We start from the raw sequence: 114058 nt of genomic DNA on the forward strand, positions 1-114058 counted from the left end.
GCAATGTGTTCTCGAGTTGACTGGTACTAATAGGCCGAGGACTTGCCCACAAACATGCTTCGCGTCCACTCTACAACTCTGAAACACCACACCACACTATAAAACAGTGGGTGTGTGACAAGGTGTTTCGGTGGTCATAGCGGCAGGGCCACGCCCGGACCCATTCCGAACCCGGAAGCTAAGCCTGCCAGCGCCGATGGTACTGCACCCGAAGGGGTGTGGGAGAGTAGGACACCGCCGAACAACAACCCCACCGAACGGCCCGCTGGGCAGCCACCACGGCCCCCCAGCGGGCCGTTCGCATGTTTACCCCCAACCTCACACGCGTCAGCCCGTCCCGCCACACCTCCGGGAACACCCGGCGGGTTCGCATGGCCATCCCCTTCACGTCGGCACGGCCCGCCGCGCCTGTCGGAGCGCTACCGGGAACGCCCGCCTGGCCGTTCGCATCACCACGACACCCAGCCAACTCACGCCGAACGGAAGGGCGCGGCAGACCGGTCCGCACACCGCAGGACCTGGGCCGCGAACGGCCGTTCGCACCACCCACCGAACGACGGGCCATCGGCGGGAACTGCGTGGCCGACGGGCTTCTGATCTCCGGGGCAGGGGCGTGCGTCGGTTGGGCGACGTCACGTCCGCCGCGGGGCGGGGAGCCGGGCGAGGGGCCGATTGCGGGTGACGGTCTCGCGCCCAGTCCCGCTCGCCCCACCACACCTCCGGAGAGCGCCGGGCGGACGGGTGCGCGCCCTCGACACGTGGCGTGCCGAATGGCCCCTTGACGCCATCCCACCACCTGGGGCGCGGGCCGCGCCGGGTGGTGGGTTCCGAGCTGCGCGACATGGCAGCCCGTCGGCGGCCCTGCGGGGCGGGTGACTGATCATGTCCGCCAGCTGCGCACGCGAGGGTGTGCCTTTCGCTGGCGGCGTAGTTCTCGGCCGTCCCCGCCCCGTGGCTCCCGGCGGGGATCACGGGGCGAGCAGCAGCGGCAACCGGCGGACCCCGGTCATGCTCGGGCTGGGGATGAACTCCGGCGGCGCCTCCGGGTCGGTACGGAACCGCGGAAAGCGGTCCAGCAACAGGTTCAGCGCCACCCGGCCTTCGAGCCGGGCCAGGGGAGCGCCGAGGCAGAAGTGGATGCCGCGGCCGAACCCGAGATGCGGGTTGGGATCGCGGGTGTGGTCGAACGCGCCCGGGTTCGGGAACTGGCGGGCGTCCCGGTTGGCTGCCGCGATCCACACCATGAGCAGTTGCTCGGCGGGCACCCGCTGCCCGGCCAACTCGACCTCGCCGGTGGTGGCCCGACCCACGGCGGCGAACGGCGTGAGGAAGCGCAGCGACTCCTCGATCGCGGCGGGAATCCTCGACCGGTCGGCCCGCACCGCTGCCGCCTGCTCGGATTGGGCGTCGAGGCACAGCACCGTGTTGCCGAGCAGCATCGTCGTGGTGATGTGCCCGGCGATCAGCAGGATGTTGGCGAAGTTGACCACTTCCTCCGTGCCGAGTCGCTCACCGTCCACCTCGGCCTCGACCAGCCGGGTGATGAGGTCGGCCCGGGGTCGGCGCCGGCGGTCGGCGACGTGCTCCCGCAGGTAGTCGGTGAACTGCCGGTTCTGCTCGAGCGCCGTCTCCACCATGCGCTGCTGCTCTTCGCTGCGGTCCACCAGGGAGATCTGCTCCGAGCTCTGCAACATCGCGTCCACCCACTGCCGGAACAGGTGCCGGTCGTCGCTGGGAACGCCCAGCAGCTCCGCGATGACGATCACCGGCAGCGGGTAGGCCAGGTCGTTGACCAGCTCCAGCCGGTCACCGCCGGTCACCGCGTCGAGTAGCTCGTTCGTCAGCGCGGCGATCCGCGGCTCCAGGTCGGCCATCACCTTCGGCGTGAAGGCGTGGCTGACCAACCGCCGCAGCTTCTGGTGCTCCGGAGGGTCCAGCTGCAGTAGGTTGCCCTCGGTACTCGACGCCAGTCCCGGTACGAGCCGACCGGTGTCGGACGAGAACGTGGCCGGGTCACCGAGCACCCGGAGCGCCTCCGGGTGTCCGTAGACGTTCCAGCCGCCGAAGTCGGCGTCGAACCGGACGGGTTGGTCCGGCACCTCGCCGCGCAGCCAGAAGTGCTGGGCGGGAAGGTCCCAGGTGTCGACGAGCGCGGTCATCGTTGCCTCCCTTGCGTGCCGGGCCTCAGCCGGACTCGGCGGCGTAGATCCATTTGCGGTAGCCGGTGATCAGGTTCTCGAACATCGCGCTCAGCTCGGCGGCCGCCGCGGCGAGCGCCGCCGGGTCGGGATCGCCGGGTGGCTCGAACGCGCAGCGCACGGTGTGCGCGAGGGCGTCGGCCCGCGCGTCGAGGTCGATCTCGCCGTAGCCGGGTTCGACGGCGTCGACCAGGTGGAACCCGACGGCCGTGGCCTGCATCGCCAGCGCGAGGTTCGGCAGGTCGGTGCGGAGCAACCCGTGCCGGGTCAGCACGGCGAAGAACTGGTCGGTGGCCAGCAGGTCCTGGCCACCGAGCGGGCCGTCCCGCAGCGCGCCGACGACATCGGTGTCGCCGGTGACCAGCGCTGCGAGCAGCGGGCTGCGGTGGGTGTCGAGGAAGGCGCCGCGGCTGAGGCGGTGCGGGCGGACCTCGGCGGGATCCCGGCGGAGCCGGTCGAGCAGCGCTTCGACCGGGGCCATCGACTCCCGGCGCAGCAGGGCTTCGAAGAGCTCCCTCTTGGTGCGCCAGTGCAGGTAGACGGTGCCCTTGCCGACGTCGGCGTGCCGGGCGATGTCCTCGATGGTCACCTTTCGGTAGCCGAGGCGCAGGAGCAGCGCGCCGGCGGCGTCGAGGATCCGGTCGGCACGTCCGGCGGCGCGGGGCGCGGGCTGCGACACGCCACCCTCCCTTCGTGACTCTTGACCAACTTCGAAATCTGGTCAACGGTCACGCTAGCAGCGTGGACGAGTGTCGGCAATGCCTTTCCGGCAGGTCAACCGGCTCACCCGAGGGGAGCCGGCGGGTGCGGCTACTGCCCCTGCTGCTCGGGCGGCGGGTAGCGGCGTTGCGCACGCTCGACCGCGGTCCCGGCGACACCGAGCGCGAGCATGCCGAGGCCGAGGCCCAGGTGCAGCCAGTTGTCGGCGGAGTCGAGGGGCACGAAGTTCGCCGGGCTGTGCCGGTCGACGAGGACGCCGTAGATCCACAGCAGCAGGTAGACCCCGCCGCCGAGGACGAGGAACGCCCGCGCCGCGCCGGCCCAGCGCGCCGTGACCAACCCCGCGACGCCGTAGCCGAGGTGCACCAGGTTGTGCAGCACGGACACGGCGAACACGCCGAGCAGCTGGGCGCCGGAGTCCGGCCCGGCGAAGCGCAGGTCGGCGTAGTGCGTGGTGACGCCGGGGACGAACCCCAGGACGCCGACCGCGAGGAAGACCACCCCGAGCAGGAGGGCGATCACCTGCACCGGGCGGCGGGCGGGCCGGGCCGTTCGAGCGTCCGCCGTGGACGAAGGCGCCATGACACTCTCCTCGGAACTCGTGCCGTCCCGGCCGGATACCCCTGGTAGTCGGCACCGAAACGGCACGAGAACCAGCGCGACCAAGCACGAATCCCGAGTGCCCCCACACCGCGAGATCTATCTTCAACACCGCGATATCCACGTTGGGGATCGACTTCTACGTCGGGGACCCAGCAATTCACGCGAATGCCAAGTCCGGGAGCTCGAGAGTGGCGCCGGAGCAGGAGTTCACGGTCGGGATCCCTTGTGGCGCAGCCACTCCCCCTCCCCACCCCGATCCGAACCCGGCCGTCGACACAATCGCGCTTCCGGGTGGGAGGACACCCCACGCGTCCCACCGCCTGGTGAAGGCACACCCCCACATTCCAGCTCGGGCAGCTGGGGACGGCGCCCACACGGAGAAGCCGATCACTAGACGCGGCGCGTCGGCAGTCTTCGGCATGGCCGGGCCGCTTTCCGTGCCCCGCGCGGGTCAGATCGAGCACGGGGGAGGGCGGATGAGCGAGCAGCGCGTCGGCGGCACCGTCCTCGGCGGCCCGCGGATCGGCCCGAACCGGGAGCCGACGCCGCCGTCACGCGCCCCGGCGGCACACCGCCGTCCGGTGCGGCCGTCCCGGTGACCAGTGGCCCGGGCGACTACCGCCGGTGCACGCGGACGTAGTCCACCCGCATGGACTCCTCCGTGACGGTTGGCGGGATCCGCGCGTAGACGAACATGTCCAGCAGCAGGGCGCCCTCACCGGCGTACGGCCCACCCCGGCACACCTCCCGGCCGTCGAGGTACCAGATGGTCTCGTCGGGGCCGAGCTGCTCGCCGATGGTGTGCCAGTCCTTCGTCAGATCCACCGGCGCGTCGTAGGCGCATCCGGTCCTGCCGCGGTAGTGGTTGGTGAAGTAGAGCCGGTGGTGGTTGTCGCTGTAGAACTCGTACGTGTCCTGCTCGTTGGAGCCGTCACCGTTCCACGTCCATGTGGACGGCCAGAACCCGCGGGCGTCCGGCAGCCACAGCCGGGTCTCGACGTAGTCCCCTGGCCGCACCCGGAACGACCGCTCCGGCTCGCGGCCACACGCCTGACCGGTGGTGATCAGTGGCCCGGACCACTCGTATCCCGGCTCCGGGTTGTTCCGCCGCGCGGTCATGGTGAGCACTCCGCCGCCCACCGCCAGCGCGTCCCAGGTGTGCCACTCCAGTTGCTGGTTCCCCTTGTTGCCGAGGCAGCGGTCGGCCTCGGCGTCCGAATAGATCGTCCACTTCGTCCGGTCGACTCGGTCGCCGGTGAACTCGTCGGCGAAGGTGACCGGCCAGCTCGCGCCGGGAGCGCCCGACGGCGCGACCGGCCCGGACACCGCGTCACCGGCGGGCACACCGGCACCAAGGACGAGTCCGGCCCACACCAACACCGCGCCGGCGGCGGCAACCCTGCGCATCGTCGTTCCCTTCCAACGCCTGCCTTCGGGACGACGAGTACGGTAGCGCGGGAGCGACCAAAGGTCCCGAACAACTTCCTTTGTTCGAAACGGATTCACGAACCCGGCCCCGGGCGGTGCCTCGGTGCGTGCTCAACGATGCCGGCGCCGCCACGTGGCCAGCCCGACCGGGGCCAAGGCCGCGGCGGCCACCGCGGCCAGCGCGCCCAGTCGCACCGGAGTGCGTGGCGGGGCCGGCCGCTCGGCGCCGTCCGGCCGCTCACCCCGCACGGCCGCGGCGAGCAGCTCGGCGCTGTGCAGCGGCCGGGCGCCGCCCGCGTGCTCGATCTGGGTACGGCAGCTGAACCCGTCGGCGAGCACCAGCGTTTCCCGATCGGCGCCACGCACCGCGGGCATGAGCTTGTCCTCGGCGCAGGCCATCGACACCTCGTAGTGCCCCTTCTCGAAACCGAAGTTGCCGGCCATCCCGCAGCAGCCGGCGTCGAGCACCTCGAGGTCCACTCCGGCCTCCCGCAGCACGGCCCGATCCGCGTCGAAGTGCATGATCGCGTGGTGGTGGCAGTGCGGCTGTGCCAGTGCCCTCGACCGCCCGGGGAGCCCTGTCGGCCGCCAGTCGCCCGCCCGCTCGCGCAGCAGCTCCGCCAGCGTCCTCGCCTGCCCGGCCAGCCGGTGGGCGTCCTCGTCCCCGTACAGCAGCTCCGGCAAATCGGCCCGGAACACCGCGCAGCAGCTCGGCTCCAGCACCACGACCGGTGTGCCGTCGCGCAGCTGTGGGCGCAGGATGTCCAGCGTGCGCCGCAGGACGCGCTTGGCGGTGTCGAGCTGCCCGGTGGAGATCCAGGTCAGCGCGCAGCACGGGGTCCGGTCCGGGATCTCCACCGCGAACCCGGCGGCCTCGAGCACCTCCACCGCGGCGCGCCCGACGGCCGGGTGGAAGTTGTTGGTGAACGTGTCCGGCCACAGCAGGACGGTGCCCCGTGCGCCGCTGCCCCGCGAGCCACGCTCGGTGAACCAGTCGACGAACCGGCGCTCGCCGAACACCGGCACCTCGCGCCGCCGGTCGACCCCGCCGGCGGCCTTGATCAACCGGGCCAGCGCGGGGGTGGCGGTGACGGCGTTCACCAGCCGCGGCGCGATCGTGGCGAGGCGGGCCCACAGCGGCAGCCAGCCCATCGAGTAGTGCGGCATCGGCCGGACCCGGCCGGCGTAGTGGTGGGACAGGAACTCGGCCTTGTACGTGGCCATGTCCACATTGACCGGACAGTCGCTGCGGCAGCCCTTGCAGGCCAGGCACAGGTCGAGGGCGTCGTGCACCGCCTGGGAGCGCCAGCCGTCGGTGATCTCCTCCCCGTTGAGCATCTCGAACAGCAGCCGGGCCCTGCCGCGGGTCGAGTGCTCCTCCTCGCGGGTGGCCCGGTAGCTCGGGCACATCACCCCGTCCTGGTTCCCCCGGCACTTGCCGACGCCGACGCATCGCCCGGCCGCCTCGCTGAACCGGTGCTTGTCGTGTGGGTAGGCGAAGTGGGTCGCCGGCTCCCACGGGTCGTAGCCGACCCCCTGCCGCAGGTTGCCGTCCAGCGGATCCGGGTGGACGACCTTGCCGGGGTTCATCCGGTTGCCGGGGTCGAACAGCGCCTTGAACTCCTCGAAGGCCCGGATCACGGTGTCGCCGAACATGATCGGCAGCAGCTCACCGCGGGACTGCCCGTCGCCGTGCTCGCCGGACAGCGAACCGCCGTAGGACGTCACCAGCCGCGCCGCGTCCTCGACGAACCGCCGGTACCGCGCGACGCCCTCGGCGGTGCGCAGGTCGAACGGGATCCGGGTGTGCACGCAGCCCTGCCCGAAGTGGCCGTACAGCGAGGCCGAGCCGTAGTCGTGACGGTCCAGCAGCTCGCGGAAGTCCCGCAGGTAGTCGCCGAGCCGGTCGGGCGGTACCGCCGCGTCCTCCCACCCCTCGTGCGTCTCCGGCCCGCCGGGCGGGTACGCGGTCGCCCCGAGCCCGGCCTCCCTGGCCGCCCAGACCCGCTTCTGCTCCTCCGGCTCCTCCAGGAAGGCGACCGCGGGCGCGTCCGACCCGTCGCGCAGGTCGTCGATCATGTCCCGGGCCTTGCCGTTGGCCTCCTCCTGGTCGTCGCCGGTGAACTCCACCATCAGCCAGCCGCGGCCCTCGGGCAGCTCGCGCAGTGCCTCCAGGGCGAGCCTGCGGCTGTGCTCCAGCTCGACCAGCCGGTCGTCCAAGCCCTCCAGTGCGGCCGGGCGGTAGGCGGCGATCCGGGGGATCTGGTCCGCCGCGACCGTGACGTCGGGGTAGCCGAGCACCACGAGCGTCTTCGCCGCCGGCACCTCGACCAGGTCGATCTCGGCGCGCAGCACGGTCACCAGGGTGCTCTCGCTGCCCACCAGCGCCTTGGCGACGTCGAAGCCCGCCTCCGACAGGAGGGACGGCAGGTTGTACCCGGACACCCGGCGGGGGATGTCGGGGAAGCGGGTGCGGATCTCCGCCAGGTACCGGTCGCGGAGCGCCCGCAGCCCGCGGTAGAGCTCGGCCCCGCGCCCGCCGGCGGCGAGGATCGCCGCGAACTCCTCCTCGCCGGTCGGCCCGACCCAGGTGCGCAGGCCGTCGTAGGTGAGGATCTCCAGCCGGCGCACCGAGTCGGCCATCTTGCCGTAGGCCTGCGCGCTGGCCCCGCACGAGTTGTTGCCGATCATTCCGCCGATCGTGCAGCTCACGTGGGTGGACGGCTTCGGCCCCACCATCAACCCGTACGGCGCCAGCTCGTCGTTGAGCTCGTCCAGTACGATGCCGGGCTCGACCACGGCGGTCCGGCGCTCGGGGTCCACGGACACCACCCGCCGGCAGTACTTGCTCCAGTCGATGACCACGCCGGTGTTGCAGCACTGACCGGCGAGGCTCGTGCCACCGCCGCGGGACAGCACGGACACGTCGTGCTCCCGGCACACCGCCACGGCCCGCTCCCCGTCCTCGACCGTGTACGGCAGGACCACGCCCAGCGGGAGTTGGCGGTAGTTCGACGCCGCCGTGGAGTAGGTCCCCCGCGTGCCGGCGTCGAACCGGACCTCGCCACTCACCCGGTCGCGCAGGTCGTCGGCGAGGGACACGTCGGTCATCGCGGTCACGGTTCCTCCTGGAGGGATTAGCGGGGCAGGTGCCGGGTAGCCGGTGGAAGAGGACTGCCCGAGCGAGCGGAGGAGGAAACATGCCCGAGACGGTTGGGGACTACGTCCTGCAGCGCCTGCGGGACTGGGGCGTCGAGGAGGTGTTCGGCTACCCAGGAGACGGGATCAACGGGATCGTCGCCGCGTTCGGCAAGGCGGACAACCAACCGCGGTTCGTGCAGTCCCGACACGAGGAGATGTCGGCGTTCGAAGCGGTCGGTTACGCGAAGTTCAGCGGCGCCGTCGGCGTCTGCCTGGCGACCTCCGGTCCGGGAGCGATCCACGTGCTCAACGGGCTCTACGACGCCAAGCTCGACCACGTCCCGGTGGTCGCGATCGTCGGTCAGACCGCGCGCAGCGCCATGGGCGGGCACTACCAGCAGGAGGTGGACCTGCAGGCGCTGTTCAAGGACGTCGCCAGCGACTACCTGGTCGAGGTCAACGTCGCCGAGCAGCTGCCCAACGCGCTCGACCGGGCGTTTCGCACCGCCGCCGCCCACCGCACGCCGACCGCGGTGATCATCCCGGCGGATCTGCAGGAGGAGGAGTACACCCCGCCGCAGCACGCGTTCAAGCACGTGCCCTCCAGCCCGCCCAGCTCCCCGCACCCGATCGTGATGCCGCCGGAGGACGAGATCGGCCGCGCGGCCGAGGTGCTCAACGCGGGGGAGAAGGTGGCGATCCTCGTCGGCCAGGGCGCCCGCAACGCCGCCGACGAGGTGCGGCAGGTCGCGGAGACCACCGGCGCCGGGGTGGCGAAGGCGTTGCTCGGCAAGGACGTGCTGTCCGACGAGCTGCCCTACGTCACCGGTGCCATCGGCCTGCTCGGTACCCGGCCGAGCTACGAGATGATGCGCGACTGCGACACGCTGCTCATCGTCGGCTCGAACTTCCCGTACACCCAGTTCCTGCCGGAGTTCGGCCAGGCCCGCGCGGTGCAGATCGACATCGACGGCAGCCTCATCGGGATGCGTTACCCGACCGAAATCAACCTCGTCGGCGAGGCCAAGCGCACGCTGACCGCGTTGCTGCCGCTGCTGCAGCACAAGGAGGACCGGTCCTGGCGGGAGACGATCGAGCGCAACGTCGTCGACTGGTGGCAGACGATGGAGCAGCAGGCGATGCTCGACGCCAAGCCGGTGAATCCGATCCGGGTGGTGCACGAGCTCTCCCCGCGGATCCCGGAGGACGCCATCGTCACCGCCGACTCCGGCTCCTCCACCAACTGGTACGCCCGCAACCTGAAGATGCGCGGCCGGATGCGCGGCTCGCTGTCCGGGACGTTGGCCACCATGGGTCCTGGTGTGCCGTACGCGATCGGCGCGAAGTTCGCCCACCCCGACCGCCCGGTGGTCGCGCTCGTCGGTGACGGGGCGATGCAGATGAACGGCATGGCCGAGCTGATCACCATCGCCCGCTACCAGCAGCTGTGGCAGGACCCCCGGCTCGTGGTGTGCGTGTTCCACAACAACGACCTCAACCAGGTCACCTGGGAGCTGCGCGCGATGGGCGGCGTGCCGAAGTTCGAGGAGTCGCAGAACATCCCGGACGTGTCCTACGCCGACTTCGCCAGCAGCCTGGGCATGACCGCGATCACCGTGCGGGACCCGAACGAGCTGGGTGACGCGTGGGACCGGGTGCTCGGCGCGGACGGGCCGGCCGTACTGGACGTGTTCTGCGACCCCGAGGTGCCGCCGATCCCGCCGCACGCCACGTTCGAGCAGATCAAGTCCACCACCGAGGCGCTGCTCAAGGGCGACCCGAACGCCTGGCACATCCTGGTGCAGGGCGCCAAGACCAAGGCACAGGAGTTCGTCCCGAGCCGCGGGTGACGGGCGTGGCGGGCGAGTCGGACACGATGATCCGGGAGGTGACCGCGGCGGCCTACCGGGTCCCGACGCCGACCCGGGAGGGCGACGGCACCCTCACCTGGGACGGCACCACCATGGTGGTGGCGCGGGTGGACTGCGGCGACACGGTCGGCGTGGGCTGGACCTACGCCGACCCGGCCTGCGTGGGGCTCATCCAGGGCGTGCTCGCCGAGGCGGTGCGAGGCGGGGACGTGCTGGACACCCCGGCCCGCTGGCACGCGATGCAACGCCGGGTGCGCAACCTCGGCCGGGTCGGCCTGGTGTCCTGCGCGATGTCCGCCGTGGACATCGCCGCCTGGGACGCGGCCGCCCGGCTGCGCGGGATGCCGCTCGCCCGGCTGCTCGGCCGGGTGCACGACAGCGTCGCGGTGTACGGCAGCGGCGGCTTCACCACCTTCGACGACGCCCAGCTCACCGCGCAGATCGAGCACTGGGTCGGGGACAAGGGCATTCCCCGCATCAAGATCAAGATCGCCGAGGGCTGGGGGAGCGCCGTGCACCGGGACCTCGCCAGAGTGGCCAGGGTCCGGCAGCTGGCTGGCTCCGGTACCGAGCTGTTCGTCGACGCCAACGGCGGCTACACCGTCGGCCAGGCGGTGCGGGTCGGCCGGCGGCTCGCCGAGTGGGACGTCACCTGGTTCGAGGAACCGGTCTCCAGCGACGACCTCGCCGGGCTGCGCCAGGTGCGGGCCGCCGTCGACGCCGACGTCACCGCCGGCGAGTACGGCTACGACCTGCCGTACTTCGCTCGCATGATCGGGGCCGACGCGGTGGACTGCGTCCAGGTGGATGCCGTCCGCTGCGGCGGGTACACCGAGTGGTTCCGCATCGCCGCGGTCGCCGCCGCGCACAACCTGGACGTCTCGGCGCACACCGCGCCCAACGTCTCGGTGCACGCGGCCGTCGGCACGCCCAACTTCCGGCACGTCGAGTGGTTCGCCGACCACGAGCGTGTCGAGCCGATGCTGTTCGACGGGGGGCTCGACCCGGTGGGTGGCCGCGCCGCCCCGGACCTGTCCGCACCCGGCCACGGCATGACGCTCAAGGAAGCCGACGCCGAGCGTCACCGCGTGGCGTGACCGGTGTCGCCGTCGGGGGAGCGGCGATTACCCCGGCCGGTGGACGGGTAGTAGCCGAGGCGGGGGACGGGGCAACCGAGCGAGAGGAGCGTGCACCCAGTGTCGACACCATTGGAGGACTACGCGCTCATCGGGGACACCTACACGGCGGCACTGGTGAGCCGGAGCGGGTCGATCGACTGGCTGTGCCTGCCGCGGTTCGACTCGAGCGCGTGCTTCGCGGCACTGCTCGGCGGTCCCGAACACGGGCACTGGACGCTCGCGCCGAAGGGTGACGGGTGGACCGTCCGGCGCCGGTACCTCCCGGACAGCCTGGTGCTGGAGACCACCTACTCCTGTCCCGAGGCAGAGGTGCGGGTGCTCGACTGCATGCCGGTGCGAGGCGACGAGCCCGACCTGCTCCGCCGGGTCGAGGGCGTGCGCGGCCGGGTGCTCGTGCGGAGTGAGCTGATGCCGCGGTTCGACTACGGCAAGGCCATGCCGTGGCTGAGGTCGGAGGGGCGCCGGTTGCACGCGGTGGCCGGGCCGGACCACCTCACCCTGGACTCCGACCTGGAGCACGACGTGTCCGCCGAGGACCACGCGGAGGTGGACTTCTCCGTGGGGGCCAGTGACGCGGTGGACTTCCGGCTGTCCTGGAGCCTGCCGGAGGAGGAGGTCACCGCGGCTTTCGACGTCGGCGCGGCGATCGAGGAGACCGCCGAGTGGTGGCGGACCTGGACCGACTGCTGCAGCTACTCGGGTGAGTACCGGGACGCGGTGGTCCGGTCACTGATCACCTTGAAGGCCCTGACCTACGCTCCCACCGGCGGCATGGTCGCCGCCCCCACCACCTCCCTGCCGGAGCAGCTCGGCGGGGTGCGCAACTGGGACTACCGCTACTGCTGGATCCGGGATGCCACGTTCACCCTGCTGGCGCTGCTCGCCGCCGGCTACGACGAGGAGGCGAAGGAGTGGCGGGAGTGGCTGCTGCGTGCCGTCGCCGGCCGGCCGGAGCAGATGCAGATCATGTACGGCGTGGACGGCCAGCGCCGGCTGCCGGAGCTGGAGCTGGGCTGGCTGCCGGGCTACGAGGGCTCGCGGCCGGTGCGCATCGGCAACGACGCCGCCCAGCAGTACCAGCTCGACGTCTACGGCGAGCTGATGGACGCGCTGCACCAGGCCAGGGCGCACGGGATTCCGCCGAACCCGGACGCCTGGCGGCTGCAGCGCCGGCTGATGGACTTTCTGGAGGGGCACTGGCAGGACCCGGACAACGGAATCTGGGAGGTGCGCGGGCCGCAGCGGCACTTCACCCACTCCAAGATCATGGCGTGGGCGGCGGCCGACCGGGCGGTCAAGGCGGTGGAGGACTTCGGCCTCGACGGCCCGGCCGAGAAGTGGAAGCGGCTGCGCCAGGAGATCTTCGACGAGGTGTGCAAGCGCGGCTACGACCCGGACCGGAACACGTTCACCCAGTACTACGGGTCGCAGAGCCTGGACGCCGCACTGCTGATGATCCCGAACGTCGGGTTCCTTCCGGCCACCGACGACCGGGTGCGGGGGACGGTCGCCGCGGTGGAGAAGGAGCTGCTGCAGGACGGGTTCGTCCAGCGGTACACGATGACCGCGGCCACCCAGCACATCGACGGCCTGCCCAGCGGCGAGGGGGCCTTCCTGCCGTGCACGTTCTGGCTCGCCGACAACTACATCCTGCAGGGCAACGTCGACAAGGGACGGGCGCTGTTCGAGCGGATGCTCGATCTGCGCAACGACGTCGGGCTGCTGTCCGAGGAGTACGACCCGCACACCGGGCGGTTGGTCGGGAACTTCCCGCAGGCGCTGTCGCACATCCCGCTGATCGACACGGCGTTCAACCTCACCACCCGCCGCGGGCCCGCGCAACGCCGCGCCGAGACCGGCGAACAGCAACGGCGGGGCATCTGACGGTCGCTCCTTCAGAGGGGCCGTCTTCAGAGGGTGTCGTCGTCCGGGGCGTCGACGTGCTGGGTCAACCAGAGCGCCGCCCCGGACGCGGCGGTGAGCACGAACCCGGCCAGGCTCATCAACGGTATCCCGAGGACCAGCCCGGTGAGCAGGAGCAGGGCGGCGCCGACCAGCGCGCTGCCGTACGGCCACCGGCGGCGGCCGAGCTGCTCGGTGAACCGCCGGTCCAGCTCCGGGTCCTCGGCGCGGATCCACTGCTCGATCTCGGCGAGTGAGCGCCGTTCGGACTCGCTCAACATGACGGTCCACCTCCTTCCGCTGGTCTCACCGCGGTCGTGGCTCGCGGTCACCCGGCGACGTCGACTCCCGGTGGCGCTGCCGGAAGGTGATCGCCGCGCTCGCCCCGGCCAGCAGTACCACGACGATGCCCACCACGACGTCGTTGGCGACGGCCCTGGGCGCGTCGGTGCCGGCGTCGTAGCCGAGCACGAACGGCGCCGCGATCAGCCACCCGCCGAGCACCACGTTGACGACGCTGAACCACGGCACCTCCCGCGGGGAGACGGTGCGCACCAGCGCCAGCACGGCGATCGCGATGCCGATCACCACGTCGTTCCAGTAGCCCGGCCGGCCCCACCCGGTGTGTGCGTAGTCCAGCGCGAACGGCGCGCTGGCCAGCCAGACGCCGGCGAGGAAGGTGAGCCCGCTGGGCAGGCCGGCCCCGAACGATCCCGAGCGCGGGCGGAAGACGTCGGTCGCGGGGTGGACGTACGGTGCCGCCGCCGACGCCCACGGCGGGGTGTCGCTCAGCCGGCCCTCCCGGTGAGCGAGCTCGTCGGGTTGCCGAGCGTACTGCTCGGGGTACTGGTGGGGGCCCGCCATCGCCGTCCTTCCGGAGCATGTGTGGTGGCACCGCGCGTGCGGTCTCCCTCCCCGGCTACCCCGCCCGATCGGGTGGCATACGGTGCCACCGCTCGCGTTTACCCATTCGTGACCGGCCGTGGGCGCGGAGCAGGGCATGCGCGGCGGCCCGGCCCGGGATCCCCGCGACGCCCCCGACCGGCGCGGTGCCCGCACCGGAGATGACCAGGCCTGGCACCGGGGTGCGGTGCCCACCGAGCGCGGGAACCGGTCGCAGCGGACCGAGTTGGTCGAGGGTGGGGTCCAGGTGCATGGGGTGCGCGCCGGGCCAGTCCAGCTCCCGGGCCATCCGCTCCGGGGAGCGGAGCCGGCGGGCGAGGATCGCGTCGCGGAAGCCCGGCGCCCGCGCCTCCACCGTGTCGATCATCCGCTCGGCAAACCCCGCCAGTGCGCGGTCCCAGCCGCCGCGCAGCCGGAAGGGAACCGCGGGGCAGGCGAGGTACACGGTGTGCCGCCCCGGCGGGGCCAGCGTGCCGTCCAGCGCGCTCGGGGTGAACGCGTAGGTCGGCACCGGGTCGTCGGGCAGGTGGCCGGCGCGCGCCTGGGCGAACCCCGCGGCGAGCGCGTCAAGGCTGTCCACGAAGGACTGCAGTCCCGACCAGTCGCCGGGACGCGCACCGGGGTAGCGGGGCAGTGCGTCGGCGGCCACGAACACCGGCAGCTGGACGGCGTTGCCGCGGTGGGCGGCGCGCAGCGCGCGGGCGAGCGGTGCGGCCAACGGAGGGTCGAGCAGCGTGAGCAGCGCGACCCTCGGGTCGATCGCGGTGACCACCCCGTCGACCGCGAGCCGCTCGCCCGAGGCCAGCTCGACGCCGGTGACCCCGCCGCTGCCATGGGTGATCCGCGCGACCCGAGCGCCGGTGCGCCACCGCCCGCCGAAGGACTCGAGCCGACGGCGGAGCGCGTCGACGAGGGCCTGGGCGCCGCCGACGGGGTGCCACTGGCCGACCTGGTGGTAGAAGGCCTGCCAGAGGCCGAACAGAGCACCGCCGGGGTCGTCGGGGCCGGCGGACGCGTGCGCGGCGAACGCCGCGACCGGAGCCCGCACCAGCTCGCTGTCCAGCCTCTCCCGCAGCATCCGGCCGTAGGGCGAGAGAACCAGCCGGAGCAGCTCGAGCGGGCCGCCGTTGCGGCCGAGCGCCCGCGCGGCGGCCGGCACGACACCGGGAAGCCGGCGCAGCCGCCGGGGCAGCGGATCGCCGGGCAACCCGGCGCGCAGCGCGGTGATGACGGGCAGCGCGGCGTGCATCCAGTCGGCGTACCGGCGGGCCTCGGCCGGGTCGACCTCGGCGATCGAGGCGACCGTGCGCTCGACGCTGCGGTGGAACCGGATGATCGGGCCGCCGGCGAGGACCGCGACGGAGAACGGGTCCATCTCCCGGTACACCAGCCCGGCCTCGCGCAGCCGCAGCTCGGTGCCGATGTCCGTGGCGTTGATGATGTTGTGCGCGACCGAGTGGAGGTCGAACCGGAAGCCGGGCACCAGCTCGGCGGTCCGGGACCCACCACCCAGCGTGTCGGCCTGCTCGAGGACCACGACGTCGACCCCGGCGCGGGCGAGGTAGCAGGCGGCGACCAGGCCGTTGTGCCCGCCGCCGACGACCGCCGCGCGCATCGGCCCCTCCTTGCTCTCGCTACCGCCGCCGGGGTACCCGCGCGGCCGGGTGACGAACCGAGTGGACGGGCGCCACCCGGGGTACTCCGCGCCGGACGGATCCCGGCGAGCAGGAGGTGGCGATGCGCATCGGCAGGCGGAGCACGCCGGAGGCGGCGCGGTTGAGCATGCGGTTCCGTGCCGGCGGTGGCCCGGCGCTGGCCCGGCAGCGGGCCACCGTGGTGAGCGCGCTGGTGGCGAGTGCGGCGTTGAGTACCGTCGGCTGCTACCAGCTCGGGTTGATCCGGCACCTGCCCGACCCGCCACTGCCGATGTTCGACTCGGACACCGTGGACGCTTCCGGGGAGGCGTACGTGGTGGGCCGCACCCCCGACGGCATCGCGGCCGCGGCCAGCGCGATGGCGACCGCGGCGCTGGCCGTGTGGGGCGGCCCCGGCGTCCGGCGGCCGAAGCTGTTGCGGGTGCTGACCGCGATCAAGGCGACCGGCGACGCCACCGGGGCGGTGCTGCTGTTCGTGGAGCAGCTGCAAACCCATCGCAAGCTGTGCTCCTGGTGCACCCTGGCGAGCCTGGCGCACCTGGTGACGGTGCCGCTGACCCTGCCGGAGGCGCTGCGCGACTGAGCCGGCGGTCAGTGGTGGAGGTCGCGCCGCGCGGGCAGCTCGCTCCAGGGCCGGTGCAGCCGTACCCGCCCCGCTTCGAGATCGACGTCGCCGATCGGGCGTACCGGATCCTCCGGTGCAGGAACCGGGCCACCGTCCGGAACAGCGCGGGGCCGCGCTCGCCGGTGGGCTCGTAGCCGAACAGCCTTCACCGGCGGGTGCCCACGAGGAACCCGTCGACGACCAGCGCGACACCCCGGACCGCCCCCGCTTCGACGCGGGTGCGGATGTCCACGACCCCGCCGCGCCGCGGCCGTCCGGGTCGACGACCGGCAGCCCCAGCAGCGGGATCGCCGCGACCGCCGCGACGACCACCACGCCGAGGATCACCAGCCCGAGCGCGTTGCTCAGCTCGCCGAGCAGCGCCCGCGCCCGGTGGACCAGGTGGAGCACCTCGGCGCGGTGCGGCTCGCCGGGCGGGACGCCGTGGAGCTCGCTCTCCTGCTCGGTCAGCTCCCGTTCCGCGTCGAGCATCACCCCGAGCGACACGGTGGGGGCGTGCTCGCGCAGCGCGGCGTCCGCGACCAGCCGCATCACCTCGACCTGGGAGTGGGCCCTGTCGGCGGCCAGCTGGAGGGCGGAGCCGGTGGACAGTGCCCAGCTCGCGCACCCACCAGTACCGGCGAGGAAGACTGCCAGCAGCGCAACACGCGAAGCGTATAACAGTCTATACGGCGTGGCTGCGTAGTCGAAACTCACGGCTGCGGTCACCACCGAGAATCGGCTGAGGACGGCGGTCACGGCAGCGCGTCGAGGAAGGGGCGGTGGCTGCGCTGGAACTCCCAGCCGTAGTAGCCGTCCCAGTTGATCGACCACGTCATCAGGCCGCGCAGTCCCGGCGAAGGACCGCCGCGCAGCGCGTATCCGCCGCAGTCCCGACCCCAGGCCAGGCAGGTCAACGCCTGGTGCACGGTGGCGGGGGCGAGGTGGCCGTTGCCGGCGTTGACCGCCGCCGGCAGGCCGACGGCGATCTGGTCCTCCCGCAGCGCGGGGAAGGTGTGACCGGTGCGGGCGACCGGGAAGCCGGCCTTGAGCATGTCGGTCATGGCGATGGGGAAGTCCGCGCCACCCATGAAGTGGTACTGGCCGTCGAGGCCCATGACCGGTCCGGAGTTGTAGTTCTGGACCTGCAGGACCGCCAGCCGGTCCCGCAGCGCGTGGATCACCGGAAGGTAGGCGCCGGTCCGGTTGTCCCCGCTGCCGGCCCCGCCGTAGAACTGGTACCCAACCTGGACGAAGAAGGTCTCCGGGGCCATCGTCAGCACGAAGTCGGGGCCGTAGCGGGCGGTGAGGGTGCGCAGCGCGGAGATGAGGTTGACGATCACCGGCGTGGTGGGGTCACGGAAATCGGTGTCGCCGCGGTCGAGGTAGAGCGAGTGGCCCTCGAAGTCGATGTCCAGGCCGTCGAGGCCGTACCGGTCGATGATCGCCGACACCGAGCTGACGAACCGGTCGCGGGCCGCCGTGGTGGTCAGCTGCACCTGACCGTTCTGCCCGCCGATGGAGATGAGCACCTTCGCGCCGCGGGCCTGCTTGGCACGGATCGCGGCGACGAACTCCGCCTCGCTCTCCACGCCCGCGCACTCGCTGGCCGGGCAGCGGGTGAAGCGGATGTCGCCGGAGGTGACCGAGGTGGGCTCGCCGAACGCCAGGTTGATCACGTCCCAGTCGTCCGGCACGTCGGCCAGCCGAACGTAGCCGGAGCCGTTGGCGAAGCTGGCGTGCAGGTAGCCGACGAGCGCGTGCCGGGGGAGTGCCGCGCTGGCCCTGGCCGTGGCGGGGGTGCCGAGCGCGGTGAGCAGCGCGAGGACCAGGACGTACACAAGGGACGGTCGGCGCATGGTGGTCCTCCCGAGGCTCAGGGAAGCGTGTCCAGGTGGGGCCGCACGGTGCGGGCGAAGGCGTTGCCGTTGCTGACGTCCCAGTTGATGGACCAGGTCATCGCGCCGCGGATGTCGGGGTAGGTGCGCGGCGGCGTGAAGGTGCCGCAGGACGTGCCGCGGGCCAGGCAGTCGAGGGCGTCGTTGACCATCGACGGCGGGACCACGCCGCCACCGGCCGCGCCGGGACCGGCGGGCAGGCCCAGTGCCACCTGGTCGGGCCGCAGGCCGTTCTCCAGTTGGATGCACGCGAGCGCGGTGAGGAAGTCAAGCGTGCCCTGGTGGTAGGCGCGCGACTGGTCACAGCCGAGCATGGAGCCGGAGTTGTAGAACTGGGTGTGCACGACCGTGAGGATGTCCCGGATGTCCAGGGCGAGCCGGAAGTACGCCCCGCCGGTCGACTGCATGTCGAGGGTCTGCGGCGCCATGGTGATGATCAGTCCGGGACCCACCTGGGCGCGCAGCGAGCGCAGGGCCTGGGCCATGTAGGTGGGGTTGAGCCCGTTCTCCAGGTCGATGTCCACCCCGTCGAACCCGAACTCCTGGAGCAGGGCGTGCATGCTGCGGGCGAAGTTCCCCGCCGCCGCGGAGCTGCCGACCGAGACCCGCCCGGCCTCGCCGCCGACGGAGAGGATCACCGTCGTGCCACGGGCCTTGAGCGCGTGGATGTCCGCCTTGACGTCGGCGTCGGTGTAGCCGCCGAGGGCGTGGGAGAGCTCGGGGTCGACGCCGAACGTGACCTCGCCGGGCGTGCCGGTCGCCTCGGCGAACGCGACCGCGACGAGGTCGTAGGCGGCGGGGACGTCGCGCAGCCGCAGCTCCACCGCGGGGTTGACGAAGTTGTGCCAGTAGCCGGTGAGGAAGTGACGGGGGAGCGGGCTCCGCGGGCAGCCGGTGGTGGTGGCGGTGATCGGGTCGCCGTGGGCCGACTCGGCGGTGTCGGTGTGGGCGGTGACCGTGAAGGTGTGGGTGGAGCAGGCGGGCAGCCCGCCGATCGTGGCGGAGGTACCGGTCACGGTGGCGCGGACGGAGCCGGCCTCGTGGACCCGGTAGCCGGTGACCGGACCGGGCGCGGCGGTCCAGGCGAGCGTGATACTGGACGAGGTGGTGCCGGTGACCCGGGTGTCGGTGGGCGCGGCGGGCCGGCTCGGCTCGCCGGGGTCTCCCGGACCGCCGGCGCAGTCGGCGCCGTTGAGCCGGCAGCGGGTGGGGGTGCCCGGACCGGTGGCGAGGAAGCCGAAGGACACCGACGCGCCGGGGGTGATCGTGGCGTTGTACTCGCGGTGGGTGAACGTGTGCCGCTGGCCGTCGCGGGTGGCCAGGGCGTCCCAGTGGCTCCCGACCGAGGTGCCGGCCGGGAGCTCGAACTCCACCCGCCAGCCGGTGATCGTGGTCGGTCCGCCGTTGGTGATGGTGTAGCGGCCCTCCCAGCCGGAGCCCCAGTCGGCGACCTTGCCGAAGGTGGCGCTCGGTGCGCCGGTGGTGCCGGGTGTCACCGCGTGGCCGGGCGGTGCGACCAGTCCGGCCACGGCGAGCACCAGGGTGGCGAGGACGGCCAGCGGGCGAAGGGCGAGGGCATGGGACATTCCGGCCTCCCGGACGGTGCGCAGGGGTACACCGTGCGTCCCTAATGTCTAGACCAATCGAGGAAGGGTTGTCCAGACCACTTAAGTAGGGAGTGGCGACGCGGGCCGGGAGGTCGATGCGACCGAGGCGGTGCCGAGGTGGCCGCGGGGTCTCGGGACGCCGGCGGAACACCTCGGTCCGCCGGCCGTCCCGAACCCGGGTGGTCGCTCAGGCGGGCGCCGGTGGGCCCGGCTCGTTGGTCAGCCGGCGAACCTCGGTGGTCACCAGCTGCCTGGCCCGCGCGGCGCTCGCGGCGTACGCGGTGACCCGCAGCGCCGTGTGGCCGTGCACGGCGACGTCCACCGCGGAGGCGTCGTCCACGCGCACCCGCTCGGCCGGCATGTCCCTGGTGTCCAGCACCAGGTGAGGGGCGCCGTTGACCGGCTCGGGCTCGTCGACCTGCTGGACCTGACCGTTGGCGAGCAGCGCGCGGCAGGTCCACGCGCGCGCCACGAACCCGGTCTCGGTCGGCACCACCGGCACCGGCTCGACGCGGTGGCCGGGCCCGAGCTCCCCGGCCAACCGTTCGGCGGGCTCGCGCTCGGCCCACGCGCCGAGCAGTTCCGGAGGGTCGGCGCTGGTACGGACGATCACGAACAGTTCGCTCGCGTTCTCCATACCGCGATCTTGCCACCAGGGCTGCTCGGTCGCCGAACGGCGTTGCGCCACGGGCACCCGTGAAGACCGCGGTCCCGAACGTAGATCTCGGCGTCCTGAACATCGATTCTCGCGGGTCAGGCGGGCTTGGTGGCGCGGGCGGTGGCCGAGTGCAGGTCGCCGCCGACGGCGTGGGTCGGGGTGATGGTGACGTCGGTGAAGCCGGCGGCGCGCAGCCCCTCCCGGTACTCGGCGAAGCTCAGTGCTCCGGCGATGCAGTCCACAGAGGATCCGCGCTCGGCGCGCCCGGCTGGAGTGAGCTCGTCGTCGGCGACGACGTCGGACACGCCGACTCGCCCTCCGGGCACGAGCACGCGGAACATCTCGGTGAACACGGCCGGCTTGTCCACCGAGAGGTTGATCACGCAGTTGGAGATCACCACGTCGATGGTGCCCGCCGGCAGTGGGACCGCCTCGATGGTCCCCTTCAGGAACTCGACGTTGGTCACCCCGGCCTTGCGCGCGTTGCCTTGCGCGAGCGCCAGCATCTCCTCGGTCATGTCCAGGCCGTAGGCCTTGCCGGTGGGCCCCACCCTGCGGGCGGAGAGCAGCACGTCGATGCCGCCGCCGGAGCCGAGGTCCAGTACCCGCTCCCCGGCCCGCAGCTCGGCGACCGCCGTCGGGTTGCCGCAGCCCAGCGACGCGGCCACCGCCTCCGCGGGCAGCGCGTCCCGCTCGGCGGCCGCGTACAGCGCCGCGCCGAAGCCGTCCTCCACCTCCACCGCCCGGGGGTCACAACATCCACCGCCGGCGTCGCCGACGGCGGTCGCGGCCGCGGCGTACCGCGCCCGGACCGACTCCCGCGGGTCGGACTGCTCGCTCATCTCGGTGTCCTCTCGCCGGCCGACCCACCAGGGAGCCGGGCTTCATCGAAGTTCGTCGATTCCAGGTGGCGGATTCCATCTTGCGCACGGAATCGAAGCCCGTCAATATAGACGCATGTCGAATCACGAGGAGCTGGCGTCGTGCTGCGCGCGATGCTGACCGCACCGCTGACGGAGGACCAGGCCGCCGAGCTGGCGGCGGTGTTCAAGGCGCTGGGCGACCCGGTGCGGCTGCGGTTGCTGTCGATCATCGCCTCACGGGCCGGCGGCGAGGTCTGCGTCTGCGAGCTGACTCCGGAGTTCCCGCTGTCCCAGCCGACCATCTCGCACCACCTCAAGCTCCTCCGGCAGGCCGGCCTGATCGACGGCGAGCGGCGTGGCACCTGGGTGTATTACCGGCTGGTGCCAGAGACCACCGAGCGTCTCGCCGCCCTCCTCGCCAGCCCCGGCGGTGAGCCGCCGGCCGGTGAGCGGCGGGCGGCCGCCGAGCCCGCGGGGGCTCCGGCGTGACCGGCACCGCCGTCCCGCGGGTGGAGTCGGTCACCCGCCGGTTGCCGGTGGTGGACCGGTTCCTCCCGGTGTGGATCGCCGCCGCCATGGCCGGAGGTGTGCTGGCCGGGCGCTGGGTCCCCGACCTGGAGGCCGGGTTGAACGCGGTCACCGTCGACGGGGTCTCCCTGCCGATCGCGCTCGGCCTGCTGGCGATGATGTTCCCGGTGCTGGCCAAGGTCCGCTACGACCGGCTCGGCACGGTCACTGGCGACCGCGCGCTGCTCTGGCCCTCGCTGGTGCTGAACTGGCTGATCGGACCGGCGTTGATGTTCGCGCTGGCCTGGCTGCTGCTACCCGACCTGCCGGCCTACCGCACGGGGCTGATCATCGTCGGCCTCGCCCGCTGCATCGCGATGGTGATCATCTGGAACGACCTGGCCGGCGGCGACCGCGAGGCCGCCGCCGTACTGGTCGCGCTGAACTCGGTGTTCCAGGTGGTGGCCTTCGGTGCGCTGGCCTGGTTCTACCTCGCCGTGCTGCCCGGCTGGTTGGGACTGCCGCAGGCCGAGCTGGACGTGTCCGGCTGGCAGATCGCCCGCGGGGTGCTGATCTTCCTCGGCATCCCGCTGGCCGCCGGCTACCTCGCCCGCCGATGGGGCGAGCGGCTTCGTGGCCGGGACTGGTACGAGGGCACGTTCCTGCCCAGGGTCGGGCCCTTCGCGCTCTACGGGTTGCTGTTCACCATCGTGGTCCTGTTCGCGCTGCAGGGCCGGCAGATCACCGACCGCCCGTGGGACGTCGCGCGGATCGCGCTGCCCCTGCTGGCCTACTTCGCCCTGATGTGGGCCGGCGCGTACGCGTTCGGCACGGCGCTCGGCCTGAGCTACGAGCGCACCACGACACTGGCGTTCACCGCCGCCGGCAACAACTTCGAGCTGGCCATCGCGGTCGCGATCGCCACCTTCGGTGCCACCAGCGGGCAGGCCCTCGCCGGTGTGGTCGGCCCGCTGATCGAGGTGCCCGTGCTGGTGGCGCTGGTGTACGTCGCGCTGGCGCTGCGCCGCCGGTCTCGGCTCGCCGTGTCCACGGGGTCCAGAGAGTCCACTGTGTCCACTGTGTCCGGCGCGACCGCCGGGTCCACTCGGGAAGGTTCCACCGGGGAATGACGACGAACGAGGAGACCGCCGCCGTGTCCACCCCACCCGAAGTCCTGTTCGTCTGCGTGCACAACGCCGGCCGGTCACAGATGGCCGCCGCGCTGCTCGACCACCACGCCCGCGGCAGGGTCACCGTCCGCTCGGCCGGGTCCGCGCCGGCCGAGACCGTCAACCCGGCCGTGGTCGCCGCGATGGCCGAGCTGGGGATCGACCTGTCGCGGGAGTTCCCGAAGCCGCTCACCACCGACGCGGTGCGGGCCGCCGACGTGGTGGTCACCATGGGCTGCGGTGACGCCTGCCCGGTCTTTCCCGGAAAGCGTTACCTGGACTGGCGGCTCGACGACCCGGCGGGCCGGCCGGTCGAGGAGGTCCGTCCCATCCGCGACGAGATCGACCGCAGAGTCCGCGCCCTGCTCGCCGCGCTGGTCCCGGCCGGATCGTGACCACGGCGGCTCGACGGCGTCGACCCGCACGTGCCGCTGGCCGACCAGCTCGGCGCGCTGGCCGAGCTGCGGGACGAGGGTACGATCGCCCACATCGGACTGTTCGAGGTGACCGTGGCGCGGCTCGAGCGGGCCGGTGGCTGGTGGACGTGGTTGCGTCAACCGGTGTGAGGCGTCCCCCGCACTCCTCGGCCGAGCCGGAGCGCGTTCTCCTGGATTCGCCGGAGCATCCGGCGGAACTCCGTGCGCTCCTCGGTGGACAGTCCCGCGTACAGTTCGGCCTCGATTCCGTCGACCACCGTCCACAGCGCGGCGACGGCATGCTCGCCGGCGTCGGTGATCGCGACGTCCGGGCCGGTGCGGGCGAGGTAGCCGCGGTCGACCAGCGGGTCCAGCGCGCCGGCGCGCTCGTCGCCGGTGAGACCGAGTTCGCGGGTCAGCTCGTCGACGGGGGTTCGCCGGTCGCACGCGACGATCATCAGCGCGACGACCTGGGTGGCGTCGAGCTCGTCGGCGGCCAGCCGGGCGTCGAAGGCGGCCCGGACGAAACGGGCGGTGACACCGAGGTCGCGGCCCAGGGTGGCGCGAATGCGGTCGGTCAGCATGGCGAGCACCATCCTCATGCGCAGTTCGTAGATGCCGATGCCGGCGGCCACCCCGACGTTGAGCGATTCCACCGGTCCGGCCATCGGGATGCGGACGACGAGATCCGTGGCGGCCAGGGTCTCCTCGTCGACGCCGTGCGTCTCGTTGCCGACCACCAGCGCCAGCCGATCGCCGCGTAGCGGGGCCAGTGACTGGACGTGCCGGCCACGGGGACTGGTCGCCACCACCTGGAACCCGGCGTCCCGCAGGCCCGCGACGGCACGGGCCGGTGTGGGGTAGCGCCGTACCCGGGTGGTGAGCGCGGTGCCCCGGGCGGCTTGCAGCACCCTGCGGGCGGTGAGGTCGGTGTCGGGTCGGTGAGCACGACCTCGGCGACTCCGAGGGCGCGTGCGGTGCGCACCACCGTGCCGAGGTTGCCGGGATCGGCGACGTCCGCGCAGGCGATCACGAAGTCGTCGGGATACGGCGCCGCGCCCGGGATCTCGGGCGGCACCGGGGCACGGCGAGCCAGCGGACCGGCTTGGTGCTCCCGGCTGCCTTCGCCAGCAGCCCGGCCCGGACGCGGTGGACGGGGATTCGTGCCGCGGCCAGCTCCCGGGCCAGTTCGTCGTCCGGTCCGTCCTCGGCACACAGCGCGTAGTCGAGCGTGGCACCGGCGGACAGCGCCTGCGCGATCAGCGCCGGCCCGTCGAGCAGGCACCGGCTCGCGGCGATCCGGCCGGCCCGGCTGGTCAGCTGCCTGGCCCGCTGGATCAGGTCGTGCTTGACGGAGTCGATGACCACGGGCCGCATTCTGTCACCCACGGTCACCGCTGCGGCCGTCCGGTTCGTGGTCGCGGTCCGGTGCTCGCGGTGTGAGATTGGTCCCAGTGCCGTGGGCGGGTGGCCGGGCGTCCGTCGGCCCGGTGGAGGTGGCCAACGCGGTGCCGGTGCTGGTCGGCGCGGTCGTCGCGGCGGTGAGGGGGCCGAGCGGGCCGGGCACGGCGACGGCGGGCGTGGCCGGGCCAAACGCCGCGAGGTAGCGGCGGACCAGCCGGCGCAGGTCCTCGGCGGTCGGCTCCGGCCGCACTCCGGTCCACTCCGCGGCGGGGAACGGCGTGGCGCCGTGGGTGTTCCACGTGCCGCTGGGTGCCGGGTGCACCAGCGGCTCAAGGTACTGCACGGTCCAGCCCAGGGCGGACGGATCTCGTCCGCGGTGTCACACGAGCGGGCGGCCGGTCCGCAGCCGGCGACGGAGGTCCCACAGGCAGACGTTGTAAGGGAACTCGCGCAGCATCCGGGGCAGTCGGGTGGCCACAACGGCGATCATCCGCATCAGCAGGTCGAACCGGCGCTGCTGGCGGGGCGACCAGTCCAGCCGCATCTCCGCGCGGAACCGCGCGGGGAGGAATCCGGTGGTGACGAACCGGTGGAACGGGCCGAGCAGCCGGCTGACCGGGCGCGGGAACATCCGCAGCGTGGCGATGTCGTACAGGTAGGTTCGCACGGTGTCGTCGATATGGATTCGGTCGAGCGTGTCGTTCCAGTACCGCTCGAACGTCGCCCGTTCCGCGGGCCACATCTCCGGCCGCACCTGCAGTGTGGTGCCCAGGGCGGCCGAGGCGGAGTAGACCCGCTCGAGGTCGTCGGGGCCGGTGGGGCCGCCGAACACGCGGTAGATGTCCTCCACCCCGCGGTACAGGCACGCCGCGACCCAGAGTTGCAGCTCCGGGTCGAACGCGGAGTAGCGCACCGGGCTGGACTCGGTGGAGTAGACCTGGGCGTGCTGGCGGTTGACCGCGCGGCGGTAGGCGCCACGTTCCTCGTCGGTGCCGAGCATCGCGACCACCAGGTAGGTGAGCGTCGTGCGGGTCCGCTTCACCGGGTGCCGGAAGACGTTCCCGCTGTCCACCCGGCTCTCCACCACGCCGTAGCCGACGGCGGGCAGCGCCAGCTGCATGATCACGTTGGCCGCGCCGGCGAGCAGCCCCGCGCCGATGATCGTGTGCTCGCGGACGTCCGGCCGGAGCTCGACGATGTGGTCGCTGGGGGCCATGCGGCACCTCCCGGGGCGGCGGACGCTATTTGCTCACGCCCGTTCGCAAAAAGGAAACCTCGTGTCGGACCGAGGTGTCAAGATGGGGCCATGGAGTCGACACCGCTGCGGACCTACGGTGGGGTTCCCGGCGCCGACCGCAGGGCCGAGCGGCGGGCGCAGCTGATCGAGGCCGGGCTCGAGCTGCTCGGCGCCGCCGGCGATGCGGCGGTCGGGGAGGGGACCCTGTCGGTGCGCGGCGTGTGCCGGCAGGCCGGGCTGGCCGCCCGCTACTTCTACGAGAGCTTCGCCGACCGGGACGCGCTGGCGGTCGCGGTGTACGACCACGTCGTCCAGGAGTTGGCGGCGGTGACCCTGGAGGCGGTCGAGGCCGCGCCGCCGGAGGCCGGGGCGAAGGTGCGCGCCGGGCTGGGCCGGCTCGTGCGGCACGTGGCGGAGGACCCGCGCCGCGGCCGGTTGCTGTTCTCCCCGATACTGGGCAGCGGCGTGCTCGCCGAGCGGCGCGCCGAGTCGACGCGGCTGTTCGTCCGGTTGCTCGGCCTGCAGGCCCGCGAGTTCTACGGGATCGGCGGCGGCGCCCGGCTCGACGTGGCGGCCGAGGTGCTGGTCGGCGGGCTCGCCCAGGTGCTCACGTCGTGGCTGGCCGGCACCCTGCGGCTGGGCGAGGAGGAGGTCGTCGCGCACTGCGCCGAGATCTTCCTCAGCATCGCCGAGGCACGGTGAGCGCCGGTCACCGCCGCCCGTCGGTGCCGGCTCGGGCGCGCCACAGCAGGGCGCCGACCAGCAGCTCACCGGCGATGATCGGGTAGACCGAGACGCGCTCGATCAGCCCGCCGTTGGCGGCGAGGACGGCGGGCGGCACGAGGCCGTCGAGGCCGAGCAGGACGAGCGCGGCGACACCGACGATCCCCAGCGCCAGGCTGACGCCGGGCAGCCAGCGCGGCACCAGCGCCCGGAGACCCGACCGGCCGGCGGCGATGATCGCGAGGTTGCCGCCGGCGATGCCCAGCAACGCCCCGAGCCGGTGCAGGACCCCGACCGGCGGCGGGACGTTCTCGGGCACGAGCGCGACCAGGACCATGCCGACCGCATGCACCGCGGCCAGCGCGACGAACCCCCGTGCCGCCGTCCACCACATGGACCCGGCCACCAGCGCGGCACCGGCGAGGAACAGCACGCCCTGGGCGACGAACCCGGCGTTCATCACCGCGTGCAGTGGCGAGTCGACCACCCGGCCCTGGACCACGCCGTCCGTCCTGGCGCCGAGGTCACTGATGTAGTGGCGCCGGTAGCTGTAGTCGGGGCTGTTCCACGCGGCGGCGGCCACCGCCTCGGCGACCAGGTACACCAGGCCCGCGCCCACCAGGCTGGCGGCGGCGGTGCGGACGAGCCCACGGGTGGGCGCCGGGAGCGTGGTGGACATGCCTTGTCCGTTCCCGGTGGGAGCCGGGCGAAACCCGTGGCGGGCGGGCCCCGGGTGACCATCCGAGTTCCCATCGTGTCGCCGTGCGGGGCCCGCCGGTCGCCCGCGTCCGTGGTCGACCACCGCGGCGGAGGATGGCCGGATCAGTCGCTCGGCGCGGTGGCCAGGTGGTCGAGGTGGTGCGCGATCCACGGGAGGGTGGTCGGGTCGTCGGCGTCCAGTGCGGCCAGTCGCTGCTCGTCGGTGTCGCCGTCGAGCAGCTGGTCGCCATCCGCACGCGCGGTCGCACGTGGCGACCGGTGGCCCGCGGCCGGGCTTTCGTCAGGGCGGTGACAGCCGCCGGTCGAGGAACTGTCTCCGGTCGACGAGTTCTTCGCCCGGTGCGCCGACGTCACCCGATCGTCGCTGTTGTGGGGTGTCCCGCTCCCCGACAATCGCAGTCCTCCCGGATCGTGACGTGCGAAGGTGGGTGACCCGTGACTCCGACCCCGGCTCCGACCCCGCGCCGCCGGTGGCGGTCCGCGGCCGGCGCGCTGCTGGCCGCCGTCCTGGTGGGCGTGGGGCTCGTGCCCGCTCCCGCGACCGCCGCCCCCTCCGGCTGCCCCTCGGTGGGCAGGGCGTGGGCGGCGCCCGGCCCGTTCGCGGTCACCACCGAGCAGTCCGGGCGCGGGCACACCGTCTACCGACCCACCGACCTCGGCGGGCAGGGGTGCGACCGGCACCCGGTGATCGTCTGGGGCAACGGGACCTTCGCCGTTCCCGCGGTCTACGACGCCCTGCTCCGGCACCTGGCATCGCACGGGTTCATCGTGGCGGCGGCCGACACGACGTGGGCCGGGTCCGGGCGCGAGATGCTCGCCGGGATCGACTACCTGACCGAACGCAACGCCGCCTCGGACAGCGTCTACTTCGGAAAGGTCGACCTCGACAACATCGGCGCGACCGGACATTCGCAGGGCGGTGGCGGCGCGATCGCCGCCGGCGGAGACTCCAGAGTGGACACGACTGTCCCGATTCAGCCCGGTCCGTGGGGCTCCACCGACGCGCTGCGCGGCCCGGTGCTGTTCCTGGCCGGGCAGCGCGACTCGATCGTCGCCCCGGAATCGGTGTACACGCGGTTCCGCGCGGCCGAGCACGTGGTCGCCGTCTACGGCGAGCTGGCCGGTGCCGGCCACTTCGCTCCGCTGGGAGACGCCGGCGGATACCGCGGCCCGATCACCGCGTGGTTCCGCTTCCACCTCATGGGCGACGAGCAGGCCCGCGGCATGTACTTCGGCCGGGACTGCGCCTACTGCACGGCGCCCGAGTGGTCCCGCTTCGAGCGGAACGCCCGCGCCGAGGCCGTCCCCGGCGACCGGCCCGGCGTCCCGGCGGCGCGTGCCTGACTCAGGCTTCCGCCCGCGACCCGAGGATCTCGAGGTAGTGCGGGTTGTACATCACGCCGAGGACGTTGCCGAAGGGATCGACCACGGAGGCGGTGATCCACCCCGCCTCCCCACGGTGGGTGATCGGCTGATACTCCTTCGCCCCCAGGGACAGCAGCCGGTTGACCGCGGCCGCCACGTCGTCGACGTGCCAGTACATGACCACGCCGCCCGGAGTGCTCGCGTGGCCGTCGGGCGCGTACCGCCGGTCGATGATGCCCAACTCGTCCCGTGGTCGCCGACGCGGAACTCGACGTAGGCGGGGTGACCCCTCCTCCGGCCGGACGAAGTACGGCTCGATGCCCAGCAGCTCGGCGTACCAGCGCGCGGCCGCCTCGACGTCGTCGGCCCAGTAGCTGATGGTGGCGAACCGCCGCAACACGGCTGGCTCCTTCCCACTGGAAAGCGGCCCACCGGGCCGCATGACAACCGTCATCGTGCTCCCTGAAGTGCTCATCAACTGAGCACTTTTCGGTGGCGCGCCCACCCCGCTGGACCTCGCCGGCTGGGGCGCTGGTCGATGTGCTCGAACCGCCGACGGCCCGGGCCGAGCTCGCCAGGATCGGCGCCGAGCTCGTCGCCCGCTACGGCGACCACTGATCTCGGTTGGTCGGAACCGTCGCCCGCCGGTGGAGAGGTCGGGCCCGGGCGGCGGGCACCTGCGGCCGGTGCCGGGACGGCGCGCGCGCCGTGTGGGATGCCGACGGCGGCTACGCCGAGGCCACCGTGGTGCCCGCCGCGTTCGCGCGCCGACTGCCCGAGGTCGATACCCGACGTCGAACTGGCGCTGCTGCGTGCCCTGGTGAGCCCGAGGCTCAGGCTCCTTCGGCGAGGAGGGGTTCCAAGGCCAGGTCGGGGTGCTGGCGTTGCAGGATCCGCATGGCCATCTCGTCCTCGAACAGGGCGAGGTCGGTGCCGTCGGTGCGGGTGAGGACCTCGCCGCGTCGCGCGCCGTCGACGATGGGGCGTTGGGCGGGGTCGGCGAGGCGTCGTACGGCGGTGTAGGGCAGCCGGTCCAGCCGGACCGGTGCGGAGAACTCGTGCTCGAGCCGGTGGGCGGCCACCTCGAACTGCATGGGCCCGACGGCGGCGAACACGGGTGCCGCATGACCGCGCAGGTCCGAGGTGAGGATCTGCACCACGCCCTCCGAGGCGAGCTGGTCCACCCCCTTGCGGAACTGCTTGGACCGGCTCAGGTCGGCCGGGCGGGCCACGGCGAAGTGGGCCGGCGCGAAGCTGGGCAGGCCGGGGAACCGCACGGCCGGTCGGCCGGCGTGGAGGGTGTCGCCGACCCGCAGCGCGGAGGCGTTGACCAGGCCGACCACGTCACCGGGGTAGGCGGTGTCTACTGTGGAGCGTTGCTGGCCGAACACCTGGTGCGCGTACTTGGTGGCGAAGGGCCGGCCGGTGCTGGCGTTGGTGACCACCATGCCGCGCTCGAACACCCCGGAGCACACCCGGGCGAAGGCGACCTGGTCGCGGTGCGCGGGGTCCATGCCGGTCTGCACCTTGAACACGAACGCCGAGAACGGCGCGTCCAGCGGCCGCGGGTGGCCGTCGACGTCGAGTCGCGGCGCGGGCTGGGGAGCGAGGTCGACCAGCAGGTCCAGCAGGTGCCGCACGCCGAAGTTCAGCACGGCCGCGCCGAACAGCACCGGGGTGGCCGTGGCGGTGTGGAACGCCTCCGGCGCGAACTGCCCGCCGGAGGCGGTGAGCAGCTCGGCCTCCTCCCGCGCCCGCGCCCAGTCCTCGCCGGCCTCGGCCTCGGCCCGCGCCGGGTCGATCCGCTCCTCCGGCGCCACGGTGGCGCCGCCCGCGGTGCGCTGGTAGCGCACGAACGCGCCGTCGGTGAGGTCGAGCACGCCGCGGAAGTGCCCGGCCGCGCCGACCGGCCAGGTCAGCGGCATCGGCTGCAGCCCGATCCGCTCCACCAGCTCGTCGCACAGCTCTAGCGCCTCCCGGCCGGGCCGGTCCCACTTGTTGACGAACGTCAGCACCGGAATGTCCCGGTGCCGGCACACGTCGAACAGTTTCAGTGTCTGCGGCTCCAGCCCCTTGGCCGCGTCGAGCAGCATCACCGCGGAGTCGACGGCGGAGAGCACCCGGTAGGTGTCCTCGGAGAAGTCGGCGTGGCCCGGCGTGTCCAACAGGTTGATCACCGCGTCGCGGTAGTAGAACTGCAGCGCCGCGGAGGTGATCGAGATGCCGCGGGCCCGCTCCATGGCCATCCAGTCCGACACCACACCCTGGCGGCCGGCCTTGCCGTGCACCGCCCCCGCCTCGGCGATCACCCGCGCGTGCAACGCCAGTGCCTCGGTCAGCGTCGACTTGCCCGCGTCCGGGTGGCTGATCACCGCGAACGACCGCCGGCGGCGCGCCTGACCGACCACGTCGGAAGGGGTGACGGTGGTCGTGCTGCTGGCGGTCATGGGAGCCTTCCGTCGCCTCGGGTACGTCACCCACGACTCTACCGTTACGTCACGGTAAGGTCCGCTGGGTGGGCTCGTCCGGTCCCCGCCGGCCGTGCGCGGACTCTACCCTGACGTCAGGGTAGGCTCCCCGGATGGCAACGGTGGCGAGTCCGGCATGAGCGCGCGGTTCGAGGAGATCGACTGGCGGCCGACGCCGATGGGCGAGCTCGTCCTGCGCCGCCGCCGGGAGCCGGTCACCGGCCAGGACGTCTACGAGATCAAGCTCGACGACGAGTTCCTGATGTCGAGCCTGTTCACGGTCAGCGAGCAGGAGCTGGCCCGGCTGGCGCTGGCCGAGCTGGCGGAGCCGGAGCTCGACGTGGTCGTCGGTGGGCTCGGGCTCGGGTACACCGCACGCACGGTGCTGGAGCATCCGCGGGTGCGCTCGCTGCTGGTGGTCGACGCGCTCGCCGAGGTGATCGAGTGGCACGAGCGCGGCGCGATCCCGGCGGGGGAGCGGCTCGTCGCCGACCCCCGGTGCACGCTGGTGCACGGCGACTTCTTCGCGATGGTCCGGTCCCCGGAGGGGCTCGCCCCGGCTGCGACCCGCCGGCGGTTCCACGCCGTCATCGTCGACATCGACCACTCCCCACGCCACCTGCTGCATCCCGGACACGCCGGGTTCTACCGCCCGCAGGGCCTGCGCCAGGTGCGAGCGCACCTCCACCCCGGCGGGGTGTTCGCCCTCTGGTCGAACGACCCGCCCGACGACGACTTCCTCGCGATGCTTGGCGGCGAGTTCGCCGCGGCGCGTGCCGAGGTCGTCACGTTCGACAACCCCGTGCAGCGGCGCACGTCGGCCTGCACCGTCTACCTGGCGGTCGCGGGTCCCGAGCCCGCCGGCCGATGACACGGAGCCGGACTCGGGGCGCCGTTTCCCGGTACCGTGACGCCGTGTCGCGAGAAAGCGAGAAGCCCGTGGGCGAGCACATGCAGATCGGGGAGGTGGCCGAGCGCACCGGCCTGTCGCTGCGCACGATCCGCTACTACGAGGAGGTCGGGCTGGTCGTTCCCAGCGCGCGCACCCAGGGCGGCTTTCGTCTCTACACCGAACGCGACGTCGACCGGCTGTTCCTCGCCAAGCGGATGAAGCCGTTGGGGTTCCACCTCGACGAGATGCGAGAGCTGCTCGCCCTGCTCGACGAGCCGAGGGCTCGCCGGCAGGGGGTGGGTCGGCTGCGCGAGCTGACCGAGGACGCCGAGCAGCGCTGCGCCGAGTTGCGGGCGAAGCTCGAGGCGGCGGAGGAGTTCGCCCGGACACTGCGCGACCATCTGACTCGGCGGGAGAGCGAGCTGCTGGCCAGGCGCCGCTGACGCCGCGGATCACTCCGGGGCGGCCAGGGCCAGGCTGTCCGGGATGGCGTCGAACGCCTCCTCGACACGGCGGAGGAGCGCCGCGCCGCCGCCCGGGCCGCGCCAGCTGCCGAGCTTCTCCCCCCGGCCGGGCGGTCCGTCGTGGCCGCGGCCGGCGATCCAGTTCCGCGCCGCGCACCGCCACGCGCTCAACGACATCTCGCCGAGCAGGCGGAGCCGCACGTCCTGCCGGCTATCGATGCCGAGCTTGCCCTCCAGCTCCTCGACGATTCTGGATTGGACGGTGACCGACAGCAACAGGCTGCGGTCCCACAGCGCGGGCGTGCGGGCGATCAGGCCGCGGGTGGCGACGAACCGGCGGTCCCAGTCCGGGCCGAGCCCCTGAATGGCGGCGATCAGGGTCTCGCGAAGGAACGCCAGGACCGGGCCGCGGAGCCGCCGGTCGGCGACCTCGGTGACGTAGGCCTCCCACAGTTCCAGCTCCGCCGCCATCGCGACGTCCTCTTTGGACGTGTACATCCGGAAGAACGTGCGCTTGGAGACCTCCACCGCGTCGACCAGTTCGTCGAGGGTGGTCTCGTGGAAGCCCTTGGCGAGGAAGAGCCGCAGCGCCGTGTCCGCCAGCGCCCGGCGGGTGCGCAGCTTCTTGCGCTCGCGCAGCGGCAGGGCGCGGTCCGGCGTGCTCACGGCGGTGGAGTCTAACCACGTCCGGCAGAATGCGCCCCTGGCGATAATATGCCACTCAGGGTAAAGTGCCACTGAGTGGCGACAGCTGGGGGTCACGGATGGTGAGGTCGGCGAACGCTCCGGCAACGCTCGCGGTGCTGCTGGCCGCGTCCACGCTGGGCGTGATGGGCGGGGCGATCGTGGTGCCGGTCCTGGAGGTCATTCGCGGGGACCTCGGCCTCAGCGGCACCGCCGCGGGGTTCGTCATCACCGCGCACGGGTTGGCCATCGCCGTGTGCAGCCCGCTGTTCGGCCGGATGGTCGACCGCAGGGGCGTGCGCGGGCCGATGATCGGCGGGCTGATCGTGTACGCGCTGGGCGGTGGTGCCGGGGTGGTGGTGACGTCGTACCCGGCGCTGATCGCCAGCCGGCTGGTGTTCGGCATCGGTGCGGCGGCCGTGTTCACCGGCACGACGGTCGCGTTGCTGGCGTTCTACGAGGGGCCGGAGCGGGACCGGGTGATGGGGTGGCGCTCCACCGCGACCAGCGTCGGCGGCCTGGTGTGGCCGTTGCTGGGCGGCGTGCTCGGGGGCCTGTCGTGGCATGCCACGTTCGGCCTCTACCTCGTCGGCCTTCCGCTGGCGGTGCTGGCGATGTGGTCGCTGCCGAACACGACCGGCCGGGCCGGCCCGCGGCAGGTCGGCGCGGTGCGGCTGCTCCGCCGGCGACCCGCGCTGGTCGGCTGGTACGGGCTGTGGATCGTCATCGCGATCCAGATGTACGTGCTGGCCATCTTCCTCCCGCAGCGGCTGGCGCGGATCGGGATCGAGGCGCCGGTGCTGGTGTCGATCTACGCGGTCGTCGGGGCAGCGGTCACCACCAGCCTGGTGGGGCTGGTCTACGGGCGGTTGCGGGCGCGGCTGAGCTATGCCGCGCTGCTGCGGATTGCGCTCGGCGCGTCGCTGGTGGGGTTCGTGATCTACGGGACGGTGAGCCACCCCGTGGTGCTGCTGGTGGCGCCGGCGCTGTTCGGGGTGGGCAACGGGATCCTGTTCCCGGTGGCGACCGTGCTGGTGGACGAGGCGGCCGGGGCGGAGCACCGCGGCCGGGCCGCGTCGCTGTCCGGGACCGCGATCTTCGCCGGCCAGTTCCTGTCGCCGCTGGTGTTCGGTCCGCTCATCGCCGGCACGTCGACCACCACGGGCTTCCTCGTCGCCGGCGGGGTCTCCGCGGCGCTCCTCGCCGTGGTGGTCGCCGTCGGGGTGGGCCGGCCACGGCGGCCCGGCGACGCCGCTCGGGAGGGCCACCGGGCGGGGCGGGCTTCGGCTGCCGGCTCCCGCGGCTGACTCGATATGCTGGTTCTGGCCGCGACACGGCGAGCTTCTGGGGGAGGACAGGAGTGGCGTGATGTATGGGCGGCTACGCAGGCGGTGCCAGTCCGTCATCGACGAGCTGAGCCTACCCGAGTTCGAGTCGGTCGAGGCGCTGTGCCGGCACCTCGCCCAGCGGCGGGGCCGCCCGTTGCGCCTGCACCCGTTGCCGACTTCCGGCACGCCCGCCGGGGTGTGCGGGGCCTGGGTGGCGACGAGCACCGCCGACTACATCTTCGTCGAGCGGCAGACCGTGCGCCTGCACCAGGAGCACATCACGCTGCACGAGATCGGCCACATGCTGTTCGACCACCGGCCGCTCGACCCGATCGACACCGACGGCATGGCGGTGCTCCTGCGTGACCTCCGGCCGGAGCGCGTGCAGCGGGTCCTGGCCCGCACCAGCTACAGCACGAGGCAGGAACGGGAAGCCGAGATGTTCGCCAGCCTCGTCCGCGCCAGCGGCGGTAACCCCGCCGACCCGCCGCCCGCGGGCGTCCTCGGCGGCCTGGCGACGGGCCTCGGCTTCCGGCGCGACGGCTGAGCGTCGCGCGGATGTTCAGCTGGGTCGAGGTCGCCGGGTTCACCAGCCTGTGGCTGGTCGCGGTGCTGCGGGCACCGCAGGCGATCGGTCATCCGCAGCAGCGGGCGCTGTGGCTCGCCGTCACCCTGATCGCGTTCACCACCACGCTCCACCAGGAGCCGGTGACGGCGACGCTCGGCGAGGTCGTCGGGGACGCCACGGTGGTCGTCCTGGTCAAGCACCTGTGCGACGTCGTCGCCTCCACCGCGATGCTCCACTTCGTGCTCACCGCCATGGGCCGGCGCCGGCACGCGCCCTACCTGCTCTCCGCGGGCGTGGGCACGATGGCCGTGCTGGCGTGGATCAACCTGGCGCACGCGGGGGAGGGGAGCCTCGCCACCCCGGAGCTCGACCTCCCGCTGTTCTACTGGGCGATCTTCTTCGGGTTCCACCTCGTCTCCAACTCGTGCGTGGTCGCCGTGTGTCTCCGCTACTGGCGCCGAGCCGACCAGGGGCCGTTGCGGTGGGGTCTGCTCACCTTCGGCATCGGCACGCTGTTCGCCTGCGTGCTCTGGGTGCTGTTCATCGCCTACGTCGTCACCTGGGTGCCGGCCGTGCTCGCCCTCACGCCGCTGGTCACCGGGATCGAGGAGCTGCTGCAGGCGACGGGAGCGGCGCTGCCCGCGGCGCCCGGCATCCGCCGCGCGCTCACCAGCCGCCGGGACCTCTGGGTGCTGTGGCCGCTGTGGCGCCACGTGACGAGGACCAACCCCCAGGTGGCGCTCGTCGAACCCCGGTTCCGCCTGCTCCACGTCCTGGCGCCGACCCGGCTGGTCGGGCTGCACCTGTACCGGGCGGTCATCGAGATCCGGGACGCGATCCTGATCCTCAGCGACCACGTCACGCCCGAGCTGGTCGACCGGGCCAGAGCGCACGTCGCCGGGCACCACCCGCCGCCACCTGATGTGAACGCCGCCGTCACCGCCTGCCTCCTGTCGGGCGCCCCGCCGCCGGCGACCGCGCACGGCGAGCCACCGCGGCCCGGCACCGCGCTGGCGGCGGAGATGGGCGGCGAGGACCTGCGCGGCGAGATCGACTTCCTGCGTGAGGTCGTCGCGGCGAGGAGGTCCGCCGTGGTCCGGACCTTCACCCCGCGGGAGACCGGGGCGGTCGGGACGATCGGAGCGGCGTCGTGACGATGGTGCACGGGACGTGGCGCGACGGGTTCGCCGAGGTGCGCGACGTGCTGGCGGCGAACCTGGAGAGTGGCCTGGACGTGGGCGCCTCGGTGGCGGTGTACCTCGACGGTGAGCCGGCGGTCGACGTCTGGGGCGGGTACGAGGACGCGGCGCGCACCCGGCCGTGGCGGCGGGATACCGTCACCACCGTCTGGTCGGTGACGAAGACGATGACCGCGCTGTGCGCGCTGATCCTCGCCGACCGCGGCGCCCTCCGGCTCGACGCCCCGGTCGCCCGGTACTGGCCGGAGTTCGCCGCCGCCGGCAAGGACGGCGTCGAGGTCCGCCACCTGCTCGGGCACACGGCCGGCCTGCCCGACTGGGACGAGCCACTGGCGGTCGAGGACCTCTACGACTGGGACAAGGCGACCGCGCTGCTCGCGCGGCAGGCGCCTTGGTGGACGCCGGGCACCGCCTCCGGTTACCACGCCCTCACCCAGGGGTACCTCGTGGGTGAGGTGGTCCGCCGGGTGTGCGGCCGCTCGATCGGCACGTTCTTCGCCGAGGAGGTGGCCGGCCCGCTCGGCGCCGACTTCCACCTCACGCTCGGCCCCGAGCAGGACCACCGGTTCGCGCCGATCATCCCGCGCGAGCGGTCCGCGAGCGCCGCGGCGCCCCCGCCGCCGGTGCCGTTGCGGACGATCGTCACCCCCGAGGACAGCTGGCGCGCCGGCTGGCGGCGCGCCGAGATTCCCGCCGTGGCGGGCTACGGCAACGCCCGCTCGGTGGCGGCCGTCCAGTCGGTCCTCGCCGGGGGCGGTGCGGCGGGCGGTCGGCGGCTGCTCTCCGAGGCCGGCGCGCGGGCGACGCTGTCGGTGCAGGCGGACGGCGTCGACCTCGTCCTCGGCGCCCCACTGCGGTTCGGCGTCGGCTACGGGCTGAACTCCACGGACATCGACCTGCTGCCCAACCCCGACACGTGCTGGTGGGACGGGTGGGGAGGCTCGGTGGTGGTCGCCGACCTCGACGCCAGGATGTGCGTCGCGTACGTGATGAACCGGATGCGCGCCCGCGAGTACGTCATCGGCGACCGCCGCGGCACGAGCGTGATCGCCGCCGCCTACCGGGCGCTGGGCACCCGTTGACATCGCCCGCCGAATAGAGGCTCACTCGAGGAACCCGCAGTAGTCGTGAAACTCCCATGTAGCGATCGTCGACGGCCGCTACATTCGCTAGCGCGTCGCCGAGTGCCGCGCCACCAGGCGCCCCTCGGCCAGCTCCAGTACCCGGTCGGCGTAGCGGTTCCGCAGCGTGCGGTCGTGGGTGACCAGCACGGCCGGGCCGAGGAACCGGTCCACCGCCTCCTGCAGCTGCTCGACCAGCACCAGGCTGAGGTGGTTGGTGGGCTCGTCGAGCAGCAGCAGGTGCGGGCGCTCGGCGAACAGCAGGGCGAGCGCGAGCCGTCGCCGCTGGCCCACCGACAGCCGGTTCACCGGAACGTCGAAGTCGCCCGGCTCGAACAGGCCGAACCTGGTCAGCTCCGCCGCGGCGTCGTCCCGGTAGGCCGCGCGGCGGGCGGCGAAGGCGTCCAGCAGGCCACGCCGCTCGTCCGCGAAGGCGCTCTCCTGCGGCAGGTAGCCGATGCGCACCTCCGGCCGGCGTTCGACGGCCCCGCCGTCGGGAACGCGGCGGCCGGCCAGGACCGACAGCAGGGTCGACTTCCCCGCGCCGTTCGCTCCGGTGATCACGTGCCGTGACCCGGGGGAGAGGGTCAGCTCCACGCCACGCAGCACCTCCCCGACGACGAGGCCCTTCGCCCGCAGCAGCACACCGTCGGGCGGCTCCGTGACCTCGCCGGGCTCCGCGACGGTGAACCGCAGCGCCTCGGGCGGGCGTGGCACCCGCTCGTCGATGAGCCGGCGCAGGTGCTGGCGCGCCGCGCGGGTGGCGCGGGCGACGGCGGCCTCGGCGGCGCTGCCGGCCGCGTGGTAGGCGAGCTTGTTGTTGTCCCGGATGACCCTGGCGTTGCCGCCGGCCCGGCCCGCCCGGTCGAGCCGCTGCCGGGCGTCGACGACCTGCCGGCGCCAGTCGCGGTACCGCTGCCACCAGCGCTCCCGCGCCGCGGCGCGCTCGTCGAGGTAGTCGCGGTAGTTGCCGCCGTAGCGCACGGCGCGGCCGTGTGGACCGTCCAGGTCGACGATCGCGCTGACCACCGTGTCGAGCAGGACCCGGTCGTGCGAGGCGATCAGGCACGGGTTCTGGTAGCGCGACAGCCACCGCAGCAGCCAGTCCACCCCGCGGTCGTCGAGATGGTTCGTCGGCTCGTCGAGCAGCAGCCCGGCCGGTTCGGTGATCACGAGTGCGGCCAGCGCCAGCCTGGCCCGCTCGCCGCCGGACAGCGTCTGAGTGGGCCGCCGCCGGTCCAGCCCGGCCAGGCCGAAGACCTCCAGCAGCTCACCGACGCGGGCGTCGAGCTCCCAGCCGCCCCGCCGGGTGAACTCCTCCTGGAGCTGGCCGTACGTGCCGAGCAGCGCGTCCACGTCGCCCTCGCCGGAGGTCAGCGACTCCTCGGTGGCCCGCATCCGGTCGGCCAGCGCCCTGGTCCCCGCGGTCGCCTCCGCGAGCACGTCCCGGATGGTCGCCCCGACCGGGAACCCCGGCCGCTGTGGCAGGAACCCCACTCGGCCGACGACCGCGCGCACCACCTCACCACGCTGCGGCGACAGCTCACCGGCGAGGACGCGCAGCAGGGTCGACTTGCCCCGCCCGTTCTCGCCGATCAGGCCGACCCGCTCACCCCACGACACCCTGAGGGACACGTCGTGCAGCACCACGCGATCCCCGAGCGCGCAGTGCACGTCCTCGGCGAGGAGGTGGGTGGCGCGGGGGTCGCCGGCGAGAACGTCGGCGTCCCGAGCGCCCCCCGCGGGGGAGCCGTCAGGCATCGTCCGGTGCCCCGGTCTCGCCGAGCCGGCCGCCGGACAGCCGCAGCCAACGGTCCACTTTGACCTCGCGGAGGAAGCGTACGTCGTGGCTCACGACGACGAACGCGCCCTCGTAAACGTTCAACGCCTCCTCGAGCTGCTCGACGCTGTCCAGGTCGAGATTGTTGGTCGGCTCGTCGAGCAGCAGCAGCTGGGGTGCTCGCTCGGCGCCCAGCACGCAGGCGAGGGTGGCCCGCAGCCGCTCCCCGCCGGAGAGCGCGCCGACCGGGAGGTGGGCCCTGGCGCCGCGGAACAGGAACCGGGCGAGCAGATGCCTCCGCTCGGACTCGGACTTGTGCGGCGCGTAGTCGGTCAGGTTCTCCGCCACGGTGCGGTCGAGCTCCAGCAGGTCCAGCCGCTGGGAGAGGTAGGCGATCCGGCCGGTGGCCCGCCGGATCTCGCCGCTCGTCGGTTCCCGCTCGCCGGCGATCAACCGCAGCAGGGTGGATTTGCCGGCGCCGTTCGGCCCGGTCAGCGCGATCCGTTCCGGCCCGCGGATCGTCAGGTCGACGCCCGCGCCGTCGAACACGGTTCGCCCTTCGTAGCGGACCTGGATCCCCTCGCCGACGAAGACCATGCGCCCGGCCGGGACGTGGGTGTCCGGCAGCCGCAGGTCGATCTTTTGGTCGTCGCGCAGCATCCGGCTCGCCTCGTCCAGCTTGGCCCTGGCCTCGGCGAGCCGTTGCCCGTGCACGTCTCCCGCTTTCCCGGCCGATTCCTGGGCGCGGCGTTTGAGCGTGCCGGCGGCCACCTTCGGGATGCTGCCGCTCCTGGCGTTGCGGGCGCCGGCACTGGCCCGGCGGGCGGCGCGCTCGCGGGCCTGCTGCAGCTCCCGCTTCTCGCGCTTGACCTGTTGCTCGGCGCTGCGGACGCTGCGCTCGACGGACTCCTGCTCGGCACGCACGGCGTCGGCGTACTCGGTGAAGTTTCCGCCGTAGAACCGGATCTCGCCTCGGTCGAGCTCGGCGATGCGGTCCATCCGGTCGAGCAGGGCGCGATCGTGGCTGACCACCAGCAGGCAGCCGGGCCAGTCGTCGAGCACGCGGTAGAGCCGGTGCCGCGCGTCGACGTCGAGATTGTTGGTGGGCTCGTCGAGCAGGAGGACGTCGGGCCGGTCGAGCAGCCGGGCGGCGAGGCCGAGGGCGGTGACCTGGCCGCCGCTCAGGGTGTGCAACCGCTGGGTCAGCGTGACGTCGCCGAGCCCGAGCCGGTCTAGCTGGGCCCGAGTCTGTTCCTCGATGTCCCAGTCGTTGCCGACGGTGGTGAAGTGTTCCTCGCTCGCGTCGCCGGCCGCGATGGCGTCCAGCGCCTCGATGATCGGGGCGATGCCGAGTACCTCCGCCACGGTGAGGTCGCCGGTGAGCGGCAGGCTCTGCGGGAGGTAGCCGACGGTTCCCTTGACGGAGATGGTCCCGTGGCTCGGCGCGTGCTTACCCGTGATCAGCTCGAGCAGCGTGCTCTTGCCGGCACCGTTCGGGGCGACCAGTCCGGTGTGGCCCTCGTTCAGGGCGAAGGACAGGTCCTGGAACACCGGGGTGCCGTCGGGCCAGGAGAAGGACAGGTTCGAGCAGACGATTCGGGCGTCATCAGGCATGGCGGAAAGCCTCGTGTGCTGCGGGGGCGGCCGGGCCGCCCGGTGGGAGATCATGGCGAGGACATGGCTACGAATAGTGTGCGCACGGGCGCACGGGTAGCCGTTGACTCCGGTATCACCCGGAGATGTCGTCGTCGCTCAGCACAGCGGTATCTCTCCTCGGTGCCGCATCACGTGCGGCTCACCCTACCAGAGGACCTCGTGCACGAGCGTCGCGCGATCGCTGGGAGTAACCGTCCGTCCAGCGGGTGCATCTACGCGCGGCTTCCGACACCCGGCGGGCCGAGTCAGCCGAGACTCAGGAGTTGCAGCACAAGCTTCCGCGAGGTCAGTCGAGCTCGGCGCGTTCCCGACGAATGGCCCGCTTGTGCAGGCCTCTACAAGCGGGCCATTCGTGAGTCGCGTAGCTAGTCAGAGCCACCGGCTGCTCAACCGGACACAACCACGGCTCGTCAGGATGCCGGCCTGGATGCCGTGCACCCGGTATTGACCAGGCCGATCACCGACCACTTCTCCTGGGTGCGGAAACGGCTGCGCCAGCTGGACGAGCTCCGCGCCTACACCCGCTCGTCAGACCCCGCGCACGGTCCGATTCCTCGCCGGGAACGCCAGCCACATCGGTCACCGCGGTCCCCTACCAGCCGCCCACGTCGGAGCGGCCTTCGCGGCCATGCCCTGACGGCATCGCGACTGCGGGGCCGTCGCGATGGGAAGGTGAGGCCATGGAGGTACTGGAGGTGTTCGAAGCTGGGTTCGCCGCGGATCCATGGCCGGCGTTGGCCGCGTTGCGGGCAGAGGGTGATGGGGTGCATCGGGTGCGGACTCCGGACGGACCGCCGGCGTGGTTGGTGACCCGGTACGCCGATGTAAGGGCAGGGCTGGCGAACGCGGCACTGTCGACCCATGATCACGACGCGCGCGGGGCGGACTACCGTGGCTTCGTCCTGCCGCGCCCGCTGACGGCGCACCTGCTCAACGCCGCTCCGGAGGCGCACGCCCGGCTTCGGAGCCTGGTGACCGCTGAGCTGGCACTCCGTCGGGTGGAGGCCTGGCAACCGCGGCTCGAGATGCTGGTGGAGGACGTGCTGGACGCGGCGGAGGCTGGCGGGAAGGTCCAGGTGGTGGCCGCGCTGGGGGTGCCCCTTCCGGCGCGAGCGTTGGGTGATCTGCTGGGCCTGGCGGGGGAGGACGTGGCGAGGCTCCGGGCATGGGCGCAGGGCACGTTGGTCGACGGCGGCGGCCCCGCGCGGGACAGCATCGGGACGATGCGGAAGGTGATCGCCGAGGCGATGGCCAACCCTCCGCGCGGGGGTCTGGTCGCCCGGTTGCAGGAGTATTACCAACGGGGCGCCCTCGACGAGGACGAGCTGGTGAGCCTGCTGTTCTACCTGTGGTTCGTCTGGTACGAGGTGCTCATGGACGCGATCGCCGGCGGGCTGTGGCTGCTGGCGTCCCAGCCCGACCGATGCGAGTGGCTGCGTGCCCATCCGCACCACTGGGGTACCGCGGTGGACGAGTTGCTGCGGTACCTGTCACCGCAGCTGCTGGCCGGCCCCCGGTATGCCCGGCACGATCTGTGGATCGGCACCACGCGCATCCGTGCGGGGCAGACCGTGCTGCTCGGCCTGGGGGCGGCCAACCACGATCCGGCCGTGTTCACCGATCCCGAGGTCGTGAACCTGACGCGGCAGCCGAACCCTCACCTGGGCCTGGGGCACGGCCCGCACACCTGCGCAGGGCTGCACATAGTGCGGCGGGTGCTGAGCACTCTGCTCAGCCGGGCTGTCGCGCGATGGCCAGGCATGACGCCTGCGGAACCGGTGCGAGCGTGGCGATCGGGGTTTCGACACCGCGGCCCTACTGAGGTCACGTTACGGACCGGCCGGGCGGCAGGATGAGGTGTTCGTCAGGAACAACTCACTGGAGCGGGGACCCGTCCCACTGCGGGTACAGTCCCCGCTCCAGCCACCCCCCTTGTGTCGGACCCGTCGGACCCCCGCATGGGGGTTGGTCGTATCGCACGCGTGCGAACGGCCGCGGTGCGGGGCTCCGGGGCCCTGTCACGGCCTCGTTGCGCGCGAGGTGAGTTGTCCGCGAGCTTGAGGTGGTGACGTGGACAGCGTACGGTGCCTCCTACCAGGGCTGTCAACTATCGCGGACAGCTTGACGGTTGGTGGGCGGACGGCCATGGCACTGGGCGGAAGTTGAGTGATCATGAGTGGGTTCTCCACCAAGGCGTTTCGCCAGCTACTGCTGGCCCGCTATCCGCCGGAGCGGGATGGCACGGACGAACCGAGGGTGTCGTTTCGCGAACTGAGTAGAGCCATCCGAGACGAGTGCGACGTCTCCATCTCCAGCACGTATTTGAACGATCTGTATCGGGGGACGAAGGCCAATCCGTCGGCGGCGCATTTGGTTGCGTTGGCCCGCTTCTTCGGGGTGAGCGTGGACAGCTTGACCGACTATGCGGCGACGCGGGAGGCCACTCGGCAGCGTCGGGGGGTGGAGCAGCTCGCGGAGGTGTTCCGCGGGTTCCCGGAGGTCGAGGCGGTTCTGTTGCGAGGGGGACCGTTGACGAGCGCACAGCAAGAGGCGGTGATGCGGGTGCTGTACGAGCAGGTGGCGCAGGTGCTCGACAGCGAGGGCACAGGCGACGAGGGTGGTCGGCAGACTTGGGGTGATGAGTGAGGACGACCATGCCGGTGCGAGTGCTGGCGTGGTCCGGCGATGACGGGACACTGAGCTCGATGGATGCCACATCGGATCCCATCAGGACAGTGCGGCGGCGGCTACGCGCGCTGGGCGTGTCGGGTCGGGTGCCGGTACAGGAGCTCGCCCAGGCGCTCAGCGACGAGCGGCGGAAGAGTCTGCGGCTGGTTCCCGTGACCTTGCCGTGCCCGGTGAACGGCGCGGTGCTCATCACCCGTCAGGCGGATGTGCTGTGCTACGCCGACGGGTGGCGGATGTGGGTGCTGCACACCATCGCCCACGAGCTGTCGCACCTGCTGCTGGGACACCGCGGCACGGAGCTGGGCGCCGACGACACGCTGCGAATGCTGGCGCCCGAGATCGAGCCCGCGGACGTTCGCCGGCTACTGGGGCGCATCACGCACAGCACTGCCGAGGAGCGTGCTGCGGAGATCGCGGCGACGTACCTGGTGGGGAATCGCCTGCTGGACGTGTTGCCGACCGAGGAGTGGATCGGACATCACCTGCTGCGGACCTGGGCTGACGGGCTGATGTTGCCCGGGGACAGCTGATGTCCGGGTTGCTCGGCGTGCTGTACACGGTCGTGGGGTGCGCGTTCGTGGTGGCGACCGGGTGGCGGTTACGGGACGCGGCCCGGGAGCCGTGGCGGCTGGACCTGTGGGCGATGTGCGTGGCCCTGTTCTGCGCCGGCGTCGGGTTCCTGGCCGCGACGCCACCGATGTACCTGGCGATCGGTCGGTGGACCGGCGCGGCGAACGTCGCGACGTTGATCGTCTACGGGGCGATCACCACCTGCTGCATGGCGATGTGGGCGTGGACGGTGAGCATCGTGCTCCCGCACAGCGAGTTGGCCTCGGCAGAGGCGCGGCGCGTAGAGGTGCGTGCGGTGCGCGGTGCTGGTCACCGTGGTGGTGTTGGCCGTGCTGGCCGGCCTGTTCATCCGAGCGCCGGTGCACGACGTGGCACACCCGATTGATTTCGACTTCACCTACGCCCGGCACCCGGTGGTGGTGGCTTTTCTCGCGGTCTACCTGGCGACCTACAGTGCGAGCCTGGTGCGGGTCGCGCTGCTGTGCCGACAGGCCTGGCCCGCGATCAGCAGGGTGCGGTGGGTGCGGCGGGGGGATCCGCGCGCTGGGGCTCGGCGCGGTGATCGCCTTGGGCTACTCGGCGGGCAAGGCGGTCGCGGTGGCGTCGGCCTGGATCGGCCTTGCCGAGGGGCCGACCTACGTGCTGAACGTGCTGGTGGCGCCGCTGTTCGCGTCGCTGGGGGCGCGCTGATGATGATCGGGTTCGCGATGTCGGCCGCGCCCGCTGCCATGGACGCGGCGCTGTACGCCTACGCCGGCATCCGGTTGCGGCCGCTGTGGTCAGCGCTGCGGCCGTTGGCGCCGGAGGTGGCTCTTCCGTCGCTTTCGCTCGGAGCCTCCTCCTCGGGTCGGGGAGTGTGTGGTCAGCGGGGTGGCGGTGGGGCTCGGCGCGCCCGGGATGCGGTTGCGGTCCGCCGCCGCGCGTATCGCCAGGTGATCGAGATCCTCGATTGGTGCCGCTACCTGCAGCCTTACCTTGACCCCCGAATGGAGCAGATCGCCGAGGAGCATGCCGACGCCGTTGGCTTGACGGGGGAGCGACGGGACGCCGCGGTTGATGCTGCTCGCATCGCCAGCGCGCTCGACACGGCGAAGGCTGCTCCGTACCCCGTCGCCGTGAGCGCGGCGGATTCCCCACCACTCCCGAGGCGGGATCCCGGACCGAGCCGCGGGGCACAGGTGCGGATGCTGGTCGCGATCGCCCGCGCCTTCACCCGGTCGCCGGTGGTACTTCGCACTCGACAGGACTACCGCGCCTCCCTCGACCGGCCTTGACCACAGGAACCGGGTGCAACCAGGTTGCTCGCAGCTTCCTTCGAGCGCACGGGCTCTGTCATCCTAGGACGTGCGAGGTGAGTTGACCGCGGAGCGGGAGCCTCGTCGGGGCTGGCCGGCATCCCTCCCCCCTTGGTGCCGCCGCTCCGGTGCCGCTGGCGGAGCCATTCCCCCCGCTCCGCCAGCGGCACGCTCTCCATCGCGTCTACGTCAGCGAGCGACGAGGAGGCCGACGGCGACAGCGCCGGGCCCGGTGGCGACCTCGATCGGTGGGACGCCGGTAGGGGTGTCGTCCGCGGTGGTGCTGGTGTCGAGGAGGTCCCCGAGCCGGGCGGCCGTCGGGGTCCAGCGAATCGAGCCCGGAGAGGTCCAGGACAACGCCGCCCAGGGTGGCGCGGCCGCTGGTCGATCAGGTCGGCCAGCCGCGGCGCCGGCCATGGGGCGGCAGGAACGGCAGATCCGGACGTGTCCCGCCGGCCGTCGAGTCGAGGGCGCTGGGATCAGCGGCGAAGCACCGGGAGATCTCACCGATTCTGGGTCGAGCGGGGAATGAACCCCTAAATCGGCGATATGTCCCGATCGGGAAATAATCATGCGCCGAACGTTAGCAGTCGCCGGCTGGTCAAATTCTGTTGTGGTCGGGGGCAGGGATGTGTGAGGATGAAGCGGTGATCGTCGATGAACGGCTCGTGGATGCCGCCGTTCGCCTGCTGAACCGAAGGTGGCCGGCCGCTGGTTGGGCCGTCACGTCCGCGATGTATCTTGACGATGGCCAGGTCATCACCAGCGTTGGTCTCGACAACCTCAACGCTGGGGCGGTGTTGTGTGCCGAGGTCGGAGCGTTGTGCCAGGCTTACACGCTGAATCGGCAGGTCGCCGCCTCGGTGTGTGTTTGCCGGGACGGTGACCGTGGTTCGATCGTGGTGCTGGCACCCTGCGGTATTTGCCAGGAACGCCTCGCCCTGTGGGGTCCTGATGTTCAGGTTGCGGTCCCTACCGATGGTCAACCCGGCGGTTGGATGTCGCTTCGGCTGGCCGACCTGCACCCGTATTACTGGGGAAGCCACTTCGCAACTGACGGCGGGTGGCCGTCCAGCGACCGACACCGTTCTTGATCGTCCGCTGCACACGACTCCGCCGCGTGGCGGGCACAACGTTCCGACGCATTGATCTGTCGTGTGCGGCTCCTGGTGTGGGCCAGGGAGCAGGCCAGCAGCACTCGGTCGACGGCGCGAACACCACATCCGCCTTGGACCTGGGCCGGCAACACGTCCGCCGGGTCGACGTACGACACGACCGCCTGCTGGATCGCGGTGACACTCGGCCGCTGGCCCGGAGAGCAGTCCAGCGCGCGCAGCGAGGACTTGTCGGCGGCACGTCCGGACGTGTCGATGCGACCCATCCCGTACTGCGGCCTGCCGCACTCGATCAACGTGGCCAGGCGGGTGGACCCGACGTGGCCGGCCTCGGACGTTGGGGCAACGCGCCGCGGACGGTGTGGGCAGGGGTGGGACGGTAGTCAACGCGTTCGCCAACACGTTCGGTGACCGCTGGTCGCCGTAGACGGGGTTTGGGATGGGTGATGGCCAGCTGTTGCGGGTCAAGACGTTTGTTGGCGTTTGGGTGCAGCGGCGGGGGCAGTGTCGTATGCCAAGTAGCCGGCTCGGACTGAGAGTCGAGGGCCTACCCGTTGGATTCCAGAGTCAGCTGTCCGGGTCCGAGCGTGTCTCCGCATGCTGCGCAGTGCACCTCGGCCACGAACTCATGCCCACATGAGTGGTCGAATCGCACGGGGTCTTGGCCTTTTCTGAGGTGCTCGTGGCCCCATCGCTTGAGTGTGAGCAGCACCGGTGACAGCGCCCGGCCCACGTCGGTGAGTCGGTACTCGTAGCGCGCCGGTCGCTGGCTGTACTGCTCGCGGGCGATCACGCCGTGTTCGACCAGTTTCCGCAGTCTCGCGGTGAGGATGTCGCGCGGGGCGCCGGTGTTGCGCGCGATCTCGGTGAACCGCCGCTGCGCGTAGAAGAGCTCACGCACGACGAGCAGACTCCACCGATCGCCGACGACCTCCAGTGCGTCGGCGATCGTGCAGTCCCTGGGGGTCTTCGCTGCGGGTGCTGTCGGCATGCTCCCATCATCCCCCTAGTGGGTTGCGTTTTCAAACCGACTGTGCAAGGCTGTCGACAGTTTGAAAAACCAACTCACTCCGGAGGAGTTCGTGTCGCAGGGATCGACCGCCGATGAGCACCCGTGTACCAGTCCGAGCAGAGAGGTCTCACCCGAGGCCGCCACCAAGACCACAGCACTGCTGTGCGTGGCCGCGTTCATGACGATGCTGGACCTGTTCATCGTGAACGTGGCGTTCGAATCGATCGGCGAGACCTACCCGGGATCCTCCTTGGCCGGACTGAGCTGGGTCCTCAACGCCTACATCGTCGTATACGCCGCCTGTCTCATCCCGGCGGGCAACCTGTCCGACCGGTACGGCCGGAAACAAGGATTCCTTGTCGGGCTGGGGTTGTTCACGATCGCCAGCCTTGGATGTGCGGCAGCTCCCATGTTGGCGTTCCTGATCGCCTTCCGGGTCGTCCAGGCGGCTGGTGCGGCGGTGCTGACCCCGGCAAGTCTCGGGCTGATCCTCAGCGTGCTCCCCGAGGCGCGTCGTGCCGGCGCTGTCAGAGTCTGGGCCATTAGCTCCTCGTTCGCGGGCGCGCTCGGTCCGGTCATCGGAGGTCTGCTGGCCGAGACCTCGTGGCGGTGGGCGTTCCTGATCAACCTGCCTATCGGTTTGATCGCGCTTGTGGTGGCCGCACGCCTGCTCCCCAAGGGCGCGCCGGCTTCGCGTACGCGTGTTCCTGACCCGGTGGGCGCGGTCGCGGTCGCGGTCGCGGTCGGCGCGCTGTCACTGGGCCTGGTGAGGGTCGAGGACTGGGGATGGGGCTCGGCGCGGATGCTGCTGACCGCCGGCGTCACCGTGGTGGTCTTGACGCTGCTGGCCTACCGCGTCCGGACGCACCCGGTGCCGATCATGTCACCGCGGCTGTTCCGCGTGCCCAGCTTCACCGTCGCCAACATCACGATCCTGATCTTCACCAGCGCCTTCAGTGCCGTCTTCCTGAGCGTGTCACTGTGGCTGGAGACAGCAGCCGACTATGGCCCGCTACAGGCCGGGCTAGCCCTGGTCCCCGGCCCGTTGGCCGTGCCGCTCTTCGCGGCCCTCACCCAGCGCTGGGCCGCAAGCGTGCCGTCCAGGTTCGTCGTCTCCGCAGGCCTCGCGATCTTCGGACTCGGCTCGCTGCTCCTAGCAACCCAGGGCGGAGCGCACTACGCCACCGACATCCTCCCCGGTTGGATCATCATCGGCGTGGGGATCGGGATCGCCATGCCCACCCTCATCGGCACCGCCACCGCCGACCTCGCCCAAGCGGACACCGCCACGGCCAGCGCGGTGGTCAACACCGCCCGCCAAGCAGGCTATGCCCTGGGAGTCGCCGGGCTCGTGGCGATCCTGGGCAGCCAGGCCACCCTGCACACCGGTGACACCTTCCAAGACGGCTGGATCTTCGTCACCGCACTGGTGCTCATCAGCGCGGTGACCGCACTCCGGATCCGGCAGCACAAAAGCCGCCACGCCGAGGACGAGTGAGGAAACGATGACAACAGAGCCACAACTGTTGACCGAAGACACGGACCCCGACGTTCTCTCGCCAGAGGAAGGCGCGAGAATCCTCGCGGGCGCCCCATGGCGGCGATTCGGCGTCTTCGGCGACAGCCTCTCGCTCGGCGTCGGGGACGCGACGCCGGGCTACGAAAACCTCGGATGGCCGGCTCGGGTGGAGCGCGTGCTACGGCGGGTCCATCCCGACCTCGCCTACCTCAACACGGCAAGGGTCGGCGTGACCACCGCGCAGGCACTCCAAGAGCAGGCGAAGCGGATCGAGGAGTTCGGCCCGGATCTTCTGCACCTCAACAGCGGCGCGAACGACATCATGCGGCGAAAGCCCGACTGGGGCCGGATCGAGGACAACCTCCGCGCGATGTACGAATGGGCAACCAGGACGGGCGCTCAGTTGAGCGTATTCACACTCGGTCGCGCCTTCGTGATCCCCGCCGTCCCCGGCTTCAGCGACCGCGTCACCCGCCTCAACAACATCACGCGCACGCTGGCGGCAGAGTATGACGCCGCCGTCGCCGACTGCTGGGATCACTCACTCAACGACCGGCCGAACCTGCTCAGCGAGGACCGGATCCACTTCGCCACGACGGGACAGGCGATCATCGCGAGCGTGCTGACAGAGACGCTCGGAGCGCGCCTAGGCGAACTCGGATACAAGCCCAGGTGACCAGTTTGCGCGGCGATCACCAACTGCCGCCACACCGCCTCCCGCGCGGGTCCGGTGGTCGCCCGATCCAGTAGCACGTCGCGCAGCTCGACCAAGGGCACGCGCCGGCGCGGCAGCCCGCGTCCGATACGTGCGGACCATCACGATCGCCTACGACATGCCACACCTGCGCAGTGCTTGGAAGGGCAGACTGCTCGCGTTCGGCCGCTATCCCGGCACCCTCGCCGTCGGCGCCGTCCTCCTCCCGGTGCCCGTACTCGGCCCGACCTGCTGGTCGATCTGGCCCGGCCGGCTCCCGCACCCAGGCCACGTCCGTCCTGATCGAACTGGCCTACTGGCCGGCGGTCGCGGTGGCCTCGTGCTGGCGCTCGCGAGCCTCTACCACCTCAGCGTGCCGGTGCGCAGTCCGTGGCGCCGGGATCTGCCCGGGGCCGCGGCTCGCCGTGCTGCTCGGCGCGGAGCTCAACGCCGAGATCGACAAGATGTGGCCCGACCACGTCCACTGCCGAAGGCCGACGGCGTCTCCGCCATGGTGGACCCTCCGGCGCGTGACCGAGCACGCGAGGGATCGCCCACACGCCGACGGGTACGAGGGACCGTGTCAGGTCTCGGCGGTGACGGCACCACCGTCCAGCGGGAGTCCCCACAGAGGAAACCATCGGCCCAGGTCCGGTTCGACGGGCAGCTCGCCGTCCACGGAGCTGCGCAGCCGCAGCTCCACCTCGTTGTCCCGGCGCTGGCCAGCGCGGGGTGCGAACGGGTAGAAGGTGCCCCGCTTGTACAGGTATACGAGGTGGCACGCCGATCCGTCGTTCTCGGCGACGAACCCGAACACCGAGCACAGCAACTGGGAGCCGAAGCCCTGTTCGGTCAGGCCGGCGTTGACCAGGTGCACCGTGGTGACGAGGTCTTCCAGGTCCGGATCGTCCAGCACGATCCAGCGGTAGCCGTACTCGTCGTCGACGGTTCGCAGGTCGGTGCCCGATGCCTTGCCGCTGTAGCGGGCGAGTTCCATCAGCTCCTGACTGGTTGTGGCGAAGGCCTGCGCCGATGCGGGTTTGAACGCCACCGCGGCCTGGCCGGAGGGTCGCAGGCCGACGGCGGCCTGCATGGTGACGGCCGCGCCGGTCACGGCGAAGAGTGCGCCCAGGTCGGGCTGCTTCGGCTTGGTGCGCCCGAGCAGCGCGTCGAGGAACTTCATGTGGCCGGCCCGCTTTCGGCTTCGATGCGCGCGAGCTGGTCCAGCCTGCGCTGCAGGGGTGGGTGGGTGGAGAACAGCGACGAGAGGCTGAACCCGTTGGCCAGCGCCGGGGTGAAGAAGAACGCGTTGAGCGGCTCGGCGGTGCGTAGGTCGCGGGTCGGGATCTTGCTCATCTCACCGCTGACCTTGACCAGGGCCGCCGCCAGGGTGGACGGCCTGCCGGTCACCGTCGCCGCCGCTCGGTCGGCCGACAGCTCGCGGTAGCGCGACAGCGCTCTCGTCAGCAGGAAGCTGACCCCGTAGACGACGGCGGAGACCAGCATGATCACCAGCACGACCGGCGGGCCCTGCTGGTTGCCGCGCCGGCCCATGCCACCGAACAGGCCGGCGTAGAAGGCGAAACGCACCACCAGGGCGGCGGCCAGTCCCAGGAAGCTGGCGATCGTCATCACGGCGACGTCCCGGTGTGCCACATGGGAGAGCTCGTGCGCGAGCACGGCCTCCAACTCCGGCTCGTCCAGCCGCCGCAGCATTCCCGTGGTCACACACACCACCGAGTGATCCGGGCTGCGTCCGGTGGCGAAGGCGTTGGGCATGTCGGCGTCGGCAATGGCGACCCGCGGCTTGGGCATGTCGGCCATCGCGCACAGCCGGTCGACGACCGCGTGCAGCTCCGGTGCCTGTTTTCGGCTGACCACCTTGGCGCCCATCGCGGCCAGGGCGATGCGGTCGGAGGTGAAGTACTGGACGGCGAGCAGGCCGCCGGCGAGGAGCAGGGCGACGATCGCCGAGGTGCCGAGCGCGATGATGATGGCCACGAACACCACGTAGAGCAGGCCGAGCAGGAACATCGTGACCACCATCCGCGACGCCAGGCCGCGGTCGGCCGGAAAGCGCGTGCGTGCCATCAGCTCAACCTGGCACGAGGCCGTCATCGCCGAGCAGCTCGCGGACTTCGGCCAGCGTGGAGTCCGGGCCCGGCAGGATCAGGTCCGAGCTGTCCAGCGCCGCCACGTCATGCGGCGCCGCCGCGGCACGCACCCCTGTCAGCAGCGCGCCCAGCGCGCGGGTGAACGCCTCGTCGTCGCCTGCCTCCACGGCGGCGACCAGCGCGTCATCGAGCTCGTTGAGGGTGTCCAGCGCCGAGTCCGGCACGTCGAACTGGCCCTCGCCGAGAATCCGCACGATCACCTGTTCTCCTCCCGCTTGGGCGCCTCCAACGACGCGGGTTGCCTACCCGAGGACAGCTCGGCCTTGATCCGGGACAGCTCGGTGTCGACCGAGGCGTCGGCCGTGACGCGGTCGAGCTCGGCCTGGATCGGATCGCGCGACACCGTGGCGTCATCGAGGGCTCCGGAGGCCAGCAACTCGTCGATCGCCCCGGCCCGCGACTGCATTTGCAGGGTCTTGTCCTCGGCGCGTTGCATCGCCAGCCCGACATCGCCCATCTCTTCCGAGATACCCGACACGGCCTCGCCGATCTTCGTCTGCGCCTCCGCGGCGGTGTAGGTCGCCTTGATCGTCTCCTTGCGGGTGCGGAAGGCGTCGACCTTCGCCTGCAGCCGCTGTGACGCCTGGGTCAGCTTGTCCTCTTCCGCTCGCAGCTGCTCGTGCTGGGTGCGCAGGCCCTCCAACTGCGGCCTGATCGCCGACCGTCGGGACAGCGCCTCGCGCGCGAGGTCCTCCCGCCCGGCCTCGACCGCCTGCCGGGCCTGGCTCTCCAGCTTCTCCGCCTTCTGCTGCAGCTGCTGGGCCTGCAACTCCACCCGCTTACGGGAGGTGGCCACGTCGGCCACCCCGCGCTTGACGTCCCGGAGCATCTCGAGCTGCCGCTCGTAGGAGTAGTCCAGCGTCTCCCTGGGGTCCTCGGCCCGGTCGAGAGCCTTGCTCGCCTTGGCCCGAAAGACCATCGACAGCCGTTGCATCAAACCCATCTCACTGCAGCTCCTCTGTGGTCGACTCGGCGGCGGCAACGACACCGAACGATCTACTATACACGCTAGTAGATGCCGGGCGAAGGCCACACAATGGGCGTTCCCGTCTTGCGCGCTCAGCAAACGCGCTCTCGATTGGCGATTCAGATCGCGGGCGTGTCGATGCTTGCGCGGTGAATCTGCCTCCGGCACCAGTCGGGGTGGGTGAGTGGAAGATCGTGGCCCCCGGTGGGATGGGTGGCCACGTGCACGAACGGCGCGGACTCGGCGAGTGCGGCGGCGTGGCCGGGCTCCGGCACGGGGTCGGCGCCGCCGTGGGCCAGCAGCAGCGGAACATCGGCGCTGCCCAGGCGGGCGAGAACGCCACCACCGCCTGGGTCGTCGAGTGGCGGGCGGCCCAGCGCATGCCCAGCGTCGCACCCATCGAATGCCCGACGATCACCAGCGGCCGGTTCGTGAGCCCAAGTACGGCGAGCATCGCGTCCAGCGCCGCCAGGTGCGCGGCGGCCCCGTACTCGGCGGGATCACCGCCGGGCGGGCGCCTCGAGGCAGCGAAACCCCACAGGTCGGGTACCACGAGGGCCCCGGCCCTGCCCAACTCGTCGAACGCGGCGCCGAAGTAGTCGCCCGAGGCCACCAATCCGTGCAGCAGCACGACCACCGGGTTGCTCGAGTCCAGGACCCGGGTGGCCAGCGGATCGGCCCGCAGCCGCCTCCCCGCGGGGCCGCCGAGGCCCGGCAGGGCAAGCGGGCCCTGCTGACCGCCGAGCCGCGGGGGTGGCGCACCCAGCTCGGCGACGATCTCGCCCCGGTCGGTGGGTTCCTGGCCGGCAAGCTCGTCTCGCACACCCTGCTCGGCGCGCTGCTGGGCGTGCTCGGTGGCGCGGTGGAGCTGTCGGTCGGTGCGCGTACGTGGTTGCAGATCGCCGCCGGCCTGCTGATCGTCGTGTTCGGCCTGGCTCAACTCGGGGTGCCGGGCTTTCGCGGCATCGTCATCGAGCCACCGATCTCCTGGATGAGGATCGTGCGCAACCGAGCACGCTCGCGGGCCGCGCTGGCACCGGCGCTGCTCGGCCTGGCCACGGTGCTCATCCCGTGCGGGGTGACGTTGTCGGTCGAGGCGCTGGCGTTGGCCTCCGGCTCCGCCCTGGTGGGTGCGGCCACGATGACCGTGTTCGTGCTCGGCACCGGCCCGCTGTTCGCCGTGCTCGGCTACGCAGCCCGCAAGTCCGCCACCGCGTGGCGGGGTCGGCTGGCCGCGGTCACCGGGCTGGTGGTGCTGGCCATGGGCCTCTACACCCTCAACGGTGGCCTTGGAGCTCGCCGGCTCGCCGTGGGCGGCCAGCCGGGTCGCTCAGACCGTCGGCTTCTCCGGGGCACCGGCCGACGTCGCGGCGGCGACCGTGGTGGGCGGACAGCAGATGGCCGTGATCACGGCGCGCACCGGCTCCTACAGCCCGGAGAACGTTCAGGTCCGGTCCGGGGTGCCCACCACCCTGGTCGTGCAGTCCGTCGGCGCGCAGGGGTGCGTGCGGTCCTTCGTCATCCGCGGCGAGCAGAAGGTCCTGCCGGTCCACGGCGAGACCCGCGTCGAGCTGGGGGTGCTCCAGCCCGGCAGGCTGGACTACGCGTGCGGCATGGGCATGTACACCGGCGTCATCACCATCGTCTGAAGGGAGTCCACCATGGCCACGACCACGATTGTGCTCCGCGTCGAGGGCATGCACTGCGGCAGCTGCGCCCTGCTCATCGACGACGCCCTCGACGACCTACCCGGTGTGCTCAGCACGCGGACCACCCTGAAACAGGGGCGGAGCACGGTCGAGCTGGACGCGAGCCTGAGCAGCCCGGAGGAGGTGATCCAGACGATCGACGAGCTGGGCTACCACGCCTCGCCCATGGCCTGACCGCGTAGACCCGATCACCCCGTTGTCACACCAAGAGCCCGTCCGTCAGTGGACGGCGGGGTTCTTCGGGGGAGGGGGTGGGCGTGAGCACGGCGAAGCCCTGACCCGCGATGGGCCGCCAGGGGAGCTCCCCTCGGTAGAACTGGTGCAGGAACGGGATGCACTGGTGGTAGCAGAACACCGACGACGGGGTACCGACGATGCTCCGTGTGTCGGCGAACAGCGGGAGCTCGGCGAGGAAGTAGCGGACAGCGGCTCGTAGTTGGTCGTCGGTGGGGGCGGCGCCGGCTGCCAGGCGCTTGTCCAGGACCCAGCGAGACGCGGTCAGGCACGCCGCCTGGAAGTCGGGCTCGCGGTCGAACAGGCGCTGCGCCTCACCGAGCAGCCGGCGGTACCGCCGGTTGGCGTCGAGCTCCGACCAGCCAAGAATCAGCCGATCGGGGTGGTGCACGCCCAATTGGGACAACGCGCGCGCGATCTTGTTGCGCAGGTACTGCCCCTGGCGGCGGGCCTTGTGCGCGGCCCGCTCCGGTGGATACCCCAGCGCTTCCAACGTGTAGGCCGCCGGGACGTCCGGGACGAAGAAGTGCATCGCGCCGAACTCGTCGAGCCCCCAGCGAGCCAGGTCGGTGATGCGCTCGGTGGTGAAGTAGCTGTTGAAGGGGCTGATCCCGAAACAGACATGCGTTCGGTGAGTCAGTGGCTGCCGGCAGTGGATCGACAGCGGTCGCACATGGAAGGGCACGTCGCGCCTTTCGCTGAGTCGAGAGGGAGGCGCCGCCAGGGGCGAGCGACCCCGGCGACTCGGCGCCAGGATGAACCATCCAGTACGCTGGAATGTCAAGCGCCGAGTACCCAATCGGTGGCGCTCTGTTCGCCACGTCCGCGGCGCGCTTCCGGTGGTTCTCGGCGGACGGCGGCGTACCTCGTCGCGGTTGTCGCGCCGGTCTCGCCCGCGCCGGCCACGCCATGACCGCGACTTCGAGCTCACCGAACCGCCGCATCCCCGCTCGGCGTCTGTGCCGAAGGCCGTGCGGGTATCCCCGGGACGTCAGGCCGGCTTGACCTTCCAGTGCGCTGCAAGGTTCACCATGGGGGTCGAGGCGAGCGACCGGAGGTGGGTATGACGCTGCAGCAGGAGCGGCCCGAGACGGATCGCCAGCGTTTGGTGTTCACCGTCGGGGGGATGCACTGTGCGTCGTGTGCCGGGCGGATTGAGCGGATGCTGGCCCGTCAGGAGCGGGTGGCCGCGGCGGAGGTGAACTTCGGCTCCGCCCAGGCGGTGGTCGAGTTCGACGGGCCCGCACCCGACGCGGCGGCGTTGGAAGCGGCGGTGTCGGACCAGGGGTACAGGCTCAGCCCGCAGGAACCCGAGGCGCCGCCGGAGGCCGTCACCGACGCCCACCGCCGCGAGCAGCGGGGCTGGGGGTGGCGGGTGTTGCTGGCGTGGCCGCTGGGGATCGCGGTGATGGTGCTCGCGATGGCCTACGGCCACAACCCGGTCGCCGGCTATCTCGAGTGGATCCTCACCACGCCGGTGCAGTTCGTGCTCGCCTGGCCGATCTTGACCGACGCGGCGGCCCGGGCGCGGCACCGGCAGCTGAACATGAACTCACTGATCGCGCTGGGCACCCTGACCGCCTACACGTTCTCGCTCGTCCAGCTGCTGCGCGACCCGCGCGGCGACCTGTACTTCGAGACGGCCACGCTGATCCTGGCGTTCATCCTGCTCGGCCGCTACTTCGAGGCCCGCGCCAAGGGCCGGGCGTCGCGGGCGATCACGGCGCTGCTCGAGCTCGGCGCGAAGCAGGCGCGGGTGCGCCGGGACGACGGCGGCGAGGAACTGGTCGACATCGAGCGGGTCGAGCCCGGGCAGCTGCTGGTGGTGCGGCCGGGGGAGAAGGTGCCGACCGACGGTGTGGTCGTCGAGGGCGCCTCGGCGGCGGACGAGTCGATGCTCACCGGGGAGAGCGTGCCGGTGGACAAGACCGTCGGGGACACGGTGATCGGCGCGACGGTCAACGTCGGCGGTCTGCTGCTGGTGCGGGCGACGAACGTAGGCTCGGACACCGCCCTGGCCCAGATCGTGCGGGTGGTCGAGCAGGCGCAGGGTGGCAAGCCGGCGATCCAGCGTCTCGCCGACCGGGTCGCCGCCGTGTTCGTCCCGGTCGTCGTCGGTGTCGCCGTGTTGGCGCTGCTGGGCTGGGCCACCCTCGGCGGCGACCCGGTGCACGGGCTGGTGGCCGCGGTGGCGGTGCTGATCATCGCGTGCCCGTGCGCGGTGGGCCTGGCCACCCCGATGGCCATCATGGTCGGCACCGGGCGGGGCGCGGCCCTGGGGGTGCTGATCAAGGGCGGCGAGGTGCTGGAACAGTCCCGCCGGGTGGACACCGTCGTGTTCGACAAGACCGGCACCCTCACCCACGGCGCGATGCGGCTCGTGGGCACGGCGGGCAACGCCGAGTCGCTCGAGCTGGCGGCCGGCGTGGAGAGCGGCAGCGAACACCCGGTCGGGCAGGCGGTCGTCGCGGCCGCCCGGGAACGCGGGATCGGCGTCCCACGGGTCACCGACTTCGCCAGCGTCACCGGACGCGGTGTCGCAGGGACGGTGCGCGGACGCCGGGTCGCCGTCGGTTGCCAGTCCCTGCTGACCGACGAGGGTTGGACGATCCCGGCCGAGCTGGCCGCCGAGGCCGAGCGGTTCGAGCAGGAGGCCGCGACCGCCTTCTACGTCGGCTGGGACGGGCAGGCCCGCGGCGTGCTCGCGGTCGCCGACACCGTCAAGGACCACGCCGCCGATGTCGTGGGCGACCTGCACGACCTCGGACTGCGGACCGTCATGGTCACCGGCGACAACCAGCGCACCGCCGAGGCCATCGCCCGCCACGTGGGCATCGACCAGGTGCTGGCCGAGGTGCTGCCCGAGGACAAGCTGTCCGAGATCGCCCGGCTGCAGGAGGAAGGACGCCGGGTCGCGATGGTCGGCGACGGGGTCAACGACGCCCCGGCGCTGGTGCAGGCCGACCTCGGCATCGCCATCGGCACCGGCACCGACGTCGCCATCGAGTCCTCCGACCTCACCCTCATCAGCGGCAGCTTGGACGGCGTCACCACCGCCATCCACCTGTCCCGCCGCACCTACCGGACCATCCTGCAGAACCTGTTCTGGGCCTTCGCCTACAACAGCGTGCTCATCCCGGTCGCCGCGCTGGGATTCCTCAGCCCCATCCTCGCTGGCGCGGCCATGGCCTTCTCCAGCGTGACCGTGGTGACCAACAGCCTCCGGCTCACCCGCTTCGGCCGCCGCGGCTTCCGCCCCGGACGTTCCGACATGCAGCCTTCGCCTGGGGCAGAGGGCGAGGAGACCGGTGACCAACGCCTGCCCGCAGACCATCGCAACCGGTAGCTACCTGCTCGGCAGCCTGGATCTGATCGAGCACGCGCGGTTCGGCCGGCACACCGAGACCTGCGTCCCCTGTCAGCGGGAGATCTCCGAGCCGCTGCCGATCGTGCGCCTGCTCCAACGGGCCAAGGAGAACGGAGTGGACCTGATCCAGGCCGATCGCGAACACATCAGGCGCCGCACCGCGGGAGTCCTGATCGACCCCTCCTCAGCGCGGGCGTGTCCAGAACGCCGACCACTACACCTTCCAGTAAGATGGAAGGTTATGAAGATCGGTGAGCTCGCCGCACGCAGCGGCACCACAACCAAGACCATCCGCTTCTACGAGCAGGCCGGTCTGCTGCCTGACCCCGACCGCGCCCCCAACGGCTACCGTGACTACAGCTCCCAGTCCGTCGAGCGCCTGTCGTTCATCCGCCGAGGCCAGGCCGCCGGCCTGTCCCTGCGTGAAATCCGGCAGATCCTCGCCATCTACGACCGCGGTGAGGCCCCCTGCAGCCATGTGCGGGACATCCTGAGTGAGCGCCTGGACCGGGTACGCGCACAGATCGCCGAGCTGGTCACCCTGGAAAGCCACCTGGACACGCTGCTCGCGCACGCCCGACGTGGCCAGCCGACCGCGCACGACCGAGCCGGCGTCTGCTGGATCCTCGAAAAAAATCCCTACCCGGCCCAAGACCCCACTGAATCCAAGATCATCGAGGAAGCAACACGCTGACTCGCCCAGCAGCGGCCGCGGCACGACCGTTCGGTCTCTTCGTCTTCGGTGTGTAAGGGATGTCGGCGGAATCGTCCCTCCATCCCGGTCGGGACGTTGATGCCTGTCCGGTCTCAGGACCGGGCGTAGGCGTTGCGCCTGGGGGAGGCGGTGACGCCGAACGCGACGACGCTGACGGCGACCGCGAGGCTGCCCGCGGCGAACAGACGTGGGTCGGCGACCCCCTTGTCCAGACTGTGGGCGAGGTAGAACAGGCCACTCACCCCCATGGGTCCGAACCGGGCGTGGCGGCCTAGGTGGGGATGGTCATCTGCAGGAGGGGTCCGGTGGTGGGTTGTGCGGAGCCGCCGGCCGGTTCGATGGTGACGGCCAGGCCGGAGACCGTGGCGGGCAGTTGGATGACGAGCGGGACGGTGCGGCCGTCCTGCTCGGGATGCGGCAACCCAGCCGAGGCGAGACCGTCCTGGCCGACGAACCAGAGCTGATAGGTGTGCTCGAGTGGTGGAGGCTGGGCGCGGACGCCGAGGAACAGCGCCTTGCCGAGTTGCTGTGAGGCCACGGTCGTCGCCCGCATTCCCGTCGGGCCCACCGCCACGATCATCCGGGCGTCGGTGGCCCCAACGATGTCGGCAATTTCGTCATTGCGGGTGGCTGCCTGCCTCAGCGCGTGCTGGGTGTTGTGTAGGTCGGTATGGGCGCGCACGGTGGTGACTCCGAGCACGCTCGCCGCCGCGAGCGCGACCACAGCTGCCGCCGACGCCAGAAAAACGTGCCACGGCCTGGTCGAAGCCACGTGCGCGGTTGGTCCGCTGGAGGGTGCCGTGGATGGTGGTTTCTGCCGGGTGTTGGCGATCTCGGCCAGTACGGTGTTCTTGAGGTCGGGAGGGGGTGGTGTCTGTTCGGCCATGCCGAGCCGGCTAACCGTTTCCCGTAGTTCGATGACTTCCTGCGCACAGGACTCACAGGTGGCCAGGTGTCGTTCGAACTCGGCCCGCTCGTCATCGGACAGCGCGTTGAGGACGTAGCCGCCGGTCAGCGTGGCCATCTCGACCTGGGTGGGCTCGTTCGCGGACCCCGGATGGTGCCTGCCAAACCCGGCCGGTCGTCCGGAGTCTTCGGGGTGTGCCCAGTGACCGCGCCCCGGAGGTCCTTCCATGACGTTCCTTCCACCGGGTGTTCGTGGCGCCCCGGCAGGCGCGGGCGCCACGAACACGAGCACCACGGATCACGGTTGTGCTTGCGGTCGGCCAGCGATGTTGCGCCCGCCCGACGTTCCCCGCATCCGCATGCCGAGGATCACGCCGAGACCGATCATCGCGATACCCAGCACGAAGTGGAGCCAATTGTCCGCGGTGTTGACCGGCACGAAGTTGGCCGCCGAATCCTGGTCGATCACTAATCCGTACAGCCACAGCACGAGGTAGGTCGCACCGCCACCGATGAGGAATGCGCGCGCACCGCCGGCGCTGCGGGCCAGCACCAAGCCGGCGATGCCGAAGAGCAGATGCACGATGTTGTGCAAGATGGACACCGCGAAGACACCGAGCAACAGCGCCCCGCCGTGGTGCCCGGCGAACGTCATCTCACCGAAGTTGGTGGTGATGCCGGGCACGAACCCCAGGACGCCGACCGCGACGAACACGACCGCCACAGCGGTCGCCACGGTGCGCAGCAGGCGCCCGGATCCGGACACCGCCGCAGCCTTACCTCGTGATGCAGACATGACACGACCCTTCTGTTTCACGACCCGCCCCGCGCCAGGACTCCCCGATCGCACCGAATGGTGCGCCGAGACACAGTTGGTTCGCAGCGGAGACGCTGGCGGATTGGTATTGCCGCACGCCACATCGGTGACCTTGCCGAGGACCGGGCATCGGACAGCCGGTTGACGAACGACTCCGCCCCGCCGGACGACGCGAAACTGCTGAGACGAATCGCCGACGGAGACCAACTGGCACTGGAGCGTGTGTTCGATCGGCACAGCGCGGCCACCTACCACACCGCCCTGGGGTGCACCGGCGACGCGAGCGCGGCCGAAACGGTCACCGCGTCGGTGTTCCTGGAGCTGTGGAAACGCCCGGACCAGTGCGTGGCCGAGACCAACGGCGGTGGCTTGAGCGCTTGGCTCGCCGCGATGGCCTGCCAGCGCGCCACGCAAGCCGATCACACGCCCGCTGCTGCCACCCGACCCAAGCCTCGCCCACGCACGTCCTGGACCGTCGCCCTGCTGCGCACGCTTCCAGCCCGCGATCGGGCGCTGCTGGAGTCGGTGATCTTCGACGGCGACGACCTGGCTCATGCCGCGGTCCGGCAGCAGATGAGCGTGGTTGAAGCGGCCATCCGGCTCACCGCGGCGCTGCGGCAACTGTCGCGTGCCTTCAACGGCCCTTCCGCGCCCGACACCGCGCGGCCGGACGGCAGGCAGGTCCCCCACCACGACACGATCGACGTGCGATAACGCCAGCAACGCCAGACGCGAACCGAGTTCGCACCAATCCACCTGCGGCGTGGCGCCGAATACCCATTATGGAGACGTCAGCAGAGAGTCCGGCACGCCCCGTCGCTCGGTTGTCGATACCGGCCGCTGCCCTGGTGGGGGTGCTTGCCCTGGTCGCGGCGTTGGCGGCCGGGCACCTCGTGGCGGCGTTCGTCGGGATCAACGCCTCGCCGTACCTGGCGGTGGGCAACTCGGCGATCGACCTGACCCCGACGCCGGTGAAGGACTTCGCCGTCCAGACCTTCGGGATCTACGACAAGCTGGTGCTGCTGGCCGGCATGGCGGTGGTGATGCTGCTGGTGGCGGTCGTGGCCGGGGTGCTGTCCCGGCGCTCTCCGCTTCCCGGCACCGTGGCGATCGTGCTGCTCGGCGTGGTCGCCGGGATCGCCGTGTTCAGCCGCCCGGACCTGTCCGCCGTGGCGCTGCTGGCGCCGGCGGCCAGTCTCCTGGCGGGGGTGGTCGCGTTCCGCTGGCTGCACACGCTGGGGACACGCCGGTCCACCCCGGCGCTGGGTCTCACCGAACTTGGAGAAGACGACGAATCCGAGTTGCCCGCCGAACGCGCGCCGCGCGGCAAACCGGAACCGGTGCCCGGCAGGCGCGGTTTTCTGCTTGGCGCGGGCGGGGTGGCGGTGGGCGCGGGGGTGGCCGGCCTCGGCGGGCAGCTGGTCGCCCGGACCACCAGCGCCGCGTCGTCCCGTGCGGAGATCGGCAGGCTCGTGCCGGTGCGCGCGGCGCCGCCGATCCCGCCCGGTGCCGACTTCGCCCGTGCCGGTACACCGACGTTCCTCACCCCGAACCCCGCGTTCTACCGGGTGGACACCGCGCTGGTCGTGCCCCAGGTGCGGGCCGAGGACTGGTCGCTGCGCATCCACGGCATGGTCGATCGCGAGCTGAGCTTCAGCTACGACGACATCCGCGACCGGCCGCTGGTGGAGCGCACGATCACGATGACGTGTGTGTCCAACGAGGTCGGCGGGCCCTACATCTCCACCGCCAACTTCCTCGGCGTGGACCTGCGGCATCTACTGGTCGAGGCGGGGGTCCGGCCGGGTGCCGAGCAGTTGTACTCCACCAGTGTGGACGGCTACACCGCGGGTACCCCGATAGTGACCACCATGGACCCCGATCGGGAGGCGATGCTGGCGATCGGCATGAACGGTGAACCGCTACCGCTGGATCACGGTTTCCCCGCGCGCCTGGTGGTTCCCGGGCTCTACGGCTACGTCTCGGCCACTAAATGGGTCACCGATCTTGAGGTCACCACCTGGGCCGCGCGCAAGTCGTACTGGCTGCAGCGGGGGTGGGGCCAGCAGGCGCCGATCAAGACCCAGTCGCGGATCGACACCCCCAAGGGATTCCAAACACTGCCCGCGGGGCGCGTCGTGATCGCCGGTATCGCGTGGGCGCAGACCACCGGCATCACGAAGGTCGAGATCCGGCTTGGCACCGGCCCGTGGCAGGAAGCATTACTGTCCACAGAGGTCAACGAGGACACCTGGCGGATGTGGCGGGTGGATCTCGATCTGCCGCCCGGGAACCACCAGGTTGCCTGCCGTGCCACCGACGACTCCGGCTACACCCAAACCTCGGACCGGGTCGGCACCGTCCCCGACGGTGCCACCGGCTGGCACACCATCTCCTTCACCACCCGCTGAGCATTCCCCACCCGCGACCTCCGGCGGACATTTCCACCCGATCACCAAACCGGACGGGTGGTCGTTCCGAATACCCAGTGACAGCACATCAACGCAAAGGGAAACGGACATCAGATGAAGATCCGACGAGTAGCCAGTGCGACAATCGCGAGTGGGGCGCTGCTGGCGCTGGCCGCATGCGGGTCCGACGGGGGCAACGAATCGCAGGCGCCCGCGCCACAGGCTCCAGCCACCTCCGCCCCCGGCAATCCCGCCGACAACACAGCCTCCGCCGATGGCGTCACCACCGCGTCCGATGTGTACGGTCCGGGGTGTTCGGAGGTACCGACCAGCGGAGAAGGTTCAGTCGGCGGTATGGTCGACGACCCCGTCGCCACCGCGGCGAGCAACAACCCGCTGCTGACCAAGCTGGTCGCCGCCGTGAAGGCGACCAACCTGGTCGACACGCTCAACAGCCAGCAGGCGATCACCGTGTTCGCCCCGGCCGACCCGGCCTTTGACGCACTCGGCGCGAAGTTCGACGAGTTGGCCGGAAAACCCACCGAACTGGCCCCCATCCTGCAATACCACGTCGTCGGCAAGCGCTACGACCGCGACGGCCTCGAGCAGGCCGGCACCGTCGACTCGCTCAACACCGCCGGTGGCCCGCTGCGGATCGAAGGTAGCGGCGAGAACATGACCGTCAACGGCGCCAAGGTGCTGTGCGGCAACATCCCCACCAAGAACGCCACCGTCTTCGTCATCGACAAGGTCCTGATGCCGGGTACCAACCAGTAACCCGCCCGCGCTCGCCCCGATGTCCCTCGCGCCCCCGGTGCGAGGGACATCGGGGTCAGAACGGGGTGAGTCACCGGCCTCCGCCCAGCGAACCGCGCACTGGGCGGGCCGACCTCGTAAGCTTGGGCCATTCGCGGGTGGAAGGAACGACGGTCCATGCCGGACGAACGATGGGCGCCGCGCGTCGCGCCGCCGACACCGGACGGCGGCGCGGCCGAAGCCGATTCGGTCGACCAGATGCTCCTGCGGAGTGCTCGCGGCGACGAAGCCGCGTTCCGGCACTTCTATGACGCGGTGATCGCGACGGTGTGGGGTGTGGTGAAACATGTCCTGCGCGACCATGCCCAATCCGAGGAGGTCACGCAGGAAGTGCTGGTGGAGGTCTGGCGCACCGCGACCCGGTTCGATCCCGCGCGCGGCAGCGCGCTGGCGTGGGTGACCACGATCGCGCACCGGCGCGCCGTGGACCGGGTCCGCGCCGAGCAGGCGGCCTCGCGGCGGGAGCAGGCCGCGGCCGACCGGTCCATGCCCCGGCCCTACGACGAGGTGTCCGAACAGGCCGGCATCCGGCTCGAACAGCAACAGGTCCGCCGCTGCGTTCAGGCGTTGACCCCACTGCAGCGCGAGTCGGTGCTGCTGGCCTACTACCGCGGCTACACCTACCCGGAGGTCGCCACCCTGCTGAAGGTGCCGCTGGGCACCGTCAAAACCCGCATGCGTGATGGGTTGATCCGCCTGCGCGACTGCCTGGGGGTTGGCCGATGACGTTGCCACCGGACATCCACGCCCTCACCGGCGCCTACGTTCTCAACGCGCTGTCCTCCGAGGAACGGCAGCTGTTCGAGCAGCATCTGGCCGCCTGCCCGAGCTGCGCCCAGGAAGTCGCCGAACTGCGTGAAGCCACCGCCCGGCTCGGCTCGGCCGTTGCCGAACCGGCTCCGCCGGATCTACGCGACCGGGTCCTGGCGATGGTCGGCCACACCGAGCAATTACCCGCCGACGTCGACCCGCCCGCCGCCACCCGTCTCACGCCGCGTAACCGGGCCGCCCGGCGCTGGGTGCCGCGGCTGGCCGTACCCGTCGCCGCGGCCGCGATCATCGCCGCGGTCGTGTTCGGCTACCAGAACATGGCGACTCACCGGCAGCTCGAAACCATGCACCAGGTCAACGACAGCTACACGGCGCTGACCAGTCTGCTCGCCAACCCGGACACCCGCGTGCTCACACAGCCGATCTCCGGCGGCGGAACCGCGACCGTGGTCGCTTCACCCAGCCGCGGGGATGCGATGGTGCTGGCCAACCACATGCCACCGGCTCCACCAGGCCGCGCCTACCAGGCCTGGGTGATCAGCCCGGACGGCATCCGGTCGGCCGGGCTGATCACCCAGCCGGGGCCGACACGGCCGTTGCGCGCCGACGGGATCACCCCCGGCGACAAGATCGGCGTCACCGTCGAACCAGCAGGCGGATCACCGCAACCGACCACCGACCCGATCGTGGTCATCCCAGTGTCGAACACATGACTCGCGTTCACCGCGGTCGGCTGAGGGTGTGCGGGCCACCGCGCCGCGTACTCGGCCAGGTCCACCGCGAGCACCGGGCCACCCGACTCGTGTGCCTCGACGCATCGGCCCTCGCCCACGACGAGCTGAAGGTCGGCCAGCCGCTCGGTGACCTCGTCGGTGGCGTACACCAGCCCGCGCGCACTCGATGATGATGTAGTCCGGCCCGTCCGGGTCGTCGACGCCGGCGACGAGATCCCCAACGTCGTCATAGCGGTCCCGCACCCAGCCGGCCGCGCTGTGGGTGGCCCCGTCCAGCGCCGCCGCCATCCCACTGGTGGCCCCGCGCGCGCGGCCTGATGGTAGGTCTCCCCGGCGCCGCGCGGAGCTGAGGGGCAGCATTCTGACTCCAGGGCCTGCCCGCAGGCTCGCCCGGCCGCTGAGACGGCGTTGTCCCGGTGCTGGCGCGCGATGGTGCGCGGTCAGGTCGCCTGACTTCCAGGAGTGTCGATGAGGCGGACCTGGAGAGTGGTGGTGTCCACAGTGGTCGGATAACTGTTGTCGTGTCGGCACTTGGCTGGTCCGAGGGGGTGGGTTGTCGGGGTGGGCGAATGGGATGTCCGGTCATTGCTCGAGCGGCTGCTGGCCGATGCGGAGCTGGAGAAGGTCGTGCTGAGGGAGATCGCGAAGGGAAAACCTCCGAGCCCGGAAAGAAGAACCCGCGCCGCGGCTTCCGCTCCGCGTATCGTGACGCTCGGGCTGAGGGCTGGGACGTCAGGTGGAGCCGGGCCGGCTGCAAGGTGCCGACCCGGTCCGTCGATAAGATGATCAGGCGTCTACCGTGGCTGGCGAGGAGGCGGAATGCGAGGGAGCGCATCGGCGCTGGCGGCCGGGCGGCGTCATTCGGTCGGTCGCCGCTGGGACGGGACTGTTCTCGCCGCCGGGAACAATGATGCCGGCGAGTGCCGTGTGGAGCGGTGGGAAGGCGTCGTCGCTGTGGCGGCGGGCAATGTCCATACCGCGCGCAACACCGGAAAGTCCCACACTGTCGGACTTCGATCGGACGGTACCGTGCTGGCAACGGGGTGGAACGGCGACGGCCAATGCGATGTCGCCGAGTGGCGGAATGTCAGGGCCGTGGCCGCGGGCTGGCGCCGTACGCTCGGGCTCCTTGGGGATGGCACCGTGCTGGCAGCGGGCCGGCGCTCAGAAGGCCAGTGCGAGGTGCAGTTCTGGCGGGAGATCGTGGCCCTGGCTTGTGGCGACTGGCATTCAGTCGGACTTCGGGCGGACGGTTCGGCATTGGCCGTGGGGATCAATAGCCGAGGACAGTGCGATGTCTACGGTTGGCGCGACCTCACCGCCGTCGCGGCCGGATATCTGCACACAGTCGCTCTCAGAGGCGACGGGCGTGCTCTGGCGACCGGGGAGCGGACGACCGGAGCCTGCGACGTCGATCAGTGGGAAGACGTGGTGGCACTCACTGCGGGCAGCTACCACACCGTAGGAGTCACGGCGCACGGACGAGTCCTCGCGGCCGGGGACAACAGCCAGGGGCAGTGCCATGTCCGCGATTGGCAGGACATCGTCGCGGTGGCTGCGGGCTCCATCCATACTCTTGGCCTGCGCGCCGACGGTACGGTCGTCAGCGCTGGGAACAACGCCAATCGTCAGTGCGACGTCGACTCCTGGTCGGGAATCCAACTCAGCAGTTGACCAACGCGCAGACCACATCGCGCCGTCACGAGTCCCACCTCATCTGCCGCACCACGTCCTGATCATCCCGGACGGACTCTCACACGACGTGGATCCAGTGCACGGGCCTGGGTTTGACGATTAGAGGCGCGCCGACCGTCCTTTCCCGGTCAACGGCCCGCTGGGGCGTTGGCTTACGCGAGGGGGTGTGGTTCTTCGGTGAGAGCTGCCAGTGCGGCGGCGACTTCGCGGATGCTGGCGCGAACGTAGGTTGTGGTGGTTCCGACCTCGCTGCCGTGGTCGCTGTGTCCGGCATAAGCACGGGCCACGGCATACCCAAAAGTTGCGCTCGACCCAAGTTAAGGTGGTGTGCCGCAGGCAGTGCGTGGAGATTCGCTGGATCGCCACCCAGGGCAAGTGCTTGCCCAGCCGATTCCAGAGATGGTCATAGCGGCGGCTGGTGATGGGGCGGCCGTCGGCGTAGCGAAGTAGCTGTTCATCGCGGGGAGCGCCTCGCTTGTCGGCGTGGTGTTGCAGGTGAGCCATGAACGTTGGCGATACCGGTTGCCAGCGCACGGTTTCGGCCTTCTCGCAGGAAGATCAGGCACTGCGCGGGATCGAGGTCTCGCGGCCGGAGAGCGAGGGCGCCATCGCGGCGGCACACGGCCTCGGTGTGCAGCCGCAGCAGAAGGGTGTCCAGAGCTGGGTCGTTGCCGGTGGTGGCCGCGGTGTGGTTGATCTCGGCCAGCCGGTCGCCCGCGACCGCGCGGCGCGTCGGCGGCAGCCGCGCGGGTTTGGCGACCCGGCGAGCTGGATTGTCAGCCGATGCGATGAGGCGATCGTCTTCGGCGTGCCGGTACAGGCAGCGCAGGGCAGAAATAAGGTGCTCGCCCGCGCTGCGCCCACCGCGGGCGTTGCGGCGGGCAACAACGTTGGTCCTGATGTGCTCGACGAGGTGTTCGATCTGCGAGGGTGTCGGCTCGTCCAGCGGCGGTGCCCCCAGCGTTCGCGGATCCGGTTTCAGTACCAGGTGTAGACGCGGCGGGTGCCCTCGGAGACTGCGTCGGACACGACGGGGATGTATTCGGCGAAGGTCGGCAGCGGCGGCGGGCGACCGGCTCGCTGATGAGGCCTTCGGCGGTGACGCCCATCCGGGTCAGCAACAGCCGGACTGCGTCGAGATCGGCAGCGCGGTCCGCCGACGCGCCCTGGTGATGTTCAGCGGTCATGGCCGGTCGCCGCCCAGCAGCGTCGCGTGGCAATCGGCGAGCAGCAGGTCGAGCATCGCCGGTGGGTGCACGAGAAGTACGTCGCGGTCGGGGCAGGCGAGCGGTGTGCCAGCCACCCAGTCCAACGCTGTGAACACCGTGCGGTCGGCAACCCGCCCGCGGCAGTCCACGGCCGCCAGCCCGTACACCGGTGGGACGCGCCGGCTATTGCGGAGCGCCCGTCCTTGACCGGCGTGGTCGGGAAGGCGACCGGGTCAATCACAGCGCCGGTCATGCCGACCACCGCCGCGGGCGACGCCGGGTCCGGCAGGACGCCGATTCAGGATGTTGGAGTGCGTTGAAGCACCGGTACGCTGGACGTAGCAGGGATGCCACGAAAGTGTGTCCGAGGGGCGACTTGCACACTAACCACACAGCTTCGATTGCCCGGTGGAGGCTTTCGCTCGGCGCGCTGATCTGCGTGTGAGTTCGTGCCTAAGAGGCGACACTGCCAGGACGCACGACGGGCGTGACGAGGCGCACATCCAGTCGACGGTCCGGTGTCTGCTCCGGACGGCCGGTCAGTTGAACCAGTCGAACGCATAGCACCCGCGCACCCCGGCCGCGCAGATGGTCCGGGATCCGGCCAGCCAGTGGCACGAGTGGAGGCGCCCGTCAACGGACATCGAGGCGAGGGCGGTTCCGGTGTGCGGATCCCAGATCCGCAGGCGGCCTGAACTGCCGGTGACCGTGCAGACGGCGAGCCAGCGCAGGCACGGGGAGAGCGCGATGTCGGTAACTTCCTCGCTACCGGGAAGGGTGCGCAACGGCGTTGCGGCGCCAGGGCACCAGATCTTCACGGCCCCAGCGCGATCGCCGGTGGCGAACCACGAACCGTCCTCAGCGATGGCGGCAGCCTCAACACCTCCGACATGACCTTCCAGCACACTGGTCAACCGGCCGGTGGCCGTATCCCAGAGGTAGACGTTGCCAGCGGTCCCTCGTTCCATCGGAGCGTCCGCGGAGAGAAGCCACGTGCCATCGTGGGAGACGAGGACTTTTCCCACGCCTTCGCGGTGACCGCCCAGGACGCGGAGCAGCGCGCCGGACTCAGACCTGATGAGGAACAGAGACCGTTCCTCATCCCGGATGCGTGCGCCGTCGGAAACCGCCAGCCAAGAACCGTCTGGTGCGAACACCGCCTGACCGACGCCGTAGTGGTCGCCTCGTACCAAGTGCCGAGGTCGGCCGGTCGTCGCGTCGCAGATCTGTGCCGGCGCCACCGGTGGTCCCTGGAACAACTCGTCGTCCGGCGGTGCGTGCCGGGTAAGCACCCACGAACCGTCCGGAGCAAACACGATCCAGGAGACTGGGCCGATCCGGTTGTCCAGCTCCCGCGCCGGCTCTCCGGAGTCGACGTTCCACAGCTTGATCCGCTCGCCGTCGGATACCGCGACCTGGGCTCCGTCAGGGGAGATCGCCACGGCTGTGGCGATCTCGTCTCCGAATAGACGTTCCGGCGTAAACGAAGCATGAGCGAGAACGACACCGCCCGTCGGCGAACCGTAGACCAACCGGGTGCCGTCAGGGGTGGCGCATAAGGCTTGGCCGATTTCGGGGTCCGCGGATGGCGGAACGGCGTGCTTGTCGCGGACCGACCAGATCCGGACGAGGCGATGGTCATGGACATTCTCACCCCTGTGCCCGTCCACCCCCGCCACCCAGGTGCCGTCGGGTGCGATCGCCAAGTCACTGATGCAATCGATCAGCCCGTGCATCGATTGCCGCAGCTCTCCGGTGACGGCGTCCCAGATCTGCACCGTTGTCGGTGTGCCGGTAGCTTTGGATTCCGGTTCGCACGTCACCAGCCACGAGCCGTCCGGGCTGATCGCGGACCACACCCACTTTTCCTTGACAGGCAACTCTAACCGCAGCTCGCCGCTGTCCAGATCCCAGATGCGTACCCCTTCGTAGCTGAGGCTGCTCGAAGAAAGCCACGAGCCATCTGGCGCGATCGCGACGGTCGACAGGTTCCCGAGTCCGGTCACGGTACGGACGAGCTCACCGGCGGGGCTCCAGATCCTCGCCGTTCCCTGGCGGTCCACGGTGCAGAGCACGTTGCCGGGACCGGCGAAGTGCATGCTCACCACGCCTCCGGCGTGGCCGTCTAGTTCGTGCAGCAGGTCGCCGGTCGTGGCATCCCACATGCACGCCGCGGAGACGACGTCCGGCTCTTCACACCAGTCGCCGGTGGCCACCCATGCGCCGTCCGGCGAGACCTCCAGCGTTCTAGGCCAGCCCACCTCCTCGATCTTCATCCGTACCGCGCCGGTGGACGTATCGAGCACGTGGACGTCGAACCTTGCCGAGCCATTCGGCGAGACCGCCGCCGCGATCCACGAACCGTCCGGTGCGATGGCAGCGACTGGCCAGAGGTCCCAGGCGTCCAAGACGTCGGTCCAGCAGTGTCGTAGTACGCCGCTCTGGCCGTCGAACAGCGCGAGTCGCGCGAAGTCGATCTTGCTGTGGTGGGCTCCGGCCAAGAGGTGGCCGTCCGGGGTGTAGCGCACCGTGTAGACGTCCAACTCGCTGGCGATCGTGTGGATCAGTTCGCCGGACCCCGTGTCCCAGACCCGGATAGTGCCGGTGATGTCCGCACTGGCAAGCGCTCGCCCGTCCGGCGACACGGCCACACCCGCTGAACCTCCGACGTTACCCGGCAACGTCCGGATGAGCGCCGGCGACGGCAGGTCGGGCGGGCGGAGACGATTCGTCAATTTCGGCCGAGGCACTGTTGTCCCGAAACGGGCGACGTGTTCCGCCAGTTCCGCGATCCCGTCCAGCCGGCTGGCAAGGACCGCACCCAGTGACCCGGGCGGGTGGACATCGGCGAGCAGATGGACACTCTGCTGGACGACCCGGGACAGTGCGTTCGCGGCGGGATCGTCGAGGAAGGCGAGGTCTGCCACGATCGCCGCGGCGCCGTGCTCACAGATCCGCCATTCGGCCCAGCGGAGATCGTGGAGCAGATCCCGCAATTCGTCGTCCAGCCCGGCGTCGTGGAGATGCCGGGCGACGTGGTCGGCCAGATATCCCCGCGACTGCGGGAGTTTCCACCATGGCCGCCGTCCGGTCTCCGCGGTGCCGCCGAGCTCGGCTTGCACCACGGTGAGCAGCGTGGCGTGGAGTGCCTTGGTCTTCTCCGCGCCAAGCCGGTGCAGCAGATACGCGCGCAACACGTCATGGACGCGGAATGTTCCGGCGCTGAAGCTGAGCGAACCGATCAGGGAGGCGTCGGCCAATTCCGCGCAAAGAGAGTCCACCCGCACTCGTGTCAGGCCGCCAGTCGCCGACCAGAGCAACGCAACGGTGTCGATCGGGATCTCGCTGTCCTCGGCGAACACAGCGAGTTCCGAATAGCGCTCCAGCGCGTCAGGCGGCAGCAAAGCCAGCCCGGCTTCGACGGTGGCCGCGATGGCCTCTTCCCGGCTGCCCGGGTCGGAGACGTCGAGCGCAGCCGGCCCGTCCGTCCGCAACCGGTCCAGGAGGTGCTGTGCCGCTTGAGCGGACGTCATACCGTACCGGGTCAGCTGCCCCAGCGTGCCGTCCACGATGGCGAGGAGAACGGGCCAGCGTCCGGTCAGGGCCAGCAAGTCGGCTACGTCGCGTTCGGGTACGTGCGGAACGGTGCGGGTCAGCAGCGCCTTCGCTTCCTCGCGTCGCATGCGGTCGATCAGCAAGGTGGCCGTTTCCGCGGGGAGCAACCACCGATTGCGAGTGGTCACCAATATCGTGCAATTCCCCGGCTGTGTCGCGAAAGGTGCCAGCTGACCGCGATGCCAGACGTCGTCGACGACGAGCAGAACCGGCCCGGGGTACTCGTTGACGATTTCGGCGAGATGCATCCCCGCCCGCTGCGGATCAGACCAACCCGGCCGACGGCCCGTCAACTGCTCCGCGAGGTCGTTGACGTGTGCGGCCAACTCGGCCCCCCGCACGTCTTCCCCCAGCGTCATCCAGAGCAGTGCCGAGAACGCGTCCTTCACGCGTGTTTGCCCGCAGGCCTGGTGCACGAGGGTGGTCTTGCCGAAGCCGCCGGCACCGTGCACGGCGACAACACTGACGACTCCGCCGGGATTCTCCACCAGGAGCCGGACCAGCTCGCCGGAGAGTTCACGCCGTTCCACCGCGGTTGCCGGGAGCGGCGCGTGCCACGGCCCGCCGTTTCGCCAGTTCGGCTGGAGCCGATCTGCCGTGCCTGGCGCAGGATCCGTCGTCAGCGGTTGCAGAGCTACCCGTAGCCTTTCGGCATCCACCGTGCGTCGTGCCATGGCCGTCGAGCGGAGCGCGTCACCGTCCAGCGCGCCAGGCGAAGAGAGCAGCCACGTCTCCGGGTGGCGCGTGTTCTTGTCCTGCGATGCCGCACGTACCTCGTCGACAACGAGGTCGTAGGCTTTCCACGGGTCGACGTCACCGGCACCGAGCCGCTCCAACGCCGGGCGCATGTGGCGTTCGACGTTGGCTGCCCGGATATCGCGGCGGCCGGGAAGCTCGTGTTCGAATCGCACGATCGTAAGGAACTCGGTCAGTTCCTGGGCACTGCAGCCGAACCGGCGCGCTGCGGCGTCGGCGAACTCGGCGAGGGCCACCCGATCGCGCTCGCGGCAGGCGCGCGCGAGCGCGGCGGCATTTTCGTCCAACGGGGCGTTGGTCACGAAGCGGCATTCGTTAGGGTGTCCGCACGACTCCCAGCGTGCGCGCAGGCTGGGCAGTTTTCCTTCGTCACCGCACAGCTTGGGGACCGTCCACCCGCGCCGCTGTGGCTCGCGGTGTTTCACACTGACCAGGACCTGGGCATGCCGCCCGCTTCCCAACACGTAGTCGGTGTGCCACTCACATAGCACCCACCCGGGCTCGTCACGGCCGAGCAGAGCACAGCAATGGCGAGCGGCCACGTGGTACTGGAACTCGTAGTTCTGTCCGGTACGGCTGCCGGCATCTTCAACCGGAAGCCGAGTCAGCGCTCCGCCTCCCTCAGGAGCGGCTCGGTCCAACCCGTCGGACGGCATGTCGGCATTGTATGAGGGCACGGGCGGACTGCGGCTGGCAGTGGCCCTCTGAGCTTCCCCCGTGTGGCCGGAGTCGTCGTTATCTGTGAGGGTCGGGTTGGCTGCGATGGTAGGCGTCTTCGTACTCATCCGGAGACAGCCCACTGAGGCTGGCCTGGATGTGGCGGGGATTGTACCAACCGTCGATGTAGCGCAGCAGTGCCGCGTCGGCTTCGGCCCGGGTAGCGAACGTCACGCCGGGCCAGTACACGAGTTCGACCTTGAGCATTGACCACAGGTTCTCCGCCAGGGCGTTGTCGAAGCTGTCACCGGTGGATCCGGTCGAGGGCGCCACCCCCGCTTCGAGGAGGCGCTGCGTGAACCGCAGCGCGGTGTACTGGGCACCCTTATCGCTGTGATGGACCAGCTCGCCGGCCCGCACGTCTCGCGAGCGCAGCGCGTGGTGGAGCGCGGTGAGCACCAACGCGGTCGTAGCGCGCGGATCGGTGCCCAGCCGACGATGCGGTTGGCGAACCCATCGCGCACGCTGGCCAGCCACAGCACGCCGTCGCCGGTGACCAGCCGGGTCAGGTCGGCCACCCACAGCCGGTTCGGTGCGGTGGCCCGAAAGTCTCGCTCGACAAGGTCCGGCGCGGCGGTATGGTTCCGGTTCTGCCGAGTCGAGCCGTGTTTCCAGCCTCGCCGCAGGTGCGCGCCCTGCAGGCCGTGTTCGCGCATGAGACGTTCCACACGCTTACGCCCGACGCGCACCCCCTGGCGGCGCAGCGCCAGCCACACCCGCGGCGAGCCGTAGGCCGCGGCGAACTCGTGCGCGGCACGGATCTTGAGGATCTGCTCGAGCAGCGCCGCGTGATCGAGCTCGCGCCGGCTCGGCGCTGCGCGGCGGGCGCGCCAGTCGTAGTAGGTCGAGGCCGGGATGCCCAGGACCCGCAGTACGAGACTGGCCGGGAAGTCATGGGCGTCGATGAAGTTCATGACCACCTCCGGGTCGGGCCGATCTCGCTAGCGAAATAGGCGCTCGCCGCGCGCAGGACCTCGTTGACCCGCCGCAGCTCGGCGTTCTCCCGCGCCAACCGCCGGTTCTCCTCGACCATGTCCGTGCTCGGCCGATCAACCCGCACCCCGCGGTCGGCCTCGTCCTGGCGGACCCAGTTGCGCAGGGCTTCCGGAGGCACATTCAGCTGCTCGCCCAACCGCCGAAACGACGGCTTGGGCTCAGACTCCCGATACAGCCGCACCGCGCGCTCACGCAGCTCATCGGAGTACTTCTTCGGTGCTGGCAACAGTGCCTTCCTTCCTGGTCCACAAAATCGAACCAGTCTTGGAAGACTCCGGAAAAGCGGGGGAACCTCACTCAGCAGGGTGACCAGACAATCGCCAGCGCAACGTACTCAACCGCGACGGCATTGCTTGCCCATCCGCCCGGCGTCCCGAGCAAGGCAGGGTACTGCCACCGCTGATGGCTGGCAGGGCACCACAGTGCGATCGATCGTGGAGGACCCTCGGTATACCGAGTACGCCTTCGTGAACTCTGTAGACGGCAGGTGCGGCCGCCCGCTGCTGCTATAAGTAAGCTACGTTCAAGTTCCTAGGGGCTTGAACCCCTACGTGTCCGAGGGGGACTTGCACACTACCCACACGTCTTGAGCTGCCCGGAGAACTTCCAGCCAGGACCCATCGCACGCGCCAGCGTGACTACCAAACTCCGTCAAGTACAGAGCTAGACCGCCCAGGCCCGAGCCTATCGCCTGTTGTGGTGGGCTCAGCACTCCCGGTACATGCGAAGATCACGTTGATGGAAGACTGGATCACGGGACTGGTGTCTGCTATAAGCCCGGTCGGCACCTGCAACATCTCGGCCGGTTGGGACGACTGTGTGTCTGGGAGGTAGTTGTGGAGGAGCCGAACGCAATGCTGTTCGTTCTAAGCGGCGTAATTGACATTCTAAAGGGGGAAGAGTGCCGTCATCCATCATGATTCTGATCATCCTTATCACTGGTATCATCGCTGGCTACTTCGGTGCGTATTATCGGTCGCGCGGCGATGTACGACTTGTTCAGTCCCAGGTCGACACACACTTCAATCTCGTCCTACGTCAGCACGAAATGCAACTCGAAGCTGCTCGGCAGGCTGACCTGCGAAAGCGGCTGTCGGATGCTTACGGCCAACTGGGCGGTTGGCTACATGACCTTGAGCGAAGTATCGACGAGGTGTGGTTTGGCTGTAGCAGTAAAGATGATGCCACCAGGCTGCGCACTCGGCATTTGCTTGACAGTTGGCCATGGGAAACACTTCGGTTACCTGTGGAAATGCGCTCGGCCGAATTCTACTGGTCGAGCGCAGTGCGAGGGGAGATCCGCCAATTTGAAGGTTTGTCGGTTAGTTTTGTCAACAAAGCCCGGCAGGCGATCTCGGAGGAGCACGTCAGTGATGACCGGAACGGCTCTGACGAATTCGGTTCAGCGGTGTGGGGCAGTCGGTTAGAACTTCGTGCTGCGCTCGACCGAATCCGTGATCAGGTACGTCTGGACTTGGGACTTGAAGGACGTGGGTAGCTCCTTGTTGCAGGTGCTACGGCTTGCCGTCGAGCGTGTGGCGCCGTCGCCATCGGCTGCTCAGCCGCGGCGGCGGCCGCTCGATGTAGAGTGGCGTGGCAAGGACCAACCTGGTGATCCAGCTAGGTGCGTCAATGTCCATAAGCACGCGGGCGTGTCCGCGGAGCCGTCCGTAATCCGGCCGTGGATGGGTCGAGCGCATGAGACCGCCGAAAACCTCGTGAGCGACGTGGTCCGGTGCTAGGACACTGAGATTGCGGGGCACGATTTCGGTGAGGAACTCGGGTATCACGTGTAGGCCTGTTTGCTCACGGCGATTGAGTTCTTTAGTGAGTTCGTACAGCCAGGTCGTGTCCGAACCCATGCGTCCATGGCTTGCAATCTGGCTTCGAAGATGATGAACCGAACCACATAAGAGTAGCTCAACCGGACGATTATCACTTCCGGGGACTGTCGGCGCGGTACCGCCGAACAGCGCAACATCATCGGGTGTGCCGTACCGGGCAGTGTCTTCGTGCGCAGTGCCGTACTTCATGTTGAGGTCGAAGGTGATCCACTGGTTAACTCGCAAGCTAGGTGTGGTGAATGGCTGCGGTCGATGTGTTCGCTTGAGGTAGCGGATAACACGTTCGAGTTTAAATGCAAGCTCCGTTGAGGTGAGTGGCTCGGCTGAGGAGGCGGGTGGCATGGAGACCTTCATGCCCGTTCCGGGTAGCCCCGCTGAGGCTTCCACCCCCGGTCGGCGCCCAAGGCGCCAGCTCGCATCACTGAACTCCCACTCGAGCTTGCGCTCTGAGACGTATACGATCTCTCGCATAGCGCATATTGTAAGGCGACCGGTGACGATACGTAACCACACGTCTCCACCTGTCTGACGGCGTCCGTGGAGACTGCTCAGGCGAGGCGTGCGCAACCAGACTGAGACTACGCCGAACGAGTGATCACGCCGAGCCTTGGCCCGATGGCGTCGAGCTGGCTAGTGCTGCACCCGTAACGCAGTGTGTAGGCGACGCGATCCTGAATCCATCGGCGCTGAAGACCGACAACTCGGGCTCAAAGGACTGAGGTTTGCGCATGGCGACTAAGAACGGACTGTATCCACCGATATACCGGATCGATGCGGATGCTGCTCGGGCCTTCTTTGGCGAAGAAGTAGCGCTCGAAGACCTTCCTCAGAGAATTATTGACTCCTACAATGAAAGTAAGGGTATCTCTACTTACGAGCGTGAGGGAGAAGCGACGTTCGACGGCTGTCAGCTAATCGTTTACCGGAACGTTAGGACGCGAGCAATCGTCAGTCCATGGGTGCACTTTTACGAACCGTCAGGAATTTCGATCACGCGAGTGTCCGCCCAGAGTAATCACTTCGTTGGCTTCATGCTCCTGGGTGAGGACCTCTACGCTCACACCGGTGGGCACGCACTCGTCGCCTTCGAGCGGTTCATTGACATATCTTTCCCCATCGATATCGCACGTCGGATCGCTGATCCCGAGGTCAAGCGCGCCCGGTCTAGCCAGATCTCCGGTACGACGCTCGCGAGCGACGTCAACTTCCGGGACCCACGTCGCATCACGTATACTGAATCGCTGGAAAATGTTTGGACAGCTCTCAGCGGCCAAGTCCGTTCCGCGGTTCTCGGGGACTCGGGGCTGCGAGCAGTGTTCGGTCCAAAAAGCAAGATGCGTCTGGAGGTCAGCGGTTCGATCAAGTTTGGGCCGCGTGTCGACACCCTAGAAAAGCTTATAGCACTGGTTCGATGGCTAGTCAAGACTGCTGAAGCTCCAGTGCCGGAGGATGACGAGTGGGCGATCCTCGACGCGATTAAGGTGCTCAGTCCCCGTAAGAGCAAGGATTTGATCGCCCGACTAAATCGCCATTTATCCGAGAAGCTCACCGTGTATCACGATTACGCGAACATCGCGGTGACGCACGTCGATGCCTCTCTCTATGCCAACGCGACCTCGTACACCGTCAGCAAGGCGAAGCAGGACCTCTACGTTGGCGACCAACGCCCGGAACTTGCCGACATCCTCGACGGCGTGGTTCCGGGGGCCGAAAACCCTGAAACATTTCTGACGTCGATCGTCGTTCGGTCACAGTGCCTGGAATACGGCCCCGAAATCGGAACCCACGGTACGCTGCTTGAGCACCTCCACGGCGAGACCCGGCACGATGGGCGGACCTACTTTCTCCTCGCTGGCCGGTGGTACGAGGTCGATACGAGTTACATCGAACTTGTCACGAAGGATTTTGTCGGGCTGATCGAGCAACTGGATATCCAAGCGTTCAGTATCGGTCTTGACAAGTGGCAGAAAGTCAAGTCTGAAGGTGTTTACAATAAAGACTCAGTGAGCGGAGACCTGGTAATCAACGGCGACACAGTCCTGACGGACAACGTCGAATTGTTCGACACCCTCAGTTGTGTCGGTGACCGTACGTACATCATCCACGTGAAACGCGACTTCGACGTCAAGGTCCGCGACGTCCGGTCGCAGATTATTAACTCAGCAAACATTATCGAGAACGATCTACGAATCGATGACCCGAGTCGCCTAAAGCGTCACTATGAGTCATTGATGCGCCGGGGGCGCACCACACTGACCTTGGCCGAATTCCTCGCTCTCTTCGAACGACCCCGAACCTACGTCCTCGCCTACGGCGCTAAAACCAAGGTCGAACGCACGACCGTGGACCAGTTCGGATCGATCGTGGCTCGGATGGAGGTCGTAACCCTCGGCGGGCAGTTCCGGAAGATTGCGAGCACGAGCCACGCCACCGAACTACGCATCGCATGGATCGAGATCATTGACTAAAGGAACCATGGTTGCGGTGGTGGTCATACCCGTCCCGCATGATGGATGGTCGGGACGGCCAGCGGGACAACTGCTATCCAGAGCGTTGACCTGCTGAAATGATGTCTTTGTGCGCCTCGGGGACGGGTTGCTGATCGGCGTCCCGCCTGTCCCATGCGGCTAGTTCCCGGTCGTGGGATCGACCCCTGAATGTTGGGACGGGACGGCCGGAGTCCCACCGTTGACGTATGTCCTCGGTAAGTCCGGTCAGTGTCCTGTCACTCCACACACGCCGACTCGCAGGCTGACAGTTCGTAAGAGCTGAGCAGGACGAGTGTGGTCGTGGAGTGGTGATCGTGGAAGGCACGCGGCCGGGCGGTTCCGTGAGCGGCGTCTATGTGGCTTGGTACCGCTGTTCTGTCGATGCCCTCGACGATGCCGTGACGGATGAGGAGTTCGCGCGCGGCGTGCACGACAAGAGGGGCCGGTACCGGGCCGTGTGCGGATACGTGGTGCTGATCGACGTGACATTGCGACCGCCCGGCGCTGTCTGTCCACAGTGCTATCGCAGCTTGAAGGTGCTTCGTGGTGGACGCCGGATAGGGGTACCGGCATCGCCGGGCAGCCACCGAAAGCCGAGCAGGTTGCGGCGCCTGTTCGGGCCCAGCAGTGCTCCGGCCATCCCGCTGCCGCGCCCCTCGGCGGCATCCCCGAGCGGGACGGCCGGTCCTCGTGGCCGGGGTGATCGGCGATGACCGTTCGGATGCTGTACGCGCGACCGTTGCCTGGCGTGGTGGGCGAGACCAGGCGGATCACTCACGCCTTCCCCGCACCGTCCGGCGACGAGGATCCGGAGCAGGTTACGCCGCTCTGCGGTGCTGAGTTCGCCGCACAGGACCTGGAACCGCTCACGGCTGTGTCAGGTGCACCGTGTGAGTCCTGCATTGCGTCCGCAGCGCGCCGGGTACGCGAGCAGAGCAGGCTCGTTGCTGCTGGGCCGACAGGTGATATCGAGGCGCGCCTGAGTCGGATCGAAGAGCAACTGAACCTGATCGCGGCTAAAGTCGACCAGCTGAGCAGGGTCGTAGCGGCACTCCTCGGTTGGTAAACCCTTGCTTCCGTGACGTGTTTCGTGACACAGTGCCATCTGTCACGAAATACGTCACGGAAGGGTGGTGGCGAATGTCGGCGCTGTGCTCGGGTTGTGGTGAGCCGCTGAACGATCGGGACGTTGGCAGCCGTGGGCGACGCCCGCGCTATCACGGCGCTGTGTGTCGGCAACGTGCGCGGCGGGCGCGAATCGCGAGCCAGTACGGCGGCCTGCTCGCGGCCGTGGCCGAGGTCGAGGCGACGGCGAGCGCGCTACGCGCCGCGCTGCTGGCGGGCGCCGACCCAGCCGATCTCGTGGGCAAACTGCGCGCCACGACTAACGCTGTGGTGACCGTATCCGCGGCGCCGGAGGTCCCCGATGAGTCACATGACGCCTCGCCATCAGCCGGAGATGTTACGAAATCTGTCACGAGCACCGGCGCGAGCAACTCGCGGAAGAGCGGCGGATCGAGGCGGGACAACGAGCCGTTCGATCTTGATTCGGTGTGACTGGCACGCCCAACCGATCCGGACGGCACGGGCTGGTTCGTCCTGGCGGGACCGTCGGACAGCCTGTATCGATCGGCTACCTGTCTCACGCCTTCACCAGGCACGGTAGTCGCAGCAGCCGGTGGCAGGCGACGGACCCAAACCTGCTCCGTGTTGCGGGAGGACCATGGAAGACGCGTCGAGAGGCGTTGGTTCGTCTCGTTGACCACCATCTGCGGCGGGGTGTTAACCGTCCGTAGGTGGCTCGTGTCACACTGAAATCAGCTCCCATTGGCGAGTCAACTGTCCTACTAAGCTGGACAGCGCGTCGATGAGGTGAGCCGATATCGGTAGCAGATGGGTGGCACGGATGCGCGTCTAAAGCACAGTGCTTGAGCAGAAGATCAGGGAGCGGCGGCAGACCTACGAGGAGTTCGCCGAGGCCGCGGTCGGACGTGGCGCCGTGCTCGCCGGGCGGGAGTGGCGCCGGTGGGTTCGCGTGCATGACTATCGCGAGGCGGCCGAGCAGTCCGAGAAGCTGGCGGACAAGTTCATCGAGATTCGGGCGCTGACGTTGTTCCGGTGGAAGGCGACCGGCCTGGTCCTCGTGGGGCTGTTGGTCGTGCTTGCCGTGGCCTACCTGGTGTATGGACCTGTGGCGATGTGAATCGCGGGCGGGGTGGCGTCGGCGACGCTGGCGATCGTCGGGCGTCGCAGGGACGGCTCGCTGGGACGTAAGGCGGTGCTGGCCGGTCCGCGGGCGCTGACCTGGACCATGGCCCCGCAGGTGCTGGTGGACGCATTCCGGGACGCGAAGCTGGTCGGCAAGGACGAGACGTTGCGGCTGGTCGAGCGTGCCGCCCGTGTTGGCGAGGGCTGGGCGATCACCGTTGACCTTCCGGCGACGCGCAAGGCGGCGGACGTGATCAAGCATCGGGACGCGCTCGCCTCGGCGCTCGCTGTCGATGAGGTTCAGCTGATTGTGGAACGGGTGCGTGGCAGGGGAGGGCACGCCGGTCGGGTCTTCCTGTGGGTGGCCGACGAGGACCCGTACGCCGGTCCGCCCCAGCGGACGCCGCTGCTGGACGTCGAACGGTGGGACGCCTGGCGGCCGGTGCCGTTCGGCCGGGACGCGCGGAATCGCCGGATCGACCTACCGCTGGTGTGGACGTCGCTGCTCGTCGGGGCGATCCCTCGGCAGGGCAAGACATTCGCGACGCGGCTGTCCGCCGCGGGGCTGATCCTGGACCCGCATACCCGGCTGTACGTGTTCGACGGCAAGGGCGGCAAGGACTGGCACGCAGCCGAGCAGGTGTCGCACCGGTTCGTCTGTGGCGACGAGAACGAGCATGTCGAGCGGGTCCGGGACTACCTGGTCGAGCGGGTCGCGAGGTGCAGGCGCGGTACGCGCGGATGGCCACGCTGGACGATGAGGTGTGCCCGGAATCGAAGATCACTCCGGCTATCTCGCGGGACGTCGAGCTGGCGATGCCGATCACGGCGGTGATCATCGATGAGGTCCAGGTCCTCCTGGAGAACCCGACGCGCGAGCAGGTAGGCGGGAAGAAGAGCACGCTCGGTGCGTACATCGCCGATCTGCTGGCTTACCTGGTCCGGAAGGGACCGGCGGCCGGGATCGTGGTCATCCTGGCCACCCAGCGGCCGGACTCGAACACGATCCCGTCGCGGCTGCGGGCCGTGCTGGGCTCGCGGTTCGCGCTGCGGGCGATGGACTGGCGGGACTCCAACATCGTGCTCGGCGAGCAGATGAACACCCGCGGGTTCGACGCGTCGACCCTGCTGCCGAGCCACAAGGGAGTCGGCATCCTGCGGCCGGACGGCGAGACCGATGCCGGAGCGGATGCTGAGACGCGGTTGCGCCGGTTGCGGGACGCGATCGAGGCGGGAGTGGAACCGGCGGCCATGGTCGAGGCGATCAACCAGGCACAGGAGCAGCGGGCCGCCGCGCGAGCCGAATTGGATGGCGCGCCTGCACCGGACATGGTGACCGAAGCGGAAGTCCGTGCCATGATTGACTCGTTGAGTGACGTCAGTGCGGCGCTGGCCGATGCCAAGCACGAGAGCCTGGAACGGCTCTACCGGGAACTTGGACTGGAACTTCGCTAGCTGCCAGACGAGCGTGCCGTGATCGCTTCGGCGACGCCGCGTGTGGTTAGCGCGTGTGTCCGAGGGGGGACTTGAACCCCCACGCCCTTTACGGGCACTAGCACCTCAAGCTAGCGCGTCTGCCATTCCGCCACTCGGACTTGCTGGGGACACAGTATACGAGCCGCGGTGGGGGCTCGAACCCGGGGGCGGCCGGTGCCGGCACGCTGAGTGCCCGCGCGAGAAGTGATAGGAAGGGCGAGCACCAGTCGGGACGAGTGAGCGAGGCGGGCACCGTGCGCGAGACCAGCCAGATCGAGACCGCCGCCGACGAGGCGGTCACCCTGACCAGCGAGCTCATCCGCATCGACACCACCAACACCGGCGACCCCGACACGCTGGTCGGGGAGCGCGCCGCCGCCGAGTACGTCGCCGAGAAGCTCACCGACGTCGGCTACGAGATCACCTACGTGGAGTCCGGCGCTCGCAACCGGCACAACGTCATCGCCCGCCTCCCCGGCGCCGACCCGGGCCGCGGCGCGCTGCTGGTCCACGGCCACCTCGACGTGGTGCCCGCCGACCCCGCCGAGTGGTCCGTGCACCCGTTCTCCGGCGCCGTCCAGGACGACTACGTCTGGGGCCGCGGCGCGGTGGACATGAAGGACATGGTCGGCATGACCCTCGCGCTGGCCCGGCACTACCGGCGCCACGACGTCGTCCCGCCGCGTGACATCGTCTTCGCCTTCCTCGCCGACGAGGAGGCCGGCGGCGCGTACGGCGCCCAGTGGCTGGTCAAGCATCGCCCCGAGCTGTTCGAGGGCGTCACCGAGGCGGTCAGCGAGGTCGGCGGCTTCTCCATCACCCTCAAGGACGACGTGCGGGCCTACCTGATCGAGACGGCGGAGAAGGGCATCCGCTGGATGAAGCTGCGCGTGCGCGGCACCGCCGGCCACGGCTCGATGATCCACCGCGACAACGCGGTCACCAAGCTCGCCGAGGCCGTCGCCCGCCTGGGCAACCACCGCTTCCCGCTCGTGCTCACCGACTCCGTCCGCGAGTTCCTCGCCGGGGTGAGTGAGATCACCGGCTGGGACTTCCCCGAGGACGACCTGGAGGGCGCGGTCGCCAAGCTCGGCAACATCTCCCGGATGATCGGCGCGACCCTGCGGGACACCGCCAACCCCACCATGCTCACCGCCGGCTACAAGTCCAACGTCATCCCCTCCACCGCCGAGGCCGCGGTGGACTGCCGCATCCTGCCCGGCCGCCTCGAGGCGTTCGACCGCGAGCTCGCCGAGCTCCTCGGCCCGGACATCGAGCGGGAGTGGATGGAGCTGCCCCCGGTGGAGACCACCTTCGACGGCGCGCTGGTCGACGCCATGACCGCGGCGGTGCTCGCCGAGGACCCCGGCGCCCGCACCCTGCCGTACATGCTCTCCGGCGGCACCGACGCGAAGGCCTTCCAGACCCTCGGCATCCGCAACTTCGGCTTCGCACCGCTGAAGCTGCCCGCCGACCTGGACTTCTCCGCCCTGTTCCACGGCGTCGACGAGCGCGTCCCGGTGGACGCGCTGCGGTTCGGCGTCCGGGTGCTCGACCGCTTCCTCCGCTCGGCCTGAGCGCCTGGGCGGCCGAGCGCCTGCGACCCGCCGAGCCTAGGTGATCAGGCCGGGCATCCCGGCCGTGGCGAGGCTGCGCCGGCGCCGCAGCCACACCCGCCTCGTCCCGTCCGAGTAGAGCCGCACGTTCGACAACTCCCATCCGGAGAACTCCGCCTGGATGGAGAGCTGCACGGCGGCGGAGATCCGGGACACGCCGGGCGGCAGCTGCAGCCGGCGGTACTCCCAGTTCTCGTCGATCACCGCTTCCTCGGCTCTCATGGTGTGATCACCTGAATCCCTTCCCCGGTCGCCGACCCCACCACGACCCGCCCGGTCCGGTCGTCCACGGCGACCGAGTTCGGCTGGCGGACGGTGGGTAACCGGAACCTCTCCGTGGGCTCGCCGCCGCGAACGTCGAACCCGACCACCTCGTTGCGCTCGGTGAGCGTCACCCACGCCAGGTGTCGCTCGTCGTCGTAGGCGATCCCGTACACCCCGCCGGGCACGGGGTAGCGCTGGCGCAGCAACAGCGGCTCGGTGGAGAACGCCAGCAACGCCCCGGCCCGGGTGTCGGTCACCAGCACCCGGCCGAACCCGTCCGGCACGGCGTTGGTCGCGCCCTGCCCGGCGCGCAGCCCCTCGCCGACGTCGCCGCGCTCCACGTCGAGCCGGAAGAGCGCGGTCCGCACCCGGTCCAGCACCACGGGGTGCGCGCCCTCGGTGATGATCTCGTCGACGCTGTCCAACTGACCGGTGATCGTGCGGGTGACCGCGGCACCGTCGAGCACCTCGATCGCCTTCCGGTCGCGCACCGCGACGAGCAGGTGGTCGCCCTGGCCGGCGACGTCGACCGGCTGGCCGGTCACCGGAACCCGCTCCACCTGCCCATCGGGCACCGACACGCGGGCCACGACGCCGGCCTCGGGCACGCTCGCCACCACCTGACCGCCCACCACGGACAGCCGCTCCGCCGGGGCGGGCAGGTCGACCGAACGGGGCACGGCCTCCGGGTCGCCGAGCGCGAACAGCAGCACCGCCGGCGGCTCGGTGACCGCCACGGCCAGCGTCCGGCTGGCCGGCTCGACCGCCAGCGCGGCGACCGTCCCGGTCACCGGCAGCACGGTGCCGGCCGGCGCCGAGGCCGGCTCGGGGGAGGTGGCCGGCGTCGCCGCGACCGGGTTCTCCACGATCTGCAGCTCGTCGCGGCCGGCATCGGCGCAGCCCGCGGCCACCAGCGCGCAGGCCAACAGTGGGATCGCTACCAGCCTGGTGCCGCCTCGGCTCACCGATCGACCTCCTGCGGTCGCTGCTCGACGACTCCTACCAGCATCCCCCACGATCCCCGCCAGGTCACGCACCAGTCATCCCTCGTTCACCGTGGCCACCGTTCCGGGTAGCCGAAGTCGATCGCGCTGACGTCGTCCAGCGCGGACTTGATCGCCGGCGGCAGGCTGAGCTCTTCGGCGGCGAGCGAGCCGGTCAGCTGGCCGGTGTCGCGCGCCCCGACCACCGGGGCTACCACACCCGGCCGGTCGCGCACCCACGCCAGCGCCACCGCCAGCGGCGACGTGCCCAGCCCGTCGGCGGCGGTGACCACCGCCTCGACGATCCTGGCGGCCCGCTCGGTCCGGTGCTGCTCGACGTACCCCGCATAGGTCGCCGACGCGCCGCGGGAGTCGGCCGGGGTGCCCGAGCGGTACTTGCCGGTCAGCACGCCCCGGCCCAGCGGCGCCCACGGCAGGATCCCCACGCCGTGGTGCGCGGCCGCCGGCACCACCTCGCGCTCGATCCCGCGCTCCAGCAGCGAGTACTCCATCTGCGCGGACACGATCGGCACCCGCACGCGGGCCGCCGCGGTGGCCAGCTGCCAGCCGGTGTAGTTCGACACCCCGACGTAGCGCACCTTCCCACTGGTGACGGCGAAGTCGAGGGCGCCGAGGGTCTCGTCGACGGGCACCGCGGGGTCCCACGCGTGCAGCTGCCAGAGGTCGATGTGGTCCACCCCGAGCCGGCGCAGCGAGCCGGTCAGCGCGGTCAGCAGCGCCCCACGAGAGGCGCCGCCGCCGAACGGCCCTTCGGCCCGCCGGGCCACCGCCTTGGTGGCCAACACCACGTCCTCGCGGGGCACGAGGTCACCCAGCAGTGAGCCGAGCACCCGCTCGCTCTCGCCCTCGCCGTAGACGTCGGCGGTGTCCACCAGCGTTCCGCCCGCGTCGACGAAGGCCACCAGCTGGCTGGCGGCCTCCTCGGCGTCGGTGGCGGTGCCCCACGTCATCGTGCCCAGCGCCACCCGGGACACCCGCAGACCGGAGGCGCCGAGCTGCCGCGTTTCCATGAGGCACCACCTTAACGACCGGCAGGTCGGGCGCTGGGCGAAGGCGAGTGATCACCGAAATCGCCGCCCGATAGTGTCGGCGCCCGTGCGAAGCGGACTGATCCTCAGCCGGCGAAGGGCCGGCATCCCTGCGGGAAACGGACAAGCGGCGTCCATCAGTGGGGGTGTGTGATGGGCTGGTTCGAGGCGATCGTGCTGGGCCTGGTGCAGGGCCTCACCGAGTTCCTGCCCATCTCCTCCAGCGCCCACCTGCGGATCACCGCGGCGTTCGCCGGCTGGGACGACCCGGGCGCGGCGTTCACCGCGGTGACCCAGATCGGCACCGAGCTGGCGGTGCTGCTCTACTTCTGGACGAAGATCCGCGCCGTCCTGGTGGCCTGGTTCCGCTCGCTGTACCAGCGCGAGTACCGGCACGATCCGGACGCCAGGATGGGCTGGCTGATCATCGTCGGCTCGCTGCCGATCGTGGTGCTCGGGCTGCTGTTCCAGGACGCCATCGAGCACGCGTTCCGCGACCTGCGGCTCACCGCGACCACGCTGATCGTGTTCGGCCTGCTGCTGCTGGTCGCCGACCGGATTGGGCGCAAGGAGCGGGACCTGGACCACCTGACCGTGCCGCACGGTCTCGGCTTCGGGATCGCGCAGGCCTTCGCGCTGATCCCGGGGGTGTCCCGGTCCGGCGGCACCATCACCGGTGGCCTGCTGCTGGGGTACAGGCGGCCCGACGCCGCCGAGTACTCGTTCCTGTTGGCGGTGCCCGCGGTGCTGGGGTCCGGTTTCTACAAGCTCGCCGACGTCGGCGACGGTTCCGGTCCCGGCTGGGGGCCGACGATCCTGGCCACGGTGATCGCGTTCGGGGTCGGGTACGTCGTGATCGCCTGGCTGATGGCGTTCATCAAGCGGCGGTCGTTCGTGCCGTTCGTGGTCTACCGGCTGGCCCTCGGCGCGCTGCTGTACGTGCTGGTGTTCGCCGGCGTGCTGCACCCGGAGGCCGGGCCGGCCCTGTGACGGCCCGTGCCGGCGCGATCTGGTCGGGGGAGCCCGTAGGGTGGCGGCGTGGGCACCGTGATCCTGTTGCGACACGGCCGATCGACCGCGAACGGGTCCGGCGTGCTGGCCGGCCGCACGCCGGAGGTCGGCCTCGACGACACCGGCCGGGCGCAGGCGGCGGCGTTGACCGAACGGCTGGCGGGGGTGCCGCTGGCCGGGTTGGTCGCGTCGCCGCTGCTGCGCTGCGAGCAGACCCTGGCGCCGCTGGCCGGGGACCGCGCGCTGGCGCCGATCGTCGACGACCGCCTGGCCGAGGTCGACTACGGCGACTGGACCGGGCGGGCACTGGCGGAGCTGACCAAGGAGGCGCTGTGGCGGGTGGTGCAGGCGCACCCTTCGGCGGCCGTCTTCCCCGGCGGGGAGGGCCTCGCCGACGTGCAGGCCAGGGCGGTGGCGGCGGTGCGGGAACACGACGCGCGGATCACCGCCGAGCACGGTGAGCGGGCGGTGTGGCTGTTGTGCAGCCACGGCGACGTGATCAAGGCCGTCCTCGCCGACGCGCTCGGCCAGCACCTGGACTCGTTCCAGCGCATCGTCGTCGACCCCGGTTCGATGTCCGTGGTCCGCTACACCGAGCTGCGGCCGTTCGTGCTCAGGATGAACGACCACTCCACCGACCTGACCGGCATCGTGCCGCCCGAGCCGGAGCGGGACGGCCAGGTGGCGGCCTCCGACGCCGAGGTCGGGGGCTCGACGGGACGAAAGGGCGAGACATGAATACTGGCAATCCGTTGCTCGTCCCGAGCGAGTTGCCGTACGGGCTGCCACCGTTCGACGAGATCCGCGCCGAGCACTTCCCGCCGGCGTACGCGCGGGCGATGGCCGAGCACGCCGCGGAGGTCGCGCGGATCGCCGATGACCCGGCGCCGCCCACGGTCGACAACACCGTGGTGGCGCTGGAACGGGCGGGCGCGCTGCTGCGCCGGGTCGACGCGGTGTTCCGCAACCAGGCCGCGTGCGACGCAGGCGACGAGATCCGCCGCGTCCAGGCGGAGACGGCGCCGAAGCTGGCCGCGCACTGGGACGAGATCCACCTGAACCCGGGGCTGTTCGGCCGGATCGACGCGCTGTACGCCCGCCGCGCGGAGCTGGAGCTGGACGCGGAGACGGCGTGGCTGCTCGAGCGCACCCACCTGGAGTTCCAGCGCGCCGGCGCCGGCTTGCCCGCGGACCGGCAGGCGCGGCTGCGGGAGCTGAACGCGGAGCTGTCGGCGCTGGCCACCCGGTTCGAGAACAACCTGCTGGCCGACACCAACGACCTCGCCGTGGTGGTCGACGACGCCGCCGAGCTCGCCGGGCTGCCCGCCGATGGGGTCGCCGCCGCGGCGGAGGCGGCCGCCGCGCGTGGCCTTTCCGGGAAGTACCTGCTGAAGCTCCGGCTACCGACCGCGCAGCCGGAGCTGGCCGCGTTGGAGAACAGGGCGCTGCGGGAGCGGCTGTTCACCGCGTCGGTGTCCCGGGGCAACCGGGACAACGAGCACGACAACAAGGAGGTGCTCGCCCGCGCCGTGCGGCTGCGGGCCGAGCGCGCCGAGTTGCTCGGCTACCCGCACCACGCGGCGTACGTGATCGCCGACGAGACGGCCGGCACGGCCGAGGCGGCGCAGGGCCTGCTGCGCCGGTTGGCGCCGGTGGCCGTGGCCAACGCGGACGCCGAGCGTGCCGAGCTGCGGCGCAGGGTCGACACCGACGGCGGCGGCTTCGCACTGCGGGCGTGGGACTGGGCCTACTACGCCGAGCGGGTGCGCGAGGAGCGGTTCGACGTCGACGAGGCGGCGCTGCGGCCGTACTTCGAGTTGGAGCGGGTGCTGCGGGACGGGGTGTTCTTCGCGGCCGGCCGGCTGTACGGGCTGACCTTCACCGAGCGGCCGGACCTGCCCGGCTACGCCGACGGGGTGCGGGTGTTCGAGGTGCTCGACTCCGACGGCAGCGGACTCGGCCTGTTCCTCGGCGACTTCTACACGCGGGACACCAAGCGCGGTGGCGCGTGGATGGACAACCTGGTCGACCAGTCGCACCTGCTCGGGGAACGGCCGGTGGTGGTGAACAACCTCAACATCGGGCGGCCGCCGGCGGGGGAGCCGACGCTGCTCACCTTCGACGAGGTGATCACCCTCTTCCACGAGTTCGGGCACGCGCTGCACGGGTTGCTGTCGGACGTGCGGTACCCGAAGTTCTCCGGGGCGAACGTGCCGCGCGACTTCGTGGAGTTCCCGTCGCAGGTCAACGAGATGTGGGCGCTGTGGCCGGAGGTGCTGGCCCACTACGCGCGGCACCACCGCACCGGGGAGCCACTGCCGGAGGAGACCGCCGAGCGGCTGCGCGCGGCGCAGCGGTTCGGGCAGGGCTACGCCACCACCGAGTACCTCGCGGCGGCGTTGCTGGACCAGGCGTGGCACAGCGTGGGCGGCGACGTGCGGATCGAACCGGTGGACGTGCCCCGGTTCGAGGCGGAGGCGCTGGAGAAGGCCGGGGTGGCCGTACCGGAGGTACCACCGCGGTACCGCAGCACCTACTTCGCGCACATCTTCCGCGGCGGCTACAGCGCCGGCTACTACTCCTACATCTGGAGCGAGGTGCTCGACGCCGACACCGTGGAGTGGTTCCGCGAGAACGGCGGGCTCACCAGGGCCAACGGTGACCACTTCCGCCGCACGCTGCTCGCCAGGGGCGGCAGCACCGACCCGATGGCCGCGTTCCGCGAGTTCCGCGGCCGTGACCCGGAGATCGAGCCACTGCTGCGCCGCCGCAACCTCACCGGCGAGGGCTGAGCAGGCCACAACGGGCGCCGGTAGCGTGACGGGATGCCCGATCCTCGCGCCCGGCCTCGCCCGCGAGTCCGGGCGTTGCTGGAGGCGTTGCGCGCGCACCAGGTCGACTTCGTGGTGAGTGGATCCGTGGTCCGCACCCTGTACGGAGCCCAGCTCGAGCCGAACGACCTCGACGTGGTGCCGGCCCCGGCGCCGGGCAACCTGCGACGACTCGCGGCGCTATTGGCCGAACTGGAGGCGGTTCCAGCGTATTTTCCGAGCTGGGAGCGCGGCCTGAGCCTGCAACAGTGCCTCGCCTGGCGTCCCGAGCCGCCCACGCGAGCCCGTTGGACCACCTGTTCGTCACGCGGTGGGGCCTGCTCGACGTGCCGATGGAGTTGACCGGGTCGTACGCCCGGTTGCGGCCGGGAGCACGTGAAGTGGAGCTCGCGGGTGTGCGGGTGTGGACATGCGATCCCGAGGAGGTACTGCGCCGGCTGCCGGACCGGCCTCGGGAGAAGGACCACCGCCGCGCGGCCGCCTACGCGGCGGTACGCGAGCGGCTGCGCTCCGACCGGCTCAGGTGGTCAGGTCGGGCAGGGGGGATGGGTGTTGCCCCGCGTGCCCGAGGGTGCTAGGCACAGCAGGTGCCGGTGGCCAGGTTGAGCACGTCCGCGCGGCTGCGCGTGCCGTGGTCGGCGGCGAGGGACTGGTTGGCGACGGCGAGGGAGAAGGCGAGCAGGCTGCGGGCCTCGACGTCGTCGGGGTCGGGGCAGAAGGCGCTGAACAGAGTGCGCAGGTAGTCCATGCGCCGGTTGTCGACGCGACGCAGGCGCTCGGCGACCGCCGGATCGCGCCGGGCCCAGTCGCGGACCGCGAGGTCGACGGGCATCAGGGTGGTGGTGGGGACGAGGGTGCCCAGCAGTCGCACTTTGTCCCTGGCGTCTGTGCCCTCGGCCTCGACGCACCGGTCGCGACCAGCCGCGCACCGCGGTGTCGGTAGAGCCGGAAGTGTCGGCACCGAGAGCTAGAGTCCGGCTATGACGCGCAGCGACGTGACGGCCGCGACCACTCGTTCCTTCCTCATGGTGCACGTCGGGCAGGGCAGCCTGGAGAACCTCCAGCACGGGCTCGAGACCGGCACCTGGGGCTTCCGCGAGCTACCGGGCGACCTCGCCGGCGCCGAGTTCGACTTCGTCGTGTTCGGGGAGGGCGCATCACCCCGCGTGCCGGACCAGGAGTGGTTCGGCCAGTCCGCCACGCTGCACCTTTGTCAGGCGGCCTCCGGCTTCTACGAGACGCGGGCCAAGCACTGGCCGGACGAGCTCGTCAGGGACGAGTTGATCTATCCCGTGCACTTCGGCATCCTGCCCCTCGGCACGGCCGAGGAGGTCCCGCTCGGTGTCGGCGGCCCGCTACCCACCGAGGCCAGCCGCCAGCTGAAGATCTCCGGGACGCACCGAGGGTTCGGCAAGCTCGCGCGCTTTGACCCCACCGAGTTGTTCGCCCGGGCCGGCCTCGACACCGCGGTCGCCCTCCCGGAAGACCCGCGAGCGAGTCCGACGGTGACGCTGTCCCGCGCTCCAGGGATTCGGCGACGCCACGGCGCCGCGACCGGAGGAGGGAAGGGCTCGGGCTGGCAGCAGGACCCGAGGAAGCGCAAGGTTGTCGAGGACCACGCCGTCACGCAGGCCGTAGCGCACTACGAGAGCCGTGGTTGGCGGGTCACCGTGGTGGGCAAGCCCTACGATCTCCAGTGCCGCCGGGGTACCGAGGAGCTCCACGTCGAGGTCAAGGGCACCACGGGAGCCGCCGCGGCGGTCGAGCTCACGGTGAATGAAGTCGAGCACGCCCGCGACAATCTCACTGACCTGTTCGTCGTCAGCGAGATCGTCCTAGACGGCGACCGCGCCGCCAGCGGTGGCACGACGCACCTCTACGAGAACTGGACACCGGCTGACGACGCCCTGCAGCCCACCAAGTTCAGGTACCGACTGCCGCCGCTCGAACAGGCAACCCGCGCCTGAGCCGCGCAAGTCCATTTCCGCGGTGGGACATTCGCGGCGGTGCCGCGACAACCCTTCGTTCTCTCGTTCGGGTTGGTTCAGCAGTGATGATCCTCGCAGCCTCGATGGGGAGGTACGGTCCCGAACCCGCCTGCCATGGAGGCCCACCTGATGCCCACGGCCCCAATCAGGTGGGCTTCCATGGTGTTGCTGACCGGTCAGATCAGGCCGAGCTTGCGCACCGCGTCGCGCTCGTCGGCGAGTTCCTTGACCGACGCGTCGATCCGGTCCCGGGAGAAGTCGTCGAGGTCGAGGCCCTGCACGATCTCGTACCGCCCACCCGTGGTGGTGACCGGGAACGACGAGATCAGCCCCGCGGGCACGCCGTAGGAGCCGTCCGACGGCACGGCCATGGACACCCAGTCGCCCTCGGGCGTGCCGTTGACCCAGTCATGGACGTGGTCGATCGCGGCGGAGGCCGCCGACGCCGCGGACGACGCGCCCCGCACCTCGATGATCTCCGCGCCGCGCTTGGCCACCCGCGGGATGAACTCCTCGGCCAGCCAGGTCTGGTCGTTCACCGCGGCGGCCGCGTTCTCGCCCTTGACCTCGGCGTGGAAGATGTCCGGGTACTGGGTCGCCGAGTGGTTGCCCCAGATGGTCATCTTCTTGATGTCCGACACCGGCACGGCCAGCTTCGTCGCCAACTGCGCGAGCGCGCGGTTGTGGTCGAGCCGCGTCATCGCGGTGAACCGCTCCGCCGGCACGTCCGGCGCGTTCGCCTGCGCGATCAGCGCGTTGGTGTTGGCGGGGTTGCCGACCACCAGCACCTTGACGTCGTCGGCCGCACCGGCGTTGATCGCCTCACCCTGCGGCTTGAAGATGCCGCCGTTGGCCTCGAGCAGGTCACCCCGCTCCATGCCCTTCGTCCGCGGCCGCGCCCCCACCAGCAGCGCGATGTTGGTGCCCTCGAACGCCTTCTTCGGGTCGTCGAAGATGTCGGTGCCGGCCAGCAGCGGGAACGCGCAGTCCTCCAGCTCGAGCGCGACACCCTCCGCCGCCTTGACCGCCTGCGGGATCTCCAGCAACCGCAGCCGCACCGGCTTGTCCTGGCCCAGCAGCTGGCCGGACGCGATGCGGAACAGCAGCGCGTAGCCGATCTGCCCGGCGGCGCCGGTGACGGTGACGTTGACAGGGGGGGCTTGGGTCATTGGCGTTCTCCTGCTGACGGTGTCCTTACCTGTGCCGGCGATGCTATCCGCCGTCGCCACGCTCCCGCGGGTGCGTCACCTCACGTTCGGCTGTATCGATTCCACTTGCGTGTGCGCCGTCACTCGACTCGGCGACCGGCACGTCGAACGCCCGCCCGAGCGTGACCACCGCGGCGTCCAACTGGCCGAGGCTGGACAGCACGGCCCGCCGCCGCGGGTCGTCGGTCTCGTCCGCCGGCGGCGCGTCACCGGCGGGCACCAGCTCCGCCCGGCCGGCCGACCCCGGCGCGCGGACCACCTCCAGCAGCCTGTCCAGGTTGCGCCGGATCCGCTCGACCCGCTCGGGCAGCCGGTCGTCGCCGGCCAGCAGGCCGGGCTCCGCGCGGGCGGCGACGTGCCGGGCCCGGAACGCGATCGCCTCCAGCGTGGTGAGCACGTACCAGCCGAGGTCCCGGCGCGCGCCGCGCACGTTGATCGGATGGGTGAGCGGCTCCACCGTGCCGCGCACCCGCTCCACGCCGCGGTCGAGCGTGCGGGACAGCTCGATCAGACTCAGGTTCCGGGTGCCGGCCAGCAGGTCGGCACCCTCGTCGAGGAAGGTGCGCAGGTCGGCGAGCACGTCGGCGATGTCGGCGAGCATCGCCGACCGGGTTCGGACCGGCACGATCACGACGGCCGCCAGCACCCCGGCGGCCACGCCGACCGCCGTCTCCGCCAGCCGGATGCCGAAGACGCCGTAGCTGAACGTGCCCAGCAGGCTGTACAGCAACCCGAGCATCGTGGTCATGAAGAACGTCATCACCCCCTGCGCGACCCGTGCGGTGTGCACCATCCCGAACACGCACACCAGGATCAGCGCCACCGTGGCCGCCGTGTTTCCGCCGACCAGGAGCGCGGCGAACACCCCGCCGAAGATCCCGGCCAGGGTGCCGGCCAGCCGGCGCACACCCTTGACGAACGTGGCGCCGGTGGTGGACGAGCCGAGGAACACCACGAACACGGTGAGCACCGCCCAGTACCACCGCTGCGGAGACACCAGCTCACCACCGACCATGGCCAACCCACCACCCACCACCGCCTGCACCGCACTGCGGAGATACCCGCCCCGTACCACCCCCGGCGTGTTCACCGCCCCCGTCGGCGTGTTCGCCGTCCGCGCCACCGCGTTGGCCGGCTGCGTCGGGGTGTCCGATACGTTGGGGCTGTCCGGACCGTCGGGGACGTTCGGGCTGTCATCGCCTTCCGCGCTGTAGTCGCGTTCCGCGATGCGCTGGGCGTTGACGTCGGCGAGCGCCAGCTCGGCGATCGCCCTGTGCAGCTCGTCGCCGGGCCGCCGCCGCGCACCAAGCCGGCTGCCCTCCACCAGCATCCGGCTGAACTCATCGGTGGCGCTGATCAGCGGCAGCTCCTTCGGGTCCCGCTCGATCAGCGCGTCCAGCCGGCGCAGCGCGGTGACCAGCTCGTCGCGCTGCGCGGCGGTGAGCTCCTCCCGGCACGTGCGCCGGGTGGTGATCGACAGCCACTGTGCGGCCAACTCGACCTCGATCGCCCGCCGGCGCAGCAGCCCCGCCGCCCGCTCGTCGGCGTCGGCCTCGCCGGCGGAGCTGGGCGCCTTGGCGGTGTCCGATGCCGGCTCGGCGGTGAAGAGTGCGTCGGCGGTGCCGGATGCCGCCTCAGCGGTGAAGAGTGCGTCGGCGGTGTCCTCGATGAGCAGCACGCACTCGTGCAGCCGGGCGTCGGCGCGGCGCAACTGCCGGCCGGCTCGCCGCCCGCCGCCGGCGGCGAGGTAACCGGCCGCGGCCCGCGCCACGGCGCCGAGCCGCGCCCGGAACGCGCGGCGGACCCGCAGCAGCTCCCGTTCCGGCCGGCGGGGCAGCACCGCGAACCGCACCAGGGCGTGCGCCGTCAACCCCACCACCAGCGCGAGCAGCAGCGAGGGGACCTGACCCACCCGGATCCCCAGGAACATCGCGAAGAAGAACAGGAAGAACGCGATCGAGCCGAGCGCCACCCCGCGCGGCCCGAACCGCTGCGCGTACACCGCGACGAAGATCAGCAGGACGAAGACCACGTTGTCCACCGGCGGGACGGCCGCGCCGAGGCTCGCCGCGGTCAGCGACACCGCCCCGACGACCACCGCCCACAGCAGGGTCACCGCCTGGCGACCCGGGGTGCGGTCGTTGACCGTGAAGGCTGGCATCATCGCGCTGATCGCGCCGACGAGCAGCACCCCCAGCGGCCAACCGAGCGCGCCGAGCACCGCCACCGCGATCACCACGCCCAGCACCGCCGAGGTGGCCACCCGCAGCCGCAGATACCCGGGGTCCGCCGCCGCCAGCCGGTCGACCACCCGCTCCCACGCCCGGTTCACACCCGCTCCTCGCTGCGCTCGTCGCCGGTGTTCACCGCGGTTGCCGTGTCGAATGGCGAGCTCGCAAGCTCGCTCGCGGACCGCTCCTCGCTGCGCTCGTCGCCGGTGTTCACCGCCGTTGCCGTGTCGAATGGCGAGCTCGCAAGCTCGCTCGCGGACCGCTCCTCGCTGCGCTCGTCGCCGGTGTTCACCGCCATTGCCGTGTCGAACGGTTCGCTCACCGGCCGTCTCCGGCCAGCAGCTCCACCTGCGCCAGTCGCGGCCGAGGGCGGGTGCACGCGGTGACCCGCAGCCGGTAGTGGCGAAACGCGGCCGGCTCGGGGACGCCGAACGCGCGGGTCTGCCGCCGCCAGCGGAACACCTGGTCGAGCCGCTCGTCGAGCACCGTCCACTCGGTGCCGTCGGCCGAGCCCTCCAGCACCCACGAGCTGGGGTCGCCGGCACGGGAGCCCGAGGTCAACGTGTACATCCGCAGCGGGGGACCGGATTCGGTGACGGTGAACTCGACCACCGGCGTGGCCGTGCCGAACCGCACCTCGGTACGGGTGGTGTCGTCGACCAGCGGCACCGGGTCGGTGCCGTCCGAGCAGCGCACGGTGGTGACCAGGTCGACCAGCGGCGCGGGCACGGCCACCGGCTCGTCCCGGTCGCCGGTGCCCCACGCGGACGGCTCGGGGCCCATGTCGAACTCCAGCAGCCCGCCGCTCGCGATCGCGGAGTGGGGGAGCGTGACCGAGGTGTGCGGCGTGCCGTTGACCCTCAGCCCCTGGACGTAGATGTTGCGCGGACCGTTGTTCGGTGCGCTGATTACCAGCTCGTTTTCGCCCGGCAGGTGGACGGTGGCCCGGGTGAACAGCGGCGAGCCGACCACGTACTCGGGGCTGCCGACCCGTAGCGGGTAGAGGCCGAGCGCGCTGAGGACGTACCAGGCCGACATCTCCCCGTTGTCCTCGTCGCCCGGGTAGCCCTGGCCGATCTCGCCGCCCAGATACAGGCGGGACAGCACCTCCCGCACCACGGCCTGGGTCCGTGCCGGTTCCCCGGCCGCCGCATAGAGGTACGGGATGTGGTGGGAGGGCTGGTTCGAGTGGCCGTACTGGCCCATCCGCACGTCCCGCGCCTCGCTCACCTCGTGGATCACCGCGGCGTAGTCCCCGGGCGGGCCGCCCCGCTCCGGCACCCGGAAGAACTCGTCGAGCTTGGCCACCAGCGCCGCCCGCCCGCCATGCAGGGCGGCGAGGCCCGCCGGGTCGTGCGGGGCGGCGAACGCGGTGTTCCATCCGTTGGTCTCGGTGTAGTCCGGACCCCAGTGCCGCGGGTCGTAGGTCTCCGGCGCGTGCCGCCACCGGCCGTGCGCGTCCCGGCCCTGGAAGAAGCCGATCCGCCGGTCGAAGTGGTGCACGTAGTGCCGGGCCCGGTGCCGGAAGTACTCGGCGTTGTCGCGGTACTCGGCCCGGCGCGGGTCGTCCGGCTCGGCGGCCTCGAACAGCGCCCGCGACCACTCGGCCAGGCCGAAGTCGTTGACGCAGCCCTCCACCGCCCACGACAGGCCCTCCTTCGTGGTGGTGGGGGTGTGGCCGAGGAAGATCGACTCGGCGAGTCCCTTGCGGCCGACGTGCCGGTTCGGTGGGGTGACCGTGGCGTTGCGCAGGGCCGCGTCGTAGCCGGCCTGGACGTCGACGTCGCGCACGCCCTTGCCGAAGGCGTCGGCGAAGGCGACGTCGGAGCTGGTGCCGGTCATCAGGTCGGCGTAGCCGGGGGAGGACCACCGGGCGATCCACCCTCCCTCGCGGTACTGCTGCACGAACCCGTCGACCAACTCGCCGCAGCGGTCCGGGGCGAGCAGGGCGTAGGCGGGCCAGACGGTGCGGTAGGTGTCCCAGAACCCGTGGTTGACCGAGATCCGCCCGGGCAGCACCTTGGCGCCGGTGCGGGTGCGGGTGCTCGGCCACCACCGGCGAACCACAGGGCTGGCGTGCCGGTGCTCCGGCGCCGCGGCGGTGCCGGAGTTCTCGTGGCCGGAGTTGGGGTAGAGGAACAGCCGGTACAGCCCGGAGTAGAACGTGGTGAGCTGCTCCTCGGTGGCGCCCTCCAGCTCGACCCGGCCCAGCAGGTCCTGCCAGCGCGCGCGGGCCTGGTCGCGCACCTGGTCGAACGACAGCGCCGGCGGCAGCTCCAGCTCCAGGTTCCGCCGGGCCTGCGCCAGGCTGATCAGCGAGGTCGCGACGCGCATCGTCACCTCCGGCGCGGCGAAGGCCAGGTAGCCGGTCACCGTGCGCCAGCAGGGCCGGTGCATCCGGCCGCCGGCGCGGGCCGGCCGGTCGACGGTGGCGTAGACGAACATCCGCCGCGCGCCGGTGGACAGCCGGCTGCGGACCCACGTGTGCCCGGTGACCGTTCCGGTGGCCGGGTCGACGCGCAGCCCGCCGCGGTTGCGCACGTTGTCGAACAGCACGTGGCCGCCGTCTCCGGGGAAGGTGAACCGCAGAATGGCGCCGTGGTCGGTCGGGGCGAGGTCGGCGGTGACCCCGCCGGTGAACCGTACGCCGTAGTGGTACGGCCGATCGATCTCGTCCTCGTGCCGGAAGGCCAGCGCCCGCCGCCGCGGATCGTGCTCCACTTGGCCGGTACCGGGCATGACCTGGAAGGTGTGTCGGTCGCCCATCCAGGGGCTGGGCTGGTGGCTGAGCGCGATCGCCTGCAGCGCCGGCAGGTTCTCCTCGGTGTTGTGCTGATGGTAGGAGTACAGCCAGTCCAGGGCGCGGGCGTCGGTGATCGGGGTCCAGAAGTTGAACCCGTTCGGCACCGCGGTCGCCGGGATGGTGTTGCCCCGGGAGAACTGGCGGCTGGAGTGCGTGCCGCGGGTGGTGCGCACATGGTCGACCGCCGCCCGCGGCCGCGGCGCGGGCCGCTCGGCGATTCGGATGTCGTCCAGCCAGCCGGCGAGCTCGCCGGTGCCGGCCGGAGCGTCGGTGGTGAGCACGATCGCCCTCGCGGTGCGGCCGGCGGCGACGGCGCCGAGCCGGCAGCGGACGAGGTTCCACTGGTCGGCGTAGAGCGCCTTGGCCTCGCCCTGACCGCGCGCGGTGAGCGGGAAGCCGTACTGGTCGACGGCGCCCAGCTCGGCGAGGGTGGTGCCGTCGTCGAACTCGACGTCGAGCGCGACGTAGGTGGCGCGGTAGGTCAGCTCGGCGTCGAGCTCCGGCAGCACCACATAGGACAGCTCGGTGTGCTCGGTGACCGGCAGCGCGACGGTGAACAGCCCGGTCCTGGCCTGCCCGGCGGCCGAGGTGCGGTAGTGCAGCGCTCGCCGGCCGGTCCAGCCGACGCCGGGCTTGGCGGCCGGGGTCCGCGTCGGGCCCCTGTCCACGTGCACCCGCAGCCGGGTGCCGGTGCCCGGTGCCGGGTCGCCGTCCTCGAAGGAGGAGAAGAAGCCGCTCGCGGAGTCGCCCACGCGCCCACCGTAGTAGCGTGGAGCTACAGGTTCGCGGCGGCGTTGAGCGCGTCGAGGGCGGAACTCTGCCGCGCGGCGTCGGCGGTGTCGAACGGGCCGATCCAGACCAGGCCGATCTCGTCGGCCGCGCTGCGGCCGTGCCGCCAGAGGGAGCGGGCGTTGGCCCGGACGAAGTCGGCGTAGCGGGCGCGGGGGGAGTGAGTGTGGAGGTGGCCGAGGTTGCGCATGAAGATGCCCTTGAACTGGGGCCCGTCGGCGCCGCAGTGGTCGGGCTCGCAGGGTTCGCGCAGGATCCCGCCGGGGTGGATCACGGTGGTGATGGCCGCGCCGGCGATCCGGTGCGCGGTGGCGAGCAGGGTACGGTCCCCGGTGAGCCGGGTGAGGTCGGTGAGCGCGCCGAGGATGACGCCCTGGTTGTAGGTCCAGGTCGGCTGGCCGTTGTTGGCGCAAGCGTCGTCGAGCCCGTCGTTGACCAGCCCCGACGAGTTGATCATGCCGCTGGCCGCGAACCACGCCCAGCCACGGCGGGCCCACCCGAGGTACTCGGCGGCGGCGGGGCCGGGGGTGCGGGCGGCCAGCCGCGTGGCGACGGTGATGAAGAGCTCGTTGGTGATGGCGTTCTTGTAGCGGCGGTCCTTGTTCCACCACAGGCCGCCGCCGCAGACGTCGTCCCATCCGGTGAGCAGATCGGCGAAGATTCCGCGGGCGGTGGCGAGGTAGCGCGGGTCGCCGGTGAGATCGTGGGCGTTGATCCAGGTGAGCGCCCACCAGCCCTCGTCGTCGTAGTAGTGGTTGAGGAACCCGCCAGCGTGGTGGCGGTCGTAGGTGATGGCGGCGTGCTCGGCGCCGACCCGCAGCCCGTGGCGGCGGGACAGGTCGATCTCGGCGTTCAGCGCGTTGGCGGCGTTCCACCAGTTGGTGGTGTCGTACAGGCCGGTGGCCGGGTCGTACCAGCCGGCGAGGACGGTGCCGGCGGTGCGTGCCCACCGGCCGTACGGCGCGCCTGGCGCGGCGACCGCGACCCCCGACAGGACGAGGACCCCGGCCAGCGCCCCGACCAGGGCCCGCAGCGCACCTCGCACCTCGCTGATCCAACCAGGCCGTCACCGGCGGGTACACCGCCATTGCGGTGCGTGCCGCTCGTCGCGCATTCTCCCGGCCGATCGCGGTCGCTCCGAGCGGTACCCGGTCTTCAGCGCCGGTCGGCGAAGGCGTCGAGGGCGGCGCGCTTGCGGGCCTCCGCCGCCGTGCCGCCGGAGTGACCGGCATCGTCGAGGATGACGAGTTCGGCGTCGGGCCAGGTGCGGGCCAACTCCCAGGCGATGTGCAGCGGCGAGCCGAGGTCGAGCCGGCCGTGCAGGAGCACCCCGGGGATCCCGGCCAGCCGCCCGGCCTCGCGCAGCAGCACACCCTCCGGCAGCCACGCGCCGTGCGCGAAGTAGTGGGCGCAGATCCGCGCGCGAGCCAGCAGGGCCTCCGCCGGCCGGTCACTGAAGGAGTTCGGCCGCCCGTTCGGCTCGAGCGAGATCGTCGCGTCCTCCCAGGCGTGCCATTCGGCCGCGGCCCTCGCCCGCACCGCGGGGTCCGGGTCGGCCAACAACCGGTTGTAGGCGGCGATCAGGTCGCCGTCTCGGTCGGCTTCCGGCACTCCCGCCCGGAACCGCTCCCATTCCTCGGGGAACAGCCGGTACAGGCCGCGGTAGAGCCAGTCGAGCTCGGCGCGCCGGGTCGTGGTGACCGCGGAGACGACGATCTCCGACACGCGGTGTGGATGCCGCTCGGCGTAGGCGAGCAGCAGCGTGGAGCCCCACGACGCCCCGGACAGCAGCCACCGCTCGACGCCGAGGTGTTCGCGCAGTCGCTCCATGTCGGCCAGCAGGTGCTCGGTGGTGTTGACCGACAGGTCCGTGTCCGGGTCACCGGCGTTCGGCGTGCTGCGGCCGCAGCCGCGCTGGTCGAACAGCACGACCCGGTACCGGGCGGGGTCGAAGAACCGCCGGTGCCCCGGTGTGCATCCCGACCCCGGTCCACCGTGGACGACCAGCGCCGGCTTGCCCGCCGGGTTGCCACAGACCTCCCAGTACACCCGGTTGCCGTCGCCCACGTCGAGCATCCCGTGGTCGTACGGCTCCACCGGCGGATGCAACGGATCGATCACCGCACGCCTCCTCTAGCGTCGGACCCGGTACCTGAGGTGAAGGGCGCGGCGACCCTGGATGACGACTGGGTCGTCGAGGAGTTGGTGTCCGCGGCTCAGCTTCGTGAAGTAGGGGATCCCCTCGCCGAACAGCACGGGCACGAGGCTGACGCATACCTCGTCGACCAATCCGAGCTCGAGTGCTTGTTGAGAGACGCTGGCACTCGCGATGGTGACATCCCTGTCGCCCGCGACCTGCCGCGCGCGGGCGATCGCGACCTCGACGCCTTCGACGAACGTCGTTCTCGGCCACCGGTCAGCGTTCTCGGGCGGCTGATGAGTGACCACGATGACAGGGGCGCCAGTCGGGTGATGGTCGCCCCAACCGTCGGCGATGTCGAACAGGCGGCGGCCGGAGACGAGGGCGCCAGTGTTGGTGGTCCATTCACGGACCAGCTCCGCACTGGCGTCGTCGACCTCGAACGAGACGTGTTCATTGGGATTGGGGACGTTGACCTCCCCGGCTTCGTACCACTCGAAGAGTTCCGCGACGTGGTCATTTGGATCCGCGATGAAGCCGTCAGTGACATCGTCATGTGGCTGAACACCTTGCCCCCAATGGATTCCCTTCTGCTGCCCCGCGATCCGCGGGGATCCGACGAAGACGACGACCGCCGTCACTGTGACGTCGCACAGACGGCGACGAAATCGACACGGCTGAGAAGATGACCTTCGTCATCCACCAAGGAGCTCCGTGGCCGCTCGCGCGGCAGCTGTGGTCGGCTGCCGGTCGGCGGTCGTGGTCCGGATCGTTGTGAGGCGTGCGGCCGCGAGCCCCGACGAGTTCGCCCTCGGTCGGGATGAACGCCTCGGTTAGCTCCGCTGGGACACCACCCGAGCGAACCTCGGACAGGCGGTGCGGTCGATCGACGCCACCCAGCTCACCCAACATGATCACCAACTCGACGGCCGCACCCCTGGGCCAGTCGGCTGCAACGGCGGCGCGGTGTCCTCTGCGCTGTGTCACAGCCCGCGGCACTGGCCGGGGGCCGGGCCGTGCACCGTGTTGGGGTGGCCGTGGTTCACCGGGGGCGGGTCGTTGCCGGCGCAGGTCAGCGGGCCGCGGACGGTGCTGCCGGCGATCAGCGGCCCGGCGTTGCGGGTCAGCGTCACCGAACCGGTGATCCGGGCGGCTTCCACGGCCACGGTCCCGGTCACCCCGGTCAGCGCGATCGGGCCGGTCACCTCGGTGCGGTCCAGCACCACCGACGCGGCCCCGGTCGCGGTGACCGGCCCGGCGATGGACCCGCCGTGCGCGAGCAGCGTGGCATCGGGCGCCACCGTCACCGGGCCGCGGACAGTGGCCCCGGACAGGCACACCACGCCGGTGTCGGCGATCAGTGGTCCTTCGTGCGCTCCGGTGACGGTCCGGGTGCACGCCGGCCCCGGCCGGCCCAGCAGCTCCACCTCGGCGAGTGTGGCGCCGCCGCTGGTAACCTCCAGCCGGTAGTGCCGGTACCGCCCCGGGGCGGCCACCGAGAACGCCCGGGTCTGCGATCGCCAGGCGAACCGCTGGTCGGTCCGCTCGTCCACCACCGCCCACCGCTCGCCGTCGTAGGAGCCCTTCAGCACCCAGCTCACCGGCTCGCCCCGACCCGCCGGCGAGGTGAGCGTGTAGTGCGTCACCGGCATGCCGGCATCGGCCAACTCGTAGCCCACCCACGGGCGTTGCCCGGCCACCCCGACCTCGGTGACGCTGGTGTCGTCGAACAATCCGGCCACGTCGGTGCCGTCGCTGCCGGTGGCCGTGCCCCGGCCCGCGCCGGTCAGGTCGCGCAGCGGCGCCGGGGAAGCGGTGCCCCCGGTCAGCGACGGCGGGACGTCCCCCGGCCCGGTGCCCCATGCCGACGGCGCCGGCCCCATGTCGAACTCCAACAAGCCTCCGTCGGCGATGGCGGCGTGCGGCAACGACGTCGAGTGGTGCGGCTTGCCGTTCACCTTCAGGCCCTGGACGTAGACGTTGCGCGGGCCGTTGTTCGGCGCGCTGACCACCAGGTCACCGCCGGGCAGGTGGACGGTGGCCCGAGTGAACAGCGGCGAGCCGATCACGTACTCCGCGCTGCCCATCCGCAGCGGGTAGAAGCCGAGCGCGCCGAACAGGTACCACGCGGACATCTCGCCGTTGTCCTCGTCGCCGGCGTAGCCCTGGCCGATCTCGCTGCCCAGGTACAGCCGGGACAGCGCCTCCCGCACCAGTGCCTGCGTCTTCGCCGGCTGACCGACATGGGCGTACATGTACGGGATGTGGTGCGAGGGCTGGTTGGAGTGCCCGTACTGGCCCATCCGCACGTCCCGTGCCTCGCGCATCTCGTGGATGACGCCACCGTAGGAGCCGGGGAAGGTCGCGGTCTCCGGCGTCGCGAAGAACTCGTCGAGCTTGTCCGCCAGCGCCGCGCGCCCCCCGTAGAGGTTGGCCAGTCCCTGGCCGTCCTGCGGCACGGTGAACGCCATGTTCCAGCCGTTGGTCTCGGTGTAGTCGTGGCCCCACACCCGCGGGTCGTACTCCTCGGCCGGCACCCGCCAGCCGCCGTTCGGCCGGCGCCCCTGGAAGAACCCGATGCTCGGGTCGAACAGGTGCACGTAGTTGCGTGCTCGATCGAGGAAGTAGTCGGCGTTGTCGCGGTACTCGGCGCGGCGCGGGTCGTCGGGCGCGGCCTCGTCGAGCAGAACCTTCGACATCATGGCGATGCCGAAGTCGTTGAGGTAGCCCTCCAACGCCCACGACATTCCCTCGTGGGTGGTGGTGGGGGTGTAGCCGAGGAACACCGAGGTGTCCATGCCCTTGCGGCCGACCCCGGCGTGCGGCGGTCGCACCGTCGCGTTCTTGAGCGCCGCGTCGTAGGCGGCCCGCACGTCGAAGTTCCGCACACCCTTGCCGAACGCGTCGGCGAAGGCGACGTCGGAGCTGGTGCCGGTCATCAGGTCGGCGTAGCCGGGGGAGGACCACCGGGAGATCCAGCCGCCGTCCCGGTACTGCTGGACGAACCCGTCGATCATCGTGCCGGCCATGTCGGGAGAGAGCAGCGTGTACGCCGGCCACGTGGTGCGGTAGGTGTCCCAGAACCCGTTGTTGACGTAGATCTCGCCGTCGACGACCTTGGCGCCGGTCTCGGTCGGGGTGCTCGGGCCGACCGGTGGCGAGACCGGGCTGGCGTAGCGGTGCACCGGCCGCTCCGCGGTGCCGACGTTCTCGAAACCGGAGTTCGGGTACAGGAACAGCCGGTACAGGTTGGAGTACAGCGTCGTGAGCTGGTCGGCGCTGGCACCATCGACCTCGATCACCCCGAGCTTGGCGTCCCATGCGGCCCGTGCGGTGTCCCGGACGGTCTCCAGGGTGGCGCCGGGGGCGATCTCCAACTCCAGGTTCCGCTCGGCCTGCGCCACGGACAGCAGCGAGGTGGCGATGCGCATCGTGACGGTGCGCGACTGGCCGGCGTCGAACCGCAGGTAGCCGCGCACGTTGTCGCGGTCGTCGCCGGGCAGCCTCTCGCCCGTGGTGACCGGCCGGTCGAACGTGGCGTACACGAAGAGCCTGGTGGCGCCGGTGGACAGTCCACTCCGGACGTCGGAGTAGCCGGTGACCGTGCCGGTCTCGGGGTCGAGGGTGAGGCCGGCGTCGTCGTTGACGTTGTCGAAGATCAGGTTGGCGTCGTCTCCGGGGAAGGTGAACCGGAAGATCGCCGCGTGGTCGGTCGGCGCGAGCTCGGTGCGCACGCCGTTGTCGAACTCCACGGCGTAGTAGTGCGCCTTCGCCACCTCCTTGTCGTGCCCGAACGGCAACGCCCTGGCGGCGCGGCCGGCGTCCGGGACGCCCGCGGCGGTCGACGGCATCACCTGGAAGGTCTGTCGGTCGCCCATCCACGGGCTGGGCTCGTGGCTGACCGAGAACGCCTGCAGCGTGGGCCGGTTGGCGGCGTTGCTCGCCTCATGGAAGCGGTAGAGCCAGCTGGTGGAACCGGCGTCGGTCACCGGGGTCCAGAAGTTGAAGCCGTGCGGCACGGCCGTGGCGGGGAAGTTGTTCCCGCGGGAGAAGGTGCCGTTGGAGTGGGTGCCTCGGGTGGTGAGCACGTGGTCGGTGGGCCGAGCGTTCGCGGCTGGCGGTGCCGCGGGGGCCAGCCGGATGTCATCGAACCAGCCCTTCACCCCGCCGGGTCCGGCCGGGTTGTCGTAGCCGACGAGGATGCGGTCGACGGTCTTGCCGGCGGCGACCGTGCCGACGGTGGATCGGACGAGGTTCCACTGGTTCACCGCGAGCGACTTGGCCGCGCCCTGGCCGCGCGGCGACAGCGGGAAGCCGTACTGGTCGACCGCGCCGAGGTCGCTGAGGTAGGTGCCGTCGGTGAACGCGAGATCCACCGCGACGTGCGTGCTCGGGTAGGCCAGGTCGTCGGCGAGGAACTCGGGGAACACCGTGTAGGACAGCTCGGTGTCCGCGGCGACCGGCAGGTCGACGTCGAAGATCTTGTTGTACGAGTGGCCGGGGCCCTCGGCGACGTGGCTGCCGGAGTAGCGCAGCGCGCGCACCCCGGTGAAGCCGGCGTTGAACTTGCTGGTGTAGCCGTTGCGCGGGCCGCCGCCGGGGTGGCTGCGCATCGTCGGCAGCGGCGGTGGTGGCGGGTCGTCGTTGGCCAGCAGCAGCTCGGCCAGCTGGAGCAGCGGCTGCCCGTGGTTGCGGGTGACCTCGAGACGGTAGTGCCGGTAGGCCGGCGAAGGATTGATCCGGAACTCCCTGGTCTCGAACCGGGTGGCGAACGACTCGTCGGTGCGGCGGTCCAGCGACTCCCAGGTGGTGCCGTCGATCGAGCCGCTGAGCGTCCAGTCCCGCGGGTCGCGACCGGGAAAGTCGTTGGCCGAGGTCAGCGCGTACCGGGTGATCGAGGCGGGTTCCTCGAGGGTGAACCGCACCCAGCCGGTGGGCTCCCAGGCCAGCCACTTGGTGTCCGCGCTGCCGTCGACCAGGTTGGCGGCGACCTCCCCACCGCCGGTGTTCTCGTTGCTGGCGGCGATCTCGGTGATCCCGCCGCGGATGTCGCCGGGGACGGCGTTCGGGTCGGCGCCGGTGACGCCGTGCGCCTTCGGCTCGCCCGATGACAGCGTCTCCACGGTGTCCACCCAGGCTGGCTGGGGGTCGTCGGCCTCGAAGGACGAGGCGAAGGTCGCCACGGGCTGGGCCGCCGCCGGGACCGGCACGGCGACCACGACCGCGGACAGGAGCGCCGCGGACAGCAGTGAAGGGACGACCGGGCGGCCGAGAGTTCGTCTGGGCAGCGGGGAACGGAGCATGGCACCGGGCTTTCGCATCCGAACGGCAACGCGGGATGCGCCCGGCCCCCGACCGACTCGAGCGCCCCTGCAGACAACCGTCGTCGTGACATCGATGTCAAGAAGGCTCGACGATCCTGGCCGAAACCAGACAAGGACGGTTACCACGAATGACCGAACGCGCCGTATAACATCCTATACAGCGCGGCATTGAACGTGCCAACTTACTGGTCCAGTTCAATAACGAGCCCTAACAACACACCGCAAAGACAGGCAAGGCACTCCGGTGCGGGCATCCCCGGCGATGTCGGCCAGCGCCGGAAACTGCGCCCGGCTCAACTGGGCACTGAGGTGCCGACGCAGCGGCTCCTCACGGGCCGGTGCGGCCCGTGAGGAGCCCCGCTTCGCTGATCCGGATGTCGTCGCCCGACCGTCGCGTTCCCAGGGCTCGCGGGCGACGAGTAAGCCTGTGGGTCGCTGCCGAGATCCTCGAGCACACCGCGCGACCCGCTGACGTCATGGTCCGGCCAGCAGGTGGTGAGGTTGGCGAACGGCTCAGCGAGTTCAGCGAGTCACGAACTTGACGCTCGTCACCGGCGCCACGCCCGCGTATTCGTCGCCCGGCGGCACGGTGGCATAGCGACCCCCGCACTGTGGCGCCATGTAGAGCTCGGCGAAGGCGTCGGTGCGATTGTCGGCGACGTAGACGGCCCACTTCGTGTCGAGCTCGTGGCACTGGTCGTTCGCCGGGTCGGTGAGCACGAAATCTCCCATGGACGTGACGTACTCGAACTCGCCCGTCGCGGCGTGCGCGGGCGCGCTGGTCAGCGGAACCAGGGCGGCGGCGAGGGCGAGCGCGGCGAGGGAACGGCGACGGGACGGCATCGAGGCCTCCAGGGTTCGGTGTGCGGGTCCGGTCACCTGCCGGTATTGCCCTCTCCGCGACGGTCGTCACGACAGCGGCGCCGGAATCCACCGAAGGAGTGACGCCGCGGGCTCAACAGGTGGTCAGGAAGCGCTCCAGGACCCGGGCGCCGAAGCGCAGGCCCTCCACCGGCACCCGCTCGTCGACGCCGTGGGCCATGGCCCGGTACGGGAACCCCTCGGGCAGCCACAGCGGAGCGAACCCGTAGCACTCGATGCCCAGCGGGGTGAACGCCTTGGCGTCGGTGCCCCCGCCCATGCAGTACGGCACCACCACGGCCTCGGGGTCCTCGGCGCGCAGCGCGTCCGCCATCGCGTGGAACCACGGTGAGTCCAGTGACGCCTGCACCGGTGGCTGACGCGCGATGAACTCCCGCTCGATGTGCGGCCCCAGCAGCCGGTCCACCTCGCTCATCAGCGACGTCTCGGTGCCGGGCAGCACCCGGGTGTCGACCAGCGCTTCGGCCTCGCTGGGGATCACGTTCACCTTGTAGCCGGCGTCGAGCACGGTCGGCGTGGTGCTGTTGCGCACGGTGGACTCCACGAGCGCCGCGGCCGGGCCGAGCCTGGCCAGCGTCGCGTCCACGTCGCACAGGTCGACCTTCACCCCGAGCGCGGCGCCGGTGCGCACGAGGAACGCCCGCACGGTCGGGGTCAGGTACACCGGCCACTCGTGCTCGGCCAGCCGGTGCAGCGCGCCCACCAGCCGCACCACCGCGTTCTCGTCGTTGCGGCGGGACCCGTGCCCGGCGCGCCCGCGGGCGGTGAGCCTGAGGTGGGCGGTGCCCCGCTCGGCGGTGCCCACCGGGTACAGCCGCACGTCGCGGCCGTCGGTGGCGGGCACGTGGTAGGTGTAGGCGCCGGACTCGCTGATCGCCACCGCGCAACCCTCGAACAGGTCCCGATGCGCGGTGGTCAGCCAGTGGGCACCGAAGTCGCCGCGGTCCTCCTCGTCGGCCACGAACGCCAGCACCACGTCGCGGCGGGGTCGCCGGCCGGTGCTGGTGAGGGTCTGCACGACGGAGAGCACCATCGCGCAGAAGTCCTTCATGTCCACGGTGCCCCGGCCCCACAGGAAGCCGTCCCGGACCTCACCGGCGAACGGGGGCACCGACCAGTCGCCGGCCTCGGCGGGCACGACGTCGAGGTGACCCTGCACCAGCAGGGCTGGCAGGTCTCGGTCCGCGCCGGGGATCCTGGCGACCAGGTTGGCCCGGCCGGGGGCCGACTCGTAGATCTTCGAGTCGACGCCGGCGTCGGCGAGCACGCCGGCCGCGAACTCGGCGGCCGGCCGCTCGCCCTCGGCATCACCGCCGCCGCGGTTGGAGGTGTCGATGCGCACCAGTTCGGCGCACAGTTCCACGACGTCCGTACTAGCCATACTTTCCTTGCACCGCCCCTGCAGCTATGGCCGTCACGACCTTGAACGCCTTCATCGCCTCGGTCATGGTGGGCGCGTCGAAACCCACCCGGCGCACGTCCACCTGATCCACGGTAGGCACCACCGCCGCGGCCTGCGCGAGATGGCTGGCGTCGAACTCCACCTCGATCCGGTGCGCGATCGCGCGGGGCTCCCCGGAGCCCGCCATGACCATGCCGTTGCGGGCCGCGGTGGTGAGCCGTTCGGCGGTGCGGGCCGGCGGGTCGCAGATCGCGGCGTACCGGCTGACGCACTCCTTCACCGCGACCAGTTGGGCCTCCGGCGCGTACTCGGCGGCGTCGGCGCACGCCTTGTCGTCGCCGGTGACCGCGAGGACCGGCACGCCGTACTCGGCGGCGAGCGCGGCGTTGAGCCGGCCCTCGCTGGCCGGGACGCCGTCCAGCCACACCCCGGTGATCTGGTTCTCGAGGTAGGTGTGGGAGAGCACGCCGTCGCTGCCGGCACCGGCGTGGTAGCCGAGGAAGACGACGCCCTCGACGCCGGAGTCGATGCCCTGCATCATCGACAGCGGCTTGTGTCGGCCGGTGAGCATCCTCGCCCGCGGGTCGAGGTCCTCGAGCAGCAGGTTGCGCTGCGTGGAGTGGGCCTCGTTGACCAGGACGTCGGTGGCGCCGCCGGCGAACAGGCCGCTGATCGTGGCGTTGACGTCGCCGGTGAACAGCCGGCGGAACCGCTGCCACTGCTCCGTTCCGGGCACCACGTCGTCGGTCCAGGTGACGCCGGTGGCGCCCTCCATGTCGGCCGAGATCATGATCCGCATGGGGCCAACCTAGCCGCTAAAGTCACGGCTTGGCAGCGCTGGGCGGGAATTGTTGACTTCGGGCGGGCCTAAGTGGTTACTTTTCGGCTTCAAGGAAGCCCAGGGAGGATTCGGTGGTCATGATGCGTCTCTCCGGTCGGGCGCGCGTCCGGTCCATGATCGCGGTGCTGGCGGCGTGCCTGCTGGTCGCCGGCCCGTTCGTCGCGCCAGCGCAGGCCCAGCAGGACAAGGTGCTACGGGTGGCGCTGGTCCAGGAGATCGACCACCTCAACCCGTTCACCGCGAGCTTCGCCTCGAGCGCGATGGTGGGCCGGATGGCCTGGGAGTTCCTGACCCTGCCCTCGGCCGAGGACACCAGCCCGACGGGTGGGGTCGCGGAGAGCTGGCAGCCCTCACCCGACGGGCTGACCTGGACGTTCAGGATCCGCGAGATGACGTGGTCGGACGGGCAACCGGTCACCGCCGGGGACGCCGCGTTCACCCTGAACCGGATCATGACCGACCCGAAGGCGGCCGAGGCCAACGGCAGCTACGTCACCAACTTCGAGTCGGTGACCGCGCCGGACGACCGCACGCTGGTGATCAGGACGAAGATCCCGCAGTCCAGCATGACCGCGCTGGACATCCCGATCGTGCCCGAGCACATCTGGGGCGGCGTCGAGGACATGGCCGACCCGAGGACCGACGAGGTGGACATCGTCGGGGTGGGCAGCGGACCGTTCGTGCTCACCGAGTTCCGCCGCAACGAGGTCATCCGACTGAAGGCCAACCCGACCTACTGGCGCGGCCCCGCCAAGATCGACGAGCTGCAGTTCGTCAGCTTCAAGAACTCCGACATGGCGGTGAACGCGCTGCGCAACGGCGAGGTCGACTTCGTCAACCGGCTCACCCCGGCCCAGTTCGACGCGCTGCGGGACACGCCGGGCGTCGAGACCAACAAGGCCAACGGCCGCCGCTACCGCGACCTGCTGATCAACCCGGGCGCGCAGAACGCCGACCGGCAGCCGGTGGGTGACGGGCACCCGGCGCTGCGCGACGTGCGGGTGCGCAAGGCCATCGCGCGGGCGATCGACCCGCAGACGCTGGTGGACCGGGTCTCCGGCGGCTACGCGCAGCTCGGCGGCGGGCTGGTGCCGGCGCTGTACGCGAAGTACCACTACGAGCCGCCGGCGGACCAGCGCTACACCTTCGATCCGGCACGGGCCCGCGCGGAGCTGGACGCCGCCGGCTACCCGATGGGCCCGGACGGCGTGCGGGTGGGGCCGGACGGCCGGCCGCTGGAGTTTCGGCTGGTCGGCCGGGCCAGCGAGGACTACCAGCAGCGCGCCGCCGACTACGTCGTGAGCTGGCTGGGTGAGGTGGGCATCCGGGTGAACAAGCAGCTGGTGTCGGACAACGAGGTCAACGAGGTCACCTCGTCGGGCCACTACGACCTCGCGCTGTCCGGCTGGGGCACCAACCCGGACCCGGACTACGTGCTGTCGCTGCACACCTGCGACCGGCTACCGGTCGCCAGCGGGAGCAGCAGCAGCGCGTCGTTCTTCTGCGACGAGGAGTACGACCGGCTCTACGCCGCGCAGCGCGCCGAAATGGACCCGGAGAAGCGGGTGCAGCTGGTGAAGCAGGCGCAGGCCCGCTACTACGACCAGGTGCCGACGGTGATCCTGCAGTACGACAACGTGCTGGAGGCATACCGGTCGGACCGGTTCACCGGGTTCACCCGGCAGCCGGCGGACGGGCAGATCATGGAGCAGAACGGCTACTGGGGCTTCTACGGCGCGACCCCGGTCGACGCCGCGAGCGGCGGGGACGGCTCGTCCGCGGGCGTGTGGATCGCCGCCGGTGCCGGGGTGCTGGTGCTGCTGGTGGTCGGTGGCGTGGCGCTGACCCGTCGGCGGACGTCGGCCGAGGACCAGGAGTGAGCGAGCCGACGAGCGCCGGCGAGGAGGCGAGCCGGTGACCCAGGTGGCGTCCTCCGCGGTCCTCGAGGCCGAGGAGCGGGATCCCGACGAACGCCGGGGCGGGACCGGGACGGCCCGGTTCGTGCTCGGCAAGCTCGGTGGCGCGCTGGCCAGCCTGTTGTTGGTGGTGTTGCTCGGGTTCTTCCTGTTCCGGATGATCCCGGGTGACCCGGTGGCGACGATGACGAGGGACCGGCCGACCAGCCCCGAGCAGCTGGCCGAGCTGCGCGCCCGGCTGGGGGTGGACCGGCCGCTGGTCGAGCAGTTCCTGTCCTACCTGGGTGGGCTGCTGCGCGGTGATCTGGGAACGTCCTACGTGTTCAACCGGCCGGTCGGGGAGATGATCGCCGAGCGGTTGGGGGCGACGGTCCTGCTGGTCGGCACCGCCACGCTGCTGGCGGTGGCGCTCGGGCTGTGGCTGGGCGTGCGGGCGGCGTGGCGGCGGGAGAGCGTGTTCGACCGGACCCAGACCGGCATCGCGCTCACGTTGTGGTCGGTTCCGCAGTTCTGGCTCGGCATGCTGCTGCTGATCGCCACCCAGGGCTTCTTTCCCAGCCGGGGCATGCGCTCGCCGGACATCCCGGACAGCCTGGTGCTCCAGGCACTCGACGTGGCCCACCACCTGGTGCTGCCGTGCGTGACGCTGCTGGCCGTGGTGTACGCGCAGTACATGCTGGTGATGCGGTCGTCGCTGTTGGAGGAGATGAACGCCGACTACCTGACCACGGCGCGGGCGAAGGGGCTGCGCGACGACCTGGTGCGCCGGCGGCACGCGGTGCCCAACGCGCTGCTGCCGACGGTCACGCTGGTGTTCCTTCAGTTCGGGCTGGTGGTGTCGGGCACGGTGACGGTGGAGACGGTGTTCTCCTGGCCGGGGCTGGGCCTGCTGACGTTCGAGGCGCTGTGGGGCCCGGACCTGCCGTTGTTGCAGGGGTTGTTCGTGGTGTTGGCCGGATCGGTGGTCGTGATGAACTTTCTCGCGGAGCTGCTCTACCGCGTGCTGGATCCCCGGGTGCGGGCGTCATGAGCACGGCGACGAGTGCCAGGGCGATCACCTGGCAGCGACGGCGGGCCGCCGCGCGGCAGCTGTGGCGGGAGTTCACCGCGAACCGGGGCGGGCTGGTCGGCCTGTGCCTGCTGGGGCTGGTCGTGGCGCTGGCGCTGCTGGCGCCGGTGATCACCGACGAGTCCGGGTTGGACGTCACCCAGGCCACCGGGTCGCCGCTGCGGCCGCCGAGCGGGGAGTTCCCGCTGGGCACCGACGTCGACGGCCGCTCAGTGCTGCTGCTGACGTTGTGGGGCGCGCGGGTGTCGCTGCTGGTCGGGTTCTCGGCGACGTTGCTGTCGGTGCTCATCGGAACGCTGGTGGGCATCGCCGCGGCGCACTTCGGCGGATGGGTGGCCAACCTGCTGCTGCGGGTCACCGACTTCTTCCTGGTGTTGCCGTCGCTGATCCTGGCGATCGCGCTGTCGACGGTGCTGCCGCAGGGGATCCCGACGATCATCCTGGCGGTGGGGGTGACGTCGTGGCCGACGACGGCGCGGTTGGTGCGCGCGCAGACGCTGACCATCGAGAGCCGGCCCTACATCGAGCGGGCACGGGCGCTCGGCGGGGGACACCTGCACATCGTGGGCAAGCACGTGCTGCCCGCGGTGCTGCCGCTGGTGCTGGCCAACACGACGCTGGTGGTGGGGTCGTCGATCATCGCCGAGTCCACCCTGTCGTTCCTGGGGCTCGGTGACCCGAGCGCGGTGTCGTGGGGCTCGATGCTGCAGCGGGCGCTGCAGAGCGGCGCGGTCGTCGCCGGCGCGTGGTGGTACCTGTTGCCACCGGGCATCGCGATCGTGGTGGTCGTGCTGTCGTTCACCCTGGTCGGCCGCGCGTTGGAGACGGTGCTCAACCCGCGGTTGAAGGCGGGGCGGGCGTGACGGCGGAACTGGGAGGGCGAGCGTGACGGACACGGCCACCACCGACGTGCCGCTGCTGCGGCTGCGCGGCCTCGGGGTCACCTACCGCACGGCCGGTGGGGAGGTTCCGGCGGTGCGCGGGGTGGATCTCGACCTGCGCGCCGGCCAGACGCTGGGCGTGGCCGGCGAGTCCGGCTCCGGCAAGTCCACGGTCGCGATGAGCGTGCTGCGGTTGCTGCCGAAGTCGGCGAAGGTCACCGGCGAGATCCTGCTCGACGGCGAGGACGTGACGACGATGCGCTGGGGCCGGCTGCGGGCGGTGCGCTGGGCGTCGGCGTCGGTGGTGTTCCAGGGCGCGATGCACGCGCTGAATCCGGTGCGCAGGGTGGGCGCGCAGGTCGCCGAGCCGATCCGGCTGCACGCCCCCGCGGGTGCGGTGCCGAGCGATGCGGAGGTTCGC

At 70.8% G+C, this 114058-nt stretch carries 100 protein-coding genes, 1 tRNA gene, 1 rRNA gene and 7 pseudogenes (1 of these 109 cut by a window edge); 55 read left to right on the top strand and 54 right to left on the bottom strand.

The features are described 5' to 3' along the window. Positions 1-126: 126 nt before the first annotated feature. Positions 127-243 (top strand): 5S ribosomal RNA (rrf, locus tag BM051_RS22280). Positions 244-968: 725 nt separating this feature from the next. Here rrf and BM051_RS22285 read toward each other — a convergent pair. From BM051_RS22285 to BM051_RS22295, 3 genes are all read right to left on the bottom strand, one after another. Next, positions 969-2159 (bottom strand): cytochrome P450, encoded by a 1191-nt coding sequence (locus BM051_RS22285; protein ID WP_092533896.1) that lies wholly within the window; start codon positions 2157-2159, stop codon positions 969-971. A gap of 25 nt (positions 2160-2184) precedes the next feature. Continuing rightward, on the bottom strand, positions 2185-2877 hold the full coding sequence (locus BM051_RS22290; protein WP_092533899.1) for a TetR/AcrR family transcriptional regulator: 693 nt from the start codon (positions 2875-2877) through the stop codon (positions 2185-2187). A 131-nt stretch (positions 2878-3008) separates the two neighbouring features. After that, positions 3009-3500 (bottom strand): DUF4383 domain-containing protein, encoded by a 492-nt coding sequence (locus BM051_RS22295; protein WP_092533902.1) that lies wholly within the window; start codon positions 3498-3500, stop codon positions 3009-3011. A gap of 497 nt (positions 3501-3997) precedes the next feature. Here BM051_RS22295 and BM051_RS30375 point away from each other — a divergent pair, with 497 nt between their 5' ends. Next, positions 3998-4120 (top strand): hypothetical protein, encoded by a 123-nt coding sequence (locus BM051_RS30375; RefSeq protein WP_279587063.1) that lies wholly within the window; start codon positions 3998-4000, stop codon positions 4118-4120. A gap of 16 nt (positions 4121-4136) precedes the next feature. Here the strand turns inward: BM051_RS30375 and BM051_RS22300 are convergent, their stop codons facing one another. Both BM051_RS22300 and BM051_RS22305 read right to left on the bottom strand, forming a co-directional pair. Beyond that, entirely contained in the window at positions 4137-4928 is a 792-nt protein-coding gene (locus tag BM051_RS22300; protein WP_092533905.1) for a glycoside hydrolase family 16 protein, read from the bottom strand. Between the two features lie 132 nt (positions 4929-5060). After that, positions 5061-8060, bottom strand: coding sequence for an FAD-binding and (Fe-S)-binding domain-containing protein (locus BM051_RS22305; RefSeq protein ID WP_092534465.1), 3000 nt, complete (start codon positions 8058-8060; stop codon positions 5061-5063). Between the two features lie 89 nt (positions 8061-8149). On the opposite strand from BM051_RS22305, the gene BM051_RS22310 reads away from it, so the two are divergent. The 3 genes from BM051_RS22310 (at position 8150) to BM051_RS22320 (ending at position 12984) form a co-directional block, all read left to right on the top strand. Next, positions 8150-9940, top strand: a complete 1791-nt coding sequence (locus BM051_RS22310) for a thiamine pyrophosphate-requiring protein (protein ID WP_092533908.1) — start codon at positions 8150-8152, stop codon at positions 9938-9940. 5 nt (positions 9941-9945) lie between these two features. Further along, positions 9946-11058 carry an enolase C-terminal domain-like protein gene (locus BM051_RS22315; protein WP_341770829.1) on the top strand — a complete coding sequence of 371 codons (1113 nt, stop codon included), beginning with the start codon at positions 9946-9948 and terminating at the stop codon, positions 11056-11058. Positions 11059-11157: 99 nt separating this feature from the next. Further along, positions 11158-12984, top strand: coding sequence for a glycoside hydrolase family 15 protein (locus tag BM051_RS22320; protein WP_092533911.1), 1827 nt, complete (start codon positions 11158-11160; stop codon positions 12982-12984). Between the two features lie 26 nt (positions 12985-13010). On the opposite strand, the gene BM051_RS22325 is transcribed toward BM051_RS22320, so the two are convergent. The 3 genes from BM051_RS22325 to BM051_RS22335 are packed head-to-tail and all read right to left on the bottom strand — an operon-like array spanning position 13011 to position 15520. Continuing rightward, on the bottom strand, positions 13011-13283 hold the full coding sequence (locus BM051_RS22325) for a DUF3040 domain-containing protein (RefSeq protein WP_092533914.1): 273 nt from the start codon (positions 13281-13283) through the stop codon (positions 13011-13013). Between the two features lie 25 nt (positions 13284-13308). Further along, positions 13309-13866 carry an SPW repeat protein gene (locus BM051_RS30030; RefSeq protein WP_092533917.1) on the bottom strand — a complete coding sequence of 186 codons (558 nt, stop codon included), beginning with the start codon at positions 13864-13866 and terminating at the stop codon, positions 13309-13311. Positions 13867-13921: 55 nt separating this feature from the next. Further along, entirely contained in the window at positions 13922-15520 is a 1599-nt protein-coding gene (locus BM051_RS22335) for a phytoene desaturase family protein (RefSeq protein ID WP_092533920.1), read from the bottom strand. Positions 15521-15642: 122 nt separating this feature from the next. Between BM051_RS22335 and BM051_RS22340 the strand changes: the two genes are divergently transcribed. Then, a complete protein-coding gene (locus BM051_RS22340; protein WP_092533923.1) occupies positions 15643-16143 on the top strand; it encodes a vitamin K epoxide reductase family protein in 501 nt (166 codons plus the stop codon). Between the two features lie 776 nt (positions 16144-16919). On the opposite strand, the gene BM051_RS22350 is transcribed toward BM051_RS22340, so the two are convergent. The 4 genes from BM051_RS22350 to arsM form a co-directional block, all read right to left on the bottom strand. Further along, positions 16920-18023, bottom strand: a complete 1104-nt coding sequence (locus tag BM051_RS22350; protein WP_092533929.1) for a chitinase — start codon at positions 18021-18023, stop codon at positions 16920-16922. Between the two features lie 17 nt (positions 18024-18040). Then, entirely contained in the window at positions 18041-19648 is a 1608-nt protein-coding gene (locus BM051_RS22355; RefSeq protein WP_243859716.1) for a chitinase, read from the bottom strand. A gap of 208 nt (positions 19649-19856) precedes the next feature. Next, complete coding sequence (locus tag BM051_RS22365) at positions 19857-20306, bottom strand: hypothetical protein (RefSeq protein WP_092533933.1); 450 nt, start codon at positions 20304-20306, stop codon at positions 19857-19859. Between the two features lie 116 nt (positions 20307-20422). Next, complete coding sequence (arsM, locus tag BM051_RS22370) at positions 20423-21169, bottom strand: arsenite methyltransferase (protein ID WP_092533936.1); 747 nt, start codon at positions 21167-21169, stop codon at positions 20423-20425. Between the two features lie 153 nt (positions 21170-21322). On the opposite strand from arsM, the gene BM051_RS22375 reads away from it, so the two are divergent. From BM051_RS22375 to BM051_RS28660, 4 genes and pseudogenes are all read left to right on the top strand, one after another. Continuing rightward, complete coding sequence (locus tag BM051_RS22375) at positions 21323-21679, top strand: ArsR/SmtB family transcription factor (RefSeq protein WP_092534471.1); 357 nt, start codon at positions 21323-21325, stop codon at positions 21677-21679. Further along, the gene (arsB, locus tag BM051_RS22380) at positions 21676-22827 is read left to right on the top strand and encodes an ACR3 family arsenite efflux transporter (RefSeq protein ID WP_092533939.1); all 1152 of its coding nucleotides are present in this window, start codon (positions 21676-21678) and stop codon (positions 22825-22827) included. Before BM051_RS22375 ends, arsB begins: the two co-directional genes overlap by 4 nt. Then, a complete protein-coding gene (locus BM051_RS22385) occupies positions 22824-23261 on the top strand; it encodes an arsenate reductase ArsC (protein WP_092533942.1) in 438 nt (145 codons plus the stop codon). The genes arsB and BM051_RS22385 overlap by 4 nt, the downstream gene beginning before the upstream one ends. A gap of 27 nt (positions 23262-23288) precedes the next feature. Continuing rightward, positions 23289-23432: pseudogene (locus tag BM051_RS28660) on the top strand (hypothetical protein); the annotation flags it as partial. Here BM051_RS28660 and BM051_RS22390 read toward each other — a convergent pair. From BM051_RS22390 to BM051_RS22400, 4 genes and pseudogenes are all read right to left on the bottom strand, one after another. Further along, the gene (locus tag BM051_RS22390; RefSeq protein WP_279587068.1) at positions 23420-24307 is read right to left on the bottom strand and encodes a TrmH family RNA methyltransferase; all 888 of its coding nucleotides are present in this window, start codon (positions 24305-24307) and stop codon (positions 23420-23422) included. The pseudogene BM051_RS28660 and the gene BM051_RS22390 overlap by 13 nt on opposite strands. A gap of 4 nt (positions 24308-24311) precedes the next feature. Continuing rightward, positions 24312-24650 (bottom strand): hypothetical protein, encoded by a 339-nt coding sequence (locus BM051_RS29205; RefSeq protein WP_166677812.1) that lies wholly within the window; start codon positions 24648-24650, stop codon positions 24312-24314. Between the two features lie 13 nt (positions 24651-24663). Continuing rightward, positions 24664-25050 (bottom strand): annotated as a pseudogene (locus tag BM051_RS22395) (DNA glycosylase AlkZ-like family protein); the annotation flags it as partial. Positions 25051-25065: 15 nt separating this feature from the next. Further along, positions 25066-25902 (bottom strand): oxygenase MpaB family protein, encoded by an 837-nt coding sequence (locus BM051_RS22400; RefSeq protein ID WP_092533950.1) that lies wholly within the window; start codon positions 25900-25902, stop codon positions 25066-25068. A gap of 90 nt (positions 25903-25992) precedes the next feature. Here BM051_RS22400 and BM051_RS22405 point away from each other — a divergent pair, with 90 nt between their 5' ends. Then, complete coding sequence (locus BM051_RS22405; RefSeq protein ID WP_092533953.1) at positions 25993-26625, top strand: TetR/AcrR family transcriptional regulator; 633 nt, start codon at positions 25993-25995, stop codon at positions 26623-26625. 7 nt (positions 26626-26632) lie between these two features. On the opposite strand, the gene BM051_RS22410 is transcribed toward BM051_RS22405, so the two are convergent. Together BM051_RS22410 and BM051_RS22415 are read right to left on the bottom strand one after the other, a co-directional pair. Beyond that, a complete protein-coding gene (locus tag BM051_RS22410) occupies positions 26633-27325 on the bottom strand; it encodes a DUF998 domain-containing protein (protein ID WP_092533956.1) in 693 nt (230 codons plus the stop codon). Positions 27326-27468: 143 nt separating this feature from the next. Then, complete coding sequence (locus BM051_RS22415; RefSeq protein WP_092533959.1) at positions 27469-27720, bottom strand: hypothetical protein; 252 nt, start codon at positions 27718-27720, stop codon at positions 27469-27471. A gap of 81 nt (positions 27721-27801) precedes the next feature. On the opposite strand from BM051_RS22415, the gene BM051_RS22420 reads away from it, so the two are divergent. After that, entirely contained in the window at positions 27802-28710 is a 909-nt protein-coding gene (locus tag BM051_RS22420) for a poly(ethylene terephthalate) hydrolase family protein (RefSeq protein ID WP_243859717.1), read from the top strand. Between the two features lies 1 nt (position 28711). Here the strand turns inward: BM051_RS22420 and BM051_RS22425 are convergent, their stop codons facing one another. Next, positions 28712-29131, bottom strand: a complete 420-nt coding sequence (locus BM051_RS22425) for a VOC family protein (RefSeq protein ID WP_208325997.1) — start codon at positions 29129-29131, stop codon at positions 28712-28714. Positions 29132-29246: 115 nt separating this feature from the next. On the opposite strand from BM051_RS22425, the pseudogene BM051_RS30380 reads away from it, so the two are divergent. Beyond that, a pseudogene (locus tag BM051_RS30380) lies at positions 29247-29349 on the top strand (WYL domain-containing protein); the annotation flags it as partial. A gap of 215 nt (positions 29350-29564) precedes the next feature. Here the strand turns inward: BM051_RS30380 and BM051_RS22430 are convergent. Continuing rightward, positions 29565-31178 carry a peptide chain release factor 3 gene (locus tag BM051_RS22430; protein ID WP_092533965.1) on the bottom strand — a complete coding sequence of 538 codons (1614 nt, stop codon included), beginning with the start codon at positions 31176-31178 and terminating at the stop codon, positions 29565-29567. A 157-nt stretch (positions 31179-31335) separates the two neighbouring features. Here BM051_RS22430 and BM051_RS22435 point away from each other — a divergent pair, with 157 nt between their 5' ends. Together BM051_RS22435 and BM051_RS22440 are read left to right on the top strand one after the other, a co-directional pair. After that, entirely contained in the window at positions 31336-32070 is a 735-nt protein-coding gene (locus BM051_RS22435; protein ID WP_092533968.1) for a spermine/spermidine synthase domain-containing protein, read from the top strand. A gap of 80 nt (positions 32071-32150) precedes the next feature. Next, positions 32151-32534 (top strand): MerR family transcriptional regulator, encoded by a 384-nt coding sequence (locus tag BM051_RS22440; protein WP_092534477.1) that lies wholly within the window; start codon positions 32151-32153, stop codon positions 32532-32534. A gap of 9 nt (positions 32535-32543) precedes the next feature. Here BM051_RS22440 and BM051_RS22445 read toward each other — a convergent pair whose 3' ends face one another. After that, positions 32544-33221, bottom strand: coding sequence for a TetR/AcrR family transcriptional regulator (locus tag BM051_RS22445; RefSeq protein ID WP_208325998.1), 678 nt, complete (start codon positions 33219-33221; stop codon positions 32544-32546). Positions 33222-33319: 98 nt separating this feature from the next. On the opposite strand from BM051_RS22445, the gene BM051_RS22450 reads away from it, so the two are divergent. The 4 genes from BM051_RS22450 (at position 33320) to BM051_RS22465 (ending at position 37416) form a co-directional block, all read left to right on the top strand. Beyond that, positions 33320-34546, top strand: a complete 1227-nt coding sequence (locus BM051_RS22450) for an MFS transporter (RefSeq protein ID WP_092533970.1) — start codon at positions 33320-33322, stop codon at positions 34544-34546. 61 nt (positions 34547-34607) lie between these two features. Then, positions 34608-35114, top strand: coding sequence for a hypothetical protein (locus BM051_RS29210; protein ID WP_092533972.1), 507 nt, complete (start codon positions 34608-34610; stop codon positions 35112-35114). An 11-nt stretch (positions 35115-35125) separates the two neighbouring features. After that, the gene (locus BM051_RS22460) at positions 35126-36289 is read left to right on the top strand and encodes an MAB_1171c family putative transporter (protein WP_092533975.1); all 1164 of its coding nucleotides are present in this window, start codon (positions 35126-35128) and stop codon (positions 36287-36289) included. Between the two features lie 2 nt (positions 36290-36291). After that, the gene (locus tag BM051_RS22465; protein WP_092533978.1) at positions 36292-37416 is read left to right on the top strand and encodes a serine hydrolase domain-containing protein; all 1125 of its coding nucleotides are present in this window, start codon (positions 36292-36294) and stop codon (positions 37414-37416) included. Between the two features lie 87 nt (positions 37417-37503). Here BM051_RS22465 and BM051_RS22470 read toward each other — a convergent pair whose 3' ends face one another. After that, a complete protein-coding gene (locus BM051_RS22470) occupies positions 37504-39216 on the bottom strand; it encodes an ABC-F family ATP-binding cassette domain-containing protein (RefSeq protein WP_092533981.1) in 1713 nt (570 codons plus the stop codon). Next, a complete protein-coding gene (abc-f, locus tag BM051_RS22475) occupies positions 39209-40849 on the bottom strand; it encodes a ribosomal protection-like ABC-F family protein (protein ID WP_092533984.1) in 1641 nt (546 codons plus the stop codon). The genes BM051_RS22470 and abc-f overlap by 8 nt, the downstream gene beginning before the upstream one ends. A gap of 722 nt (positions 40850-41571) precedes the next feature. On the opposite strand from abc-f, the gene BM051_RS22480 reads away from it, so the two are divergent. From BM051_RS22480 to BM051_RS22505, 7 genes are all read left to right on the top strand, one after another. Then, on the top strand, positions 41572-42747 hold the full coding sequence (locus BM051_RS22480) for a cytochrome P450 (protein ID WP_092533987.1): 1176 nt from the start codon (positions 41572-41574) through the stop codon (positions 42745-42747). 316 nt (positions 42748-43063) lie between these two features. Beyond that, positions 43064-43537: a helix-turn-helix domain-containing protein gene (locus BM051_RS22485; RefSeq protein WP_134046315.1), complete on the top strand. Its 474-nt coding sequence runs from the start codon at positions 43064-43066 to the stop codon at positions 43535-43537. 59 nt (positions 43538-43596) lie between these two features. Then, positions 43597-44109: a hypothetical protein gene (locus BM051_RS22490; RefSeq protein WP_134046317.1), complete on the top strand. Its 513-nt coding sequence runs from the start codon at positions 43597-43599 to the stop codon at positions 44107-44109. Next, the gene (locus BM051_RS22495; RefSeq protein WP_092533996.1) at positions 44109-44534 is read left to right on the top strand and encodes a hypothetical protein; all 426 of its coding nucleotides are present in this window, start codon (positions 44109-44111) and stop codon (positions 44532-44534) included. The genes BM051_RS22490 and BM051_RS22495 overlap by 1 nt, the downstream gene beginning before the upstream one ends. Before the next feature lie 173 nt (positions 44535-44707). After that, positions 44708-44839, top strand: a complete 132-nt coding sequence (locus BM051_RS30385) for a hypothetical protein (RefSeq protein WP_279587065.1) — start codon at positions 44708-44710, stop codon at positions 44837-44839. Next, a complete protein-coding gene (locus BM051_RS22500; protein WP_092533999.1) occupies positions 44839-45423 on the top strand; it encodes a DUF6545 domain-containing protein in 585 nt (194 codons plus the stop codon). The genes BM051_RS30385 and BM051_RS22500 overlap by 1 nt, the downstream gene beginning before the upstream one ends. Before the next feature lie 668 nt (positions 45424-46091). Next, positions 46092-46538 carry a cytidine deaminase gene (locus BM051_RS22505; protein WP_092534002.1) on the top strand — a complete coding sequence of 149 codons (447 nt, stop codon included), beginning with the start codon at positions 46092-46094 and terminating at the stop codon, positions 46536-46538. Positions 46539-47106: 568 nt separating this feature from the next. Here BM051_RS22505 and BM051_RS22510 read toward each other — a convergent pair. Further along, a complete protein-coding gene (locus tag BM051_RS22510; protein WP_092534005.1) occupies positions 47107-47550 on the bottom strand; it encodes a winged helix-turn-helix transcriptional regulator in 444 nt (147 codons plus the stop codon). A 91-nt stretch (positions 47551-47641) separates the two neighbouring features. On the opposite strand from BM051_RS22510, the gene BM051_RS22515 reads away from it, so the two are divergent. Together BM051_RS22515 and BM051_RS22520 are read left to right on the top strand one after the other, a co-directional pair. Further along, positions 47642-49069, top strand: coding sequence for an MFS transporter (locus BM051_RS22515; RefSeq protein WP_134046319.1), 1428 nt, complete (start codon positions 47642-47644; stop codon positions 49067-49069). A 28-nt stretch (positions 49070-49097) separates the two neighbouring features. After that, positions 49098-49766 (top strand): SGNH/GDSL hydrolase family protein, encoded by a 669-nt coding sequence (locus tag BM051_RS22520; RefSeq protein WP_218151701.1) that lies wholly within the window; start codon positions 49098-49100, stop codon positions 49764-49766. A 601-nt stretch (positions 49767-50367) separates the two neighbouring features. Here BM051_RS22520 and pspAB read toward each other — a convergent pair. Genes pspAB through BM051_RS22545 form a run of 5 tightly spaced genes read right to left on the bottom strand, consistent with a single transcriptional unit; the run spans position 50368 to position 53865 of the window. Beyond that, a complete protein-coding gene (gene pspAB / locus BM051_RS22525; protein WP_092534014.1) occupies positions 50368-50967 on the bottom strand; it encodes a PspA-associated protein PspAB in 600 nt (199 codons plus the stop codon). Next, positions 50964-51875: a zinc metalloprotease HtpX gene (gene htpX, locus BM051_RS22530; RefSeq protein ID WP_092534017.1), complete on the bottom strand. Its 912-nt coding sequence runs from the start codon at positions 51873-51875 to the stop codon at positions 50964-50966. The genes pspAB and htpX overlap by 4 nt, the downstream gene beginning before the upstream one ends. 4 nt (positions 51876-51879) lie before the next feature. Beyond that, on the bottom strand, positions 51880-52158 hold the full coding sequence (pspAA, locus tag BM051_RS22535; RefSeq protein ID WP_092534020.1) for a PspA-associated protein PspAA: 279 nt from the start codon (positions 52156-52158) through the stop codon (positions 51880-51882). Beyond that, entirely contained in the window at positions 52155-52901 is a 747-nt protein-coding gene (locus BM051_RS22540; RefSeq protein WP_208326001.1) for a PspA/IM30 family protein, read from the bottom strand. The genes pspAA and BM051_RS22540 overlap by 4 nt, the downstream gene beginning before the upstream one ends. Before the next feature lies 1 nt (position 52902). Continuing rightward, entirely contained in the window at positions 52903-53865 is a 963-nt protein-coding gene (locus BM051_RS22545; protein WP_243859719.1) for an alpha/beta fold hydrolase, read from the bottom strand. Between BM051_RS22545 and BM051_RS30035 the strand changes: the two are divergent. From BM051_RS30035 to BM051_RS22555, 3 genes and pseudogenes are all read left to right on the top strand, one after another. Further along, positions 53773-54138 (top strand): annotated as a pseudogene (locus BM051_RS30035) (sulfite exporter TauE/SafE family protein); the annotation flags it as partial. The gene BM051_RS22545 and the pseudogene BM051_RS30035 overlap by 93 nt on opposite strands. A 70-nt stretch (positions 54139-54208) precedes the next feature. Beyond that, complete coding sequence (locus BM051_RS30040) at positions 54209-54574, top strand: cupredoxin domain-containing protein (RefSeq protein ID WP_243859721.1); 366 nt, start codon at positions 54209-54211, stop codon at positions 54572-54574. Positions 54575-54586: 12 nt separating this feature from the next. Further along, positions 54587-54808, top strand: a complete 222-nt coding sequence (locus BM051_RS22555; protein ID WP_092534023.1) for a heavy-metal-associated domain-containing protein — start codon at positions 54587-54589, stop codon at positions 54806-54808. A gap of 25 nt (positions 54809-54833) precedes the next feature. On the opposite strand, the gene BM051_RS22560 is transcribed toward BM051_RS22555, so the two are convergent. Continuing rightward, a complete protein-coding gene (locus tag BM051_RS22560; RefSeq protein WP_243859723.1) occupies positions 54834-55553 on the bottom strand; it encodes a tRNA-dependent cyclodipeptide synthase in 720 nt (239 codons plus the stop codon). A gap of 378 nt (positions 55554-55931) precedes the next feature. Here BM051_RS22560 and BM051_RS22565 point away from each other — a divergent pair, with 378 nt between their 5' ends. Together BM051_RS22565 and BM051_RS30045 are read left to right on the top strand one after the other, a co-directional pair. Continuing rightward, positions 55932-58214: a heavy metal translocating P-type ATPase gene (locus BM051_RS22565; protein ID WP_092534031.1), complete on the top strand. Its 2283-nt coding sequence runs from the start codon at positions 55932-55934 to the stop codon at positions 58212-58214. After that, positions 58177-58929 (top strand): heavy metal-responsive transcriptional regulator, encoded by a 753-nt coding sequence (locus tag BM051_RS30045; RefSeq protein ID WP_243859725.1) that lies wholly within the window; start codon positions 58177-58179, stop codon positions 58927-58929. Before BM051_RS22565 ends, BM051_RS30045 begins: the two co-directional genes overlap by 38 nt. 113 nt (positions 58930-59042) lie before the next feature. Here the strand turns inward: BM051_RS30045 and BM051_RS29215 are convergent, their stop codons facing one another. The 3 genes from BM051_RS29215 to BM051_RS22580 all read right to left on the bottom strand — a co-directional run bounded on the left by BM051_RS29215 (position 59043) and on the right by BM051_RS22580 (position 60652). Next, positions 59043-59198: a hypothetical protein gene (locus tag BM051_RS29215; protein WP_166677815.1), complete on the bottom strand. Its 156-nt coding sequence runs from the start codon at positions 59196-59198 to the stop codon at positions 59043-59045. A 23-nt stretch (positions 59199-59221) separates the two neighbouring features. After that, on the bottom strand, positions 59222-59974 hold the full coding sequence (locus BM051_RS22575) for an anti-sigma factor (protein WP_166677823.1): 753 nt from the start codon (positions 59972-59974) through the stop codon (positions 59222-59224). Between the two features lie 180 nt (positions 59975-60154). Beyond that, positions 60155-60652, bottom strand: coding sequence for a DUF4383 domain-containing protein (locus tag BM051_RS22580; RefSeq protein WP_092534038.1), 498 nt, complete (start codon positions 60650-60652; stop codon positions 60155-60157). A 162-nt stretch (positions 60653-60814) separates the two neighbouring features. On the opposite strand from BM051_RS22580, the gene BM051_RS22585 reads away from it, so the two are divergent. From BM051_RS22585 to BM051_RS30530, 8 genes and pseudogenes are all read left to right on the top strand, one after another. Beyond that, entirely contained in the window at positions 60815-61387 is a 573-nt protein-coding gene (locus BM051_RS22585; protein WP_092534041.1) for an RNA polymerase sigma factor, read from the top strand. Between the two features lie 68 nt (positions 61388-61455). Continuing rightward, positions 61456-63084 carry a molybdopterin-dependent oxidoreductase gene (locus BM051_RS22590; protein ID WP_092534044.1) on the top strand — a complete coding sequence of 543 codons (1629 nt, stop codon included), beginning with the start codon at positions 61456-61458 and terminating at the stop codon, positions 63082-63084. Between the two features lie 114 nt (positions 63085-63198). After that, positions 63199-63861, top strand: a complete 663-nt coding sequence (locus BM051_RS22595) for a fasciclin domain-containing protein (protein ID WP_092534047.1) — start codon at positions 63199-63201, stop codon at positions 63859-63861. Between the two features lie 156 nt (positions 63862-64017). Further along, on the top strand, positions 64018-64626 hold the full coding sequence (gene sigK, locus BM051_RS22600; protein ID WP_092534050.1) for an ECF RNA polymerase sigma factor SigK: 609 nt from the start codon (positions 64018-64020) through the stop codon (positions 64624-64626). Next, positions 64623-65384, top strand: a complete 762-nt coding sequence (locus BM051_RS22605) for an anti-sigma factor (RefSeq protein ID WP_092534491.1) — start codon at positions 64623-64625, stop codon at positions 65382-65384. Before sigK ends, BM051_RS22605 begins: the two co-directional genes overlap by 4 nt. 609 nt (positions 65385-65993) lie before the next feature. After that, positions 65994-66175, top strand: a pseudogene (locus tag BM051_RS30710) (hypothetical protein); the annotation flags it as partial. A gap of 49 nt (positions 66176-66224) precedes the next feature. Then, a complete protein-coding gene (locus BM051_RS22610; RefSeq protein ID WP_092534053.1) occupies positions 66225-67079 on the top strand; it encodes an RCC1 domain-containing protein in 855 nt (284 codons plus the stop codon). Between the two features lie 523 nt (positions 67080-67602). After that, complete coding sequence (locus BM051_RS30530) at positions 67603-68094, top strand: hypothetical protein (RefSeq protein ID WP_177216990.1); 492 nt, start codon at positions 67603-67605, stop codon at positions 68092-68094. A 753-nt stretch (positions 68095-68847) separates the two neighbouring features. On the opposite strand, the gene BM051_RS22625 is transcribed toward BM051_RS30530, so the two are convergent. From BM051_RS22625 to BM051_RS22640, 4 genes and pseudogenes are all read right to left on the bottom strand, one after another. Continuing rightward, complete coding sequence (locus tag BM051_RS22625) at positions 68848-73335, bottom strand: dsDNA nuclease domain-containing protein (RefSeq protein ID WP_166677816.1); 4488 nt, start codon at positions 73333-73335, stop codon at positions 68848-68850. Between the two features lie 79 nt (positions 73336-73414). Beyond that, complete coding sequence (locus BM051_RS30055; RefSeq protein ID WP_243859727.1) at positions 73415-73795, bottom strand: IS3 family transposase; 381 nt, start codon at positions 73793-73795, stop codon at positions 73415-73417. 230 nt (positions 73796-74025) lie between these two features. Continuing rightward, positions 74026-74310 (bottom strand): annotated as a pseudogene (locus BM051_RS30715) (IS3 family transposase); the annotation flags it as partial. Beyond that, positions 74307-74618, bottom strand: coding sequence for a transposase (locus BM051_RS22640; protein ID WP_166677817.1), 312 nt, complete (start codon positions 74616-74618; stop codon positions 74307-74309). The pseudogene BM051_RS30715 and the gene BM051_RS22640, both read right to left, overlap by 4 nt. 690 nt (positions 74619-75308) lie before the next feature. On the opposite strand from BM051_RS22640, the gene BM051_RS28690 reads away from it, so the two are divergent. Further along, positions 75309-75890: a hypothetical protein gene (locus BM051_RS28690; protein WP_134046328.1), complete on the top strand. Its 582-nt coding sequence runs from the start codon at positions 75309-75311 to the stop codon at positions 75888-75890. Positions 75891-75906: 16 nt separating this feature from the next. On the opposite strand, the gene BM051_RS28695 is transcribed toward BM051_RS28690, so the two are convergent. After that, complete coding sequence (locus BM051_RS28695; RefSeq protein ID WP_134046330.1) at positions 75907-76707, bottom strand: SAVMC3_10250 family protein; 801 nt, start codon at positions 76705-76707, stop codon at positions 75907-75909. A gap of 257 nt (positions 76708-76964) precedes the next feature. Between BM051_RS28695 and BM051_RS22645 the strand changes: the two genes are divergently transcribed. The 4 genes and pseudogenes from BM051_RS22645 to BM051_RS22660 all read left to right on the top strand — a co-directional run. Further along, entirely contained in the window at positions 76965-78704 is a 1740-nt protein-coding gene (locus tag BM051_RS22645) for a DUF6119 family protein (RefSeq protein WP_092534068.1), read from the top strand. Between the two features lie 730 nt (positions 78705-79434). Further along, positions 79435-79791 carry a hypothetical protein gene (locus BM051_RS22655; RefSeq protein WP_092534073.1) on the top strand — a complete coding sequence of 119 codons (357 nt, stop codon included), beginning with the start codon at positions 79435-79437 and terminating at the stop codon, positions 79789-79791. 74 nt (positions 79792-79865) lie between these two features. Next, positions 79866-80282, top strand: coding sequence for a hypothetical protein (locus BM051_RS28700; RefSeq protein WP_134046332.1), 417 nt, complete (start codon positions 79866-79868; stop codon positions 80280-80282). A 424-nt stretch (positions 80283-80706) separates the two neighbouring features. After that, positions 80707-82124 (top strand): annotated as a pseudogene (locus BM051_RS22660) (cell division protein FtsK); the annotation flags it as partial. Positions 82125-82444: 320 nt separating this feature from the next. Here the strand turns inward: BM051_RS22660 and BM051_RS22665 are convergent. Beyond that, positions 82445-82528: transfer RNA gene (locus BM051_RS22665), tRNA-Leu, on the bottom strand. 135 nt (positions 82529-82663) lie between these two features. Here BM051_RS22665 and BM051_RS22670 point away from each other — a divergent pair. Then, positions 82664-83986, top strand: a complete 1323-nt coding sequence (locus BM051_RS22670; protein WP_092534494.1) for a M20/M25/M40 family metallo-hydrolase — start codon at positions 82664-82666, stop codon at positions 83984-83986. A gap of 36 nt (positions 83987-84022) precedes the next feature. On the opposite strand, the gene BM051_RS22675 is transcribed toward BM051_RS22670, so the two are convergent. From BM051_RS22675 to BM051_RS22685, 3 genes are all read right to left on the bottom strand, one after another. Continuing rightward, on the bottom strand, positions 84023-84247 hold the full coding sequence (locus BM051_RS22675) for a DUF5703 family protein (protein WP_092534076.1): 225 nt from the start codon (positions 84245-84247) through the stop codon (positions 84023-84025). Continuing rightward, positions 84244-85254 (bottom strand): YncE family protein, encoded by a 1011-nt coding sequence (locus BM051_RS22680; protein WP_092534079.1) that lies wholly within the window; start codon positions 85252-85254, stop codon positions 84244-84246. Before BM051_RS22680 ends, BM051_RS22675 begins: the two co-directional genes overlap by 4 nt. Positions 85255-85340: 86 nt before the next feature. Next, the gene (locus tag BM051_RS22685; RefSeq protein WP_092534082.1) at positions 85341-86303 is read right to left on the bottom strand and encodes an aldo/keto reductase; all 963 of its coding nucleotides are present in this window, start codon (positions 86301-86303) and stop codon (positions 85341-85343) included. A 171-nt stretch (positions 86304-86474) separates the two neighbouring features. On the opposite strand from BM051_RS22685, the gene BM051_RS22690 reads away from it, so the two are divergent. From BM051_RS22690 to BM051_RS22700, 3 genes are read left to right on the top strand one after another with little or no spacing between them, the layout of a single operon-like run. Further along, a complete protein-coding gene (locus BM051_RS22690; RefSeq protein ID WP_092534085.1) occupies positions 86475-87311 on the top strand; it encodes an undecaprenyl-diphosphate phosphatase in 837 nt (278 codons plus the stop codon). Positions 87312-87359: 48 nt separating this feature from the next. After that, a complete protein-coding gene (locus tag BM051_RS22695; protein WP_092534088.1) occupies positions 87360-88070 on the top strand; it encodes a histidine phosphatase family protein in 711 nt (236 codons plus the stop codon). After that, a complete protein-coding gene (locus tag BM051_RS22700) occupies positions 88067-90124 on the top strand; it encodes a M3 family metallopeptidase (RefSeq protein WP_092534091.1) in 2058 nt (685 codons plus the stop codon). Before BM051_RS22695 ends, BM051_RS22700 begins: the two co-directional genes overlap by 4 nt. A gap of 613 nt (positions 90125-90737) precedes the next feature. Here the strand turns inward: BM051_RS22700 and BM051_RS22705 are convergent. Then, positions 90738-91034, bottom strand: coding sequence for a hypothetical protein (locus tag BM051_RS22705; RefSeq protein WP_208326002.1), 297 nt, complete (start codon positions 91032-91034; stop codon positions 90738-90740). 109 nt (positions 91035-91143) lie between these two features. Between BM051_RS22705 and BM051_RS22710 the strand changes: the two genes are divergently transcribed. After that, positions 91144-92130 carry a protein NO VEIN domain-containing protein gene (locus BM051_RS22710; RefSeq protein WP_092534095.1) on the top strand — a complete coding sequence of 329 codons (987 nt, stop codon included), beginning with the start codon at positions 91144-91146 and terminating at the stop codon, positions 92128-92130. Between the two features lie 197 nt (positions 92131-92327). On the opposite strand, the gene BM051_RS22715 is transcribed toward BM051_RS22710, so the two are convergent. The 11 genes from BM051_RS22715 to BM051_RS22765 all read right to left on the bottom strand — a co-directional run bounded on the left by BM051_RS22715 (position 92328) and on the right by BM051_RS22765 (position 109729). After that, complete coding sequence (locus BM051_RS22715; RefSeq protein WP_092534098.1) at positions 92328-93320, bottom strand: malate dehydrogenase; 993 nt, start codon at positions 93318-93320, stop codon at positions 92328-92330. A 43-nt stretch (positions 93321-93363) separates the two neighbouring features. Beyond that, positions 93364-95691: an FUSC family protein gene (locus BM051_RS22720; protein WP_243859728.1), complete on the bottom strand. Its 2328-nt coding sequence runs from the start codon at positions 95689-95691 to the stop codon at positions 93364-93366. Beyond that, entirely contained in the window at positions 95688-95912 is a 225-nt protein-coding gene (locus BM051_RS22725) for a hypothetical protein (RefSeq protein ID WP_092534101.1), read from the bottom strand. The genes BM051_RS22720 and BM051_RS22725 overlap by 4 nt, the downstream gene beginning before the upstream one ends. Continuing rightward, positions 95909-99145, bottom strand: coding sequence for a GH92 family glycosyl hydrolase (locus BM051_RS22730; RefSeq protein WP_092534104.1), 3237 nt, complete (start codon positions 99143-99145; stop codon positions 95909-95911). The genes BM051_RS22725 and BM051_RS22730 overlap by 4 nt, the downstream gene beginning before the upstream one ends. A gap of 23 nt (positions 99146-99168) precedes the next feature. Then, positions 99169-100227, bottom strand: a complete 1059-nt coding sequence (locus tag BM051_RS22735) for a glycoside hydrolase family 76 protein (protein WP_166677819.1) — start codon at positions 100225-100227, stop codon at positions 99169-99171. 110 nt (positions 100228-100337) lie between these two features. Beyond that, complete coding sequence (gene pip / locus BM051_RS22740) at positions 100338-101303, bottom strand: prolyl aminopeptidase (RefSeq protein WP_424923305.1); 966 nt, start codon at positions 101301-101303, stop codon at positions 100338-100340. A gap of 12 nt (positions 101304-101315) precedes the next feature. Beyond that, a complete protein-coding gene (locus BM051_RS22745) occupies positions 101316-101963 on the bottom strand; it encodes a dihydrofolate reductase family protein (protein WP_208326004.1) in 648 nt (215 codons plus the stop codon). Between the two features lie 342 nt (positions 101964-102305). Further along, the gene (locus tag BM051_RS22750; RefSeq protein ID WP_092534110.1) at positions 102306-106625 is read right to left on the bottom strand and encodes a GH92 family glycosyl hydrolase; all 4320 of its coding nucleotides are present in this window, start codon (positions 106623-106625) and stop codon (positions 102306-102308) included. A 543-nt stretch (positions 106626-107168) separates the two neighbouring features. Continuing rightward, complete coding sequence (locus tag BM051_RS22755; RefSeq protein WP_092534113.1) at positions 107169-107489, bottom strand: hypothetical protein; 321 nt, start codon at positions 107487-107489, stop codon at positions 107169-107171. A 112-nt stretch (positions 107490-107601) separates the two neighbouring features. Further along, on the bottom strand, positions 107602-108909 hold the full coding sequence (locus BM051_RS22760; protein ID WP_092534116.1) for a M20/M25/M40 family metallo-hydrolase: 1308 nt from the start codon (positions 108907-108909) through the stop codon (positions 107602-107604). Then, entirely contained in the window at positions 108902-109729 is an 828-nt protein-coding gene (locus BM051_RS22765; protein ID WP_092534119.1) for a M55 family metallopeptidase, read from the bottom strand. The genes BM051_RS22760 and BM051_RS22765 overlap by 8 nt, the downstream gene beginning before the upstream one ends. Before the next feature lie 155 nt (positions 109730-109884). Here BM051_RS22765 and BM051_RS22770 point away from each other — a divergent pair, with 155 nt between their 5' ends. The 4 genes in view from BM051_RS22770 to BM051_RS22785 are tightly spaced (at most 34 nt apart) and all read left to right on the top strand, a layout consistent with a single transcriptional unit that may run on beyond the window. Next, positions 109885-111651: an ABC transporter substrate-binding protein gene (locus BM051_RS22770; protein WP_092534503.1), complete on the top strand. Its 1767-nt coding sequence runs from the start codon at positions 109885-109887 to the stop codon at positions 111649-111651. 34 nt (positions 111652-111685) lie between these two features. After that, positions 111686-112717, top strand: a complete 1032-nt coding sequence (locus BM051_RS22775; protein WP_092534122.1) for an ABC transporter permease — start codon at positions 111686-111688, stop codon at positions 112715-112717. Continuing rightward, positions 112714-113619: an ABC transporter permease gene (locus BM051_RS22780; protein ID WP_092534125.1), complete on the top strand. Its 906-nt coding sequence runs from the start codon at positions 112714-112716 to the stop codon at positions 113617-113619. The genes BM051_RS22775 and BM051_RS22780 overlap by 4 nt, the downstream gene beginning before the upstream one ends. 22 nt (positions 113620-113641) lie before the next feature. After that, positions 113642-114058, top strand: the 5' end (the start) of a protein-coding gene (locus BM051_RS22785; protein WP_424923306.1) for an ATP-binding cassette domain-containing protein. Its footprint extends 1284 nt past the window's final position; only the first 417 of its 1701 coding nucleotides appear in the window; the start codon lies at positions 113642-113644; the stop codon falls past the right edge of the window.

Source organism: Amycolatopsis arida, from assembly GCF_900115565.1.
Lineage (GTDB): Bacteria > Actinomycetota > Actinomycetes > Mycobacteriales > Pseudonocardiaceae > Yuhushiella > Yuhushiella arida.

Coding starts and splice junctions, on each gene's coding strand:
- BM051_RS22285 (WP_092533896.1), bottom strand. CDS start 2,159: ATGACCGCGCTCGTCGACACCTGGGACCTTCCCGCCCAGCACTTCTGG.
- BM051_RS22295 (WP_092533902.1), bottom strand. CDS start 3,500: ATGGCGCCTTCGTCCACGGCGGACGCTCGAACGGCCCGGCCCGCCCGC.
- BM051_RS30375 (WP_279587063.1), top strand. CDS start 3,998: ATGAGCGAGCAGCGCGTCGGCGGCACCGTCCTCGGCGGCCCGCGGATC.
- BM051_RS22300 (WP_092533905.1), bottom strand. CDS start 4,928: ATGCGCAGGGTTGCCGCCGCCGGCGCGGTGTTGGTGTGGGCCGGACTC.
- BM051_RS22305 (WP_092534465.1), bottom strand. CDS start 8,060: ATGACCGACGTGTCCCTCGCCGACGACCTGCGCGACCGGGTGAGTGGC.
- BM051_RS22310 (WP_092533908.1), top strand. CDS start 8,150: ATGCCCGAGACGGTTGGGGACTACGTCCTGCAGCGCCTGCGGGACTGG.
- BM051_RS22325 (WP_092533914.1), bottom strand. CDS start 13,283: ATGTTGAGCGAGTCCGAACGGCGCTCACTCGCCGAGATCGAGCAGTGG.
- BM051_RS30030 (WP_092533917.1), bottom strand. CDS start 13,866: ATGGCGGGCCCCCACCAGTACCCCGAGCAGTACGCTCGGCAACCCGAC.
- BM051_RS22335 (WP_092533920.1), bottom strand. CDS start 15,520: ATGCGCGCGGCGGTCGTCGGCGGCGGGCACAACGGCCTGGTCGCCGCC.
- BM051_RS22340 (WP_092533923.1), top strand. CDS start 15,643: ATGCGCATCGGCAGGCGGAGCACGCCGGAGGCGGCGCGGTTGAGCATG.
- BM051_RS22350 (WP_092533929.1), bottom strand. CDS start 18,023: ATGCGCCGACCGTCCCTTGTGTACGTCCTGGTCCTCGCGCTGCTCACC.
- BM051_RS22355 (WP_243859716.1), bottom strand. CDS start 19,648: ATGTCCCATGCCCTCGCCCTTCGCCCGCTGGCCGTCCTCGCCACCCTG.
- BM051_RS22365 (WP_092533933.1), bottom strand. CDS start 20,306: ATGGAGAACGCGAGCGAACTGTTCGTGATCGTCCGTACCAGCGCCGAC.
- arsM (WP_092533936.1), bottom strand. CDS start 21,169: ATGAGCGAGCAGTCCGACCCGCGGGAGTCGGTCCGGGCGCGGTACGCC.
- BM051_RS22375 (WP_092534471.1), top strand. CDS start 21,323: ATGCTGACCGCACCGCTGACGGAGGACCAGGCCGCCGAGCTGGCGGCG.
- BM051_RS22385 (WP_092533942.1), top strand. CDS start 22,824: ATGACGACGAACGAGGAGACCGCCGCCGTGTCCACCCCACCCGAAGTC.
- BM051_RS22400 (WP_092533950.1), bottom strand. CDS start 25,902: ATGGCCCCCAGCGACCACATCGTCGAGCTCCGGCCGGACGTCCGCGAG.
- BM051_RS22405 (WP_092533953.1), top strand. CDS start 25,993: ATGGAGTCGACACCGCTGCGGACCTACGGTGGGGTTCCCGGCGCCGAC.
- BM051_RS22410 (WP_092533956.1), bottom strand. CDS start 27,325: ATGTCCACCACGCTCCCGGCGCCCACCCGTGGGCTCGTCCGCACCGCC.
- BM051_RS22430 (WP_092533965.1), bottom strand. CDS start 31,178: ATGACCGCCAGCAGCACGACCACCGTCACCCCTTCCGACGTGGTCGGT.
- BM051_RS22435 (WP_092533968.1), top strand. CDS start 31,336: ATGAGCGCGCGGTTCGAGGAGATCGACTGGCGGCCGACGCCGATGGGC.
- BM051_RS22440 (WP_092534477.1), top strand. CDS start 32,151: ATGCAGATCGGGGAGGTGGCCGAGCGCACCGGCCTGTCGCTGCGCACG.
- BM051_RS22450 (WP_092533970.1), top strand. CDS start 33,320: ATGGTGAGGTCGGCGAACGCTCCGGCAACGCTCGCGGTGCTGCTGGCC.
- BM051_RS29210 (WP_092533972.1), top strand. CDS start 34,608: ATGTATGGGCGGCTACGCAGGCGGTGCCAGTCCGTCATCGACGAGCTG.
- BM051_RS22460 (WP_092533975.1), top strand. CDS start 35,126: ATGTTCAGCTGGGTCGAGGTCGCCGGGTTCACCAGCCTGTGGCTGGTC.
- BM051_RS22465 (WP_092533978.1), top strand. CDS start 36,292: ATGGTGCACGGGACGTGGCGCGACGGGTTCGCCGAGGTGCGCGACGTG.
- BM051_RS22470 (WP_092533981.1), bottom strand. CDS start 39,216: ATGCCTGACGGCTCCCCCGCGGGGGGCGCTCGGGACGCCGACGTTCTC.
- abc-f (WP_092533984.1), bottom strand. CDS start 40,849: ATGCCTGATGACGCCCGAATCGTCTGCTCGAACCTGTCCTTCTCCTGG.
- BM051_RS22480 (WP_092533987.1), top strand. CDS start 41,572: ATGGAGGTACTGGAGGTGTTCGAAGCTGGGTTCGCCGCGGATCCATGG.
- BM051_RS22485 (WP_134046315.1), top strand. CDS start 43,064: ATGAGTGGGTTCTCCACCAAGGCGTTTCGCCAGCTACTGCTGGCCCGC.
- BM051_RS22490 (WP_134046317.1), top strand. CDS start 43,597: ATGGATGCCACATCGGATCCCATCAGGACAGTGCGGCGGCGGCTACGC.
- BM051_RS22495 (WP_092533996.1), top strand. CDS start 44,109: ATGTCCGGGTTGCTCGGCGTGCTGTACACGGTCGTGGGGTGCGCGTTC.
- BM051_RS22500 (WP_092533999.1), top strand. CDS start 44,839: ATGATGATCGGGTTCGCGATGTCGGCCGCGCCCGCTGCCATGGACGCG.
- BM051_RS22510 (WP_092534005.1), bottom strand. CDS start 47,550: ATGCCGACAGCACCCGCAGCGAAGACCCCCAGGGACTGCACGATCGCC.
- pspAB (WP_092534014.1), bottom strand. CDS start 50,967: ATGAAGTTCCTCGACGCGCTGCTCGGGCGCACCAAGCCGAAGCAGCCC.
- htpX (WP_092534017.1), bottom strand. CDS start 51,875: ATGGCACGCACGCGCTTTCCGGCCGACCGCGGCCTGGCGTCGCGGATG.
- BM051_RS22540 (WP_208326001.1), bottom strand. CDS start 52,901: ATGGGTTTGATGCAACGGCTGTCGATGGTCTTTCGGGCCAAGGCGAGC.
- BM051_RS22555 (WP_092534023.1), top strand. CDS start 54,587: ATGGCCACGACCACGATTGTGCTCCGCGTCGAGGGCATGCACTGCGGC.
- BM051_RS22565 (WP_092534031.1), top strand. CDS start 55,932: ATGACGCTGCAGCAGGAGCGGCCCGAGACGGATCGCCAGCGTTTGGTG.
- BM051_RS29215 (WP_166677815.1), bottom strand. CDS start 59,198: ATGGGGGTGAGTGGCCTGTTCTACCTCGCCCACAGTCTGGACAAGGGG.
- BM051_RS22575 (WP_166677823.1), bottom strand. CDS start 59,974: ATGGCCACGCTGACCGGCGGCTACGTCCTCAACGCGCTGTCCGATGAC.
- BM051_RS22580 (WP_092534038.1), bottom strand. CDS start 60,652: ATGTCTGCATCACGAGGTAAGGCTGCGGCGGTGTCCGGATCCGGGCGC.
- BM051_RS22590 (WP_092534044.1), top strand. CDS start 61,456: ATGGAGACGTCAGCAGAGAGTCCGGCACGCCCCGTCGCTCGGTTGTCG.
- BM051_RS22595 (WP_092534047.1), top strand. CDS start 63,199: ATGAAGATCCGACGAGTAGCCAGTGCGACAATCGCGAGTGGGGCGCTG.
- sigK (WP_092534050.1), top strand. CDS start 64,018: ATGCCGGACGAACGATGGGCGCCGCGCGTCGCGCCGCCGACACCGGAC.
- BM051_RS22605 (WP_092534491.1), top strand. CDS start 64,623: ATGACGTTGCCACCGGACATCCACGCCCTCACCGGCGCCTACGTTCTC.
- BM051_RS22610 (WP_092534053.1), top strand. CDS start 66,225: ATGCGAGGGAGCGCATCGGCGCTGGCGGCCGGGCGGCGTCATTCGGTC.
- BM051_RS30530 (WP_177216990.1), top strand. CDS start 67,603: ATGAACGTTGGCGATACCGGTTGCCAGCGCACGGTTTCGGCCTTCTCG.
- BM051_RS22625 (WP_166677816.1), bottom strand. CDS start 73,335: ATGCCGTCCGACGGGTTGGACCGAGCCGCTCCTGAGGGAGGCGGAGCG.
- BM051_RS28690 (WP_134046328.1), top strand. CDS start 75,309: ATGATTCTGATCATCCTTATCACTGGTATCATCGCTGGCTACTTCGGT.
- BM051_RS28695 (WP_134046330.1), bottom strand. CDS start 76,707: ATGCGAGAGATCGTATACGTCTCAGAGCGCAAGCTCGAGTGGGAGTTC.
- BM051_RS22645 (WP_092534068.1), top strand. CDS start 76,965: ATGGCGACTAAGAACGGACTGTATCCACCGATATACCGGATCGATGCG.
- BM051_RS22655 (WP_092534073.1), top strand. CDS start 79,435: ATGACCGTTCGGATGCTGTACGCGCGACCGTTGCCTGGCGTGGTGGGC.
- BM051_RS28700 (WP_134046332.1), top strand. CDS start 79,866: ATGTCGGCGCTGTGCTCGGGTTGTGGTGAGCCGCTGAACGATCGGGAC.
- BM051_RS22675 (WP_092534076.1), bottom strand. CDS start 84,247: ATGAGAGCCGAGGAAGCGGTGATCGACGAGAACTGGGAGTACCGCCGG.
- BM051_RS22685 (WP_092534082.1), bottom strand. CDS start 86,303: ATGGAAACGCGGCAGCTCGGCGCCTCCGGTCTGCGGGTGTCCCGGGTG.
- BM051_RS22690 (WP_092534085.1), top strand. CDS start 86,475: ATGGGCTGGTTCGAGGCGATCGTGCTGGGCCTGGTGCAGGGCCTCACC.
- BM051_RS22700 (WP_092534091.1), top strand. CDS start 88,067: ATGAATACTGGCAATCCGTTGCTCGTCCCGAGCGAGTTGCCGTACGGG.
- BM051_RS22710 (WP_092534095.1), top strand. CDS start 91,144: ATGACGCGCAGCGACGTGACGGCCGCGACCACTCGTTCCTTCCTCATG.
- BM051_RS22715 (WP_092534098.1), bottom strand. CDS start 93,320: ATGACCCAAGCCCCCCCTGTCAACGTCACCGTCACCGGCGCCGCCGGG.
- BM051_RS22750 (WP_092534110.1), bottom strand. CDS start 106,625: ATGCTCCGTTCCCCGCTGCCCAGACGAACTCTCGGCCGCCCGGTCGTC.
- BM051_RS22755 (WP_092534113.1), bottom strand. CDS start 107,489: ATGCCGTCCCGTCGCCGTTCCCTCGCCGCGCTCGCCCTCGCCGCCGCC.
- BM051_RS22760 (WP_092534116.1), bottom strand. CDS start 108,909: ATGGCTAGTACGGACGTCGTGGAACTGTGCGCCGAACTGGTGCGCATC.
- BM051_RS22765 (WP_092534119.1), bottom strand. CDS start 109,729: ATGCGGATCATGATCTCGGCCGACATGGAGGGCGCCACCGGCGTCACC.
- BM051_RS22770 (WP_092534503.1), top strand. CDS start 109,885: ATGATCGCGGTGCTGGCGGCGTGCCTGCTGGTCGCCGGCCCGTTCGTC.
- BM051_RS22780 (WP_092534125.1), top strand. CDS start 112,714: ATGAGCACGGCGACGAGTGCCAGGGCGATCACCTGGCAGCGACGGCGG.